We start from the raw sequence: 112929 nt of genomic DNA, 5'->3' as shown, positions 1-112929 counted from the left end.
GCCATGATCCCGTCGCCGAAGAACGCGTGGACGGGGTGGGTGCGCTGGTCGGAGGTGCTGACGACGAAGTGCCCGGAGATGTCCTCCGGCCAGGCGCCGGCCACGACCGCCAGGTCGAGACCCGTGACGTCGTCCTTGCTGAGGATCGAACGAGGAACCGGCATGGGGCCAATCAATCCCCTCGCCGCATGCGTCGTCAAGTGTCTAACGACTATTCATCGGCCGAGCGCTTGTTAACGTGCGTTCATGAACCCTCGGCACGGTGGCGACGCGGTCATGTCAGTGGTGCGGCGCTACGGCGTCGAGACCATGTTCACCCTCTCCGGCGGCCACGTCTTCCCGCTGTACGACGGCGCGGTGAAGACCGATCCCCCGGTCCGGATCCTGGACACGCGGCACGAGCAGACCGCGGTCTTCGCCGCCGAGGGCACCGCGCGGCTGACCCGGCGGCCCGCGCTCGCGGTGCTGACGGCCGGGCCCGGCATCACGAACGGGATCAGCGGCATCACCACCGCCCACTTCAACGGTTCACCGGTCGTCGTACTAGGCGGACGGGCCCCGCAGGCCCGCTGGGGGTCTGGAGCGTTGCAGGAGCTCGACCACCCTCCCCTGGTCGCCCCGGTCACCAAGCTGGCCACGACCGCGCAGGGCCCCGACACGCTCGCGGCCGACGTGACGAAGGCGTTCGACACCGCCGCGACGCCGCACCGGGGCCCGGTCTTCCTCGACTTCTACATGGACCACCTCTTCGGCCCCGCGCCCGAGGTCCCCGACGAGAGCACCACCGCCGCCCCCGAACGCGCCGAGCCCGACCCCGAGGCGCTCGCCGCCATCGTCGCCCTGCTCCGCGAGGCCCGCCGTCCCGTGCTGGTCCTCGGCTCGGACGTGTGGATGGACGGCGCCGACGAGGCCGCCCGCGCGTTCGCCGAGGAGCTGCGCCTGCCGGTCGTCGCGAACGGCCAGGGCCGCGGCATCTTCCCGCCCGGCCACGAACTCCTCGTCACCCGCGCCCGTTCCAAGGCCTTCCGGGAGGCCGACCTGGTCATCGTGGCCGGTACGCCGCTGGACTTCCGGCTCGGGTACGGATCGTTCGGCGGGGGTTCCGGGGGCCGCCCCCCGGGTGAGCACAGCGGTGGCGCGGCCAAGGTCGTTCACCTGGCCGACTCGCCCTCCCAGCTCGCCACCCACACCCTCACGGCGGGCGCGGCGGCCGGCGATCTCTCGCTGATCTTCACCGGCCTGGCCACAGCCGCAGGCAAAGCAGGAGTCACGCCGGCCTCGTACGCGCTCTGGGCGGGCGACCTGCGCGACGCCGCCCGCGCGGCGGTGGCCGGGGACGCCGAGCTGCTGGCCTCCCCCGCCGACCCGATCCACCCGATGCGGCTGTACGGGGAGCTCGCCAAGGTCCTGGAGGACGACGCCGTGGTGATCGGCGACGGCGGCGACTTCGTCTCGTACGCGGGCAAGTACGTCGAGCCGAAGCGGCCGGGCGGCTGGCTGGATCCCGGCCCGTACGGCTGCCTGGGCACCGGCCTCGGCTACGCCGCCGCCGCGCGCATCGCCCGCCCGTCGTCGCAGGTCGTGCTGCTGCTCGGCGACGGCGCCGCGGGCTTCTCGCTGATGGACGCCGACACCCTCGTCCGCCACAACCTGCCGGTCGTCATGATCGTGGGCAACAACGGCGCGTGGGGGCTGGAGAAGCACCCGATGCAGATGCTCTACGGCTACGACGTGGCCGCCGAACTGCAGCCCGAATGCCGCTATGACGAGGTCGTGCGGGCGCTCGGCGGCGTCGGCGAGCTGGTCACCCGCCCCGAGCAGCTCGGGCCCGCCCTGCGCCGCGCGTTCGACTCCGGCGCCCCGTACCTGGTCAACGTCGCCACCGACCCCGAGATCGCCTACCCCCGCAGCACCACGGGGGTCTGAGCCGCACCACCGCTCTCACCTTCGGTAGTCTGACGATCACTGCATGGACTCATCGGGGGATGAAGTGAAGCGGACGACGACCTGGGGCGCGAGCGCGCTCGCCCTGCTCGGCATCGCGATGGGGCTCACGGCCTGCGGCGGCAGCGGCGACGCCACCCCTGTGTCCAACGCGACCAGCGGGCCGACCGGACCCCAGATGAGGCCCGGTTCCGGCACCGTCACGCCGACCCCGCCGACCTCTCTGCCGACGGGCACCTACGACCCGAAGAAGGTGGCCGAGGGTACCGCCTGCACGTGGCTCGCCAACCAGATCACCGCAGCCGTCCAGGACCCGGTCGACCGGGGCGCCTCCAGGGAGTACCCGATCCTGCTGACCGAGGAGTCGGCGACGTCGTGCTCGCTGGTCGGGCTCGCGACGGTCACGCTCCTGGACACGGCGGGGCACACCGTCGCGACCGCCAAGCCGGGCGCGGCCACTCAGCCGACCCTGCTCACCCCCGACAAGCCGATCCGGTTCACGCTGACCACCCCGCGAGCCGGGGCGTCCACCGAGGCGGCCGCCGTCCAGATCACGCTGCCGCACGGCGGCGGCACGCGAAAGGTCGACGCGCACGGCATGACCGTCGCGCCGAACGCCGTGGTCGTCGGCGGCTTCGCCCCGCAGACCTGACGGGCCGGCCCCGGCCGCACGGCAGAGCCCGGCGGCGGGCCGCGGGCGGCGGGCGGTCAGGTGGAGGCGAGTTCGCCGTGTTGTGAGCAGCGGGCGGTCCAGCCGGTGGGCGTCACCTGAACGACCATGCGGCGGCGGCACCGGGCGCAGTAGCGCGGCGGTTCCATCCGGCGCGCGGCCTGGCACGCCGCGTGGTCGCCCGCCGCCGCAGGCTCGCCGCAGCGGTCGCAGTAGGTCTCCTCGGGCCCCGTATGTGGCACAGTCACGAGCGGAACAGTACCGTCAGCCGCTCGACATCCGGTCGACGATCCCTGTGTCGTAGGTCCCGTCGAGGAACTCGGGCCTGCGGAGCAGGTCGTGCAGGAACGGCAGGTTGGTCGCGAGGCCCTCGATGATGAACGCGTCGGCGGCGTCGGCGGCCAGCTTCAGCGCGCCCGCCCGGTCGGCGGCGTGCACGCACAGCTTGGCCAGCAGCGGGTCGGAGAACGGCCCGACCGAGGTGTCCTCGGCGTAGCCCGCGTCGATCCTGACGCCGTCGCCGACGGGCTCCTCCCACAGCTCGATCCTGCCCTGGCTCGGCTGGAAGCCGCGCGGGTCCTCGGCGTACACGCGCAGCTCGATCGCGTGCCCGCGCGGCTCCACCGAGGTGAACGAGACGGGCTCGCCGGCCGCGACGCGCAGCTGCTGCTCGACCAGGTCGATGCCGGTGACCAGCTCGGTGATGGGGTGTTCGGCCTGGAGCCTGGTGTCCATCTCCAGGAAGACGAAGTCCTGCGCGGCCGCGTCGACGAGGAACTCGACGGTCCCGGCGCCGAGGTAGCCGACGGCCTCCCCGGCGCGTACGGCGGCGTCGAGCATCCGTGCGCGCAGGCCGGGCGTGACGGCGGGCGAGGTCGTCTCCTCGGCGACCTTCTGGCGGCGGCGCTGAACGGAGCAGTCCCGTTCGCCCAGCGCGACGACCGTTCCGTCGGCCATCCCGAGGATCTGCACCTCGACGTGGCGCGCCCGTTCCACGTACCGCTCGATGAGGACGTCCGGGCTGCCCAGCAGGCGGTCGGCCTCCGACCAGGCGATCTCGAACGCGCGGCGCAGCGTGGCCTCGTCGTAGGCGGCGTTCATCCCGAGGCCGCCGTGGCCGCCCGCGGCTTTGACCATGACCGGGTAGCCGATGCGTTCGGCCTCCTCGACGGCGGTGCCGACGTCCGGTACGGGCTCCCAGACGCCCGGCGAGACCGGGACCCCGGCGTCCTTCATGAGGTTCCGCGCGTTGATCTTGTCGCCCATCCGGGCGATCGTCATCGGCGGCGGACCGATCCAGCCGAGCCCGGCGTCCACCACCCGGCGCGCGAACTCCGCGCTCTCGGCCAGGAACCCATAGCCGGGATGAACGGCCTGCGCGTTCGTGCGCTTGGCCGCCTCCAGGAGAGCCGGCATGTCCAGGTAACTGGCCGCCGGCTGAGGCGGTCCGATGAGCAGGGCCTCATCGGCCTCGGCGACGAACGGCAGGTCCGCGTCCGCCTCCGAGTAGACCGCGATGGCCTTCAGACCCATCGAACGCACGGTGTGGATGATCCGGCTGGCGATCTCGCCTCGGTTCGCCACAAGGACCGACTCGTACACCTGCGGGCACTCCCTTACCGACTCGCCGACAACGCCACGACATTAGTGGGGACCGTAGTGCCCAGTACGGCCGCTCTCACAACTGATACCGCACCCTGGATCTGTCCCGACGCTCCGTTGGGACACGGCGCACGGAAGGTGAGCAGCGTCGTTCGGAAGTGATCAGTGGCGTACGGGAGGCGATCAGCGCGTACGGAAGTGATCAGAGGCGCGGGACGCGGTCCACGACGCGGCTGAGGGCCTCGACGACCGTCGGGTCGTACTCCGAGGCCGAGTCCAGCCGGAGCCGTTCCAGCACGGCGGCGCCGCGGTCGCGGTCGGCGGAGTCGCCGACCAGGTCGTCGTAGGCGTTGGCGACCTTGATGATGCGGCTGGCGAGCGGCGGCGGCGCGGGGCGCGACTGCGCCTCGGCGTGGCCGGTGCGGTACGGGCGCGAGGACAGCTGAACGGTGTGCGCCACCCGGTCCAGCACCCCGGTCTGCTTGATCACCTCGGCGCCGAGCTCGGCGATGCGGCGCTGCTCGGTGGGCGAGGCGAGCACGGTGGCGCCGCCGGGGATCGGGTCGCGGAGCGAGAGCTGGCCGATGTCGTGCATCAGCGCCGCGTACTCCAGCTCCAGCAGTTCCTCCTCCTTCATGCCGAGCTCGCGGCCCATCGCGACGGCGAGCCAGGACACCCGCCGCGAGTGCCCGGTCTCGACGTACCCGCCGACCTCGGTGACCCGCGACAGCGCCCGTACGGTCTGCAGGTAGGTGGCGCGCACCCCCGCGTACCGCCGGAACGCGAACTGGGTGACCAGGATCGGCGCGGTGAAGATCAGCAGCGCGGCCGGGCCCATCACGGTGGTGGCGACGGCGATCAGCATCGCGGTCGCCGAGGTCGCGGCGCACAGCGCGAGCTTGGCGCGCATCTCGTCGCCGAGCGCGATGCCGAACCGGACCCGTACCGTCTCGGCCCGGATCATCGCGGCGATCACCACGTCGCACATGCAGGCCAGCACGGTCGCGACGCCCATCAGCGCGAGCAGCAGCTGCCAGTTGTCGAGGTTGTTGGCGATCGGCCGGAAGCAGAGCGCCACGATCGCCACCGTGAACAGCCGCCGCGCCATCGCGTCCAGGCCCGGTGAACGGCCGACCGCGATGTGCGGGAGCGAGCCGACCAGCATGCCGACCGCCGTCACCGCGACCACCTGCAGCGGCGAGTGCCCGGCGGGCACCACCTTCAGCGAGGAGTTCACCGGGTGCGGCGCCGGGCCGACCCCGACCAGCAGCGCGTAGCCGATCGCGCCCGCGCTGGCGATCGGCGCGACCTCCCGGTTGCCCGGCATGACCATGCGGAACAGCTCGCCGAGCGCGATCAGCACGCCGAAGATGATCGCGACGTTGGGCTGCTCCAGCCGTACGGCCGCCACCTGCGTGATCGCCACGATCACGAACAGCCCGGCGAACGCGATCAGCAGCAGCTGGCCGGAGTCGATGGTCTGCCAGGAGGAACGCGGCGCCGCCGGCCCGCGACGCGTCTCACTCACCGGCGGACCCCGTCGCCGGCGACCTTGATGGGGGTGGAGGGGTCGTCGTGGTCCTGCTGGGTGGTCTCGACGACGTCGTCCTCGGGCAGCACGACCGGCTTCGGCGGCTCCCACCCGTCACGTTCCAGAGCGCGCAGGAACGCCTCCACGATGCCCGGGTCGAAGTGGTCGCCGGCGCCGCGCCGCAGTTCCTCGACGGCCTCCTCGATCGTGCGGGCCGCGCGGTAGGAGCGGGTCGAGGTCATCGAGTCGAACGCGTCGGCCACCGAGATGACCCGGGCGAACTCGGGGATCTCGTCGCCGGCCAGGCCCATGGGATAGCCGCGGCCGTTCATCTTCTCGTGGTGGTGCATGATCCCGGCGAGCGCCTCGTCCAGGAAGCCGATCTCCCGCACGATCTCCAGCCCGCGCATCGGGTGCAGCTGGATCGCGGCGAACTCCTCCTCGGTGAGCGAGCCGGACTTCTGCAGCACCTTGGTGGGCACGCCCAGCTTGCCGACGTCGTGGAGCATCCCCGCGTACCGGATGGCCTCCACCCGGTCCGAGCGCATCCCGATCTCCTCGGCGATCATCACCGAGCCGCGCGACACCCGTTCGGAGTGGCCGCGGGTGTAGTAGTCCTTGGTCTCGACCGCCTGGCAGAGCGCGGCGAGGGTGGCGGCGTGCGCCTGCTGCTGGGCGCGCGTCTGTTCCAGCGCCCAGCGCGCGATGAACAGCGGCAGCAGCACCAGCACGGCGGCGAACGGGCCGACCTTGGACCACAGGCCCGCGATCAGCAGGCCGAACATGCCGTACCCGAGGCAGGAGAAGACCAGCTGGCCGCTCTCGTGCAGCAGTTCGCTGAACGTGGCCTGCTTGCTGAGCAGCAGGATGCCCGCGACCAGCAGCAGGTTGACCACGACGAAGGTGACCAGGGCGCCGACGAACGGGCCCAGAACGTGCTGCACCCACTCGACCTCGCCGGGCCTGACCTTGCGTCCGCCGAGCGCGTCGAACACCGTTCCGGCCGCGAAGCCGCACAGTGCGAACTGCGCACCGTTGAAGAGGCGTTTGACCGGAGCGAACAGCCGCTGCCCGGTGACCACCGCGCAGAGCCCGAGCAGCGCCGCGCCGGCCGGGCCGAGCAGCACCACCGAGGCCAGGCCCGCGGCGAAGCTCAGCGAGACACGGGCACGCTCCACATTGAGCAGAGCGGGCGCGGAGTCGCAGATGAGGAAGAGGACGGCCAGCACGGCCAGCCACTTCCAGTTGAGGTCGAAGGACGACGTCGCGATCAGCCCCGCCGCCAGGGCGACGATGCCGACGACGTACGCCCAGGCCGCTAGAGGTAGTCCACGCATTGCCGCCCCCTCGGGAGTCGACGCGGCCGTAGCCGGGAGCTTAGACCCAGGACACGCCCTTGGGCGGCGAGGCGACGGGGCCGTCGCCCCGGCCCTGGACGGCCGCCTGCACATGCTCGGGCATGACTCCTTGCCTCCCCCCGTTCACCGGGCGTCCGAGTCCGGCGACACCGCTGAGGTCCGCGCCGCCCGGACGAGCATGACTCCCCGGTGACCCGGGCAGTTGCCGCTCCCGTCGCTGATTTCGGCACAAGCCTAACGCGAGCGGCCCAGGCCCCACAGGCATGCGGCGAATCGTGAGCAAAGCGTGAAGTAATCGTCACCTTGAGTGATCAAACACCCCGTGGACGTCACCGTCCCCGCGCCCACGCCACGGTTTCGGACAGTCCCTCACGCAGCCGTACGCGAGGGGTCCAGCCGAGCTCCGCGACGATCCGCGAAGGGTCGATGGCCATGGCGGGAAGGTCGCCGAGCCGCGCCGGGGCGAACGCCGGCTCGTCGGGCGCGCCCGCGGCCTCGGCGACCAGCGTGTGCAATTCACGGTCGGTGGTCTGCACACCCGTGCCGACGTTGAAGCGCATACCGTCGCCCGAGTGGCCGGTGGAACGGGCGAACGCGTCCACGACGTCGCCCACGTACACGTAGTCGCGGGTCTGCTTGCCGTCCCCGAACACCTTGGTGGGCTTCCCGGTCAGCAGCGCGTCGGTGAAGATCGAGATCACCCCGGCCTCGCCCTCGGGCGTCTGGCGCGGCCCGTACACGTTGGCCAGGGTCAGGATCGTGTGCGACAGGCCGTGCAGCGCCGTGTACATGCGCGCGTAGACCTCGCCGGAGACCTTGGAGGCCGCGTACGGCGAGGCGGGCCGCAGCTCGGCGTCCGCCGGAACGGGCAGCGCGTCGGGCACCCCGTAGACCGCGCAGCTGGAGGTGAACACGGCCTTGCGGCTGCCCGCCGCCCGCGCCGCCTCCAGCACGTTCGCGGTCCCCATCACGTTCGTGCGCGCGTCGGCCAGCGGGTCGCCGACGCTCACCCGCACGCTCACCTGGGCGGCGAGGTGGCAGACGACCTCCGGCCTGGCCGCCGCCACCCGCTCCACGAGGGCGGGATCGGCGACGTCCATGCGCCAGATCTCGATGTCGTCGCGCGCGTTGGAGCCGGTCGAGAAGTCGTCGACCCCGACCACCTCGTGCCCTTCGGCGAGCAGCGTGTCGACGAGATGGGACCCGATGAATCCGGCCGCGCCGGTGACGAGTACGCGCATCCCAGCACGATACCGAGCCGGACCGCGCCCGGACCGCCGGGCGGCCCCGGGTGGACGCTTCCGTTACACGGCCACGCGGCCACGCGGTCACCCGATACGCCGGTTACGCGAGGGCTATGCGGTGCTGGTGCCAGTGCCGGTGGTCTCGCCGGCCTTGATCTCGCCGCAGATCTCCTCGATGCGGCCGAGGATCTTGGCCTTCAGCTCGCCGGGCGCGGGCTCGCAGCCGCACGACTTGTTGACGAGCTTCTTCACGGCCTCTTCCAGGCCGTACTCCTGCAGGCAGGGGCCGCACTCGTCGAGGTGCTCGCGCACCTCGCTGCAGCCGCCCTGGTCGAGCTCGCCGTCGAGGTAGGTGTAGACCCGCGCCAGCACCTCGGTGCAGGGCGTCTCGTGGTGGTTGCCGCAGCTCATGCGGACCCCTCCCTCGCACGGGTGAGACCACGGTCCTGAGCGTAGTCCTCCAGCATGCCGCGCAGCTGCCTGCGACCGCGGTGCAGCCGCGACATCACCGTACCGATGGGGGTGCCCATGATCTCGGCGATCTCCTTGTAGGCGAAACCCTCGACATCGGCAAGATACACAGCGATGCGGAACTCCTCCGGCAAGTCCTGCAAAGCGCGCTTCACATCCGAGTCGGGCAGGTGTTCCAGGGCCTCGGCCTCGGCCGACTTCAGCCCGCTGGAGGTGTGCGATTCGGCCCGCGCGAGCTGCCAGTCCTCGATCTCCTCGGTGGCGGCCTGCTGGGGCTGGCGCTGCTTCTTGCGGTAGGAGTTGATGAACGTGTTGGTCAGGATGCGGTACAGCCAGGCCTTGAGGTTCGTGCCTTCCTTGAACTGGTGGAAGGACGCGAAGGCCTTCGCGAAGGTCTCCTGAACGAGATCCTCCGCGTCCGCCGGGTTGCGCGTCATGCGCAGCGCGGCCGAATACAGCTGGTCCAAGAACGGGAGCACGTCGCGCTGGAATCGCTCTTGGCGCTGCTCCACGGTCTCCGTGGTGCTCGGTACCTGACCCACCCCCTTCATCGTGGCGACGACGGCGTCGTCGTACCCCACTGACGATATCGGTCGGCGGGGGGCGACCACGCCAGCGGGTGTGCCCGGCGGCGCCTTCACCCTGGCACCGTCGGCAACAGCTGTAGACATCCCCTGCACCTCCGCTGAGCACACGTGGTATCGGTGCGCGATCAAGGCCGCGCAGACCGTTGTGCGTCGGTCCAACACCACCGGCCGTCCCGAGATTCCCGGCGCGTCCAGGGTCACCTCACACCTACCTGCACGTAGGGTGATGACCGCTCCGGACGGGGAAGGAAGTCACATACACGGCTAGAACAGGAGCAAACCGTTGCTACCGCTGCCGGCGGGTCCCCCGGAGCCCACCATCGCCAGCCTGCGCCACGACGGCGAGTCACTGGCGCTTTATTGGACCTTCTACTGGGCGGTGGCCGCCGCCCAGCTGGCCCGATGGCTCCCCAGGAAACCGTCCCACGTGCTGGATCTGTCCGGCCCCGACGCGCACACCGCGGCCCAGGCCGCGGCCGCGGGCCACCACGTCATCCAGCTCCGAGATCCGAGCGCCGAAGCCGAGCTCCGAGATCCCGGTGGCAACGCCGAGCCCCCAGAACCCGTTGGAAACGTTTCCAACGGTGCAGGCTCGACTCCGCCGCACGGGCCTCCCCCACCGCCTGGAAACGTTTCCAACGGCAACGGCAACGGCAACGGATCGGCCGACGGCGCTGGGCGGCCCCACGGCGCCGGACCGGCCGACGACGCTGGATCGGCCCGCGGCGCTGGATCGGCGGGTGGCGCGGGGCTGGCCAACGGGAACGGGGCGGCTCGGGGGCACGGGTCGCTGCATCCGGTGATCGCGGACTCCGAGTCGCTGGCGTGCCTGGCGGATACGTCGCTGGACGCGGTGGTCGCGGATGATCGGGCACTGTCGCGGCATCTGGCCACCGAGGCCACCGTCGCGGAGATCGCCCGGGTGCTGCGGCCGGGCGGGCGCCTGTTCTTCTCGGTCGACAGCCTCACCCTCGGCATGGCGATCCTGGCCGAGCAGAACTACTGGGCTCACCTGTCGGACGTTCCGGCCGCCGAGGTGCTGCTCATCCCCTGGCCGGACGGAACGATCACCCGCTGCTTCCAGGCCGATCAGCTCCGCGAGCTCCTGACGGGCGCGGGGCTGGAGGTCGAGTGGATCCGGCCCCGTACGACGCTGTCCCCGTCCACCGTCGAGCACCTCCTGACCGGGTCCCCCAAGGCCCTGAGCCGCCTCGTCCGCACAGAACTGACCGCTCCCCTGGGCGACGAGTCCCTGGGAATCCACCTGCTGGCCAGCGCTCGCCGCCCCGGCCCCCACTTCAACCGTCGCTGACCCGCCCCCAGGCGCCGGCCGCCTCGCCCCACCAGACCCCCTCCCGCACGCGGGCGCGCTACCTGAGCGGGTGACGAGCCGGAGGCGGAGTCGCCCGCGAAGACGGCGAAGCCGTCTGGCGCCCGCCGCTTTCGCGGCTCGGGCCCGAGCCGCCAGGCGAGGGCCCGAGGCGGTGGAGGCTAATGCCGCACAGCCCGGTCGTGCTTGGTCTGGCAGCCGAGGCAGCGGGCGGCGTCGGGGCGGACCTCCAGGCGGCCTTCTGGGACGTCGTGGCCGCAGCCCAGGCACTGGCCGTAGGTACCGGCGTCGATGCGGGCGAGGGCGGCTCTGACGATGCTGCGGTGGCCTTCCAGGGACTCCAGCGCCGCCTCCACGCGGTCGCTGTCGCAGAGGCCCGAGCCGGCGTCGGCGGCCGAGAGCTCACGCTCGGGGTGCTCGCCCCGCAGGATCGCGATCGAACGGTCGAGGTCGGTCAGCATGACCTCCAGGCGGCCTTGGGCGATGACGACGTCCACGTGCGCGAACTCCCTTCGGGGGCAAGGGGTTCTCGGCCGCCCTCGGGCGGCGCGCGTCCGTGGGAGCAGTCAGAACAGGCTGTCGGAAGAGTTGCTAGGACTATCCCCGTTTGTGGCGGGTTCCATGAGTTCTGGCCCGTTGTTTTTCACGTTGTTGACCGCTTTGGACACCGGGTAGGCCTCCATGGTCCCGGCCATGGCGGGGGTCAGCAGGCCCCGTACGGTCTCGGTTTCGGTCAGGGTGGGGTCGAGCCAGGCGTCCCAGCTGTCCCGTTTGACGATCATGGGCATCCGGTCGTGGATGCGGCCCAGGTCGTCGGGCGCGTCGGTGGTGATCACCGTGCAGGTCCAGATCCACTCGTCCTCGGGCGACTTCCACAGCTCGTAGAGCCCGGCCATGGCCATGATGGCGTCGTCCTTGGGGTGAATGAAGAAGGGCTGCTTCTGCGGCTTCTTCTTCTTGGCCTTCTTCTCCCCCGCGGCCGGGTCGTCCTCCTCGGGCTCCCTGGAGGACTCCAGGACGTACCACTCGTAGTAGCCGTCGGCGGGCAGCAGGCAGCGGCGCTTGGCGAACGCGCGGCGGTAGGCCGGCTTCTCGTGAACGGTCTCGAACCGGGCGTTGATCATCCGGCTGCCGATGGAGAGGTCCTTGGCCCAGACCGGCACCAGCCCCCAGCGGACCGTGCGCAGCGTCCGCTCGGCCTGGGCGTCCTCGGGCGCGTCCTTGGGCGCGCGGTCCAGAACGACCGGGACCTGCTTGGTGGGCGCGACGTTGTAGTCGGGCTGAAGATTCTTCTCGACCGCGTCGACCTGCACCTGGAACTCGTCAAGGAGCTCCTGGCGGGCCCGGGTCGTTGCATAGCGACCGCACATCCCCCCATCCTGCCCCTTGGGTCGGACGGAACGTCGGGCGGAACGGCCGGGACCGGCCGCATAGGGCCGGAAACGCCGGGCATGTAGGGCCCATGCGACCCATCACGACACTGGCCCGCCCGTTCGTGGCGGCCCCGTACATCATCACCGGCCTCGAAACCCTCCGCGACCCCCGCCCCCGAGCCGAGCAGGTCGCACCCACGGTCAAGCCCATCGCCGACCGGCTGGACTGGCTGCCGACCAAGGACCCCGTCACGCTCGTACGGATCGAGGGCGCGATCGGCCTGGGGACCGGCGTCCTGCTGCTGACCGGCAAGTTCCGGCGCATGACGACGTTCCTGCTGGCCGCGCAGCTCGTCCCGAGCCTGGCGACCGAGCACCGCTACTGGACCGAGGACGACCCGGAACGGCGCGAGAGCGAGCGCTCGCATCTCCTCAAGAACGCCAGTCTCTTCGGCGCCCTGCTCATGGTCGCCACCGAGCCGCGGCGCAACAGCGGCGCGCTGCGCCGGAAGGCGCACGAGGCGGCGCTCGAGACGCGGGTGCTCCGGCGGGAGACCGCGGCCGAGCTCAAGAACGCCCGCCGCGAGGCCAAGCACCAGATCAAGGAGGCGCGGCGCGAGGGCGGGCGTAAGGCGGCGCGCTCGGCCAGGACGGCGGCGAAGGCGGCGGCCAAGAGCCGGAGCAGGTCGGCGGCCCAGAGTGCCAAGGCGGCGTCCAAGAGCGCGAAGGCCGCGTCCAAGGACGCGGTCAAGGGCGCGTCCAAGGGTGCCGCCAAAGGTGCTGCCAAGGGCGCGGCCGTGAGCAAGGCGCAGGCCGCCAAGGTCGCCCACGCGGCGAAGGGAATCAAGCGGTCTTCCTGAAGCCAACCATAAAAGAACTTCAAATCGGTTGAACCCGTGGCCGGATCCGTCCCGTACTGCCTCCTGACCGCCCGTTTTCCAGGGACCCCCTACCCGACGGAGACGCCCGGCCATGGCAACGCCCGGAACAGTCGGCCGTCCCACCGGGGGGCTGCGGAACCTCTTCCGCCGCCCTAGACCGGTAACGGACGCCGAGGACGAACTGCTGGTCGCCGAGTTGTACCGCCAGTATCATCGGCCCCTGTTGACGTTCACGCTGCGCCTGACCGGCGGAGACCGGCAGTGGGCCGAGGACGTCGTTCAGGAGACCATGATCCGGGCATGGCGCAGCGCCGACCGGCTGGACGTCGACGGGGCGTCATTGATGCCATGGTTGGCCACGGTCGCGAGACGCATCGTGATCGACAACCGGCGGTCTCGGGACGTACGGCCGCCCGAGGTGGGCGACGGTCCCCTGGAGAACCTGCCCATGGCCGACGAGATGGAAGGGCTCCTACGCAAAGTGGTCGTGACCGAGGCGCTCACCGCCCTGTCACCGGCCCATCGGGAGATCCTCACCGAGACGGTGCTGCGCGACCGTACGGTCAACCAGGCCGCCGAGGTGCTCGGCATTCCGGTGGGCACGGTCAAATCCAGGGTTTATTACGCACTGCGAGCTTTGCGCGTCGCACTTGAAGAAAGGGGTGTGACGGCATGAGCTCCCAGATCGAGCACACCGACGTCGGCGCTTACGCGCTCGGACTTCTGGAAGAGGACGACAAGCGCGCATTCGAGGCGCACCTCCAGAATTGCCCGGCGTGCCGCGCGGAACTCGGCGGAATGGCCGGACTGGCCAACGCGCTGTCGGGTGTCGGTTCCATCGCCGATGAAATCATGGGGCTGGACGGCAATGGCCCACCGGCGCCGGGCGCCCATCCCGCGTCCGGCGCCGTTCCACCGCCGGCCACGGTCCAGTTCTCCGGAACGGCCCCGACGACCGGAGCCGTCCCGGCGCCCGACGCGGGTCCGCCGGGCGCCGTTCCGCCGCCTCGCACGGACGCGGGCTCCGCGAGCGCGCCGCCGCCCGGGGTGATCGACCTCCTTGAGCGGCGCAGGCGGGCCGAGCGGCGGCACCGCAGGGGCACCTACCTGATCGGTTCCGTCGCCGCGGCCGCACTGCTGGCCACCGGGCTCACCGTGGGCTCGGCGATCGGCGGCGGCGACGGCGGAACCGGCGGCGACCACAACCACACGCCGGCACAGGCCCTGGTCATCTGGGGCGAACGACACAACGGCAGCGACGCCAAGACCGGCGCGTCCGGTCTGGTGGGCCTGGAGAGCAAGGGCTGGGGCACGCACGTCGGACTGGAGTTGCGCGGCGTTCACGGCCCGTTGAAGTGCAAGCTCGAAGCGGTGTCCAAGACGGGCGTCCGCGACACCGTGACGACGTGGGCGGTCCCGAACAAGGGCTACGGCGTTCCCGGCCAGCCCAACCCACTGATCGTGCACGGCGGTACGGCGATCCCACGCCAGGACCTCGCTCGCTTCGAGGTGCGGATCGACAACGGCGGAACCGACGGCGGCCAACTGCTGTCCATTCCCCTCTGACACAACTGATCGGGCACGACCGACAAGACTCGAGACCGATGAAAAGGGCCGCCCGTCCCGGGGCGGCCCTTTTCGCGTGCATGGACTCATGCGCGCATACTTTCAATCGGTTGATAAGCATCTCCCATCAATCAGATAAGAAGAAAATTCTGAAACCTATTGAACCCGCGGCCGGAAGCTCCTCGTGCGAAAGGGTGAAGACAGCAAACCGCCCTAAGAGACCAGGGGTAAGAATGTCCATTCGCAAGGTTCTCCTTCCCACCATCGCCGCCGCCGCGATCGTCGCCTCGGGGGCGGGGGTGGCCGCCGCCACTGGCGTCACCGGCAATCTGACGAACGGTTCCAGCAAGGCCACAGGCACGCACACTCATACCGGCGCCGTACCGGTCAACGGGGCCGAGCTTCCGGTCGACAGCCTGGCCGAGGCCTCCAACAGCGACATCACCTACTTGGCGGCCAGCCTTCAGGGCCGCAACGAGGTCCCCTCGAACGACGGCAAGGCCGTGGGCGACCGTGACGGCAGCGCGACCGCGCTGATCCGGATCCAGGGCGACAAGCTCTGGTACGCGCTGCGCTGGAACGACATCGCGGCCCCGACGGCGGGCCACGTCCACCTTGGCGTCAAGGGCTCCAACGGCGCCGTGAAGGTTCCGTTCTTCGCGGGCACCCTTCCCGACACCGCGCGGGGCGTGGCGGGCGTGGTGCGGGTGACCGACAAGGCCACCCTCGACGAGCTGAAGAACAACCCGACCGGCTTCTACGCCAACATCCACACCGGCGAGTTCCCCGGCGGCGCGGTCCGCGGGCAGTTCCACAAGCTGTCCAAGCCCGCCGACCTCAACGGGGTACTGATCGGGAGCTCGCCGGCGCGCCTTCAGGCCGCGATCGACGGCGCGCAGGAGATCCCCAACCCCGAGGGCAAGAAGACCGGCGACCCGGACGGCCGCGGCACCGCGTTCGCCCGCAGCCACGACGGCATGATCTCGTGGGGCTTCACCTGGGCGTCCATCGGGCAGCCGACGGTCGGCCACATCCACCAGGGCGCCAAGGGCATGAACGGGCCGGTCGCCGCCGACCTGTTCGAGGCGCCGAGCGGCCTGCCCGCAGGGGTGACCGGGCTCGCCGGGATGACGCCGGTACGCGGGGACATCGCCCGGAAGGTCATGCGTTCGCCCGACGGCTTCTACGCCAACCTGCACACCGCCGAGTTCCCGGGCGGCGCGGTCCGCGGCCAGTTCGCGCCGTTCAGCGGAACGCAGTCCCGTACGTTCACCAAGCCGGTCATCCAGGGCGAGCAGATCTACCGCTGCACCAAGCAGGCCGACGGCTCGTTCGCGTTCACCCAGGAGGGCGTGAAGGCAACGCTGGTGGACGGCATCAAGCACTCGTTCGTCAACCCCGGCCCGCAGGGCCCGCCGCAGTGGGTCGCCCGTGACGGCAGCGCGGTCACCGGCAAGGCCGTCACCAAGACGCCGAACGGCGACGGCAACATCCCCGAGCTGGTCCTGGACGCGACGCAGGTCGGCGCCAAGAGCGGCCTGCTCGCCGGCGCCACCCAGGTCCTGCGCCTCAACACCATCGGCGGCGTGGCCCCGACCGGCGCCTGCGACCCGAACACCAAGCCGATCGCCAAGGTCCCCTACCAGGCCGACTACGTCTTCCTCGGCTAGCCGAGGAAGAACAGCCGCCTAGGCGCCCACGACCAAGCCCGCCGCACGCGGTCCGTCCCTACCCGTGCGGCGGGCTTTCCCATGCAGCGTCATCTCATGCAGCGTCACCTCATGCAGCGTCATCTCATGCAGCGTCACCTCATGCAACGTCACCTCATGCAACGTCACCTCATGCAGCGTCACCTCATGCAAACGTCACGACCTCGTCCACGTGCCGCAGTACCGGGTCCGCGCCCGGGATGGCCGCGCGGTGGCTGATGAGGACGACCGTCCGGCCGTGCGCCGCCGCGAACAGGTCGGTCAGCACGGCCGTCGCGGTCGCGTCGTCCAGGTGGGCGTCCGGCTCGTCCAGGATCAGGATCGGGGCGTCCGCCAGCAGCGCCCGCGCCAGCGCGATCCGCTGCCGTTCTCCCCCGGAGACCCGGGCGCCGTGCTCACCGACCCGCGTCTCCAACCCGTCCGGCAGTTCGGCGAGCCACCTCCCAAGGCCCGCCCGCCGCAGCGCCGCAGCCACGTCGCCGTCCGGCGCGCCGGGACGAGCCAGCCGTACGTTCTCCAGCACGCTCGTGTCGAAGAGGTAGGCGTCCTGCCCGCACAGCGCGATCACCGAACGCACCTCGTCGGCCGCCAGGTCCCGCAGTTCCACGCCGCCCAGCGTGACCGACCCCCGGTAGTCCAGGAAGCGAACGAGCACGGCCGCCAGCGTGGACTTGCCCGCCCCGCTCCGGCCCATGACCGCCACTCGCCATCCCGACGGCAGCTCCAGGTCCGGCGCGACCAGCGCGTCCCCGTCCGCTTCCTCGGCCCCCGGCCAGCGCGCCCGCAGCCCGCGAACGCTCAGCCGCCGCCCCTCCGGCAGTCCTGCCGCCTCGGCAGGCTCGTGCGCGGGCGCCTCAGCCTCCAGAACGCCCCGCACCCGCGCCGAGTCCTCGCGCGCCCGCAGCAACCCCTGCGCCGCCTCCGACATGGCCCCCAGCGCCTCGAACGCGGCCAGCGGGGTCAGCACGATCACCGCCAGCAGCACCCAGTCCAGCCGCCCGTCCCGTACGGCCGGAACTCCGAAGGCCAGCGCCCCGACGACAGCACACCCACCGGCCAGAACGGTCAGCCCGTTCCCGAGCCCCGCCGTCCACGCCGAACGCGACCCGGCCGCCACGACCCGCGCGTCCACCCGCCGCAGTTCCTCCAGCCGTCCCGGCAGCGCGCCGTACGCGACCAGTTCGGGCAGTCCGTCGACCAGTTCGCCGGTCCGTGCCGACAGTTCCGCACGCGCCGCCGCGCCCCGCCGTTCCGAACGCAGCGCACCCCACCAGGCCACCAGCGGCGCCGCGACGCCCCCGACGACGAGCGCAGCCGCCAGGACGCCCCCCGCCGCAGGCAGCAGCCACCACTCCAGAATCACCGCGACGATCCCGGCCGTGCCCGCCGCGACCATCGGCAGCACGCCCCGCAACCACCGGTCGGCGACGCCCTCCACGTTGTCGACGACCGCGCCGAGCGCCCCGGGCCGCACCGCAGGCGAGACCACCGTCAGCCGTTCGAAGATCCGTACCCGGCTCCGCTCCAGCAGCCGCAACGCCGCGTCGTGCCCAACGATCCGTTCCGCATAGCGCAGCACCCCGCGCCCGAGCCCGAACGCCCGCACCGACACGATCGCGACCATCAGATACAGGACGGGCGGATGCTGCGACGCCCGCGAGATCAGCCAGGCGGACGTCGCCATCAGCCCGACCCCGCACGCCAGCGCCGCCGCCCCAGCAACCGCCGCGCCCCCCAGCCGCAAGCCCCACCGCAGGCTCATGCCAACACCGCCGGACGTTCCAGAACGGGCTCCAGCGTCACCACGCGGTCGGCGCGCTCCAGCAGCGTCCGCCGATGCGTGGCCACAAGAGCAGTCCGCCCGTCCACCAGCTCCGCGAGCACCTCGACCACCTCGACCTCGGTCATCACGTCCAGGTGCGCGGTCGGCTCGTCGAGGATGACGAACGGCGTGCCGAGCAGGTCGCAGCGCAGCGCGGCCCGCGCGAGCGCCACCCGCTGCCGCTGACCTGCCGACAGCTTGCCGACATCCCCGTACGACGCGACGTCGAAGAGCTCCGCCGCCCGCCGAACGGCAGCGGCGGGCGCCCCCGGAACGGCGATCGCGATGTTGTCCGCCGCGCTCCCGGCGAAAAAGCACGGCCGCTGCGGGACCCACGCGACCTGCCGCAGCCAGTCCTCACCGGCCACGAGCTCCTCGCCCCCGACCAGGACGCGCCCCGCCTCGATCTCCCGGAAGCCCATCAAGGCCCCGATCAGGCTCGTCTTCCCGATCCCGGACGGCCCGGTCAGCGCCGTGAAGCCGGACACCTCCAGCGAGAACGGCCCGACGCCCGCAGGCCCCACGACGACGTTCTCCACCTGGAGAACCCCAGCACCACGCGTTCCCCCACCGACCCGCGCAGGCACCGGCGCGTCCACGATCGACAGGATCCGGTCGGCCGCCGCCATCCCCTCCTGCCCGGCGTGGAATCGCGCGGCCGCCTGGCGCATCGGCAGGTAGGCCTCCGGCGCGAGGATCAGCACGAACAGCGCCGTCTCGAACGTCAGCGACCCCGACACCAGCCGCAGCCCCACCGAGACCGCGACGAGCGCGACCGACAGCGTCGCCGCCAACTCCAGCACCAGCGCGGAGCAGAAAGCGATCCGCAGCGTCGCCAGCGTCGCGCCTCGATGCTCGCCGCTCACCGCGGCGATCTGCCGCGCCTGCGCCCGTGCTCGCCCGAACGCCTTGAGCGTCGGCAGCCCGGCGACCACGTCCGCGAAGTGCCCGGCGAGCACCTCCAGCACGCGCCACTGCCGCCGCGTGCGGGCCGCCGCGTACATGCCGATGAGCGCGCCGAACAGCGGGATCAGCGGCAGCGTCAGCAGCACGATCACCGCCACGGTCAGGTCGGTCGCGGCCAGCGCCGCCAGCACGGCGACCGGGACGATCACCGACAGCACCAGCTGCGGCAGGTAGCGCGCGAAGTAGGGGTCGAGCGCCTCCACCCCGCGCGTCACCAGCACGTTCAGCTCCCCGGACCGCGCGTCGGGCAGCGCGTTGAGTCGCCGTGCCGCGATCCGGGCGAGCATGGCGCCGCGCAGCTGCGACTTCACTCCGGCCGCCGAACGCTGGGCCGCGACCTCCTGGGCCCACACCAGCAGCGCGCGCACCGCCACGACCGCGATCAGCGAGAACGGGACGGCGAGGGAGGCGATGGCCGACGCCAGCAGCGCGGCCTGGGCGAGCACGCATCCGGCGGACAGGACGCCGAGCAGCACGCACACGATGAGGTAGGGCGCGGTGGACCGGGCGTGCCGGACCAGGCGCCGGTCGATGGGGGTCGGCATGGCAGCGTCGTCGCCCGGCTCAGGCGGGGATGCTCTGGACGCCGATGCGCTTGCGGAACACCCAGTACGTCCAGCCCTGGTAGAGCAGCACGAGCGGCAGGAAGACGACCGCGACCCACGTCATGATGCCCAGCGTCTTGTGGGAGGCCGAGGCTTTGTCGACGGTCAGGCTGTTGGCGTCGCTGATCGTGGACGGCATGACGTCCGGGTAGAGCGACACGAACAGCGTGATCGCCGCGAACGCGATCGCCGCCCCCGACAGCCCGAACGTCCAGCCGTCCCGCCCGCCCGTCCGGTTGAGCAGCCACGAGGCGACCAGCGCGACGGCCGCGACGAGGCCGGTGAGGGCGGTCGCGACCGACCCGTGCTTGGCCTGCGTCCAGATCAGGAAGACCGCCGCCGCCACGACCGCGCCGACCCCGACCTGCGCCGCCATGCGGATGGCCCGCTCGCGGATGTCACCGGTCGTCTTCAGCGCCGTGAACACCGCGCCGTGGTAGATGAACAGCAGCAGCGTGGTCGCGCCGCCGATCAGCGAGTAGATGTTGAGCAGGTCCCAGAACGACCCGACGTACTCGTGCCGCTCGTCCAGCTTGACGCCGCGCACGATGTTGGCGAACGCCACGCCCCACAGGAACGCCGGGATCAGCGACCCGAAGAAGATGCACAGGTCCCAGCCGCCGCGCCACTTCCCGGTGTCGCCCTTGCCGCGTTCCTTGCCCCGGTACTCGAACGCGACGCCGCGCAGGATGAGCGCCACGAGGATGATCAGCAGGGGCAGGTAGAAGCCGCTGAACAGCGTGGCGTACCACTCGGGGAACGCGGCGAACGTCGCGCCGCCCGCCGTGAGCAGCCACACCTCGTTGCCGTCCCACACCGGCCCGATCGTGTTGATGAGCACGCGCCGTTCGGTGTCGTCGCGGGCGAGCGCCCGGGTGAGGATCCCGACGCCGAAGTCGAACCCCTCCAGGAAGAAGTAGCCCACCCAGAGCGTCGCGATGGCGACGAACCACAGGTCTTGCAGGTCCACAGGATCCCCCGATCCCCGATCCAGAATCAGTAGCGCCGGATGTCAGTAGGCGAAGGCCAGTGTCAGTAGGCGAAGGCGAGTGTCAGTAGGCGAAGGCCAGCGGCTTGTCCTCGGCGGCCTCGGCGGGCGGGTCCTCCGGCGGGTCCTTGCGCGCGTACGCGAGCATCAGGCCGAGCTCGACCACCGCGAGCGCCCCGTACAGCACGGTGAAGACGATCAGCGAGGTCAGCACGGTCCCGCCGGGCACGCTCGGGGAGACGCCGTCCTTGGTCTCCAGCAGCCCGAAGACCACCCACGGCTGCCGCGCCATCTCGGTGAAGATCCAGCCGGCCGAGTGGGCGACGAACGGCAGCACCACGCTCCAGATCGCCAGGATCCACAGCCAGCGCTTCTCCGGCAGCCGCCCCTTGCGGGTCAGCCAGAGCCCGGCGAGCGCGACCAGGGCGGCGAGCCCGCCCGCGCCGATCATGACCCGGAAGCCCCAGTACGCGATCGGGATGATCGGCCGGTAGTCGCCGGGACCGAACTCCTTCTGGTATTGCGCGTTGAGGTCGTTGATCCCCTCGACCTTGCCGTCGAGCGTGCCGGTCGCCAGGAACGACAGCAGGCGGGGCACCTCGAGCGAGAAGACCGGCTTGGAGCCGTCCAGCGTGCCGATCGTCAGAATGGAGAACGAGGCGGGCTGCTCGGTCTCGTACAGCGCCTCGGCGGCCGCCATCTTCATCGGCTGGGTCTCGGTCATCACCTTGCCGAGCTGGTCGCCCGACAGCGCGACGCCGGCGAACCCGACCAGCGTCGCGACCAGCCCGAGCCGCAGTGAGGTCCGGAACACGTCCTGGTTCTTCTTGCGGGCGAGATGCCAGGCCGAGACGGCCGTCAGCAGCACGCCGGCCGTGACCCAGCAGCCGAAGATCGTGTGCGGGAACGTGGCGAGCACGACCTTGTTGGACAGCACCGCACCGAAGTCGGTCAGCTCGGCCCGCCTGGTCGCCGGGTTGAACGTGTAGCCGACCGGGTTCTGCATGAACGAGTTGGCCGCGAGGATGAAGAACGCCGACAGGGCCGTGCCGATCGCCACCAGCCAGATCGCCAGCAGGTGCAGCTTCTTCGGCAGCCGGTCCCAGCCGAAGATCCACAGTCCGAGGAACGTGGACTCCAGGAAGAAGGCCAGCAGCGCCTCGATCGCCAGCGGCGCCCCGAAGATGTCGCCGACGAACCGCGAGTAGCTGCTCCAGTTCATGCCGAACTGGAACTCCTGCACGATCCCGGTGACCAGCCCCATCGCGAAATTGATCAGGAAGAGCTTGCCCCAGAACTTGGTGGCCCGCTTGTACTTGTCGTTGCCGGTCCGTACCCAGGCCGTCTGCAGGATCGCCACCGCCAGCGACATGCCGATCGTGACCGGCACGAACAGGAAGTGGTAGACGGTGGTGATGCCGAACTGCAGGCGCGCGAACAACAACTCGTCCAAGGCCGTGCTCCCCCCAAGGCGCCGCGCGTGCTCCCCCCGAAGCAGCGATAGGCGCGTCCGAACCTAGACCTCGGCCCGGCCGCGCCCCGCGGAATCTCCAGGCGGTTGCCCAGCGATTTCCCCTTTCTTGCAGGGATCTTGCCTGCTGGAACGCCCGTCCGGGCCGCCGGGCGGCCCGATAACCTAGCCCTATGCCTTCTCCGCACTGGTCCGCCCCGGTCACCGACGCCCCGATCGACGCCACCGTGGCCGTCCCCGGGTCCAAGTCGATGACCAACCGTGCGCTGATCCTGGCCGCCCTCGCCGCGACCCCTGCGACCGTCACCCGCCCCCTGCGCAGCCGCGACACCCTGCTGATGGCGGACGCGCTGCGTTCACTCGGAGCCGGCATAGGCGACGACGGCGACGACTGGCAGGTGCTGCCGGGCGAGCTGCGCGGCCCGGCGCGGGTCGACTGCGGTCTCGCCGGGACGGTCATGCGGTTCGTTCCCCCGGTCGCGGCGCTGGCGGACGGCGAGGTGGTCGTGGACGGCGACCCGTACGCACGCAAGCGCCCGATGGGGCCGATCATCACCGCGCTGCAGGCGCTCGGCGCCGACATCGACGACGAGGGCCGCGGCGCCCTCCCGTTCACCATCCGCGGGCGCGGCTCGGTCCAGGGCGGCCCGGTCACGATCAACGCCTCCAGCTCGTCCCAGCTGGTCTCGGGCCTGCTCCTGGCCGCGCCGCGCTTCGAGAAGGGCGTGGAGGTACGGCACGAGGGCCCGCCGGTCCCGTCCGCCCCGCACCTGGCGATGACGGTCGAGATGCTGCGCGCGGTGGGCGCCACCGTCGAGACCGGGGAGAACGTCTGGCGCGTCGCCCCCGGCCCGATCCGCGGCGGCGAGACCGTCATCGAGCCGGACCTGTCGAACGCGGCCCAGTTCCTCGGCGCGGCCCTGGTGACCGGTGGCCGGGTGACCGTCCCGGGCTGGCCCGAGCAGACCACCCAGCCGGGCGACGCGCTGCGCAGGCTGCTGGCCGCGATGGGCGCCGACGTCACCCTCACCCCCGACGGCCTGACCGTGCGCGGCCCGGCCGGCGGCACGTTCGACGGGCTGACCGCCGACCTGCACGAGGTCGGCGAGCTGACCCCGGTCCTGGCGGCGCTCGCCGCGCTCGCCGACGGCCCGTCCCGGCTGACCGGGATCGCGCACCTGCGCGGCCACGAGACCGACCGCCTCGCCGCGCTGGTGAACGAGATCAACGCACTCGGCGGCGACGCGAACGAGCTCCCCGACGGCCTGGAGATCCGCCCGCGCCCCCTGCACGGCGGCGTCTTCCACACCTACGACGACCACCGGATGGTCATGGCCGCCGCGGTGCTCGGCCTGGCCGTCCCCGGGGTCGAGGTGGAGAACGTGGCCACCGTGGGCAAGACACTCCCCGACTTCACCGGCCTCTGGACCTCCATGCTGACTGATTGAACTTCCATGCTGACTGATTGAACTTCCATGCTGACCGCCTGAAAGGGGCGACCACTGGCACGCAGACCGCAGGACTACGACGAGGACGACGTCCGGGTGCGCCCCGGGCGCCGCGGATCGCGCCCGCGCACCCGCCGCCGTCCCGCGCACGACGACGCGGTGAACGGCTTCGTCACCGCCGTGGACCGCGGCCGCTACCAGGTCCTGGTCGAAGAGGACCGGATGGTCACCGCGATGCGCGCCCGCGAGCTGGGCCGCAAGGGCGTCGTGGTCGGCGACCGGGTCGCCCTGGTCGGCGACGTGTCCGGCGAGCCCGACTCACTGGCGCGGATCGTACGGGTCGAGCCCCGCACCTCCTCGCTGCGCCGCACCGCCGACGACACCGACCCGTTCGAGCGGATCATCGTCGCGAACGCCGACCAGCTGGTGATCGTGACCGCGCTGGCCAACCCCGAGCCCCGGCCCCGCATGATCGACCGGCAGCTGGTGGCCGCCTACGACGCCGGGATGGACCCGCTGCTCGTGCTGACCAAGGCCGACCTGGCGCCGCCGGACGACCTGCTGGCCGAGTACGCGCCGCTCGGCATCCCCTACGTGGTCACCGTTCAGGGCAAGGACCAGACCGGCGAGCTCCTGCCGCACCTGACCGGCCGCATCAGCGTCCTGGTCGGCCATTCGGGCGTCGGCAAGTCCACCCTGGTCAACGCCCTGGTCCCGGAGGCCGAACGGGCCGTCAGCCACGTCAACGCCGTGACCGGCCGGGGCCGCCACACCTCCTCGTCCGCGATCGCCCTGCCGCTGCCGGGCGACGAGGGCTGGATCATCGACACCCCCGGCGTGCGCAGCTTCGGCCTGGCTCACATCAAGCCCGAGAACGTCATCAACGCGTTCGAGGACCTGGCCGAGGGCGCCGCCGAACGCTGCCCGCCGCACTGCGACCACCTCCAGGAGGACTGCGGCCTGGACGAGTGGGTGGCCGAGGGGCACGCCTCCAAGGCCCGCCTGGACTCGCTCCGCCGCCTCCTGGCCAGCCGGGAGGGCGACGCCGAATAGCCCGCGCGTCGCACCGCCGCACGTCTGTATCGTCCATGTATGCCCCAAGTGATCGCCGAGCGTTACGAGCTCCTGGACATGCTCGGGCGCGGCGGCATGGGCGCGGTCTGGCGCGCCCGCGACCGCACGCTGGACCGGGAAGTGGCGATCAAGGAGGTCGAGCTCCCGCCGGGCCTGGACGCCGCCCAGAGGGAGCGCGTGTACGCCCGCACGTTCCGTGAGGCCCGTTCCGCCGCCCGCCTCGACCACCCCGGGATCGTGACCGTCTACGACGTCGTCGAGCACGACGGCCGCCCGTGGATCGTGATGCAGCTGGTCCGCGCGCCCGCCCTCGACTCGGTCATCGCCACCGACGGCCCGCTCCCGCCGGGACGGGTCGCCGCGATCGGCGTCGACCTGCTGGAGGCGCTGCGCGCCGCCCACGCCGCCGGGGTGATCCACCGGGACGTCAAGCCGGGCAACGTGCTGCTCCCCCACAACCGGGCCGTGCTGACCGACTTCGGCATCGCCACCGTCGCGGGCGACGAGACCCTCACCCAGGCGGGCGCGATCGTCGGGTCGCCCGCGTACCTGGCCCCCGAGATGGCGCGCCGCCAGAAGGCCTCACCCGCCTCGGACCTGTGGTCGCTCGGCGCCACGCTGTACGCCGCCGTCGAGGGCCGCCCGCCCTACCAGCGCGGGGACGTCTGGGGCGTGATGGCGGCCGTGCTGTCGGACGAGCCCGACCCGACCCGCCTCGCGGGACCCCTCCAGCCCGTCCTGCAGGGCCTCCTCCAGAAGGACCCCGAACTGCGCATGCGCGGCGAGGACGCGAGCCACCTGCTCCGCGAGATCGCCCAGGGCGCCCCCGTACGCGCGATGCCCGGGCCGAACGAGCCGCCCGCGCGCGACATGACCCTGCCGCCGATCCCGGCGTCGCAGACCGTTCGGCCCCATCCGGGCAAGGGCCCGCGCTGGCCCATCCTGGTCCCGGCCGGGATCCTGGCCATGGTCGTGATCGTGGCCGCCGTGGTCCTGGTCATCTTCGTCGACAACGGCGGCGGCAACAACGACCGACCGCCCGGCTCCCGCCTGACCCCGACCACCACCGGCGGCCCGTCCAGCCCGTCGGCCTCGGCGCCCAGCACCACGGTCCCCCAGGGCTTCGAGCCCTACCGCAACTCGCTCTTCGCCGCCTCGATCCCCAAGGGCTGGACCAAGGAAGGCTCGGACGACAACGTCACGTTCAAGGACCCGAACTCCTCGCGCGGCATCGCGGTCCAGAAGATCCGGGACACCCCGGGAAACGAGAGGGTCTACCTCACCCAGACCGCCGAGTCGCTGAAGGGGTCGTACCAGAACTACAACGAGACCTCCTTCAACGGGAAGGTCCCCTACCAGGACGGCGCCGCGGAACTGGAGTTCACGTTCACCAAGGACGGCAAGAACGGCCGCTGCCGGGTGCGCCTGTTCTCGTTCAACGGCGCCCTCTACCTGGCGACCATGCCCGCGCTCGCCTCCGGCTGGAGCGACAGCAACGCCAAGTTCGACGCTTTTCTCAACTCGTTCCGGAGCCCCTGACCCCGGCCCCATCATCAACCCCCGCACTGTCCTCAACTCCCGCGCCGTCCTCAACCCCCGCGCTGTCCTCAACCCCCGCACTGTCCTCAACCCCCGCGCCGTGCACGCTCTCGCCAGACTCGACGTCCGCCGAAGCCGCCTGGGATGTGGGGTCGAGGGGTGGGCGGCGGGGGACGATGAGCGGGGCCCGGGCGGGCGGCTCGGGTGTGGGGCGGGGCAGGTGAACGGGGGGTGTGGCCAGGCGTTCGGCCAGGGTGCGGGCCTCGTCTTCCAGCTCGTCCTCGGTGGGGGCCATGCCGACGACGACCAGCAGGACCGTGGCGATCAGGCTGACGACGACGATCACGGGGAGCAGGACGCCGGTGCCGGTGACGCCGGGGACGTGGTCGGCGTGGCCGGGCTGGTCGGCGTGGTCCATGGTGACGGTCATGGAGGCCATGCCGGTGTAGTGCATGCCGGTCACCGCGACGCCCATGATCAACGAGGCTCCGACGGTGGCGAGGGTGCCCCGGACACGGAGGGTGAACCACAGGGCGGCGGTGGCGGCGACGACGGCGATCACGACCGAGAGCAGGACCAGGCCCGCTCCGTAGTGGATCTCGCCGGACATCCGCATGGCCGCCATGCCCGTGTAGTGCATGGTCGCGACGCCGAGGCCGGTGATCACGCCGCCGACCAGCAGCGGTACGGGCCGGTCGCCGCCGTAGCCGACGGTGAAGAGCCCGAGCCCGACCACGGCGACCGCCATGAACGCGCTGAACACCGTGAGCCCCACGTCGAAGCGGACCGGGGAGCCGTCCACGGTGAAGCCCAGGATGGCGATGAAGTGCATGACCCAGATGCCGGTGCCGCCGATCGACAGGGCCGCGAGCCCCAGCCAGGCGGCCCGCTGCACCTCGTTGGAGGCCCGGGCTCTGGAGGCGAACAGCAGGCCCAGCAGGGATCCGACGACCGACATGGAGTACGCCGGCACCGGCGTCCACAGGCCGTAGGAGAAGTGATGTACGTCGGCCATTGGGTGCATAGCCAAGGTCCCCCGAATTCACCCTTTTCGGTTGTTTTGCCGCATGCTAACGACCCTCTGACCAGCGAAACCGCCATGACCGAATCCGGTCATGCCCTGACCGGGGAACGACGGGGGGTCTGACAGGGCCAGGCAGGAAACGGACGCGGTCCCCGATACTGGGCGCATGGACAACCGAGGCGAACTGACCGAATTCCTGCGGACCCGGCGGGCGCGGCTGCAGCCCGAGGACGTGGGGCTGCGGCCGTTCGGCGGGCGCCGGCGGGTGCCCGGGCTGCGCCGCGAGGAGGTCGCCCAGCTCGCCGGGGTGAGCGTCGACTACTACGTGCGGCTGGAGCAGGGCCGTACGCAGAACGTCTCGGAGGAGGTCCTGGAGGCCGTCGCGCGGGCCCTCCAGCTGACCGAGGACGAGCGCGACCACCTGCGCAACCTGGCCAAGCCGACCCGTACGCGCCGCCGCCCGCCCGCCCGCGTCGAGCGCGTCCGGCCGGGCATGCAGCGGCTGCTGGACATGGCCGAGGGCATCCCCGCCTACATCGTCGGGCGGCGCTGCGACGTGATCGCCTGGAACCGGATGGCCGCAGCGGTGTTCACCGACTTCGGCGCGCTGGCCCCGCTCGACCGCGGCTGGGGCCGGTTGCTCTTCCTGAACGAGGACATGCGGGCACTCTTCGACGACTGGACGATCAAGGGGAAGGAGACCGTGGCGTTCCTGCGGTTCCGCGCGGGCCAGTTCCCCGACGACCCGGAGCTGGCGGCGCTCGTCGGCGAACTGTCGGTCAAGAGCGAGGACTTCCGGCGGTGGTGGGCCGACCACAACGTCCAGGACAAGACGTTCGGCTCCAAGAAATTTCACCACCCGCTCGTGGGCGAGATGACCCTCGAATACGAGACCCTGCGCGCGACCGACAACAGTGATCAAGTCCTGGTCACCTATACCGCGGCGGCCGGTTCGCCCTCCGAGACGGCCCTGCGGCTCCTCGGCAGCTGGGGCGCGAGCACGCAGGACGCCGACGCCTCATCGGACACCACGACGGGCTGACATCGGTTTGGATGGCCGTATGAATCGGATGCCCGTATGACTTGGATGCCCGTATGAAGCGGCGCGCGCTCCTCAAAGCCACAGCCCTCACGGCAACGGCCATCGGCCCCCTCGCGGCGGCATGCTCCTCGGGCGACGACGACGGCGGTGGCGGCGGGAACGGGAACAGCGGGCCGAAGCCGGGCGGGACGTCCGCCTCCCCACCCAAGGCGATCACCGCCGCCGACTGGAACGCCCTCGGCCGCGGCCTCGAGGGCAAGCTGATCCGGCCCGGCGACGCGTCGTACGAGCGGGCCCATCGCCTCTACATCCCGCGCTTCGACCGCATCAAGCCCGCGGCCATCGCCTACTGCGCCCACCCCGAGGACGTCGCCGAGTGCGTGCGGTTCGCCGCCGCGCGGCACGCGCCGGTCGCGGTGCGCTGCGGCGGTCACGGCTACGCGGGCTGGTCCACCGGAACGGGCCTGGTGATCGACGTGTCGGCGATGAGCACGGTCACCGCGACCGGCGGCCGCGCGGTCGTCGGCTCGGGGACCCGGCTGATCGACCTGTACTCCAAGCTGGCCGACCGGGGCCTGGCCGTCCCGGCGGGCACCTGCCCGACCGTCGGCGTCTCCGGCCTCACGCTGGGCGGCGGCATCGGCGTGACGTCCCGCGCGTACGGGCTGACCTGCGACGTCCTGGAGTCGGCCAAGGTGGTGACGGCCGACGGCAAGATCCTCACCTGCGACGCGAACCAGAACAGCGACCTGTTCTGGGCGTGCCGGGGCGGCGGGGGCGGCAACTTCGGCGTCGCGGCCGAGTTCACCTACCGTACGCACCCGGCGGAGAGCCTCACGACGCTCTTCCTGCGCTGGCCGTGGGCGCAGGCGGCGACCGTGATCCGCGGCTGGCAGCGCTGGCTCGCCTCCGCGCCCGACTCGATCTGGACGAGCGTGCACCTGGACACCGAGCCCGCCGACGGCGTTCCCCAGGTCCAGGTCGTCGGCGCGGCCGTGCAGGACCCGTCCGGCGACCTGAACCGGCTGTACGCGGCCATCGGCACGAACCCGGTCGGCGAGCAGGTCCGCCTGCACTCCTACATGGACGCGATGCAGCTGATGGCGGGCTGCTCGGGCCAGACGATCGGGCAGTGCCACGGCCAGGGCGGGCTGCCCGGCCAGGCGCCCGACGGGCGCTTCCCGCGCACCGAGTACGCGGGCAAGTCGCACATCGCCCTGCGCCCGCTGCCGGACGCGGCGATCGCCGCGATGACGACCCGGATGGTCCGCGGCAACTCCGTCAAGAACCGTTCGGTCGCGATGGACGCGCTCGGCGGCGCGATCGGCCGCGTCGGCCCCGGCGCCACCGCGTTCCCGCACCGCAGCGGGCTGTTCTGCATGCAGTACCTGGAGAACGGCCTCGACCACACCTGGCTCCGCGACCTCCACGGCACCATGGACCAGTACGTCGGCGGCGCCGCGTACGTGAACTACATCGACCCGGAGCTGAAGGACTGGAGCCGCGCCTACTACGGCGACAACCGCGAGCGCCTGGCCAAGGTCAAGGGCACCTACGACCCCGGCCGCCTGTTCACGTTCCCCCAGGCAGTCAGCTAGAAAGTCGCGTCAGAGGGTCGCGTAGAGGTAGGCGGCGGCGAGCGTACGCCACGGCGCCCAGCGTTCGGCGTGATCGTCCACAGCGCGCACCGAAGGAAGCTCATCCCAGCGGCCCAGCTCTGCCAGTGCCTTGCGGATCTGCAGGTCCGCCGAGGGCATGACGTCCGTACGGCCGAGCGCGAGGATCAGCGCGCCGTCGGCGGTGAAGCGGCCGACGCCCTTGATCTCGGTGAGCTCCGCGCGGACGGCGTCGTCGCCGAGCCCGGCCAGCCTCCCTGCGTCCAGGCGCCCATGAACGACGCGGCGCGCCACCTCGGTCAAAGTCGCGATCTTCGCCCGCGAGTAGCCCACCTCGGTGAGCGTGGCGCCCGCAAGCGCCAGGAACTCATCCGCGTCCGGCAGGCGGCCGCCGCACCGCTCGCGGAGGCGGCCGATGATCGCCATCGCGGACGCGTTGGAGATGTGCTGGTCGGTGACCTGGCGGAGCAGCGACGTCCACAGCCCGTCTCCCCAGCCGTCGAACGCCTCGGCCGGATCCAGCTCCGGATCCGCCTCGACCAGCCGCCGCATGCCGCCGCCGACCGCCCGCAGGCGTTCTCGCCCCTCGCTCCAGTCCGGCTCACCCGCCGCTCGCACCAGGGACCCAGTCACTCGGGAGACGCCATCACTCGGGAGACGCCATCACTCGGGGCACTGTCACTCGGGGCTGTGTCATTAGAGGCCGTGTCATCAGGGACCCAGTCACTCGGGAGACGCCGTCACTCGGGAGACGCCGTCACTCGGGGGCACTGTCACTCGGAGGCTTTGCGTCGACGGTGTTCGCGGACGCGGTGACGGACGCCGCAGATCTCGGTCGCGCACCACACCCGGCGGCCGCTCGGGTCGAGGAAGAGCAGGCCGCACACCGGGTCGGCGCAGGTCCGCAGCATCGAGGCGCTGCGGCCCGCGAGCTGGTCGGCGGCCTGGCGGGCGATGCGGCCGAGCGCCGCCTGCCCGTCGGGCGGGCGCCGCACCTGCAGGCCGCCGGACTCGGTCGCCAGGACCAGGGTGCGGTCCTCGGTGAGGAACTCGTTGACGCGGTCCACGGCGTCCTGCGGGAACGGTTCCAGGCGTACGGTCGCCAGGGCCAGGCTCCGCAGCGCCTCGCGGAGGATGCGCGCGCGGGCCAGGTCGCCCTCGGTGGGATCGGACTCCGGCAGGAGGTCTTCGGCGTTGAGCCATTCGCGGAACCGCGTGACGCTGCTGAGGCGCTCGACCGGGGCGGTGCCGTAGGCGTTGCCGACCGTGGCAATGAGATCGAGCCATGCGGCACCGGTGTCGAAGCGCAGCCTCTTGATGCGGGCCTCGGCCTCTGGGGACACCATTGTCCGATGATACCCCTCAACCCGTTACATAGACCGCTCACAGCCAGCCTCGTCTCTCCGCGAGGACACCTCCCTGAAACCTGCTGGTCGCGTTCATCGTCCGCAGGATCTCCGACACGCGGCGCCGAACGGTGCGCACGGAGACGCCGAGACGCCGCGCCACCACCTCGTCCTTGGTGCCGTCGCCGAGCAGCCTGAGCATGATGCGGTCGCTCGGCGCGAGCGGTACGGAGGGCTCGGCGCCGCTCCCGTCCTCCTCGACCTCCAGGTAGTGGTCGACGGTGCTGGCCTGCGACCAGCAGTTCTCGAAGAGCGCGTAGAGCGCCTCGACCAGGCCGCGACCCCGGACGATCAGCGTCGCGTGGCCGCCGCCGTCCTCGTCGTGGGCGCTGCGGTTCTCGGTGAGGACGATGACCTGCCGGTCCAGCGCCAGCAGCTCGACGGGCGGGTCGGGCACGGCGCGCAGCTCGCCGCCCTCGTTCAGCCGGGGACGGATCATGCCGCGCAGCCCGTCGTCGGCGAAGAACGCGGTCGGGTAGATGAGGCGGAGCCCGACGCCGCGGCGCAGGGCGGCGATCTCGGCGGGTTCGTTGTCGGTGCTCGGGCGGCCCGCGGCGCCGGACACGGGTGAACGCGTGATCCGGGCGATCTCCTCGCGGACCGCGCCGAGCAGCCCGGCGACCTGGAGCCTGGCCGCCTCCGGGTCGCCGATGCGGTCGATCGTGGGTTTCAGCCCGGCGGGGCCGAGCACGGGATGGCGCTCCAGCAACCCGGCGAGCTCGGCGTACAGCACCGTGATGTCGCTGCGCCTGCGCGCGTAGTCGGCGTCGACCTGGGCACGCAGCCGGTCGGTCGCGACCAGCGGGCCGTTCGAGGTGGGGCGGAGCCTGCCCACCTGTTCGGTGCAGACCAGGCCCGCGCCGATCAGCCGCGAGACGCTTTCACGTACCTGCTGGTCGGGCAGGCCCTCGTTCCGCGCGACCTGTTCCGCCGTGCAGTCGAAACGGTGCGCGATATGGCCGTAGACGACATCATCAACCTCCTCAAGACCGAGCATCTCAAGCATCGAAGAAGTCCACCCTTGGTCGGACGTTCAAGCCCGCGTCATCCGGATGGGCGGGCACCCGGGTCTTTCTCGCACCCAGGGAAGGTTCCAAACATGAAAGACCCGGGCGCCGAAGTATTCGCACGTGACCGGATGGTTTTCAGACCGCGAAATGATGGACCTTTCGCGCGCTTCGCAATCCAGTCATGCCGAAATCAACCCATTCGGATGGCCGTGTTAGGCGACCCTTCATCAACGCGTAGTAACAGAGGAAACTCGTCAGGTGATTTCGTCGTCGTCCGGTGCCCGGCCGGCCAACTGATCATCCAGGTAAGCCCGGTAGGCGTCGCCGTCGTAATGGCCGTGGTCCGAAAGGCAGAACACCACCGGCCGTTCGGCCTGCTCGGGCCTGCACGCCAGTTCGCAGGCCGCGTGGACGGCATAGGCCGCCTCCGCCGAAGGCAGATGCCCTTCGGTGCGCAGAAGCAGCCGCGCGCTGTCGAACACCGGCTTCTCGTCGTAGGCCTCCGGCTGAAGCATCCCCTGCGCGTGCAGGGCGCTGAACAGCTTGGGCGCGGCGTGGTAGCGCATGCCCTCGGCCTGGATGGGGGCGCCCGCGAAGGCGCTGCCGAGCGTGTACATCTTCGCCTGCGAGCCATGGCCCGCACGGTCGCGCGCGTCGTAGCGGTAGTGGCCGCGGGTCAGCACCGGGTACGAGCTGGACTCCACCGGCACGATCGTCGCGTCGTGGCCTTCCGCGAGGAACGGCAGGCCGAGCCCGCCGACGTTCTTGCCGCCGCCGAGGTAGCCGATCAGGACCGGCGCCTGGTCCTCCCCCGCCGCGGCCAGCTGATCGCGCGCCTCAGCGCCGATGACCGTCGAGTGCAGGATGGCGAACGGCTCGCTGCCGCCCAGGATCCAGCGCCCGCCCTCGGTCCGTCCCGCCCGTTCCATGGCCTCGCTCATCACGTCGCTGAGCGAGGTCGAACGATCGTCGCGTGTGTGGGACGCCGGCTGTTCGTGGGGCCGTGTGTGGGACGCCGGCTGTTCGTGGGGCGCCGACTGCTTGTGAGGCGCCGACTGCGCGCCGCGCAGGACCTCGGCACCGAGCAGCTCCATGGCCGCGCGCCGTCCGGGCTTGCGGTCGTAGCTGCCCGGCACCATGTGCACCACGCACTGGAGGTCGAACCGCGCTGCCGCCGCCGCGACGGCGGTCCCCCACTGGCCGGCCGCCGAGCTCGTGACGAGCGTCCGCACGCCCGCCTCGGCGTAGTAGTAGGCCTGGGCCAGCGCGGTGAGGAACTTGTGCGAGCCCGCCACGTTCCCCGCCTCGTACTTCATGTAGATCCGCGCGGACGTGCCCAGCGCGGCCTCGAGACGGCGAAGCCGGATCAGCGGCGTCGGCCGCCACTCCCGGTACGCCTCCTGAACGGGCCCGGGGATGTCCACCCACGGCTTCAGCGGCATGTTCTGGCGTACCAGCGCCTTGGGAACGGCCGCCGACAGCCCGCCCTTGGTGTTCGGGGTACGGTCGGCGGCGCGCTCCTCGGGGAGCTCGATGCCGCGTTCGGCCAGCACGTTGTACCAGCGCGTGGGCACGGGGATCGCGCTCGTCATCGGTAGGCCCCCTTGAAGAAGGCCAGCGGCTCCTCGTCACACAGCCGCCCGGCCGAACGGACCCGGCCGACGAGAATGCGATGGTCGCCAGCGGTCACCGCGTCGTCCAGCTCGCAGTCCACATAGGCCAGTGCCTCGCGCAGAATGGGCGCCCCGGTCGCGGCCGAGGCTACCTCGACCCCACTGAAACGATCACAGTCGGAATCGCAGAAGCGCCGCGAGACCTCTTCCTGGCCGCGGCTCAGAATGTTCACCGCGAAGGATTTCGACTGCTCGATTTCGGCCGCCGTCTCCGAGTCGTTCCCGGCGCAGAACAGCACGAGCGGCGGGTTCATGGACACGCTGGTGAACGAGTTGACGGTGAACCCGGCGAAGCCGTCCTCGGTCGCGGTCGTGATGACGGTCACTCCGGTGACGAACGACCCGAGGACGTCTCGCAGGTATCGGTCACCCACCGCTCTGTTCTCCGGTCTGATCTCGGTTCGCACGGAATCTGCTCCCTCCCGAATTGATATGCGCATGCGATTCGTATGCGCCGCGTCGACCCCAGTGTCGCCGCGCGTTCCGCGCTCAACAGCGGTTGTCACGTTGATGTCAGGCGGGCGATGGCAGGAAGGTGACGCGGCCATTCCGAGCGGCGCGCATCGGGTTTCTCTGGGAAGCGATCGACGTGAACGACCCGACCAGACGTGAACGACCCGACCAGGCGACCAGCCGACGACCCGACCAGCTGACCAGCCGACTACCCGATGACCGACGAACCCGACGCAGGAGCAATCGTGATCGAAGACCCGGTACGGACCGCGTCCCGGGACGCCGGTGGCGTCCACGCGTCCGTGATGGACTGCATCCAGGTCAACCTGGGGGTGCTCGCCGACCGCTTCCACGGGGCCGACACCCACCTGAGGCTCGGCGCACCGCTCCGGTTCGACCTCCGCCCGCTGGACGAGGCGCCGGACGCGCTGCCCACGGTCGAGCCGACGCTCGCCCGCCGCCTTGAGGAGGGCGGCGCGCTGCTGGGCCTCGCCGTTCAGGAACGCGCGGACGGCCGGCTCGCCGACGGACCGCTGTACGTCGTGGCGGACGCCCACGCGCTGCCGTGGTGCCCCTACTTCGAGCAGCAGCACATGGAGCACAGTTTCCTCGTCCTGGACGAGGACGATCCGGCGCGCGCCACGGTCATCGACGCCTACCACAACGACACCGAGTGGGGCCCGGCCCGTCCCGGCTGGCACTCCTACCCGCGCGACGAACTCGCGGCGACGATCGCAGCCGCCGGGCCGCGCGTCTTCCAGGTCGAGCCCTGCACGCCCGCCGCCCCGCCGAGCCTCGAAGCCAACCACGGGCACCTGTCCAGCGACGAGACCGCCGCCGCGCGCGAACGGTACGTCCAGGCCTACCGGGACCATCCCGACCCCAAGGTCTCCGTCGAACGCCTGACGCTCGAAACGTGGCTGCTCGCCCGTTCACGGGCCCTGCACGCCCGCTGGCTGAACGCCGCGCCGGGCACCGTCGCAGCCGCAAACACCGCCGCAAGCACTGCCGCAAGCACCGCCGCAAGCACTGCCGCAAGCACTGCCGCGCCCGGTGAGGCGCTCGAACACGCCCAGGACTGGGCCGGGCTCGCCGAACAGGTCTATGTGGGGCTCCGCCGCGTCCGCCGCGACCGGCCCGTGCCCGATCTCTACGGCCCCCTGGCCGACCTGCTCGACAAGGACGCCCGGCTCGCCGCCCACGCGGCCGCCTGAGCCGCCTGACCCGACCGGCCTGTCCGGCCTATCCGGTCTGACCGGCCTATCCGGTCTGCCCGGTCTGCCCACCCACGACCATCCACTGGAGGAACATCCGATGCCCGCTGTCCAGGACACAGTGATCGACACCGCCGCGGAGGTGCTCGCGGTCGACCGCGAGCAGCTTCAGGCCGCGGGGACGTTGAAGGAGCTGCCCACGTTCAGCTCGTTCCGCGTCGTCGACATCGTCGAGCGGCTGGAGGAGAGCCTCGGCGTGGAGATCGCCCCCGCCGACCTGACCCCGGAGAACCTGCATCACCTCGATGCGCTCTGCGAGCTGTTCACCCGCGGCGCGACCCGTTCCGCGACCGGCGTGAAGGCGGTGTGACGGCGATGACCGAGCTGCTGCACCACCTCGTCGACCAGGCCGCCGCCCGCGACGGCGACGCCCCGGCCGTGACGCAGGCCGACACGACCCTCACCTACGCCGAGCTGCGGGAGGCCGGTCTGCGGGCCGCCGCCGAGCTGGCCGGGAGGGGGCTGAGACGCGGTGACCGGCTGGTGGCCGCCGCCGTTCCCGACGTCCGCCTGCCCGCCCTGCTGTACGGGGCGTCCCGCATCGGCGTCGTCTTCTCGGTCGTGCACGAGCAGGTCCGCGGCTACGTGCTGCGCCACATCCTGACCGACTCCGAGCCCGGCCTGCTGGTCACCGAGGACGCCGAGGCCACCGAGCTCGCGGCGGACTGCGGCGTCCCGGCCTCCCGGCTCACGGGAACGGTCCCGACGTCCACCACGGCGGCGGCGTACGCGGCGGACGAGCCGCTCGCCTCCGACCCCGCCTGCCTCATCTACACCTCCGGCACGACGGCGCTCCCCAAGGCCGTGGTCTCCACGCACGCGCAGATGGTCTTCGCCGCCCGCGCGATCCAGGAACGGCTGGCCTACCGGGCCGACGACACCGTCTACTGCCCGCTTCCGCTGTCCTTCGACTACGGGCTCTACCAGCTCTTCCTCGGCGCGATCGCGGGCGCGCACGTCGTGCTCGGCAGCGCCGCCGAGGCGGGCCCGAGCCTGCTGGCCAACCTGCTGCGGAGCCGCGCGACCGTGCTGCCGGCGGTGCCGCCGGTGGCCGACGGGCTGCTCCGGCTGCTGCGCCGGGACGCCTCCCGCGTTCCGCCGCTGCGCCTGATGACCAACACCGGCGCCGCGATGCCGCAGCGCACGCTGGAGGGCCTGCGCGAGCTGCTGCCGGACCTGCGGATCCAGCTGATGTTCGGGCTGACCGAATGCAAGCGAGTCTCGATCATGGAGCCGGACGAGGACCTGCGCCGCCCCGGCGCGCTCGGCCGCCCGCTGCCCGGCACCGAGGCGTTCGCCGCCGACGAGGAGGGCCACCGCCTCCCGCCCGGCGAGACCGGCGAGCTCGTCATCCGCGGGCCGCACGTGATGGCGGGCTACTGGCGCCGTCCCGAGCTGAACGAGCAGCGCTTCCCGCGCCGCGAGGGCCTGTTCCCCGAACTGCGGACAGGCGACTACGGGCTCGTCGACCAGGACGGCTACCTGCACTTCGCGGGCCGCCGCGACGACGTCTACAAGCAGCAGGGCTTCCGGGTCAGCGCCGTCGAGGTCGAGTCGGCCGCCCGCAGGCTGCCCGGCGTGCTCGGCGCCGCCGTCCTCCCGCCGGACGTCTCCGGCGAGACCGAACGTCCTGAGGCCGTCCTGTTCGTCACCGGCGACGCCGCGCCCGACGAGGTCCTGCGCGGTCTGCGCGACGACCTGGAGGCGTTCAAGGTCCCGCGCCGCTGCCACACGGTGCCCGAACTGCCCGTGAACGCCAACGGCAAGACCGACAAGAAGGCCCTGTCCGCCGCCCTGGAGGAGGGAGTCCATGTCTGAGCAGGCTGTGTCTGAACAAGCTGTGTCTGAACAGGCTGTGTCTGAACAAGCTGTGTCTGAACAGGCTGTGTCCGAACAGACCGTGTCCGAACAGACCGTGTCCGAACAGACCGTGTCCGAACAGACCGTGTCCGAACAGACCGTGTCTGAACAAGCCGTGTCGGAACAGACCCTCACAGAGCCGTCCGCCATGGAGGAGATCACCGCCGACGAGATCGCGGCGGCGGGAACGCCCGCCTACGCCTACGACCTGGCCGAGCTCGACGCCTCGCACGCGCTGCTGACGTCGTTCCTGCCGCAGCCGAGCGAGCTCTACTACTCGCTGAAGGCCAACCCGCATCCGGCGATCGTCCGCCGCCTGCACGCGCTCGGCTGCGAGGCCGAGGTGACCTCCGGCGGCGAGCTCGCCTCGGCCTTCGAGGCGGGCGTGACTCCCGAGGAGATCCTCTACACCGGCCCCGGCAAGCGGGACGAGGACATCGACCACGCGCTCGCCGAGGGCGTACGGAGGTTCTCGGTCGACTCGGCCGAAGGCATGCGGCAGCTCGACGACATCGCCGGGAGCCGCGGCGTGCGGGTGCGTGCGCTGCTGCGCGTCAATCCCGAACGGCCCATCCCCGGCGTCGGGCTGGCGATGACCGGCGCGCCATCGCAGTTCGGCGCGGACCTGCGCTGGATCGAGGCCGAGCCGGAGCACTTCCGCGGCCACGCCAACGTCGAGGTCGAGGGCCTGCACCTCTACCTGGCCACCAACCTGCACGACGAGGACACGCTGACCGATCAGTTCGCGGTGGCGATCGACGCGGCCGTCCGCGTTCAGCGCAGGCTCGGCATACCGCTGCGCACGCTGGACCTCGGCGGCGGCTTCGGCGCCCCGTACGCGCGCGAAGGCGAGCTGCCCTCCTTCCCGACTCTGGCCGAACGGCTGAAGCAGCTGATCGGCGAGGCCTTCCCCGACTGGCAGTCGGGACGGCCGCGGATCGCGTTCGAGTCCGGCCGGTTCCTGACCGCCACGTGCGGGCGCCTGATCACCCGTGTGCTGGACGTCAAGGAGTCGCAGGGCCGGCAGATCGTCGTCTGCGAGTCCGGCATCAACCACCTGGGCGGCATGGCCGGGCTGCGCCGGGTTCCGCCGATCCGTCCCGACGTCACCACGCCGCAGGACGACGGCGAGGCCACCGACGCGATGGTCAGCGGCCCGCTGTGCACGCCCCTGGACACCTGGGCGCGCCAGGCCGAGGTGCCCGCCGGGCTGCGGCGCGGCGACCTGGCCGTGGTCCGCAACGTCGGGGCGTACGGCCTGTCCGCCAGCCTCGCGCTCTTCCTGGGCCACCCGCTGCCCGACGAGGTCGTCACCGACGGCCCGCACGTGCTCGAACGCGGCCGCCTGGAAATCCACCGCACCCACACACCCAGAACCCCGACTCCCGATCCCGCCCCCACCACCAGGAGGTAAGTCATGGAAGCCCAGTTCGCCACGCTCATCCGCCCGTACCTGCGGTTCCTGCCTGAAGGAGAGGAGGTCAAGCCCGACTCGCGCCTGCGAGACCTGGGCCTGGACTCGATGCAGGCCATCGAGCTGCTCTTCGACATCGAGGACAGCTACCAGGTGACGCTGCCGGACGAGCGGCTGAACGACCAGACCTTCGAGACCGCCGACAGCCTCTGGCGCGCGGTCGACGACGAGCGCGGCCCGGGAGGCCCGTCATGAGCCTGCTGAACGCACCGGACGTCGAGCAGGTCCTGCCGGACGTCCTGGAGGTCGTACGTGAGCACGCCGTACCGGCCGACGAGGCCGCGGAGTTCCCGGTCGCGGCGCTGGACGCGCTGCGCCGCAGCGGGCTGCTCGGCCTGCTGGTCCCGGCCGAGCACGGCGGCCTCGGCGGCACCGTCCGCGACATGCTGCACGTGAGCGACCGGCTGTCCCGCGAGTGCATGTCCGTCGGGATGATCTACGCGATGCACTGCCAGCAGGTCGCCACGCTCGTCGAGTACGCGGGCGAGGAACTGCGCGCGACGCTGCTGCCGCGCATCGCCAAGGGCGAGATCTACGTCGCCTCCGTCACCACCGAGCCGGGCAAGGGCGGCCATCTGCTGACGTCGGAGTCGCCGCTGGCGGGCGACGGCGAATGGCTGCACCTGGACCGGATGGCCCCGATCGTGACCGGCGGCGCGCACGCCGACGGGTTCCTGATCACCATGCTGGCGCCCGGCGCGGACTCGCCCGGGCAGGTGTCGCTGGTCTACGCCGACCGCGACCAGCTCGACCTCACCGCCCTCGGCGGCTGGGACCCGCTCGGCATGCGCGCCACGCACAGCCTGCCGATGAAGATCGTCGGTGACGTTCCGGCGAACCAGGTGGTCGGCCCGCACGGCGAGTTCCGCGACATCAGCACGCGCGTCTTCGCGCCGCTCGCGCATCTCGGCTGGGCGACCTGCTGGCTCGGCACCGCCGCCGGCGCGCTGAGCCGCACGCTGCGGCTGCTGCGTTCGCCCGAGGAACGCAAGAAGCGCGACCTCCAGTCGGAGCTGCTGCGCGTACGCCTGTCGCGGATCCGGCAGCGGCTCGACACCGTTCACGCGCTCATCGAGCACGGCCTGACCCAGTACCTCGGCCAGGCCGACGGCACCGCGGCCGTGGACCTGTCGGCGCCGCCGGTCCAGCTCCTGCTGAACGCCGTGAAACTCACCGCGTCGCAAGAATGCCACGCGGCGGTGGACGACCTGGTCGAACTGATCGGCATGCGCCACGGCTACCTGCGCAACTCGGAGCTGGCGCTGGAACGGGCCCTGCGCGACCTGCGCTCGGCACCGCTCAACTACGCCAACGAACGCCTGGAACTGGCCGACGGCGCGCTGACCCTGATGGACTCGGAGGTGCGCCTTGCCTGACGTTCCTTCGCCTGATGCCACCGCCCTGTGGAAACAGCTAGGCGACGACGGCGAACTCCGCGCTCTGTACGAGGGCCCCGGGGTCTCCAAGGCCCTAGGCCTGGACCCGTTCGCCCTGCGCGAGCTGCTGGCCGCGCTCGACGCCGAACACGGCCTGGGCACAACGCTCAGCGTCTGCGTCCAGATCGCCAGCGCACTCCCCGTGCTAGTCGGCCAGCGCAGCCGCACTGGCCCCGCTAGTCACGCCGGCCCCGCTAGTCACGCCGGTCGCGCCGGCCCCGCCGGCCCCGCTGGGCCCGCCAGGTCTGGTGAGCCCGCCGGGTCCGCCGAGCCCTCCAGCCCCGCGGCCCGCGTCGCCGAACAGGCCTTGGACGGCCGCGCGGTCGTGGCGTTCGCGGCCACCGACGTGGGCGCGGCGGGTTCGGATCTGACCGCGCTCACCACCAAGGTCGATCTGGAGGGCGACGCTGTACGGCTGAACGGCGGGAAGCGGTGGATCGTCAACGCCACCACCGCCGACCACGCCGTGGTGCTGGCCCGGCACAAGCCGGGCGATCACTTCACCAGCTTCACCCTGCTGCTCGTCCCGGCCGACGCGGACGGCGTCAAGGCCGCGCCCTCGCCGACCCGGTTCTTCGCCGGGTCGGGCGTCGGCGACCTGTCGTTCGACGACGTGCGCCTGGACCGCTCGCACGTGATCGGGCGCCCGGGCCAGGGGCTGGCAGAGTTCGCGCGGCGGATGTCGGGTGAACGGCTGGCCAGCGGCCTGTGGGCGTCCGCGCTGTGCCGCCGTGCCCTGGCCGACCTCCACGCACGCCTCACCGCCCGCGGCCTGCGCGAACACCCGCTGTGGGAGAACGGCTCGGTCCGGCAGCGCTTCGCCCGCGCCCTCCTGGAACAGCGGCGGCTGGACGCCCTGTGCGTCGCGCTCTGCGACGCGGGCGATCCCAGTCCCGCGCAGGCCATGCTCGTCAAGGCTGCGGGGGCGGAGACGGTCGGGCTGGTGCTGGACGCGTGCGCCCAGCTCTCCGGCGCCGACGGCTTCGCGGCCGGTGGCCCCCAGGAACTGCGCGCCGAGGCCGCCATGTTCGGCATCGCCGGCGGCACGACCGAGACGATGCTCGACGGCATCGCCGACCACGCCCCCGAGCTTCTGGGGAGTGCGTCATGAACGGCGCGATCACCGTGGACATCGCCGATGGCGTGCGGATCGCGTTCGCGCGTACGGCCGACGTGCTTCCCGGCGCGCCTGCCGACGAGCACCGAGCGGGGCGGGCGCTCCTCGACGATCTCCTGACCCGTACGGCAGGACCTCGGCTGGCGGGCGCGCGGGTCGCCACGGAACGCAACGGACGCCCGTACCTGCCCGCTCACCCCGGGATCGGCGTGACCATCTCGCACAGCGGCCCGTACGTCGCGGCCGGGGTCGGGCTCGGTCTGCGGGTCGGCGTGGACGCCGAGGTTCCGGCGCCCGTCTCCCCCGGCCTGCGCGAACGCTGCTGCTCCACCGCGTCGCTGAACGAGCTGGAACGCCTGCCGGACGAGCGGGCGCAACGCGAGTTCGTCCGCATCTGGACCGTGCAGGAGGCCTGTGTGAAGGGCGCCGGGCTCGGGCTCGCGGGCGCGCCCTGGCGGATTCCGGTCGAGGTCGGGCAGCACCGCGGGCACTGGAACGGCTTCGCCTGGCGCAGCCTGCCAGACCGCTTCCCGATCCCGGTCTCCTGCGCCTTCGAGTCCCCGCACGCGTCCACCCCGCACGCATCCACCCCGCACGCATCAATCCCGCACGCATCAATCCCGCACGGGTCCTCGCACGAGTCCTCATATCTCAAGGAGGGAGCGCCATGAGCGGCGGACTGAGCTGCTACACCGGCAACCTCGTCGCCTACCTCGAACGACACGAACCCGATCCCGCGGAGCGGGTGGCGCGCTCGATCCGCGTCGCCGTCCGTACCGACGCGCCCGGCGGCGGCCTGGCCATCTCGCACCATGCCCAGCCGTTGCAGCGCCTGCCCGATGGCGGCGGCGAGCTGCGCTACCAGGGCGCAGCCGACCGGGCCACCGCGCTGCGCGAGATCGAGGCCGAGCTCGACGCGCACCAGCAGGCCCTCGTGGTCGCCGACAGCGCACTGCTGCCCTGGTCGGCCGCCCCCGACCCCGACTCCGCCCCCGACGCCGCCCCCGACGCCGACTCCGACGCCGGCGCGCCGCACTACCTGCTGGTGAACGATCGCAAGAGCGGCTACTGGCACGTCATCGACCGATTCGCCGCGCTGCTGCCGGGCGGCGGCGAGCAGCAGCCGTTCGGCGGCTGGCTGACCGATGAGGAGTTCGCCTGGCTGCTGCGCCCGCTGGACCCGCTGCCGCTCCAGCAGCGACGCCGGAACGAGCACGCGTTCGGATTCCCGGTGCCGATCCCGCCGGACGGCCGCTACCAGTGGCTCGCTCGCGTCCCGGATCAGGAGGGTCCCGCCGTTCTGCCCGGGCAGTGGTTGACCGACCCGTCTGAGGCGCTGGACCACCTTGGCCAGAACGTCGCCGAAGAGCTGCTGGAGGACATCTGGGCCGTCGCCCAGCACCACATCTTCCGCTACGGCCACTTGGCCGATGATCTCGACGGCGCGGACGAGGCGCTCGCCGCCTGGGGCGAACTGCCCCGCGCGGTCCGCTTCGCCCACGAGTCGGCCAAGCGCGGCCGGTCTCGTGACTCGCTGCTGAAGGCCGCGTTCGACCGGCTGGCCCGGATCGAGGACGACCTGCGCGAGCCGCTGGCCGCCCGCGGCTACGGCGTCGAGCACTCCGACCAGATGATCACTTCGAAGGGAGAGGAGACATGACCGAGCGAACCCTCTACCAGTGGTTCGCGGACGCCGCCGCCCGGCATCCGGAGCAGACCGCGCTGGAGGCCGGTGGCGAGCGGCTCACCTATCGCGAGCTTGAGGAGGCGGCCGGTCGCCTGGCCGCGACGATGATCGAACGGCGCGGGAGCCGCCCGAGCTGGGTGGGCCTCGCCGCCGAACGCAGCGCGCTCACCTACACCGGCTACCTCGCCGCGCTCCGGCTGGGCGCGACCGTCGTTCCGCTGAATCCCGCGTTCCCCGAGGAACGCAACCTGACCATCGCCCGTTCGGCGGCCCTGGACGTCCTGATCAGCGGTGACGAGCCGCCCGAGCCCCTGCGCGACGGCCCCTGGACGATCGTGCGCGGCGCGTCCGACACCGGCACGCAGCCGCCCGCCCCCGCTCCCGCCCCCGCTCCCGCACCCGCCGCCGACCCGAACCCGGTCGCATACGTGCTGTTCACGTCCGGGTCGACAGGGGTTCCAAAGGGCGTCCCAATCGAGCACCGCAACGTGTCGTCCTATCTCGCCTACAACATCGAGCGATACGACGCCGGCCCCGGATGCCGCTTCTCGCAGACGTTCGACCTGACCTTCGACCCGTCGGTCTTCGACATGTTCGTGGCGTGGGGCTCGGGCTCGGCCCTGATCGTTCCGGCGCGGGACGACCTGGCCGACCCGGCGGGCTTCGTCCGCGACGGGCGGATCACGCACTGGTTCGCGGTGCCGTCGGTGGTGTCGCTGGCCAAGCGGATGCGGCGGCTGCCGCCCGAGAGCATGCCGGACCTGCGCTGGAGCCTGTTCGCGGGCGAGCAGCTCACCAGCCAGCAGGCCGCCGCCTGGCAGGCCGCCGCGCCGTCGAGCACGCTGGAGAACCTGTACGGACCGACCGAGCTGGCCATCACCTGCACCGGTCACCGCCCTCCCGCCGATCCCGGTTCCTGGCCGTCCACCCGCAACGGCACCGTCCCGATCGGCCGGGTGTATCCGCACCTCGAGCACGTGATCCTCGACGAGGACGGCATGCCGTCCGTCGAAGGCGAGCTGTGCGTACGCGGCGTCCAACGCTTCCCCGGCTACCTAGACCCCGCCGACAACAAGGGCCGCTTCCTCTCATACGAGCCCGCCTCGTACGAGCCCGCCTCGCACGGGCCCGCCTCGAACGAGCCCGCCTCGAACGAGCCCGGCGCGCCCGCGCGGGTGTACGACGGCGGCGAGCCGCTGAGCGACGCGCACTGGTATCGGACGGGCGACCGTGTCGAGGCCGCGCCGGACGGCGAACTTCTCCACCTCGGACGGCTCGACGGCCAGGTCAAGATCCATGGCTACCGGGTCGAGCTGGGCGAGATCGAGGCCGTACTGCGCGAGCACCCGGCCGTCGAGGACGCCGTCGCCCTCACCACCGGCGAGGGGGACGACACCGATTTGCGCGTCGCCTACACCGGCGACGAGGTGCCCGCGCCCGAGCTGATGCGGCTGAGCGGGCGGCGGCTGCCCTGGTACATGGTGCCGCGCGGTTTCACCCGCCTGCCTGAGTTCCCGCTCAATCCGAACGGCAAGGTCGACCGCCGCCGCCTGGCGGCCCTCTCCCCCTTCTCACCAGGCCTCTCACCAGGAAAAACATCCCCACGTGAATAGGCCCGGCTCACCGGGTACGACCTATGTAACGGTACGAACTGTTACAAGGAGGAGCAGTGACCACCGCCAAGATCCGATCCCTCGCCGCCCTCGCGCTTCCGGTCGTCTTCGTGCTGATCTGGAGCAGCGGCTATCTGGTCGGCTCCGTCGGCGCCAAGGCAGGGCCACCCCTGGGCCTGCTGGCGTGGCGGTTCCTGATCGCCGTCACCGTCCTCGGCCTGATCTCGCTGGCCACGCGGGCGCCGTGGCCCACCGAACCCCGCGTCTATCTGCATCTGCTGGCCATCGGCATCCTGCTGCAGACGGTCCAGTTCGCCATGCTCTACCTGGCGCTCGGCATGGGCGTCCCCGCAGGCCTCTCATCGTTGATCCTCAGCGCCTGCCCGCTGATCGTCGCCGCGGCCGCGGTGCCGCTGTTCTCCGAACGGCTCACCCGGATCCAGTGGATCGGACTGGCCCTGGGGCTGGTGGGCGTCGGCATCTCGCTGAGCGAGAAGCTCAGCGGCGGCGGCCACCTGGCCGGGTACGCGCTGGTCGGGCTGGCCCTGGTCGGCTTCGCCGCCGGGACGCTCTACCAGAAGAAGGTCGGCCTGAAGGTCGACCTGCGTACCGGGACCACGGTCCAGCTCGCCGGCGCGATGGTCACGACGATCCCGCTCGCGCTGGTGCACGGCGGGATGCACCTGCCGCTGACCTTCCCGGCGCTCGGCTCGCTCGCCTGGCTGGCGACGGTGAACTCGATCGGCAGCTTCACGCTGCTGTTCATCCTGCTGCGGATGCGGTCGGGTGGCGCGGCGACCAGCCTGCTGTACCTGGTGCCGCCGGTCACCGCGATCCTCGGTGTCCCGCTGCTCGGCCAGGCCGTGTCCTGGAGCGTCTTCGCCGGCATGGCCGTCTCGGGCATCGGCGTCGTCATGGTCCTGCGTTCCGGCCGCACCGAGCCCGACCAGGAAGCCAAGCCCGACCAGGAAGCCAAGCCCGAGCAGGGAGCCGGGCCCGACACCGAGTCCGCTCCGGCGACCACCGCCCACAGCCCGCATGTGGAACGCACGGAACCCGTACGCGACTACGCGAGGAGTGCGCACCGATGACCGACGAGATCCTCCGCCGCGCACGCGAGGCGCAGCGGTCCGCGCCGCCGGTGGGCGACAAGGCCTATCGAGCGTTCGTCCAGGCGGCGCGGGAACGCATGGACGCCCACTGGACCGAGCTCACCGAGGCGGGCGACCGCGACATCGCCCAAGCCCGCGAACGCGGCCTTTCCGAGGCGCTGATCGAACGGCTCCGGCTCACCGACCGCCACCGTTCGGCGCTGGAGAACGCCTTCGAGAGCGTCGGCGCCGCCCTCCCCCATCACCACGTCGCGGGCGAGAGCGTCCACGGCATGGGCGACGTTCGCGCGCACCGCGTGCTGCGTCCGCTCGGCGTGATCCTGATGATCTTCGAGGCGCGGGCCGAGATCACGCTGCGCAGCGCCGTGATGTGCGCCGCGACCGGCAACGCCGTGCTGCTGCGCGGCGGCTCGGAGATCGCCGAGACGAACAAGGCCGTCGGCGGCGTACTGCAGGCCGCGCTCGCCGACGCGGAACTGCCCGCCGGCCTGGTCACCATCCTCGACAGCGGCGACCGCCGGGAGCTGCGCGCGCTGCTGAAGCGCGACGACGAGATCGACGTCGTCATCCCGCGCGGCAGCCCGAGCCTGATCGAGACCTGCCGTACGACGTCCCGCATCCCGATGATCACGGGCGGCGGCGGCGCGAACCACCTCTACGTGCATCGCACCGCCGATCCGCGCGTCGCCGCCGAACTGACGCTGGACGGCAAGCTCCCAGACCCCGCAGCGTGCACCGCGCTGGAGACGGTCCTGGTGGACGAGGCAATCACTGACGCCTACCTCACCGCCCTGGGCGAGGCGGCGTCGGCCCCGGACGCCGAGCGCCTCACCCTGCGCGTCCCCGAAGACCTAGCCTCCCGCGCCCCATCGACCCTGCAAAAACGCCTCGATCCCGTCGGCCTGGGCCCGCACGACGACGGCCGGGAGTTCCTGGACCAGACCCTGGCGATCCGTACCGTCCCCGACCTCACCGCCGCGACCGACCACATCCGCCGCTTCGGATCGGGCCACACCGAGGGCGTGCTGACCAACGACGACGCGACGGCCGAGGCGTTCTGCGCCCGCGTGGACGCCGCCGCCATCGTCGTGAACGGTTCGCTGCGCCTGAACGACGCCCCGGCGATGGGCCTCGGCGCGGCCCTGGCCATCAGCACGGGACGCCTGCACGCCCGTGGCCCGGTCACGCTCGACACCCTCTTCACCCACAGCTGGATCGTCGAAGGCGCCAACACCAGCCGCTTCCGAAAGGAGACCTCACAATGACCGCGACCAACGACCAGACGGTGACCACCGCCGTCAAACGCCTGCTGATCGCCGAGTCGCGTCTCACCATGGACCCGGCGGAGCTGCGCGACGACGAACCGCTGAAGGGCGACGTGCTGAACGTCAGCTCGCTGGGCTTCGTCGGCATGTTCGTCCGTTTGGAGGACGAGCTGGACGTCGAGCTGCCCGACGACCTGTTCAACGGCCGCACGTTCACCACCGTGGACGACATGGTGGCCGTCGTCGCCGAGGCCACGGGGAGGTGACCGCCATGGTGACGTGCCGCATCGACTACGTCATCGACCCGCACAAGATCGACGACTTCCGGCGCTACGTGGCCGCCTGGCCACCGATCATCGAGCGCTGCGGTGGCGACCTCATCGGGTACTTCCTGCCGGGCGACGGCCCGAACAACCAGGCCATGGCCCTGCTCGACTTCACGTCGCTCGCCGAGTACGAGGCCTTCCGCGGCCGGCTAGCGGCCGACGAGGAGGCCAAGGCGACCAAGGCCGAGGCCGACCGGAACGGCTGCGTGCTCGTCGAGTCGCGCACGTTCCTCCGGCGGGCCTGAGGGGACCTCCCATGGACGGCCTGCACGTCTGGGCATGGCACCCGATCTCCCCCGAGGAGATCGAGCTCGCCGGGCCGCTCGCCGGATTCCTCCTGGCGGTCAAGGACGTCATCGACGTGGCAGGCATGCCCACCCGGGCCGGGTCGCCGCTCACCGCCGCCGACCCGGCCTGGGAGGACGCCCCGGCCATAGCCCGCCTGCGCGCGGCCGGAGCGGAGATCCTGGGCAAGTCCCAGTGCACCGAGTGGGCGCTGAACGATCCCGCTCCCACCCTCAACCCATGGGATCCCCGCCGCACCCCGGGCGGATCGAGCGCCGGATCGGCCGTCGCCGTCGCGACCGGCCTCTGCACGGCCTCCGTGGACACCCAGACCGCAGGCGACATCGTCCGCCCAGCCGCCTACAACGGCGTCACAGGCCTCAAGCCCACCTACGGCTGGGCGCCCACCCAAGGCAGCCGCGCAGTGGCGCCGAGCATCGACACCCTCGGCGTCATAGCCCGCGACGTCACCGACGCCGCCGCAGTAGCCAGAGCCATGGCCGACCACCCCGCCAGATTCATCCTCCCCCCGCACACAGCACCCCCACACACTCGGCCCCCGGGCGCCGCGGCTCCGCAATCCGCGACTCCGGGCGCCACAGCTCCGGGCGCCACAGCTCCGGACGCAGCAGCACAGCACGCTGCGGCTCCGCACTCTTTGGCTCTGCTCGCCGCGCCGCGTATTGGGGTGCTGAGGGATCCGTTCTGTGACGACGTCGGGCCGGCGGTGCGGGCGGGGCTCGCCGACGCGGTGCGCCGGTTCGCCGAGGCGGGCGCCGAGGTCGTCGAGGTCATGGCCTCGGTGGATCTGGCGGCGGTGCACGCTGCGCATCGCGTCATCACGTTCGCCGAATGCGCGCTTCAGCACGCGCGCCGCTTTCGCGCACACGCGGGCGACTACGGGCCTCGCGCACGTGAGCTGATCGAGCGTGGCCTGGCGACGTCCGCGCTCGCCTACCTGGACGCCGACCGGGTCCGCCGCGACGCTGCCGCGAGCCTGGCCGCGCTGCTGGACGGCGTGGACGTGCTGCTGGTCCCGGCGACGCCCGAGCCCGCGCCGCCGCGCGCGACGACCGGTGACTCGCGGCTTCAGATCCCGTGGACCCTGTGCGGATTCCCGACGCTGGTCCTGCCGTCGGGCATGAGCGACGGCCTGCCGCTCGCCGTTCAGCTCGTCGGCGCCATGAACGCCGAGGCGACCCTGCTGGCGGCCGGGTTGTGGTGCGAGAGCGCGCTCGACGTCATCGCGCCGTCGCTCAGCCCTTGCTGAGCTGCTCGAACAGCACCTCGGCCCGCGCCTCCGCCTCGTTCAGCACCTTGACGTGCTCGGGAGCCAGATCCTCGACGCAGCGCGTCATCGCGGTCGTGACCTGGCTGAACGCGGTCTCCTCGGCACCGCGCAGCGCGGCCCGTACGCTCGCCGAACGCGCCCCGAGCGCGGACCACTCCAGCTCCAGCCGCGCCACCGCCTCGTCGAAAATCCGCGACGTCTCGGCGCCGGCCTCTTGGAGCTCCTGCGGAATCTCCCCGCGGCCAGCCTTGCGCGCCCGCGACGACAGGGCCGAAATCCTGCTGGCCAGGTTGAGCCCCTCGCGGGCAAGCGGCAGTACCTCGTGAATGAGGTCGGTCACCGCCTTCGCCAGCTCCTCGACCCGCGTGAGGAGGGTCTGTGTGGCCTCTTCCAAGGCCGACGACGTCCGTGAGGCCACGCGCTTGGCGACGTCCTCCTGCTGCCGGGTGAGCGCGGGCAGCACGTCGTTCTCCAGCCGTTCGCGCAACTGCCGTACGAGAACGGGGTCGTCCTCGCCCGCGCGCTGGATCCAGGCGGACCAGATCCGGTTGATCCGTTCCTCCCCGGACGCGGCGATCTCACTGGCGATCTCGTCGAGCGCCTCGCCCGCGCGCGCCTTCAGTCGCTCTACGCGGCCGTAGAGCGCCTCGCGGCGGAACGGGTCGTTCAGCTCGTTCAGCAGCGCCTGCAACCGGCGTGACACGTCGATCGCGTGTTCGGCGAGCGGAACGAGCCGGTCGGCCAGCTCCTCGAGCGTTTGCGCCCGGCGTGGGTCGGTCAGCTCGGCAACCCACCCGGGAAGGTCCTGGGCCATGGTCCCAATGCTGCCACTCACCGGGCCCCAGAGTTGGTCACAACGGCTCGGTGTCGCCCAGACGGCCGGTGACGGGGCGTATTCGGGACGGTAAGTGTGTCGGCGCACGCCGTGATCACGGTAGCGTTGCACGCCGTGGCAGGCTATTCCGATGACCTGCGTCTCGCCCACGTGCTGGCGGACGCGGCCGACGACATCACGACCAAAAGGTTCAAGGCGCTCGATCTCGCCATCGAGACCAAGCCTGACCTGACCCCGGTCAGTGATGCCGACCGCAGCGTGGAGGAGCAGATCCGCGGCACGCTGAAGCGCGCCCGGCCGCGCGACGCGGTCCTCGGGGAGGAGTACGGCCGGACCGGCTATGGCGCCCGCTGCTGGGTCATCGACCCGATCGACGCCACCAAGAACTTCGTCCGCGGCGTACCCGTCTGGGCCACGCTGATCGCGCTGATGGAGGCCGACGAGGTCGTGGTCGGCCTGGTCTCGGCTCCCGCGCTCAACCGCCGCTGGTGGGCCGCGCGCGGCGGCGGCGCCTGGACCGGCCGGAGCCTGTCACGGGCCAGCCGCCTCCAGGTCTCCTCGGTCGCGGAGCTGTCGGACGCGTCCCTGTCGTTCTCCAGCCTGAGCGGCTGGGAGAAGCAGGGGCGGCTGGAACGCTTCCTGGACCTCAGCCGCGGCGTCTGGCGGACCAGGGGGTTCGGGGACTTCTGGTCGCACATGATGGTCGCCGAGGGCGCCGTGGACATCTCCACCGAGCCCGAGGTGTCGCTATGGGACCTGGCCGCCCTCCAGGTGATCGTCGAGGAGGCCGGCGGCATGTTCACCGACCTGTCCGGCGTGCCCGGCCCGGACGGCGGCAGCGTCGTCTGCACCAACGGCCTCCTGCACGCCGAGGTCCTGCGCACCCTAGGCGGCGGCCAGCTGTCCCTCCGCATCTGATCCCCGGACGGCGTCCGATCTTGGACACTCCCCGACTCGCGATATATCGTGGAACCGGCAGCGGTGCGCAGCCGTTTAATCAGTGAGTGGGCGGCCGTACGGAGGTAGAAGATGTCGACCCAGACCAAGCTCGTCATCGGCGGAGTCGTCGTTGGCTTCCTCACGCTGTTCATCTTTCCCTGGTGGCTGAGCGCGCTGATCATCCTGGGCGTCCTCGGCGCCCCGGCGGTCGCGTACCTCATGCTCGACCCGTCCCAGCGCAAGCGCGTGCGCGCCCAGGGCCGCAAGCGCCTCGGCAGCTGATCGCCTAACGGCCGCGCTCCTCGCAACTCCCCCGGTCGCCCCGCCAGTATGGGCGGGTGACGATCGGGGGACGTCTTGGAGTGGCCGCCGCACAGTACGGACCGCACATCGGTGCGGTCCGTTCCTTTGCCGAGGCCGCCGAGGAGATCGGGTTCGACAGCCTGTGGGTGGGCGACCGCCTGCTCATGCCCGACGACCCGACCGACCTCTACGGCGGCGTGGCCCCTTGGCCCGAGGCGTACGGCACATTCCTCGACCCGCTGATCACCCTGGCGACCGCCGCCGCCCACACCGACCGCATCCGCCTGGGCACCAACGTCCTCATAGCGCCCCTGCACACCCCCGTCCGCCTGGCCCGTTCACTGGCCTCCCTGGACGTCCTGAGCGGCGGCCGCCTAACCGTCGGCCTAGGCGTCGGCTGGTCCCGCCAGGAATACGCCGCCGCCGGAGTCCCCTGGTCCGAACGAGGCGCCCGCCTGGACGAGACCCTCGACGTCCTCGAATCCGTCTGGAGCGACGGCCCCGCCGAACACACCGGTCGCTTCTGGCAAATCGACCGCTCACGCATGGACCCCAAACCCCTCCAGCGCCCCGGCCCGCCCATCTACCTGGCCGGTTTCGCAGGCGCGGCCCTAGAACGCGTAGGACGCCGCGCCGCCGGCTGGCTCCCCGCAGGCCTCCCGATCCCCCACATGGGCCAGATCTGGCAAGGCATCCGTCGCCACGCATCCCAAGAGATGATCGTGCGCGCCAACGTCCACCTCACCGAAACCGCCCTCCCCACCGCGAACCGCTTCCCCTTCACCGGCAGCCGAGCCCAGGTAGTGGCCGACATCCACGCCGCCTACGAGGCAGGCGCTGCCGAGGTCTTCATAGACCTCCAGCAGACCTGCTCCGATCCCAAACACCTCCTGGACGAGGCAGCCCTGATCCACCAAGCGGTCCGCCAACCGACTGTGTGAGCAGAGCGGCATCGGTCATCGGTCTCCCCTTCCGTCGCGGTTGTTGCCCGGCTGCGGGGTTGGTGCTGGCTGAAGGCCGAAAAGCTCGCCGACGAGGAAGGCGGGGCGCGGTCCTGGTCGTCGGTCGGGTGCGGGTGTGTGTGCGGGCGGATGCAGGTGCGGGCGGGTGCAGGTGCGGGCGGGTGCAGGTGCGGGCGGGTGCAGGTGCGGGCGGGTGCAAGTGCGGGCGGGTGTGCGGGGCTGGGGTTCGTGCCTGATAGCGCGCTTCGCGCGGATTGAGCGGCAACGGTCACCCCTTCCGCTGCGGTCGGCGCCCGGCTGCCGGATGGGTGTTGGTTGAAGGCCGAAAAGCTCAGCGACGAAGAGAGTGGGTGGGCGGCTTGGGTTGCTGCTCGGCTGCAGGCCGCCACAAGGTTGGGGTTCAAGCCTGGAAGCGCGCTTCGCGCGGAATGAGCGGCAGCGGTCGACCCTTCTGCTGCGGTCGCTGCCCGGCTGCCGGGTGGGTGATGGCTGAGGGCCACAAGGCTTGGCGACGAGGAAGGTAGGGGTGGGGCCGGGGGTTGTTGTTCGGCTGGGAGCCGCCACGGGCTGAGGTTCAGACCGGTAGCGCGCTGCGCGCGGGTTAGCGGCAGCGGTCACCCCTTCCGTCGCGGTCAGCGCCCGACCGTCGGGTGAGTGATGGCTGAAGGCCGAAGAGCTCAGCGGCGAAGAAGGAGGGAGCGTGGCTGGGGGTGCGCTGGTCGGCTGCGGGTCACCACGAGGTTGGGGTTCAAGCCCGCAAGCGCGCTTCGCGCGGATTGAGCGGCAACGGTCACCGCTTCCGTCACGGTCGCCGCCCGCCTGCGGGTGGGTGATGGTTAAAGGCCGAAAAGCTCGCCGACGAGGAAGGAGGGGGCGGGGGCTCTGGTTGTCGGTCGAGTGCGGGTAGGCGCAGGGCTGGGGTTCGTGCCTGGTAGCGCGCTCCGCGCGGAATGAGCGGCAACGGTCACCCCTTCCGTCACGGTCGCCGCCCGCCTGCGGGTGGGTGATGGTTAAAGGCCGAAAAGCTCGCCGACGAGGAAGGTGGGGCGGGGGCTCTGGTTGTCGGTCGAGTGCGGGTAGGCGCGGGGCTGGGGTTCGTGCCTGGTAGCGCGCTTCGCGCGGAATGAGCGGCAACGGTCACCCCTTCCGTCGCGGTCACTGCCCGGCTGCCGGATGAACGATGGCTAGAGGCCGAAGAGCTCAGCGACGAGGAAGGAGAGGGGCAGGCTGGGGGTGGGCTGTTCGGGTGCGGGTCTCACGGGGCTGGGGTTCGGACTTTGGGCCGCGCTTCGCGCGGGAAGGCGTCCAGGTCAGGGGCGAGGGTGGGCGTGCCTGTAGCCCGGAGCGGGTGAGGCTCCGGGCCTTGGTCAGGCAGCTAGAGGTTGATCGTCGCGCCAGGGGTTGGCGTCGTGTTCGGGGATCGATCTTCGCGCCCGTGCGATCCCATCCGGCGCCAACGTCCGATAAACGAACCGGCCGTCGCTCTTACTGATCTGCATCTGCTGCGGGTTGGTGTGTTTCCACCGGTTGTGCCACCCGCAGCACAGCGTCAGCTTGTCGATGTCGGTCGGGCTTCCCAGCGCCCACCCGTCGACGTGGTCGACCTCGCACAGGAAACCCGGCACCTCACACCCGTGCACCGCGCACGTGTCATACAGGGTCTCCAGGACGCGGCGTTGGCCAGCGCTGGCGATCCGGACCGTGTGGCCCAGATACAGGGGCACGTGTCCGCGTCCGAAGATCAGGGGTGAGACACCGGCGGTCAACGCCAACCGGCGGACCTGCTCGGCCGGAATCAACGTGCCGTCCCGCAGTCGCCCGGGCACATCGGCACCGGTCAGCGTCTCCAGGTCAGCGATCACCGTCACCCGCGTCGCACCATGGCCACCAGCCAGCACCGAAGTGAGAGCAGCGGCGGTCCGCTCACCCAAATCACGACGGTCATCGACCCCGGCAGGCTTGGCCAACGGCGCCAACGTCCCATCCAGGATCGCGGTGTCCTCAGGGTTGAGCCACCCCTTCAGATAGCAACCCCCATCCAGCGACCGGCTCACCGTCACCCAGGACCGCTCATAACCCCGCTGCACATCCTCGGGCGGCTTCTCCTCACCGTTGTACTCACGCACCAGGTCATGAATCTTCCCGCCGAGCTTGGCGACCTTCCCCGCCGACAAACCCTCGCATGCGGCGGTGAGAAGAATGTCCTCGGCCGCTGCGGTGTCATCGTCATTGAGACGCTGCACAGCGTCAGCAATGGTGGCCGCGTAACCGAACGACAGCTCACCAGCGGCCAGGCCTGTGCGGACACGGCCGAGCCGGTGAAGTTGCCGAGCCAGCGTGATGCGCTCTTTGGCGCGGCCTTCGCGCATGCCCATCCGGCAGCGCAGCCAGGCCTGGGTGGAGGGCAGGCCCCAGTGCTTCATCTCGCCCGTCCGGTCGACGACCGCGATCAGCCCGGCCAGCACGTGCTCGGCCTGATCGGTGACGGTGGCCAGCGCTTCGGCCAATTCCATGCAGGCCGTGCCGGACTCGGGCGCGGGTCGATTGATGAGCTCAGAGAGAATGACGGATGCCGCTTCCACCAACTGCCGGATGGAAGCGGATTCGGTGCCCGCCACGATCGAACTCATACCGTTATTTTACCATCACTCTCCGCCATTTTCATGATCGAATAGAAATATTCGAAGATTCTTTCGATGGCGCCTTTCCGCGCGAAGCGCGGCTATCAAAGCTTGTAGTCCAGCCCCGTGAGACCTGCACCCGAACAACCCAGCCCCCGGCCCCGCCCCTTCCTTCCTCGTCGCCGAGTTTTTCGGCCTTCAACCAGCACCCACCCCGGCAGCCGGACAGCGGCCGAAACGGAAGGGGTGACCGATGCCGCCCATTCCGCGCGAAGCGCGCTAAGGGTTCGAACATAAGCAGCCACTCCACCTCGCAGCCGAACAGCAACCCCAGCTGCCCACTCACCCTTCTCGTCGCCGAGCTTTTTGGCCTTTAGCCACCACCAACCCGCAGCCGGGCGCCCAGCCCCAGCGGAAGGGGTGACCGATGCCGCAAGGGCCGCAGACCGCAGGGCGCAGGGCGCAGGGCGCAGGGCGCAGACCGCAGACCGCTAGCCGCAGACCGCACAGTCGACCGACCGACAACACCCCGAACCTCGACCCCGCCCCGCTCTCTGCTCGGCCAGGGTCCAGGTCCGCGGTTAGCATCGGCGGGTGACTCGTATCGGTGTGGTGGGCGCGGGGATCCTGGGGCTTGCGGTGGCGCGGCGGCTGGCGGAGGTGCGGCCGGACGACTCGGTCACCGTTCTGGAGAAGGAAGACCGGGTCGCGGCGCATCAGACCGGGCACAACAGCGGGGTCGCGCATGCGGGGCTCTATTACGCGCCCGGCTCGCTGAAGGCGACGCTGTGCCGGCGCGGGATCGGGCTGTTGAAGGACTACTGCGGCGAGCGCGGGCTGCCGTTCGACGAGTGCGGGAAGGTGGTCGTCGCGCGCGACGAGTCGGAGCTCGGTGCGTTGGCGGAGATCGAACGGCGCGCGACGGAGAACGGAGTGCCGGGTCTGCGGCGGTTGTCGGCGGCCGGGTTGCGTGAGGTCGAGCCGCACGCGGCGGGGGTCGCCGCGTTGCATTCGCCGCATACGGCGATCGTGGACTTTCCGGCGGTGGCGCGGGCGTACGCCGATGACGTGCGCAAGGCGGGCGGCACGATCAAGCTGGGGTTCGAGGTCACGCGGTTGCTGCGGGCGGGCGACAAGGTCGTGGTGAACGGGGAGGTCTTCGATCGGCTGATCGTGTGCGCCGGGTTGCAGTCGGACCGGGTCGCTCGGCTGGCCGGGGATTCTCCGGCGCCTGCGATCGTGCCGTTTCGCGGTGAGTATTACCGGCTCGTTCCGGCGCGGACGGAGCTGGTTCGCGGGCTGATCTATCCGGTGCCGGATCCGCGCTATCCGTTCCTCGGAGTGCACTTCACGCGGCGGGTCGACGGTGGTGTGGACATCGGGCCGAACGCGGTGCTGGCGCTTGCCAGGGAGGGGTATCGGCGGCGCGACTTCCGGGCCGGTGACCTCTGGGAGACGTTGGCTTGGCCGGGCTTCCGGCACCTTGCGCGGCAGCATTGGCGTACGGGCCTGAAGGAGATGTACGGGTCGGCCGTGAAGCGCGCGTTTCTGGCGGAGGCGCAGGCGTTCGTGCCCGAGTTGGCGGCGGCCGACATGGTGCCCGCGCCTGCGGGAGTGCGTGCGCAGGCGGTGGATCCGGACGGCTCGCTGGTGGACGACTTCCGGATCGGGACGCTCGGGCCGATCACCACGGTGCGGAACGCGCCTTCGCCTGCGGCCACCTCGTCGCTGGCCATCGCCGAGTACGTGGTCGAACGGGTCTTTCAGTCGCCCGCCAGTTCCTGAGTCGCGGTCTGGCCGGCCTCGGCGACCTTCTCCAGGAAGCCCGCGATGACCTTGAGTTGCTCGTCGTCGTAGGTCACGCAGATCTGCTCGACTGAGGCGTTCATCCCGGCGAAGTGGCCGTAGAGCTCGCGGTTGCGGTCGTTCAGCGCCTTGATCTGAACGGCCCGGCGGTCCTGCGGGTCGCGTTCGCGGGCGATCCAGCCGCCCTTCTCCAGGCGGTCGAGGATGCCGGTCATCGTCGCCGGGTGCAGGCCCGCGCGCTTGGCCAGGGCGCTCGGGCCCAGCGGACCGTGCGTGGCGACGATGTCGAGGCAGTCCAGATCGACGTCCTTGAGGGCCACGCGGGTGCTGACCTTCCTGTTGAGCAGGGCCAGCTGGAGACCGAGTTCGCGCAGGCCGGTCCTGATGCGCCGCCGAGATGTTACGGAAGTCATATTTTCTTTCTCTCAAATCAATATATTATGACTTCCATATCGTACAGAACGGAGAGCATCATGTACGTGGTCACCGGTGCGACCGGCAACGTCGGTCGCGAGATCGTGAACCTCCTGGCCGAGGCGTGCGAGAAGACGACGGCGGTCAGCCGCGATCCGGAGGCGTCGTTCCCTCCCGGAGTGGACGTCGCGACGCCTGCGGACCTGCCGCTGGGCGACGCGGAGGCGATCGTGATCTCGCTGCGCGCGGTCGGCGGCTCGCTGGAGGCGCTTCTCAGCCAGGCCGCCGGCGAAGGCGTGCGCCGCGCCGTACTGCTGTCGGCGATCACGGTGGAGTACGGCGGCGGGTACGCGCGGTTCGCGGAGGAGTTCAAGGCGGCCGAGTCGGCGGTACGCGCGTCAGGCCTGGACTGGACGTTCCTGCGCTGCTCCGACTTCGCGGCCAACTCGCTGGCGTGGGCGCCGCAGATCTCCGCGATGGGTGCCGTACGAGGGGCCTATGGGGAGGCGGCGACCTCACCCATTCACGAGAAGGACATCGCCGAAGTCGCCGTGCACGCTCTCCTGGATCCGCCGCCGTCGAACCGCGCCTTCGCGTTGACCGGGCCCGAGTCGCTGAGCCAACTGGACCGGGCACGCATCCTGGGAGTCCCGTTCATCGAGGTGAGCCCGAACCAAGTCCGCGATGCGATGCTCGCGCAGGGGCTTCCGGAGGACGTTCCCGATCGCATGTTGGGCTACCTGGCCGCCTGCCTGAAGGAGCCGGGCCCGAGCACGACCACCGTTCAAGAACTGCTCGGCCGGTCCCGCACGTTCGCCGAGTGGGCGGAGGACCACGCCGGGTCTTTCACGCCGAACGCGGCGTAGGCCGGTAGCCCACGCCGTGATCGGTGATGCTCGCTAGGAGGGGAAGACGACGCCCTGGCTGCTCGGCTGGAACGTGCCGGCGGTGACGCTGTGGCTGCAGAGCTTGAGGCTCGGAACCTCCTGCGAGTGGCCGATGCCCTCGAGGTTGACCGGGGTGTTGGAGCGCTCGCCAGGAGGCGTCAGCACCAGGCCGCCGATCAGGTCGCCGTCGGAGCAGACGTTCCACTTCACGCCGGCGAATGCGGTGCGGCCGGGGCGCAGCGTGATGCTCGTCGCGGCGCCGGGGTGCTGGACGTAGACGGTCTTGGAGTCGCCGAGGAGCTCGTCGGCGGCGTTCTTCAGGCCGAAGCTCGGGTAGCCGTACAACGTGCAGGTGCGGCTGCCGTTGTTGGTCACGGTGAGCATCCAGCTCGCGACGCTGCCACCGGCGTTCTGCATGGTCAGTTCGGGGTGCAGAGCGGTCGTGGTGCAACGGTTCGACGCTTTAACGGGGACATTATGGTTCCCCGAAGAATTTCCGTTACCGGCGCCATTACCCGACCCATTGCCGGACCCGTTGCCGGCGCCGTTTCCGCCGTTATTGGAGGTCGAGCCACCCTGCGCGGGCTGCGACGACCCGTTGCCCTGGCCTTCGCCGACGGAGGCGTTGCAGCCGGTCGCAGCGGTGGCGAGAACGGCAGCGCCGACGGCCAGGATGCTGAGCTTCACTCGGTTCACGGTCATGGGAGTGGGTCACCTCTTCTGGTGCAGCGGGAGCGGGTTCATTGGTTATGACGGCACCCGGATGACCATTTGTTCGCCCCTATTTTCCCGCCGTGACCCAGATCACCTCAGAACCCTCACTCCAGATTCCGCCCCGGAGCTCCAACGAGCCACCCCGCGCACACCGGCCTCAACTGCTCAAACGCCGTTCACAGAGCGCGACCGAGCCAGGCCATCAGACTCACCCGGGACAGTTCCACAATCCCGCCATCAGGAGCCGGGTGTCTGCGTCCTCGACCGGCTCGCCCGCACCTGGGACGTACGCCCGACCGGTCGGGGCGGCATGTCGTTCGTGTCGGGATCTGATCCCGACGGTGTGAATATGGGATCTTTCGCGAGCACTCAGAGGAGACAGGGACGTGAGCGAGGAGAGAGGCTCGGAGCTCGGCCCCCACGACCAGGCTCGTCGCCACATGAGCGACGGGATGTGGCTCGAGGAAGCGCAGGGCGACGACGAGCTGGCGCGAAAGGCCTATCAGCGTGCGATCGACCTCGGCTTTCCGGACACCACGGCGGCGTCCGCGGTCAACCTCGGGTCTCTGCTCAGTCGGCACGGGGATCTGGACGGCGCGCGGGACGCCTACCAGTTGGCGCTCGACACCGGCTTTCCGGACATCGCACCGTTCGCCGCGATCAACCTCGCCATGGTTCTCGAAGAGCAAGGAGATCTGAACGGGGCGCGAGCGGCCTACCAAAGGGCCATCGACTCGGGTGAGGAGGACGTGGCGCCCGAGGCGGCCGGAAGGCTGGCGACTCTGCTCGAAAACCAAGGCGACCTGCAGAAGGCCCACGCGGCGTACCTGCAGGCGATGGACTCCGGCCACCCGGAGCACGGTTCCATGGCCGCCTTCAACCTGGGGATCATGCTCAAGAAGCAGGGAAACACCGACGAGGCGCAGACCGCGTACCAACGCGCCATCGAGTCCGGCCACCCAGAGTTCGCTTGCATATCTGCGGCCAACCTCGGCTACCTGCTCAAGCGACTGGGAGAGATCGATCGGGCACGGGCGTCCTTTCAACAGGCCATCGACATGGGCCACCCCCGCTACTCCCCCGCGGCAGCGATCAGCCTGGGCACCATGCTGGCGGAGAACGATGACAAGGCCGGCGCACGCGCGGCCTACGAACTCGCCATCAGCATGGACGATCCGGCCGCAGCCCAACACGCCCGAGAACTCACCGCAGACCTCGGCTGACAGGATCAGTTGGTCTGGGCGGCATCCGTCTGGGCGGCATCCGTCAGGGCGGCATCCGTCAGGGCGGCATCCGTCAGGGCGGCATCCGTCAGGGCGGCGGCGGTCAGGGTTAGGTGTTGAGCCAGGACCTGGGCGGCGGTGTCGGCGTCGCGGGTCAAGGCGGCCTCTTCGAGGCGGCGGTGTTCGGCGATGCCGTCGCGGTCGGGGTCGCGGTGGGCGGACCACCGGCGGGCGAGTTCGCTGGCGATCCACATGCGGTCGAACGTCTCCAGCAGGACGGGGTTGCCGCAGCCCTCTAGGAGGGTGCGGTGGAAGACGCGGTGGGCCTCTGACCAGGCTTCGGTGTAGTACTCGCCATTGTCCGGCTCGTACGGCGGTGTGCGGTCGAGACGGTGGTGGGCGGCTCGTACGCGGGACTCCCAGTCGAGGTCGCCGCGTTCGATGGACATGCGCAGCACGACCGGCTCGATGGTGCGGCGGGCCTCCGCGATCTCCTGCCAGCGGCGGTCGGAGAACGCCGGCACCGCGAAGCCGCGGTTGGGCAGCCGGTCGGCCAAGCCCTCGCCGACCAGGCGGACCAGCGCCTCGCGTACGACTGCCAGGCTCACGCCCTGCTCCTTGGCGAGGTCCTGCGGCTTCAGCGCGGCGCCGGGGGCGTAGATGCCGCGCATGATCGCGTCCCGCAGGTGCGCGTAGACCTGTTCGGAGAGCATCTGCTTCCCCGCAGGGGCTTGAGTCCGAGTCACGGAGGTCAGCATAGACGATCCAGAAGATAATCGATTATTTGTGTTATGGTCGATTGCATGACTGCTAACAACCCCTTCGCCCGCCTTCCCGAGGCGGCCTCGTTCACCGTCACCAGCACCTCCGTTGACCACGGCGCCGCCTGGTCGGACGAGCAACTCTCGTCCGGACTGCCCGGCGGCAAGGACCTGTCGCCGCATCTGTCCTGGAGCGGCGCCCCTGAGGGCACCAAGAGCTACGCCGTCACGGTCTATGACCCTGACGCTCCTACCGGGTCGGGGTTCTGGCACTGGGCCGTCGCCGACATCCCGGCCGCTGTGAGCGAACTGCCCGAGGGAGCCGGCGACGAGACCGGCTCGGGCCTGCCGGACAGTGCCTTCCAGCTGCCGAACGACGCGCGCATGGCCCGCTACATCGGCGCCGCCCCACCCGCCGGCCACGGCCCGCACCGCTACTTCATCGTGGTGCACGCCCTGGACGTCGAGTCCATCGGCGTTCCGGCCGACGCCACCCCGGCCGTCCTCGGCTTCACCATGGCCGGCCACATCCTCGGCCGCGCTGTCCTGACCGCCACAGCCGAGACGACCGCGGCGGCATAGTCACCGAACCGGCCAACGGTGATGACGCCGGAACGGACGGGTCACCCGAACGGCCGCGTCACCGGGACCGCCAAGACGCAGGGTCGGCCGTCCCGGTGACGACCGTGACGCCGGGATGACCGAGCCGCCAGAACGGCGATGACTCCGGGACGAGCGAGTCACCCAAACGGCCGAACCACAGGGCGGCCGAGTCACAGGGCGGCCGAGTCACAGGGTCGGCCGGGTCGCGGCGACGTCCGAGCCGCGCAGGGATAACCGAGACGCCGGAGCGGCGATGACGCCGAGCGACCGAGGCGCCCCGAACGGCCGCGTCACCGAGACGGCCAGGGCGCGGGGACGGCCAAGACGCAGGGACGACCGAGCCGCGCGGACGACCGGGTCACTGGGACGATCGGGTCACTGGGACGACCGACCCGCCGAGCTGACCGTGACGCCAGGGCGGCCGAGCCGCCAGAACGGCGATGACGCCGGGACGAGCGAGTCACCCGAACGGCCGAGTCACAGGGCGGCCGAGTCGCGGGGTCGGCCGAGCCGCAGGGATGACCGTGACGCGGGATTACCGAGCCGCCGGAGCGGCGATGACGCCGGGGCGACCGAGTCACCCGAACGGCCGAGTCACAGGGCGGCCGAGTCGCGGGGTCGGCCGAGCCGCAGGGATGACCGTGACGCGGGATTACCGAGCCGCCGGAGCGGCGATGACGCCGGGGCGACCGAGACGCCCGAACGGCCGAGTCACAGGGCGGCCGAGTCGCGGGGTCGGCCGAGCCGCAGGGATGACCGTGACGCGGGATTACCGAGCCGCCGGAGCGGCGATGACGCCGGGCCGTCCGAGACGCCCGAACGGCCGAGTCACAGGGCGGCCGAGTCGCGGGGTCGGCCGAGCCGCAGGGATGACCGTGACGCGGGATTACCGAGCCGCCGGAGCGGCGATGACGCCGGGGCGACCGAGTCGCCGGAACGGACGAGTCACTGGGACGACCGAATCGCGGGAGCGCCGAGTCGCAGGGACGGCGAGTCGCAGGGACGGCCGAGCCACCGGGACGACCTAGCCGCCAGAACGGCCGTGACGCCGGGACGACCGAGTCACTGGGACAGTCGAGACGCCGGAACGGCCGAGTACTGGGCGTGTGAGGGCTTCCCGGTCGCCATTGGCGCAGGCCTGGTCACCCGGCGGGCCATCGGCCCGTTCACCGCCTCCATCTGCGGCATCTCCTGCGCCTGCTGATGACCTCTTCGGTGTGAACGATGAGGTCGCCGCCAGGACGGCTGCGGCGGCGGGACGGCCGAGTTGCTGGGACGGCTGGCTGAGCGTGGGGGGGTCTGCTTGCGTTCGGCTGAATGGGAGGCCCTCGACCATGGCGGTCAGGGCCTCTTGGTTGACATGCAAGTCGTGGCTTGCGTAACTTTCTGTTACGTGGGAGACGTCTTCAGGGCCTTGGCCGACCCCACGCGGCGCATCATCTTGGACGAGCTGACCGACCGGAACGGGCAGACGCTCTTCGAGATCTGCGCCCGTCTGACGACCAAGCACCAGCTCGGCTCGTCGCGCCAGGCGATCTCGCAGCACCTCGATGTTCTGGAGGACGCGGGCCTGGTCGTGACCCGGCGCGAGGGCCGCTACAAGTTCCACTACATCGACACGGGGCCGCTCGAACCGATCGTCGAGCGCTGGCTCCGGCGGCCCGCGGGAGGGGACCCGACATGAGAATCAGCCTGGCGAGCGTGATGGTCGACGACCAGGACAAGGCGCTGAGCTTCTACACCGACGTGCTGGGCTTCGTGAAGAAGCACGACATTCCGATGGGCGGCGCCCGGTGGATCTCGGTGGTGTCCCCTGACGTGCCGGACGGGACGGAGTTGGTGCTGGAGCCGAGCGGTCACCCGGCGGTCAAGCCGTTCAAGGAGGCGCTGGTCGCCGACGGCATCCCGTTCACCTCGTTCTCCGTGGACGACGTCAAGGCCGAGCACGAGCGGCTGCGTGGGCTCGGCGTGCGGTTCACGCAGGAGCCGACTGAGATGGGCGCGGTGACCACGGCGGTGTTCGACGACACGTGCGGCAACCTGATTCAGATGCATCAGGAGGGCTGATCGCGGCTACGGAGGGCTGATGGCCTTGAGCATGCCGGCGAGCTTCCATGGTCTGCGGCCCCAGGCGGACATCTTCCCGGCTAGGACGGGTTTCCAGATCTCCTGGCGTCCGATGAACACCTGCATCATGGCCCAGGGGTCGGCGGAGAGATGGGCGTCGATGTTGTTGGCGGGGCCTGTTTCGAGGGTCAGCGAACCGCGGTCGAAGACCATCAGCGTGCGTCCGCCGCCGCGCAGGCGGAGGTCGAAGCGGGCGCGGAACGAGCCGGCCTTCTCCTCGTTCAGGAAGGCTGCGGGCGGCAGCGCCGTGATGAGCGGCAGCGCGCCGCCCTCGACCGCGAGCAGGGCGTGGTCACGCCGGATCGGCCACGAGAGTCCGGTGGCGCGGGCGATGTCATCGCCGTGGATCAGGCATTCCTCCAGCACGTGACCCGCCACCACCGAAGGCGGCAGGCGGACGCCCTGCAGCCAATCGACGGTCGCCTCTTGTGAGCGTGCGGCCATCTCGTCGAATTCGGTTGCCAGGGAGGCGAGCCGGTCTGCTAGGAGGGACGGGGTTCGTTCGGTGTCTTCGGCCAGCAGTTGCGCGTTGAGGTCGGCCATCCCGGGCGCCGTCACGGTGACTTCCGGGAGCTGCTTGCCGGCGAGGGCGTCGGTGTCGAGCTGGAGAACGTGCGTCAGGTGCGCCGCGACGTCGGTGGCCGTCCATGCTCCGATCGCGATGGGGTCGGCGGCCGGGACGTTCCGTAGGAGGTCGGCTAGGCGTGGGACGACGTCGCGCAGTGCCGCACGGACCTGGGCCAGGGTGGCGGGCGGCATGGGAGCACCTTCCTGAGCGGCGGAGCTTGATATTTTCAAGTGTGCTTGAAAATATCAAGCGGAAGGTCAGGCGGGGCGTTTGTGCAGGAGGGGCGCCAGGTCGGCCACCAGGGCGGCGGACTGGCGGAGGCCGGCCTGGTAGGTGCCGGGCCAGCGGTTGCGGTCGCCCAGGTCCGGGCCGAACGCCTCGCGCGCGGCCTCGTCCGGCATGACGCTGAGGCGGCGGGCCGCCTGGACGGGCGCGGCGGGGAACATCTGGCCCATCGGCTCGATGAGGATCAGGGTGCCCGCGCCGTTCGCCAGGTGCGCGTTGGAGCCGCCGCCGAACGCGCCGTCCATGTAGCGGCGGCCGTCGATCGTGATCGGCTCGGTGTAGCCGGGGGCGGCGCTGCTGGAGGCGACGGCGGCGTGCAGCGGGACGCCGCTCTGACCGTGCCAGACGACCGGTTCGCCGCTGTCGATGTCCACGGCGGTGATGAGCAGCGGCGCGTCCGGCCAGGTACGGCCGCCGACCGAGTACTCCATGGCGGCCAGGTGGTCCTCCTGCGGCATCGCGTCGGCCTCGCGTGCGAGCGTGCCGACCTGGCGCAGGGACTCGCGCGGGTCGGCGCCCGGCGCGTTGAGGATCTCGAAGACGCGCGGCATGACGGTCGGGTCTCCGGCGCGGGAACGCGCGGACGGCAGCTCGGCCAGCTCGTCCAGGTTCCGTCCGTTGGTGAGGGCGGCCGCGGCGATCGCACCCGCCGACGTACCGACGAGGAGGTCCGCGCGTGCCAGGTCAACGCCCGAACGGCGCAGGCCCGCGGCCAGGCCGAGGAGCCAGGCCGTGCCGACGGGGCCGCCGGGCCCGAGGACGACGGCCACATCGGAATCGCCAGGAGAAGAGATCACGTCACTGAGCCTACGGCGTTTATTTGGTCAAATCTGAGCCTCGACAGGGCGCCTTTGGGATTGTTATCAAGATCCCAAAGTCGCTGTGGAGGATGCCGATGCTCGTACGACGCCGGACCCTCGCCTTGGGCGTGGCGGCATTGACCGTGCTGGGGCCCGTTCAGGCCCAAGCCCAGGCCGAGACCCACGCCCAGCCCCAGCCACGGAAGGACACTTCTCGCCAGCAGGCATTCGCTCAGGCGGCCAAGGCCTATCGCGTTCCCGAATCGCTGCTCCTGGCCGTTTCCTATCTGGAGTCCAGATGGGACGCCAATCGCGGGCTGCCCAGCACCAGCGGCGGCTTCGGCCCGATGCACCTGGTCGACGGAACGCTCGTTCCGCGTTCGGGGCAGGTCGCGGGTGCCGGGGAGGACGCGCGGGGGGACGACACCCGGCCGGCGTTGCGGGTGAAGACCCCGCCGCCACAGGCTCCCGCTAAGGCACCGGCGAAGGCTCCGGCTAAGGCGTCCGCATCTACGCTGCAGGACGCCGCCCGCACGACGGGCGCGGCGCAGAGCCGGCTGCGGAACGACCCGACGGCCAACATCCGCGGCGGCGCGGCGCTCATCGCCCGCTATCAGGGAGAGCTCGGTCAGCCGCTCAGCGCGGACCCGGCGGCGTGGGCCAAGGCCGTAGCCCGCTACGGGGGCAGCGACTGGTTCGCGGGGCAGGTCTTCGACGTGCTGCGCAGCGGCGCCTCGCGTACGACCGACGACGGGCAGCGCGTCAGCCTGGCGGCCGCGCCGGGGATCCGGACGCCTGCGAGCGGGCGCAGCGACAGCCGCACCGAGTGCCCGGCCGACCTCGGCTGCGAATGGCTCCCCGCGCCGTACAAGCAGCTCGACCCGAACGACCCGGCCAAGTACGGCAACCACGACCTGGCCGACCGCCCCAAGAGCCAGAAGGTCTCCTACATCGTCATCCACGACACCGAAGAGGCCTACGACAACGCCGTCGGCGCCGTTCAGGACCCCGCCTACCTGGGCTGGCACTTCACGGTGCGGTCCGCCGACGGGCACGTGGCCCAGCACGTTCTGGGGAAGGACGTCGGCTGGCAAGCGGGCAACTGGTACATCAACACCAAGTCGATCGGCATCGAGCACGAGGGATTCCTCGCGCAGGGCGGCGCCTGGTACACCGAGGCGCTCTACCGCAGCTCGGCCGAGCTGGTGCGCTACCTCGCCAAGAAGTACGGCATCCCGATGGACCGCGGTCACATCATCGGGCATGACAACGTGCCCGGCCTGAAGTCGACCACCATCAAGGACATGCACGTCGATCCCGGGCCGTACTGGGACTGGGCGCGCTACTTCAAGCTGCTCAAGCACCCGCTGCGCGGCTCCGGAAGCGGCCACGGCATGGTCATGATCCGCCCCGACTACGACCGCAACGTCGTGCCGTACACCGGCTGCGACGACAAGAACCCGTCGGCGCCGTGCCCGTCGCACGGAGGCGGATCGGTCATGCTGCGGACCGAGCCGCGCGACGACGCGCCGCTGGTGAAGGACATCGGCAAGAACCCGCCCAGCGGGAACGCGACGATGGACGTCTACGACCACGGCGCCCGCGCCGCCACCGGCCAGAAGTACGCGGTCGCAGGCAAGGCGCGTGACTGGACGGCGATCTGGTACCTCGGCCAGAAGGCCTGGTTCCACGACCCCAAGAGCCGGCCCGCCTCCGTCGGCGTACGCGGCTACGTGGCCGTTCCGAAGGGCGCGTCCGCAGGCGTTTACGGTGGCGCTTATCCAGAGAAGGAAGCGTTCCCGGCGAACGTTCCTGTGCCGGACCTGTCTCCCCTGCAGTACCCCTTCGCGGCCGGTCAGAAGTACGCGGTCCTCGGGGAGACGAACTCGGAGTACTACTACGCCAAGTACTTCGACCCCGCCACGCACGCCCTGGTGCGCGGCAAGCAGAAGTACTACGAGATCCAGTTCGGCCACCGCGTCTACTTCGTCAAGGCGGACGAGGTCGTTCTGAAGCCCGTGAAGTAACACCCGGAGACCAGGGAAACCAGGAGGGCGGCCTCACGTCGCGACGACGTGAGGCCGCCCTCTCTGTCGGTCCTGGGCCGATTCTCGGCCGGTCCTCGGCCGGTCCTCGGCCGGTCCTGGGCCGGTCCTCGGCCGGTTTGTGGGTCAGGCGCCGATGACCTTGCCGAGGTTGTCGAGCTCGTTCGTACGGCCCGCCGTCAGGCGCTCGGTCCAGACCGCGTCGTGCATCGCCTCCATGGTCATCGTGACGCGGGTCCCGCCATGGACGGCCCTGATGTCGATCTCGGTGAGGAACTCGTAGGGCTCGACGTCGGGGATGAAGTCGGCGAGCGAGTTGTACCCGAGCGCGCCCGGCTCGTTCACCTCGACGAACGTCTTGCGCGACACCGTGGCGAGCGGCATGCCCGCGCCCTTCATGAACTCGATCTGCTCGGGCGCGGTCGCGGTCATCGTGTAGACCAGCTCGCCGCCGGGCCGCAGGTCGAGCTTGTCGACCGTGACCGTGAAGCCGTCGGGAGCCCACCAGGACTCGATGCCCGCGCTGGTCGTCCACAGTTCCCAGACCCGCTCCGGGGTCGCGTTGTACGTACGTTCGATCCGCACAGCCGACCTTGCATCCGACACTGACCCTGTACCCGACACCGACCTTGCATCCGACACCGTCATGGCGCTCCCTTTCGGACGTGGGGATGGAGGATTTGCCTGGTCAAACCATCCATCCACGGGCCACGGTCTCGGCAGATGCAAATGTCATCAGGTCCGCCGTGAATTAGGCGCGACTTCTTACCAACCTCTTACGACCATAAGAACAGTGCTGTCTGTATGAGGTCTGGCGATGCACCCTCGGAGGACCACAGTCTTCAGAGAGGGACACCATGTCCGTTCGTTCACCACGTTCACCACGTCCTACCGCCGCCCGTGTGAAGCGCGGCGGGCTCATGCTGCTGGCCGCCGCGACCGTGGTGGCATCCGCGTCGACGGGCGCCGCCTACGCCGTTGCGGGCACCGGCAAGCCGACCAAGGCCAAACCGACCGTCGTCCTCGTGCATGGCGCGTTCGCCGACTCCAGCGGGTGGAACGACGAGATCTCACGGCTGCAGCGACGCGGCTATCCTGTGGTCGCGGTGCCCAATCCGCTGCGCGGTCTCACGAGCGACGCCGCCTACGTCCGCTCCGTTCTGCAGTCCATCCCCGGGCCGGTCGTGCTGGTCGGGCACTCCTATGGCGGCGCGGTCATCACCAACGCCGCCACCGGCATGAAGAACGTGAAGGCGCTGGTCTACGTCGGCGCGTTCATCCCCGCGAAGAACGAGAACGTCGCCACCATCCTCGACCCGGCCAAGTACCCCGGATCGCTGCTCGGCCCGGCGACGACGGCTCACCGCAAGGTCGCCAACCCGGCGGCGCCCGGCGGGACCGACACCGAAACCTCCATCAAGCCCGCCGACTTCCGGAGGGTCTTCGCCGCCGATCTGCCGGCCCGCAAGGCCGCGCTCCTCGCCGCTACCCAGCGGCCGATGGCCGACACCGCCGCCATCCAGCCGTCAGGGAACCCGGCATGGGCGACCATCCCCTCCTGGGACCTGATCACGCTGGACGACAAGGCCATTCCGCCCGCCGGACAGCAGTTCATGGCGCAGCGCGCGCACGCCCGGGTCCAGACCGTTCACTCCTCGCACGCCGTGATGCTGGCCCACCCGGACGCCGTCGTCCGCATCGTGATGGACGCCGCGCATCACACGAGCTGACGGCCACACGAGCTGACGGCCACACCTGCTGACGGCCACACGAGATGGGAGAGCCCGCCGCCGGTCACCGGCGGGCGTAGCACGGGCCGGTCGCCATGAGGTGCTTGTGGACGAGCTTGTGCCAGCGGCGCTGCCGGTAGCGGTAGATGAACGTGGCGATGACGACCGTCACCGCCGTGAACGGGCCGCCGTCGATCTCGACCGTGTCGCTGTAGCGGCATCGGTCGGGACCGATCGGCTCGGCGTGCAGGGTGTGGTTCCAGGCCCTGACCGTTCCGCCGTGCTCCCGCGAGCGCATGGTGCGGGTGGCGTCGTCCAGCTCGATCAGGCGCATGGTGTGGCGCCACAGCGGGATCACATGGAAGAGGGTCAGCCGCGCGGCGCCGTGGTCGCCCTCCTGGAAGGGGCTGGTCTGGCCTGCCAGGGCCGGAAAGCCGAACAGGCCCCGCGTGACGTACAGGAGCGCGGCGGGATGCTTCATCGCCTGCCAGACCCGGTCGGCGTCCGTGGGCAGTTCGGTCTCAACGTGGATCGTCTTCATCCTAGAATTGTGAGCAATTGCTCGGTTTTCTGGCTACTCGCTTTTGCTGAGGCCAGGGTGGGTCAGGAGCGGTTCAGGGTGGGGACGACCAAACGGCTGAAGCCCAGGAAGCAGCCGCGGCAGGAGCGTGCGGTGGAGACCCACGACCGCATCCTCGCCGCGGCTGCTCGCGTTTTCGCCGAGCACGGGTACGCGGCGGGCACCACCAACCGCATCGCGGCGGCGGCCGGGCACTCGATCGGCTCGCTCTACCAGTACTTCCCGAACAAGGACGCGATCCTGGCCGAGCTGGTCACCGCGCACGCCGAGTCGGGCATCGCCGCCGTGACCCGGCGGCTGGAGGGCGGTCTGCCCGAGTCGCTGGACGGCAAGATCCGGGTCTTCGTACGGGCCGCCATGGACAACCACCGCGACGACCCGGCGCTGCACCGCGTTCTGTTCGAGGAGGCGCCCCGGCCGCCCGACTTGCTGGCCATGCTGCACACCGCCGAGGAGCAGGCGATCGAGGCCGCGCAGGCCCTGCTCGCGGAAGCTCCCGAGGTACGCGTCGCCGACCTGGCCATGGCGGCCCGGCTGGTGGTGAACTCGATCGAGTCGCTGGTGCACCGGTTCTACGCGCACGGCGAGACCGAGCAGGCAGAACGCTTCGAGAACGAGCTGGTCGCCATGCTCCACCGCTACCTGACGTGCTGAAAGCTCAAGCCGGCTGACCGGCGCCCCGAGCCGCCGCGTCGTCGGCGGACGCGGTCGCACCGTCCGCATCGCGGGCCGTGTTCGCCGCGTTCGCGCCGTCCGCATCGCCCGCGCCGCCCGCGCCGCCCGCATCGCCCGCATCGCCCGCATCGCCCGCGCCGCCCGCATCGCCCGCGGGGTTCGCTGCGTGGCGGGAACGGGCGATGCCCCAGCCGACGAGCGCGGCGGCCATGGCGGTCAGGGCGAGGCTCGCGATCGTGACGGCGTCGCGGAACTGGCCGGTCTGGTGCGCGCTCCAGTCCGGGGCGGCGATCGGGCCGGTGAACATCGCGGCGAGGAGGGTGCCGGCGACGGCGATGCCCGTGCCTGCGGTGACCTCGCCGGCGGTGTCGATGAGGGCCGCGCCGATCGTGGTCCGGTTCTCCGGCAGGCCGCGCAGCACGTTGGTCCCGGCGACGACGCCGACCACGCGCATCCCGGCCGCGACGAGCACGAGGGCGAGCGCGACCCACACGTACCCGAGCCTGCCCAGCAGCCCGAAGACCGCGAGCCCGAGCACGACCGTCGCGGCGCTGAGCCAGGCGGCCCGTTCCAGGCCGACCCGCCGCATCAGCGGGGTGATCAGCGCGCCGCCCGCGACGAGGACGATGACCTGCGGCAGCATCCCGAGGGAGGCGAGTCCGGGCGTCCATCCCCAGTCGAGCTGCAGTTGCAGCGTGACCAGGTAGCCGAGGCCCGCGGTCGCCAGCCCGGACGCCGCCTTGAACGCCAGGCCGCTGGAGACCAGGGGGTGCGCGACGAGCTTGAGGTCCAGGAGCGGGTGGCGCGCCGTACGTTCCCGTACGACGAACAGGACCGCCGCCACGACGGCCGCGGCCGTGATCGCCCACGGGATCCACGATCCGGCGCCCTCGTTCACGAACAGCGTCGGCGCGACAAGCGCGAACACGATCGTCGCCGTGCCGAGTGCCGCGCCCGGGATGTCGGCCGGGTCGCGGTGCAGGTCGGCCGGGTCGTCCGGGGCGATGCCGGTACGCAGGCCGACGATGGCGAGGACGGCGACCGGCGCGTTCACCAGCAGCAGGACCTGCCAGGGCGCGATCGACAGGATGAAGCCGCCCGCCGTGGGGCCGACCGCGAGCCCGACCAGGCCCACGGTCGAGATGAGCGTGGTCGCGCGGACGCGCAGGTCGTCGTCGTCGAACATCCGGAACGCCAGCGCCATCGATCCCGGCGTGGTCATCGCGGCGGCGACGCCCATCGCCGCGCGGACGGCGATCAGCTGTTCGGAGGTGGTGACGAACGCCGTCGCCAGGCTCGCCACGCCGAGCAGCGCCAGCCCGGCGAGCATGATCCGGCGGCGGCCGAACCGGTCGGCGATCGCGCCGAACGCCAGCATCAGCCCGCCGAACACGACCGCGTACGCCCCGGTCACCCATTGCAGGGCGGTCGTGGAGGCGTGCAGGTCGCGGCCGATCGTGGGCAGCGCGACGTTCAGGATCGAGTTGTCGAGCATCTCGAAGAGGAACACCGCGGACAGGCCCGCGAGGGCGACCCACGCCTCCCGCAGTGATCGCGGAGACCTGGAGACAATGGCGGTGGAGCGGTTAGAGGACATGCCACTAGGTTAAGTGACTAAGTTTAGTTACACAAGTAAGTGAGGTCGGATGCCCAGAACCAGCGAGCGAGGCGGCCCGAAGACGCGCGCGAAGATCTCCCAGGTCGCGACCCGGCTCTTCTTCGAGCGCGGGTTCGACGCGGTCACGGTGGCCGAGGTGGCGCGGGAGGCCGGGGTGTCGAGCGTCACGGTCTTCAAGCACTTCCCGCGCAAGGAGGACCTCCTCCTCGACCGCCAGGTCGACGCCGCCGAACTCCTGCGCTCGGCCGTACGCGACCGCGCTCCGGGCGTCGACGTCCTGGCCTCGCTGCGCGACGCGTCCCTCCGCATCCTCGATGAGCGGCAGGGCCTCTCCGGCGTCGCCGACGGCTCCATCCCGTTCTTCAAGGTCGTCGCCGCCTCCCCCGCGCTGATCGCCCGCGCACGAGAGATCGCCTCCGACCTGCAGCGCCTCCTCACCGAGGAGCTGGAGAAGGACCCGGCGTTCAAGGGCGATCCGGCGCTGTTCGCCGCGTTCTTCATCGGCGGTTACAGCACCGTGCTGGTGGAGACCGCCCGCCGCCTCACCGCCGGGGACCCGCCGGACGCCGTGGCGGACGACCACCGCGAGCGCCTGGAGCGGCTCTTCATCGCCCTCCGCAACGGCGTTGTTCCCAGCAGATGAAAACGCTCCCCGGCCGCACAGGCCGGGAAGCGTCAGGGGGCACGACTGAGATCAGGAACCGGCCTTGTCCAGGGCGGCCAGGATGTCGGCGGTGGTGCCGGTCTCGCCGAGGCGCGGGAAGATCTTCTCGATGCTGTTGGTGTGCGCGCCGCCGTCCCGGTCGGTCATGGCGTCGGTGGCCAGGGTGACGTGGTAGCCGTGCTCGTGCGCGGCGCGGGCGGTCGACTCGACGCCGATGCTGGTCGCCACGCCGGTGAGGACGATCTGGGTGACGCCGCGGCGGCGCAGGTGCAGGTCGAGGTCGGTGCCATAGAACGCCGACCAGTTGCGCTTGGTGACGACGATGTCCTCGGGGTGGCCCGCGAGCTGGTCGGAGAGCCGGTCCCAGCCCTCGGGGAAGGCGCGGGGCGAGCCCGTTCCTGACTGGTCGGTGCGGCCGGGGACGGCGTCGGCGCCGTCGGCGGCGAACGTCACGCGGACCAGGACCACGTGGAGGCCGCGGGCGCGGAAGGCGTTCGCCAGCTCGACGTTGCGGGCCAGGACGTCGGCCGTGGGGAACGGGTCGCCGGGCATGGTCAGCACGCCGTTCTGCAGGTCGATGACGACGAGCGCGGTCGCGGGGTCGATCGTGGTGACGGGCATCAGGTGGCCTTTCGCGGATTGGACGGGGTGGGCGGGGTGGACGGGTCGGACGGGGCAGTCCGGTCGGTCGGGGTGGACGGGGTCGACGGGGCCGGGGCGGACGGGGCCGGGGCGGACGGGGCCGGGGTGGACGGGGCCTGGGCGGACGGTTGAGGACGGCCGACCAGGCGGAGTGAACGGTCGACCAGGACGAGCAGGAGGAGCACGAGTCCGACGACCAGCAGGAGCCAGGTCATGTCGTGCATGCCGGCGGTGGTGGCGCCGTGCTGGAAGAACGCGGCGTTCGCGGCGGACGCCACGAGCGCCCCCAGATAGGTGGCCGTGCGCAGGAGGCCGGCGGACGAGCCCATCCGGGCGGGTTCGGCCTGGGAGTAGAGGGCGTTCTGGTTGGCCAGGCCGTTCAGGCCCTGCGGGATGCCGATCAGGACGCCGATCACCGCCAGCCACCACAGAGTGCTGCCGGGGCCGACGGTCAGCAGCGCCACGATGCCGACGAGCTGGACCGCCGCGCCGACGAAGAGCTTGCCGCGCACCTGGGGATGACGGCCGGTGAACGTGGTGACGACGATCGCGGCGGCCGACATGGGCAGAAGCAGAAGACCCGCGACGGTCGCGCCCAGGCCCCTGCCGTCCTGGAGCCACTGGCTGTAGCCGTAGAGGAAGGCGTAGGAGGTGATGTATGCGCAGAGCTGCCTGGCATAGGTGGCCAGCAAGGGAATGTTCCCGCTCAGCACGCGCAGGTCGATGAACGGCTGCTCGTGGCGCGTCTCCTGGAAGGAGAAGCCGGTCGCCGCGGCCGCTCCGATCACCGGCATGTACCAGTGCCCGAACGACGGCTCGATCAGGAACAGCATGAACGAGGTGAGCATGGCGGCGAAGAGGACCATCCCGGTGACGTCCAGGCGGTCGCCCGACCACTCCGAGAAGGGACGCTTGGGGAGCCGGACCGTTCCAAGCACCAGGCACGCCAGCGACAGCGGAACGTTGATGGCGAAGATGAGGTGCCAGCCACCGGCGCCGATGAGCAGGCCGCCCAGGGTCGGGCCTATGACGGCGATGACCTGGTTGGCGACCGACAGGGCCGTCAGTACGCCGGTCGGGTTCTGCCTTCCGGTGCGGTCGGATTCGGCGCGGAGCAGGTACATCGCCGCGGGATAGGCGGCGGACGTGCCGACTCCTAAGAGGACACGGGACAGGACGAGGACGCCCAGGTTCGGGGCGACCACGCCCAGCAGCCCGGCGAGCCCGACGAGCGACGTTCCGGTGAGGTAGAGCAGGCGCGGGCCGCAGATGTCGACCAGCCTGCCGATGACCGGCTGGCTCACGGCGGTCGCCAGGTAGAGACCGGACACCAGCCAGACGGTCTGGGCGGGCGAGGCGTGGAACGCGCGGCCGATGGGGATCAGCGCGACCGCGAGCATCGAGGAGTTGATCGGGTTCAGGATCGAACCCAGGATCATCGGGGCGATGAGCCTCCGGTCGAAGCCGTCCTGCGGCCGGTGCGTCCGGCGCGTTCGGCGGGCCTTGACCAGAAGGCTCGTCATGACTGCGCCACCGCGTCCACGATCTCCATCACCTCGATGACCTTCCGCAGTTCCTCGTCGGTGCAGCGTTCCTGCAGTTCCCGGGCCAGCCAGGCCTCCTTGGCGCGCCGGACGTCCATCCGCCGCTCGCGCCCGCGCCCGGTCAGCGTGACCAGCTGGCGCCGGCCGTCCTCGGGGTCGCGGTGGCGCTCCACGAGCCCGGCCTCCTCCAGCGCGAGAACGATCGTGGCCATGGACTGCGGGCGCACCCGTTCGGCCGCCGCGAGCTCGCTCGCCGACGCCGGGCCCTCCTTGTCCAGCCGTACGAGGACCGAGGCCTGCCCGGTGGACAGGTCGCCCTCCACGGCCAGGCTCCGGAACCGCCGGACGAGCCGGCCGACCGCCACACGGGTGTCGAACGCCGCCCGCGCGGCCTCATCCGAGATCACTTCGTCCATCACACCCCCAAACGTTCAGTCCCAACTGTACACCTAAACTGTACATCTGAAACTGTACACCTGAAACTGAACAGTCCAAGCTGATGATCCTAGGGCCACGTGAGCCAATAAATGTGACCCACATCACTCACGCCTCAGGTCAACCGATGGCCACACACGCCCGTCTTTACTCAGCACTCCCCCATCACACAGCGTTCCCCCATCGTCACGTTCCAGAGGCGAAAGGCCGGCTGATGCGCAGGTACGTGCGACCGGCGGTTGTGGTGACCGGCTTGTTCGGCCTTTCCGTGGTGATCCCGTCGGCCGGGGCTCACGCGGCCGCCGCCCTGCACGCCAGGACCTACGCGTACGGGAAGCGCGCGCGGCAGTCCCTGGACGCTTACTGGAACACCTCCGCGAGGGGCACGCAGCCTGGGCTGGTGCTGCTGCACGGCGGTCTCTGGAACGGCGGCAGCAAGAAGGACTGGAAGTCCACGGCGCAGTGGTACGCCAAGCAGGGCTTCGCGGTGTTCGCCGTGGACCACCGTTTCAACACCGACGCCGCCTGGCCCGCGCCTCGTGACGACGCGTTCGCGGCGGTGCGCTGGATCAGGTCGCATGCCGGGTCGTTCAGGCTCGACCGCAACCGGATCGCGGTGCTGGGAGCCCAGTCGGGCGGAGAACTCGCCGCGCAGCTGGGAACGCGGGGCGGTGGCGTACGGGCGGTCGTCGGGTTGTCGCCGATCGCGTCGCCGGAGCTGGCCTACACGTCTGCGCAGACGACCGCCGCGTCGGCGACGCGCCGCAAGCTGCGCGACCAGACGGTGGTCCTGGGCGACTGCTCGATGGCCACCAACGAGGCCCGCTGCCATGCCCGCTACCGCGACATGAACCCGGCCACCTACGCCAGCGGCGATGACGCCCCCATGTACCTGGTCCACTCGGCGGGCGACCCGATCCCCGTACGGCACAGCGAGCAGCTCAGGGACGCGCTCGTTCAGCACGGGGACCGCGACGTCACCGTGAGGACGGTGTCGGGCAAGGCGAGTGGCGGGGCGCTCCTGGATTCCTCCCTGCGCAGCAAGACCTTGTCATGGCTGCGCGCCCACACCGGCGTCCACCTTGACTCCACGGCCGCACCGCAGGGCCAGCGCCTCGCGCTCGCGGGTGAACGCGAGCCAGCCATCACCAGCTCGGACAACGGCTCCGCTGAAAGCGCGCGAGTAGCGGCGACCGCTGCACGAGTGGAGCACACGTACGCCTACGGGCCCTACGCCCGCAACCGGCTGGACGCCATCTACCGCAAGAGCAGGAAGGCCCGGCCCGCGCTCGTGCTCATCCACGGCGGCTACTGGTACGAGGGCGACAAGAGCGCTTGGACCAATGAGGGGCGATGGTTCAGCGACAGGGGCTACGCGGTCTTCACCATCAACTACCGGCTCAACACGCAAGCGCGCTGGCCCGCCCAGCGCAACGACCTCTACAGGGCCATCGGCTGGGTCACATCGCATGCGCACACCTTCGCCGTGAACCCGAAGCGGGTCGTGCTGGTCGGCTCGTCGGCGGGCGGGCAGATGGCCACGGCCGTCGGCACGCGCGGCAAGGGGGCCAAGACCGTCAAGGCCGTCGCCGCCCTCTCCCCCGTCGTCGATCCTTACCGGGGCTACCGGGACGGCCAGACGTCCAGGGCCGGGGAGAACAAACGCAAGCTTCGGGACGCCGGGGTGCTGCTGACCCGCTGCACGCCCGAACGCAGCAACAAGACGTGCTGGAAGCGCTGGGTCGACCTGGTCGTCTACAACGGGGCCGGTAAGGGCGACGTGCCGATGTACATCATGCATTCGGCGGGCGACTTCGTTCCCGCAGGGCCCTCGCACACGCTCTGCGCGAAGTTGAACGCGGCCAAGGTGTCCTGCGCGGTGCGCACGCTTCCCGGCGACAGGCACGGAATCGCCCTGCTCGGCATGCCCGGAGCCCGCGCCGCGCTACTGAAGTGGATCCGCGCCCACGACTAGGCCTGTCCCTTAGGGTCCCGCCCCGAGAACCCCGTCCCTGAATCCTGCCCCTAGAACCCTGAATCCTGCCCCTAGAACCCTGCCCCTAGAACAGAGACAGGTTGGGCAGCAGCTTCTCGGCAGAATCGATGAGCTTGGCCGCGTTGGCCAGCGCTCCGTCCGCTTCTTGCTCCTGAGCGCTGTCGCCGGGGTACGCCGGGTACTCCAACTCGTTCCGCCGGATGCGAAGCGCGCGATACGGCCGGAAGACGTCACCGAACTGGGCGCGCAGCACCTCGTCCACGACGCGGTGACCGCCGGTGGTCGTCGGGCGCAACCCCTGCTGGGCGAGGAGTGCCGTACACGCTAGGCGCGCGGCGTCGTAGGCCAGCACGAACGAGCTGTCGGGGTCCACGGAGGCCACGGCGGCAGCGGCTGAGTGCGTACGCCGGGCCTTGGCCAGCCAGGGCTCGCCATCGGCGGCAGGCCCCTGGACCTGCTGGAGCTGCCCCTCGGACAGGAGGCGTTCGACCAGTGCCTCGCCTCGGCCCCATCGCGCCATGGTGTCCTCACTCTGGAAGGTCCCCGTATGCAATCACATACGGAGACTCCATGATCTGGTTCACCAGCGGATCCGCGGCGGCGGAGTCCCAGCGGTCGGCGGGCCGGACGACCGGGTTGACCTGCAGATCGAGGCGGGCCTGCGCGCGCTCGGCCGCCTCGTAGACGGCCGCGCGATCGACGTCGCCGAGGACGAGCACGTCCACGTCGTTGGGCGGCGGGCCGGGCTCGCCCTCGTAGCGCCGCGCCCACGAGCCGAAGATCAGCACGGCCTGGGCGTTCAGCCCGGCGAACTCCTTCCCCACGGCCTCCTGGGGGCCGAAGGTGAGGGTGAGCAGGTGCGTCAGCGGCGCGGTCAGGCGGTTGGCCTGGTTGGCCCGGAGCAGCCGAGCCCGCCCCACCGGCCGTGAGGTGATCAGCTCGGCGTCCTCCAGCCGGGTGACCTCGCCGTGGACGGTCGACAGGGACATCTGCAGCCGCCTGGCCAGGTCGGAGAGCGTGTACTCCTGATCGGGGTGCAGGAAGAGGAGCGTGAGCAGCCTCGCCTGGCCCCTCGACCGGAAGATCGGGAGCAGCGCGGGCGCTTCACTTCGCATAGACCGAATATATCTCCGGTCTAACCGAAACTACACACCCGCGAGGCGGGCGAGTTCCACGCGGGAGCGGATGCCCAGGCGGTTGAAGATGTTCCTGAGATGCCCGTCCACCGTGCGCGGGCTGATCAGCAGCCGGGCGGCGATCTCCCGGTTGGTGGCGCCGCCCGCGACGAGCCGCGAGATCTGCAGCTGCTGGGCGGTCAATTCGGACAGCGTGTCCGGCCCGCCCGCAGCCGCCCCGCCCGCGGCCGGAGCACTGCCCGGGAGGGCGTCGCCGGCCGCCCGCAACTCCACGCGGGCGTGGTCGGCCCAGCGGCTCGCGCCCGCGCCCGCCCGTTCGAAGGTGTGAACGGCCTCGCGCAGCGGTTCGCGGGCGTCGCGAGGGCGGCGGCCCCGGCGCAGGTGATGGCCGAGGAGCAGCTGCGTCCGGGCCAGCTCGAACGCCGAGTCGCCCGCCATGTGCAGCCGTACCGCCGCGGCGAAATGGTGGTCCGCCTCGTTCTGCAGCAGCAGCGCCCGGCACCGCGCGGCGAGCGCCTGCCGTGCCGGGCTGGGCGCACGGCGTGCCCAGCGTTCGTAGCCGTCGGCCGCACGCCGCGCCGCGTCCAGCCGTCCCGCGCGTACGGCCGCCTCGACGAAGTACGGCGCGGCCAGCAGCCTGACCGCCGGATGGACCGGGGCCGCCGCGCCGGTCGGCGTGCGCAGCCGGGCGACGGCGTCGGCGGGCCGGTCGGCCGCAAGATCCAGGCAGGCCATAGCCCACGACGCGAGCGCTGCGGGCCGGGTGAGGCCGCGCCGGTCGACCTCGGCGGACAGGCTCTCCAGGTGCGGCAGCGCCGTCTCCTCGTCGCCCTGCAGCGCGGCGGCGAGGGCGGCGAGCGCGTGGAGCTCGACGACGCGGTTGAGCTGACCGGCCGCCCCGGCGAGCCGCAGCCCGTCCAGGGAGGTGGCCAGCGCGGCGGGATAACGCCCGAGCGCGATCTCACAGTGCGCAAGGATCGCCAGCGCGCGCGGCTCCTGGATGACCTCGTCGCGGCGCCGCGCGATGGCGACCGCCTGGGCCGCCAGGTCGCACGCGAGCCGGTCGTCGCCGAGCATCAGCGCCGCGATGCTCGCCGACGCCCGGACCGTGCAGTCGTCGACGCGGCGGGCCAGGCGCACGACCCTGCGCAACGGGCCCGCCGCGAGTTCGTGCCGCCCCTGCATCGCGGCCGCCATCCCGATCGCGTGCGCGTGCCAGAACTGGGCGGCCGGGTCCCGCTGCCGCCCGAACGCCAGCGCGCGGCACGCGATCTCCTCGCGGAACGCCACGTCGCCGAGCGCGTCGGCCGCCTCGCCCGCCTGCGCCAGCGCGTAGAGGGCGACGCCGGGCGCGACGGACGCGCTGTGGTCGGCGACGTCCACGAGCATGCGGCACGCGACGGCCAGTGACCCGTCGCACAGCTCGTTCTCCGCGCGCAGCAGGCCGGTGATACGCGGGGCGGGGCGCGGCACCGGCGCTCCCCCGCCCCGCAGCACATCGTTTGTGAAAGGCGGGTTCATGAGGGTCAGTTCGCGAGCGTGACGGTGCAGGCTCATGGGTCAGCCTCCGCTTGGCGCGCTGTACCCCTTGGCCAGATCGGACTCGGTGGCCTGCTCGACCATGACCGTTCCCCCGAGGGCGGTCTTGTCGGGCCGGGTGATGTAGCTGGCGCGGCCGGCCGGGGCGGTCCACTGGCTGAAGTCCTCCGGCGCGCCGCCGAGCCCGAGGTCGAACGAGCGCGTCGAACGGTGCGCGGCGACGATGCCGTCCCGGGTGAGGTCCTTGTTCGCGCAGGCCTTCTTCAGTGCCTCGCCGACGACCGCCGCGGTCGTGTAACCGGACAGGACGGCGCTGTCGAGCGGCTGCCCCTTGTAGGCCATCTGGTACTCGCCCGCGAGCTTCTTCAGCCCCTTGATGTCGGCGCTGAACGGCGCCGCGGCCGTCACCACGTAGTAGTTCTTCTGCATGATCGGGCCGACCGGCGTCGCCAGCAGCTGCTGCGCGAACGCCGAGTTGCTCGCGGCGAACGGCACGTTCAGCCCCATCGCGGCGCTCACCCCGACGAGCGAGGCGGCCTGCTTGGGCGAGACGCTGACCAGGATCGCCTTCACCCCGGCCTTCTTGAACGCGCCCGCCTGCGCCGTCATGTCGGCGTCGGTCGCCTTCACCTGCTGCTCGACCACGGTCAGCCCGGCCTTGCCCGCCGCGTACCGGACGCCGGCGAGCGCGCTCTGGCCGTAGTCGCCCTCCAGCCGCAGGTGCCCGATCTTGTCGCCGGACTTGATCCCCTTGGCCTTGGTGAGGAACGCGACGGCGTTCACCATGTCCACGTCGTAGGTGGTGCCGGTGACCTGCACGTACTTGCTGCCAAGCAGGGTGTGCGCCCAGGCCTGCGGCAGCGTCAGCAGGTGGTCGTTCTCCAGCCGTGGACGCAGCGCCATCGTGATCGGCGACCCGATGACCTGCGGGATCGCCGCCGACCTCGGTGCCAGCTCGCTGTAGGCGGCCAGCGCCTTCTGCACGTCGTAGCCGTGGTCGCGGACGACCAGGTCGATCTTGCGGCCGCAGACGCCGCCCGCGTTGTTGAGCTGGTCGTAGTAGAGCTTCTGCGCCTGGGTGACGCTCTTGCCCAACACGGCGTACGGGCCGGTGAGGTCGGTCAGCGCGGCGAGCGTGATCTTGTCCTTGGTCACGCCGGGACCGGTCTTGATGCCGCCCGAGGACGAGCCGCCGGACGCCTTGCCGCTGCATCCGGCGGCCGAGGCTGCGAGGACCACCATGACCGCGGCGGCTGCCGCTCGCTTGAGTGGACCGCGTCTGATCGGGACCTGTGTGGGGCTCATGCGGGCTGCTCCTCGGATTCGGGTCGGTTCGGGTTCGTCCGGTCGTGGCTCGGGTCAGGGGTGGCGGGCCGGTCGTGCGGGCGTCCGCGGGACGCGCGGTGGCGGCGGGTGGCGAGGCCGTGCAGGCCCCCGGGAGCGAAGAGCAGGACGGCGACGAACGCGACGCCGTAGATCAGGCGGGCGGCCTCGGCGGGGGCGAGTCCACCGCCGTCGCCGCCCGGCTCGGCGACCATCGGGAGCGCGTCGCCGAACCGGGTGAGCAGAGCGGGCAGCAGCGACACGAACGCGGCACCGGCGACGGCGCCGCCGACCGTGCCGAGCCCGCCGATGACGATCATCGCGAGGTAGTCCAGGGACAGGGCGAGGCCGAAGTAGTCCGGCACGGTCCGCTGGAAGACCAGCGCGAGCAGCACGCCCGCGAGCCCCGCGTACATCGAGGACAGCGCGAAAGCCGCGGCCCGGTAGCGGGCGACCGGCACGCCGAGGGCGCCGGCCGCGATCTCGTTGTCGCGGACGGTGTTGAGCGCGCGGCCCGGCCTGCCGTTCAGCACGCCCCGCGCGAACCACGCCGCGACCGCGACCAGCGCCAGGCTCAGGTACCAGAGGCGTTCCAGGCCGCCGAACGGGACGCCGAACACCAGCAGCGGGTCGGGGGTGTCGGTGAAGCGGAAACCGAGCAGGTCGAGCGGCGGCACGGCCCGGCCGTTCACCCCGCCCGTGACCGGCTCGGCGCGGTAGAGCAGGTGCTGGCCGACGAAGACGAGCGCGAGCGTGGCGATGCCGAGCGAGGTGCCCTTCAGCCGCCCGGCGATCGGGGCGCACGCGCCGCCCATGAGCCCGGCGAGTGCGACCGCGCCGATGGCGGCGAACGCGGTCGGCAGGCCGAGCCCCGACAGGTGCAGGCCCGCCGACTCCGAGGGCTCGGCGGACAGCCACGTGTAGCCGTACGCGCCGAGGGCCAGGAAGAACGCGTGCGCAAGCGAAAGCTGGCCTGCCGAGCCGGTCAGCACGTTCAGGCCGATCGCGCCGATCGCGGCGGTCATCGCGAACAGGCCCGCCTGCAGCCAGAACGCGCCGGCGTAGAACGGCAGGATCAGCAGTACGGCGATGCCCAGGCCCCAGCCGGCACGCCTCGGCAGCTCAGACACGGGCGGCCTCCCTCGTTCCGAAGAGGCCTGCCGGGCGGACCAGCAGCACGATCGTCATCAGCAGGTACGGCGCGACCTGCGCGAAGCCGCCGCCGAGCAACGCGAAGTCGGTCTGGTAGCCGATGACCGCGGACTCGGTGATCCCGATGACCAGGCCGCCGACCAGCGCGCCGGTGGTGGAGTCGACGCCGCCGATGACCGCCGCGGGCAGCGCCTTGAGCGCGGCGTAGGAGGTCGTACGGTCCAGGCCCGGCGTCGGGAACACGCACAGGAAGAGCGCGGCCAGCGCGGCGAACGCCCCGGCCACCGCCCACGCGCCCGCCGAGACCCGGCCGAGGCGCACGCCCATCAGCGCGGCGGTCTCGCGGCGTTCGGCGGCGGCGCGCATCGCCACGCCCCACGAGGTGAACTTGAACGCCAACAGGAACGCGGCGATCGCCAGCACCGCCACGGCCAGCGCCGCGATCCGGGTCTGCGCGATCGTCACGCCGCCCAGCCGCACGACCTTGTCGCCCCACGGGTCGCCGAGCGGCAGCACGCGCGTCCCGATGCGGCGGGTCAGCTCGACCGTGAGGACGATGTCGACGCCGATCGTGACGATGCTGAGCGTGGCGTTCCCGCCGAGCGCGCCGGGCCGCAGCCTGCGCAGCACGAGGAACTCGATCGCCGCGCCGAGCGCCGCGGTGGCCGCGATCCCGGCGAGGACGGCCGGCCAGAAGCCGATGTCGTCGTGCAGCTCGGCGATCAGCAGCCCGCCCGCCAGCAGCAGCGACGGCTGCGCGAAGTTGATGACCTCGGTCGCCTTGTGAACGACGACGAACCCGAGCGCGACCAGCGCGTACACCGCGCCGCTGGACAGCCCGTTGACGAGCACCTCCAGAAGACCGGTCATCCCGCCCTCCGTTCCGAAACGCCGAGGTAGGCGCGCACGACCGCGGGGTCGCGGCGGATCTGCGCGGGCGTGCCGGTCGCGATGCGGCGGCCGAAGTCGAGCACGGTCACCTCGTCGGCGATCCGCCCGACCAGGCCCATGTCGTGCTCGACCAGCAGGATCGACAGGCCGAGCGAGGTCCGCGCGGCGCGCAGCGTCCCGGTGAGCGCGTGCCGTTCGGTGCCGTTCATGCCGGCGGCGGGCTCGTCCAGCAGCAGCACGCGCGGCTCCAGGCACAGCGCGCGGGCCAGCTCGACCCGCTTGCGCACGCCGTACGGGAGCAGGCCGCAGGGTGTGGCGAGGTGATCGGCGATGCCGACGAACTCGGCGATCTCCCGGACGCGGGCGCGGTGCCGCGCCTCCTCCTGGCGGGCGCTCGGCAGCCTGAGCCCCGCCGCGGCGATGCCGGTACGGGTCAGGCGGTGGCGGCCGAGCATCAGGTTGTCGGCGACGTCCAGGCGCGGCGAGAGCGCGAGGTTCTGGAACGTGCGGGCCACGCCGAGCGCGGCGATCCGGTGCGGTGGCAGCCCGGTCAGCTCGCGCCGTCCGAGCCGCACCGAGCCGTCCGAGGCGCGGACCACGCCCGACAGCACGTTGAAGCAGGTGGACTTGCCCGCGCCGTTCGGGCCGACGAGGGCGTGCACGGTGCCGGGCCGGACCGTGAAGCCCACCCCGTCCAGCGCCGTCACCCCGGCGAAGCGCACGGTGAGATCGCGGATGGTCAGTTCAGGCGCCTCGGTCGGCTTGTGTGCGTCGGTCGGCTTGTGTGCGTCGGTCGGCTTGTGTGCGTCGGTCGGCTTGTGTGAGTCGGTCATCCGGCCCACCTCGCGAGGGGGCGGGTGGCGGCCCGCACGTCGTCGATCTCGCCGTTGTCGCCGAGGTAGCGGCGCCGCACCTCGTCGGTCGCGGCGAGCTCGGCCGCCGGGCCGGACAGCGCGACCCGGCCGACCTCCAGGACGTAGGCGTGCGAGGCCAGGTCGAGGGCGAGCGCGGCGTTCTGCTCGATCAGCAGGATCGCGATGTCCTGGCGCCGGATGTCGCGGATCGTGTCAGCGATGCGGTCGATGACGATCGGGGCCAGGCCCAGCGACGGTTCGTCCAGCAGGAGCAGGCGCGGGCGGGCCATCAGCGCGCGGCCGATCGCGAGCATCTGCTGCTCGCCGCCCGACAGGAGGCCGGCGCGCTGCCGCTGCCGTTCGGCCAGTACGGGGAACAGCCGCATGACCAGGTCGTAGGTCTCCGCGACGCCGCGGCGGGACGCGGTGAGGGCGCCCGCGCGGAGGTTCTCGGCGACGGTCATGCGGGCGAAGATCTGCCGTCCCTCGGGCACCTGGACGATCCCGTCAGCCACGATCGCGTCGGCGCGGCGGCCGCGCAGGTCGCGCCCGTCCGCCTCGATCCGGCCGCCGCGGATCTCGCCGCCGTGGAACGGGAGCACGCCCGAGATGGCCCGCAGCAGCGTCGACTTGCCCGCGCCGTTCGCGCCGAGGACGGCGACCGCCCCGCCCGCCGGCACCCGCAGCGACACCGCGCGCAGCGCGCGCACCGGGCCGTAGGCGACCGTCAGCTCGGTGACCGTCAGCGCGTCGGGCGGCGCGCCGTCCGGTGTGCCGGGTGGGCCTGGATTCACCGTGTCTCCTCGGGGGGTGGGCGGGACGGTCGGCATACATCAGCACGCGGCCCCGACCGGGTCTAGAGCGCCGTTCTAATTCGGGGACCGGCCGCAATCCGCGACGCCCGGCGTTGTGAGCCGTCACAGTCCGGGGCGGTACGGGCCCTCGCGGTCTGGTCAGCGTCCGGGCGCGATGGCACCATGGGCGGCCACTCCTGGCGTGGAGGTACGAGTGGCGTTCGGTACCGCGCACGCCGACCGCGACGGCCGTGCGATCATGCGCCGGGCCGTCGGGCGGCTGGCCCCCCGGCTGACCGATCTCGCCGACCGGTTGCTGGCCGAGATCGTCGTCGGCGAGTGCTGGGACCGCCCGGCCGAGCTCCGCGACGACCTGTGGCAGGTCTGCCACGTCGGGTTGGGGCACGGCGTCGCGACGATCCTCGATCCCGACCGTGGCCGCGCCGACCTGGAGTGGGCCGAACGGCTGGGCCGCCGCCGCGCCGAGCAGGGCCAGCCGCTGGACCAGCTGCTGCGCTCCTACCGCCTGGCCGGCCGCGTCTTCTGGGAGGCCGTGGTCGACATCGTCAGCGAGGACGACCCGGCGCACGTGCCCGTTCTCGTACGGCAGGCGACGCGCACCTGGCACACCATCGACGAGCTGTCGAGCGCCGCTGCCGCCGCGTACCACCGCACCGAGTACGACCTGTTGCGCAGCAGCGAGGAGCGAACGGCGGCGGTCGTGGACGCGCTGCTGGAGGGGCGCGGCACGGAAGGCGCGCTGCTCACGACGGCGGCGGAGGCGCTCGGCCTGCCCGTGCGCGGCCGCTATGCCGTCGTGGTGATCGGCGTTCCGCTGCCGCCCGAACCACCGGAGCCGCCGGACGGCGAGGGCGGCGGGCTGCGGTTCTTCTGGCGGCTGCGCGCCGACACCCGCGTCGCGGTCGTGGCGCTCGGCCCGGCCACGCTCGACGACCTCACCGAGACGCTACGGCCGTACGTCGCCGGGCACGCCGGAGTGAGCGCGGTCGTGGACGGGCTCGCGGAGCTCGGTACGGCACGCCACCAGGCCGAACTCGCGATCCGTACATGCTGCTCGTCCGAACCCGAGATCGCCCTGCTCGACCGGCGACTGCCCGACGCGCTGATCGTCTCCGAGCCGCGGCTTGCCGGGCGGCTGGGCAGGATCCGGCTCGGGCCGCTGCTGGAGCTGGACGCGGCCTACCGGGACGTCCTGCTCGACACGTTCGCCACCTGGCTGGAGTGCGACGGCTCGGCGGCCGCCGCGGCGCCGCTGTTGTATTGCCACCACAACACGGTCCTCAATCGGCTGCGCCGCCTCGAACGCCTCACCGGCTGCGCGCTCACCCGCCCGCGCGATCTCGTCGAGCTGGTCCTCGCGCTGAGCGCCGTACGGCTGCTGCCGCTGGCCTGAGGCAGACCGATGGCGGCCGTGCCGGACGGCCGCCATCGGGGTTCTCGTGCCTTTATGAATTGGGGCAGGTGTTCCTGTACTGCGAGATGGTCAGGTCACCGCTCGGCGGCGGGCACAGGAACTGGTCGTAGCGTGTGTCGTTGTCGATGTAGCGCTTCAGCCAGGAGATCGCGTATTTGGCGATCGTGGTGTTGGCGGTGTTGGGCGCGAAGTGCGATGCCCCCGCCAGTTCCAGGTAGGCCTTCTCCGACGACGCGGGGATCGAGTTGTAGAACGGGATCGAGTGCACCGCGACCGGCGCGATCGTGTCCAGCTGGCCGCCGACGATCATCGTCGGCACCTGGTCACGGGAGAAGTTGGTGTTGAGGTCCCACGGCGTCAGCGGGATCGCCGCCTGCAGCGCGGGCCGGCTCACCGACTCCTCGAGCGTTCCGCCGCCGCCCATCGAGTGGCCCATCACGCCGAGCCGGGACGAGTCGAGCCGGGAGCGGACCGAGCTCTGGCCGGTCAGGTAGTTCAGCGCGGAGTCGAGCTGGCGGGCCCGGCTGTCGGGCTGGTCCAGGCGGGTGAGCGTGTCGATGATGAACACGACGAAGCCCTGGGAGGCCAGGCGCGGTCCGAGCCAGGCCAGGCTGGTCTGGTCGGCGGTGTAGCCGGGCGCCATCGCGATCGCGCCGAACGTTCCCTGGCTGGTGTCGGTCGGGTAGTAGATCGTGCCGCCGCCGAAGCCGCTCACGCTGAGGGCCGACACGGTCGTCTGGCTCGTGGCGAACGGGCCGCGCACGGCCTCGATGCTCGCCTTGGTCGGTGCCGGCCCGCGCTCGTACGGGTTGTCGGCGGCGGCCGCGGCGGCATGTGCGGGGGCGGGGGCTGCGGCGGGCGCGGCGTTGGCGGCGGGAGCCATGCCCGTGGCCGCGCCCGCCAGGGCGAGGCCGAGGGCAACGGCCGCGATGGCGCGGCGTCCGGATCCGGGCGTGCCGGATGGGGTGTTCCGGGACAGCATGTCGATGCGCTCTCCTTCGGGGGAGGAAGCGCTCCGATGGAGTTTTAGGGGGATCGGAGCACTTCCGGGGGATATCGACGTCTGCGATTGTCAGGACGCCGCATCCCGCGCGCATCGGCGAGATCGCCTGTCTTCTGCGTTACCGCCGCTCAGGCGTTTTCAGGAGCCAGGGCGGGAGCCGGGGCGGGCTTGCCGACCGGGCGGGGGAAGGCGAGCTTGACCGACAGGTAGGCGAAGACCGGGCCGAGCGCGTTCATCGCGATGACCGAGATCCAGGCGGCCCAGGCGTTGCCCTTGTCGAAGCCGAAGCCGCCGAAGAAGGTCGCGAAGTACGACGCGAACCCGAAGAACATGCCGGGGATGAGGGCGAAGAGCTTGGTCCGGCCCGTGTACATCAGGGCCGTGTTGACGACCAGGATGATGGCGGCCAGCACGGTGTTGCGGGCGAACTGGCCGTCGCCGAGCGCGGTGCCGATGTGCTCGTCCAGCAGCACGATGATGAGCGCGAACGTCGAGCCCATGGGCATCGCGAGCCAGAGGCGGCGGGCCGTGGCGAGGCTCGGGCCACCGGCGAGGAACGTTCCGGCCCAGCCGATGAAGATCGCCCACGGCGGCAGGTGCAGGCTCGTACCGCCGATGAACGCGGTGGTCGCGGCGAGGATCGAGGCGACGATCTCGTGCGGTACGCGGTCCTTCATGGTGGTTGCCTGATCGGTCATGCGGAGGCTCCTTCGAGGACGGTCGTGCGCGTCGTGCGGGCGACCACCCGGCCGCGCTTGAGGACGAAACAGCGGTCGGGACGGTCGAGCAGGGCGCCGGCGAGGTCGGTGCTGCTGAGGACGACCAGGTCGGCGTCGGCGCCGGGGCGCAGGCCGTAGGAGGTGAGGCCGAGCACCCGGGCGGCCTCGGTGGTGGCCATGGCGAGCACGCGGGCGAGGTCGGCGGGGCCGGACAGGTGGGAGGTCTGCGCCAGCAACAGGCCGATGTCGAGGAGATCGGCGTTGCCGTACGGGGTGAAGGCGTTGCGGACGTTGTTGGAGCTGTAGGCGGTCACGACGCCCGCGTCCCAGAGCTCGCGCACCGGCGCGATGCCCCGGCGCGTGTTGGCGGTGTCGGCACGGCCGCTCAGGTGCAGGTCGGTGGCGGGCAGCGGCACGACGGCGACGCCCGCGGCGGCGAGGCGCGCCAGCGCGTCCTTGCGCTCGGCGGCCGAACGGCCCGCCAGGGAGTTCATGTGGCCGAGGGCGACGCGGCCGGACATGCCGCGTTCTTCGGTTACCCCGGCGATGTGTTCGGCCAATGCGAAACGTGGGTCGCTCGCGTCGTCGGCCAGGTCGGCGTGCATGTCGACCGGGACGCCGAACTCTGCGGCGAGGTCGAAGACCAGGTCGACGTGACGGTGACAGGTCGCGAGGTCGGGCTCGTTGTAGGTGCAGCCGCCGACCACGTCCGCGCCGCGCTGGAGGGCTTCGCGGAGGAGGTCCAGCGTGCCGGGCGCCTGCACGATGCCCTCTTGGGGGAACGCGACGACCTGCAGATCGACGCGGTCCCGGTACTCCTCGCGGAGGTCGAGCATCGCGTCCAGGCACGTCAGGCCGACGATCGGATCGACGTCGGGGTGCGCGCGCACGTGCGTCGTGCCGTTCAGGATCGCCTGGTCGAGGACGCGGCGGGCACGTGCGCGGACGGTGTCGGGCGTGAACGAGCGCTTGAGGTCGGCGGTGATCTGGATGGCGGCGGCGAGCGTGCCCTCGGGGTTCGGGCGCTCGCCGTCCAGGAGGGCCTTGTCGAGGTGCAGGTGCGACTCGATCAGGCCGGGGATGACGACCCGGCCGTCACAGTCGATGTCGCCGGGCGCGCACGGGGCGCCGGTGGCGGGGACGATCGCGGCGATGCGGCCGCCGGTGATCTCGATGTCGGCCGGTGCGTCGGCACCGGCGATGCGGGCGTTGTGGAGAACGAAGCTGGACACGAGAAGTTGTATACGATCCGCGTGTTTCGATCTCCCGCGCCGCGCGTGTCGCCGCCGTTACCGGGACCTCACATCGGGCTAGAGCCGCATGCGGACGCCGATGACCACGCCGAACACCGTCACGACGACCCGCAGCGCGGTGGGCTTCAGCAGCTTCGACAACCGCCCGCCCAGGTTGCCGCCGAGCAGGCAGGCCGGGGCCAGGACCAGCACCGACAACCAGTGGACCGGCCCGAAGACGCCGAACGCCAGCGTGGCGACCGAGCTCACGCCCAGTTGGAGCACGCTCTTCATGCCCTGGAGCAAGAGAATGTCGGCGGTCATCGTCAGCATCAGCACGGCGAGGATGATGATGCCGAGTCCGCCCGCGAAGTACGCGCCGTACAGGCCCGCAAGGAAAATCCCGATGAGCTGGGCGATGAAGTGCCGTTCGAGCGCCGGCTCCCCCGCGCCCTCGTCCGCAGGCACCTCGCTCCGCCCGTCCCCCGTCCCGTCGCCCGGCGCGTCCCCCGGCCCGTCCCCCGGCCCGTTGACTGGCCCGCCGACCGGCACCGGAACGGGAACAGCCGCCTTCGGCGCGGTGAGCCGGTTGAGCGTCCGGGTGATCAGGGGCTGCGCGGCGAAGACGCCGGTCGCGCCCAGGATCAGGTACGGCACGATGGCCTTGAAGATCGACGATGGCAGGAGCAGCAGCAGGACGGCCCCGCAGATCGCGCCGATCAGCGCCGCGATCATCGGCGCCAGCAGCGTCCGCCCGTGCCCCGTGAGCCGCTCACGGAACGCGAAGACCCCGCCGACGTAGCCGGGCCAGACCCCTACCGCGTTGGTGACGTTGGCGGTGACCGGCGGCAGGCCGGTGGCCAGCAGCGTCGGGAAGGTGATCAGGCTGCCGCCGCCCGCGACGGCGTTGCAGACTCCGGCGAGAAAGCCGGCTCCGGCGAGCAGGGCGGCATCATGGGGGGTCATGCCCACCGATCGTATACGACCGCCTCAGCGGTACAGGTAGGCGGCCTCGGCGTTGGCGATGTGCCGGGCCACCGCGGCGCGGGCGGCCTCGGGATCGCCCGCCTCCAGGGCCGCGCAGATCTCCACGTGCTCCTGCCAGGAGTCGTGCGCCCGGCGCGGCAGCTCGACCGCGTACACCCAGGCGATCTTCTGGCTGAGCTGGTGGATGAGCCCGCTCAGCATCGTGCTGCCGGACGCCTCGGCCAGCACCTCGTGGAAGCGGCTGTTCAGCCGGGTGAGCTCCTCCAGCCGCTCGTCCGCCACCGCGTCCAGGCCCAGCGCGACCAGTTCCTTCAGCCGCCCGAGCTGCTCGGGCGTCCGTCTCGCCGCGGCACGCGCCGCGCAGGCGGGCTCCAGCAGGCTCCGGATCTCCAGCAGGTCGGCGGCGTCGGTCTCGGTGAGCTCGGCGACGAACGTGCCCACGTACGGCCGCGAGTGCACGAACCCCTCGGCCTCCAGGGTCCGCAGCGCCTCGCGCACCGGCACCCGCGACACCCCGTACCGCTCGGCGAGCCCCTCCTCGGTGAGGCGGCTCCCGGGCGCGAAGACGCGCCGGATGATGTCGTCGCGAACGGCCTTGCAGACCTGTTGCGGCGACATGCGCCGTGTGGTGCTCAACAATGCCCCCGGTTGATCGACCGCCCACGAAGGTGGTTGTATACGAATGTACTCCCACCCCGAGTCACGCAGAGAACCGAGCGCAGAACCGGGTGTGCGATGAAGCTACTACAGCCCCGCGCGGGCGAGGTCCGCGGTGAGGTCTACCTCCCGTCCGGCCTGGACACGATCTCCTGGGGCCTGCTCCCCAACGCGACCGCGGAGCCGGTGCTCAAGGTCGCCTCCGGCGTCGCGGTGACGATCGACACCGTGAGCCACGAGGGCCTCCTGGAAGACCAGGGCCGCGACCCCGCCGCCTTCTTCGGAGAAGCCGGCTTCGGGCGCGCCGACCTCCTCGCCGACGCCGTCGAGATCGCCGGTGACGGCGACCACGAGCCGACGACGCAGGGCCCGCACGTGGTCACCGGCCCGATCGCCGTCGCCGGCGCGCAGCCCGGCGACGTCCTCGAAGTGGAGATCCTCGACCTGGCCTACCGCGCCCCCTACGGCGCGATCAGCAACCGGCACGGCAAGGGCGCACTCCCCGGCGAATACCCCCAGGGCGGCGCGGGCGTCGTCTCCCAGATCGCCACCGTCGGCGACGACGGCCTCGGCCGGCTCCCCATCGGCGACGGCCGCGACCTGCGCTTCCCGCTCGACCCGTTCCTCGGCATCATGGGCGTCGCCCCCGCGACCGAGGAGCCCGTCCACTCGGTCCCGCCGGGCCCGCACGGCGGCAACATCGACGTCCGCCTGCTCACCCCGACCCGTTCGGCCCGCCTCTACCTGCCCGTCCAGGTGCCGGGCGCGCTGTTCTACGTCGGCGACCCGCACTTCTCGATGGGCGACGGCGAGGTCGCTCTCACCGCCTTCGAGGCGCCGCTGCGCGCGACGCTGCGGCTGACCGTGCACGCCGACCCGGCGATCCGGCGCCTGGCCGCCGCGCTGGCGACGCCGTTCGCCGAGACCGCCACCGACCACCTGGTGCTCGGGCTGGACCGCGACCTGGACGAGGCGGTCAAGCAGGCCACCCGCAACGCGCTGGCCTTCCTCCGCGAACGCCACGGCATCCCCGGCCCCGTCGCCCTGGCCTATCTGTCCGCCGCGGCCGACTTCCGCATCTCCCAGGTCGTGGACATCGTCAAGGGCGTCCACTGCTGTATCCGCAAGGCGGACCTCCCCTGACTCGAAACCCACCCGGGGTTGACGCCCGGATCTCCGGAACGTGCCCTGTTCAAGGGCTTCGTCAAGGGCACCAAGCTGGCCGACCCCTACCTGGCCATCCGTTTCTACGGCCCGACGACCGCGATCGTCACCACCCGCGGCGACACCTACAAGGGCAAGGTCAAGAAGCCCGCCGACCTGTCGAAGACCCAGACCTACACGCTGGTCCGCGACACCGACGGCCAGTGGCGCATCGCGGCCTTCCACAACACCAAGCGCCAGCGCGTCATGGAGCGCGTCTCGTTCCTCTTCGACGGCGACACCAAGCCCGCCGCCGAGAAGTGAGCTACCGGGGTATCCGCCCTGTCAGTGCTTCTCCCAGAGCTTGCGGTCGTCGCCGCGCGGGTCGGCGACCACGGCGTTGGACTCGCCGTCGTACACCTTGACCATCCGCGACCCGGGCTCGAAGCGCGCCCAGCCGGGGTCGCCGTGCACGGCGAAGTCCAGCCAGGCCTTGTGCATGGCGTCGGCCAGGCTCTGCGGCGGGTTCGGTCCCGCGAGGCCGGCCGCGTCGGGCTTGCCCAGGTTGTCGAAGACGAAGCCGAGCTCCAGCGCGTGGCAGGCGCCCAGCTCGCTCACGGGCGAACGCCAGGCGAACTCGTACATCCAGGTCGGCGAGTCGGCGTGGTACTCGGCGACGCGGTTGGCGGGCGCGCGGAAGAAGCTGTCGGTGATGATCTGCGCGAGCACCTCACCCGGCGCGGAGTCCTGGTAGCGGTCGCGGTACGTCGCCGAGATGCCGTGCTCGATGCCGAAGCCGGTCACCGCGAAGTCGACCAGCTCGGGCGTCAGCGCCGCCGCCAGCCCGGTCGGCATCAGGAAAAGCCGGAACTCCTCGCTGGTGTAGCCGATCAGCAGGTCCACGTCGCGCCCGGCGCCGTCGGCGATCGCGTCCTCGGCGCGGCGCGGGTAGACGTCGCCGTCCAGCACCGGCATCAGCGACATCGCGGCGGCCGCCGTCGTACGGCCCCAGCGGTTCGGGTCGGGCAGCGCGGAGACCTCGGCCGCCACCGCCGCCTGCACCGGGATGATGTCGGCCGGGTCCAGCGCGGCGAAGCCCTCGGCGGTCGGCTCGATGCCGAGCCGCGTCGCCATCTCCTTGGTGATCAGCATCGCGTCCTCGGGCGACTGGGCGATGCTGCCCGCGCCGCTCTGCGCGATCGCGCGGTGGAACAGCCCGAGGTCCAGGGACAGCAGCGTCGTGACCGACATCGCGCCCGCCGACTCCCCGAAGACCGTGATCTGGCCGGGGTCGCCGCCGAACGCCGCGATGTTGTCGCGTACCCACTCCAGGGCGAAGATCTGGTCGCGCAGGCCGCGGTTCAGCGGCGCGCCCGGCAGGTTGGCGAACCCCTCGACGCCCAGCCGGTAGTTGATCGAGACGCACACGACGCCGTCGCGCGCGAAGTTGGTGCCGTCGTAGATCGTCACGGCGCCCGAGCCGTTGCGGAACGCGCCGCCGTGGATCCAGACCATGACCGGCAGCCCGGCCGCGCCGGGGTCGGGCGTCCACACGTTCAGGTTGAGGCAGTCCTCGCCCGGCACGACCGGGTCGGGCAGCAGCGCGTCGTAGGGCTTCGGGTAGCCGGGCTTGGGCGCGGTGGGCCCGAACGCGACCGTCTCCCGCACCCCGTCCCACGGCTGCGGCGGCCTGGGCGCCTGGAAGCGGTTGACCCCGACCGGCGGCGCCGCGTACGGAATGCCCAGGAAGGCCGACACTCCACCGGCCCTGCTCCCCCGGACCCTGCCGTACGTCGTCTGGACCGTATCCATGCGCGTGCCTCCGGGCGTTCTAGAACGAGGTTCAATCAGCCCGAGAGTACGTGAGGAAGACGAACCGCCGGTAGCCCCACCAGCGGAACAGCATGGCCAGCAGCGTGCCGATGATCATCCCGCTCACGAAGTCGGAGACCTCCTGGACACCCCGGCCGACCTCGGGATACTCCAGGTTGAAGAAGTAGCGCGCGAAATAGAGCGGGACCGCGTTCACGCCCATCGACAGGACGTTGACCAGCACGAACACGGCGAACTCGCCCGCCCACCGTTCCCCCGCCGCCCGGAACGCCCAGCCCCGCTGCAGGATGTACGACAGCACCGTCGCGAACGCCGTCGCGATCAGCAGCGCCGTCACCGGCTTGTTCTCCAGAACGGTGAGCTTCAGCGCGAAGTTGATCGCCGCGGTGACGACGAAGCAGATCCCGCCCGACAGCCCGAACTTCACCAGCACCCGGTTGCGGATCAGCATCGGCCGGACCCGTTCGGGGACCCGCTCGAGAGCGGCGCTGGTGATCGTCATGCGGGGCAGCCTATCCGCCCCATGCGCCCCGTCTGACACTGGAACGCCCCTCCGGCCCTGAGGCCGGAGGGGCGTTTCCGTAGTAGCGGGGACGGGATTTGAACCCGCATATCTCGGCTTATGAGACCGATGGGCTTCCGAGTTGCCCTTCACCCCGCGTCGATGTCTCAACGGTACGAAAGGCGGCGCCGGGCGGGCAATTGATTATTGGGGGCGGAGCATCCGGGTGAGGTAGTCGCGGGCGAAGGCGCGAATGGCGTCCTCGTCGTCCAGTACGAGACCGCCGCCGGGGACCAGAAGCAGGGAGACCGCGACCCGGAGCAGAACTTCGGCCACGGTCTGGAAGTCCTGCGGGTCGTCGGGACGGGCCCGGCGCAGGCGGTCGGCGAGGATGTCGCGGGCGGCGACCATCACGGCACCCCCGTTCATGCTCAACTGCGGCAGGAACGCCTCGGGCTCGCTCTGCAGGACGCGGGTCATCAGGGGATGCGTGCGCGCGCCTTGGAGTCCGACGACGAAGCCCTCGACGACGGCGTCCTCGGGGGTCGGCAGGTCCTCGGTCGCCGCGGCGATGGCGGTCAGGAAGCGGCGGACCTCGCGCAGGATCACGGCCTGGAGAAGCTGCTCCTTGTTGGTGAACCGGCGGTAGATCGTGGTGCGGGCCACCCCGGCGCGCTTGGCGACGTCCTCCACGCTGACCCGCCGCAGGCCGTAGGTCTCGAACTCGGCCAGGGCGGCGTCCAGGATGCGGGTGTCCAGGTCGTCGGTGTCGGGGGCGGCCAGCAGCCCTGTCAACGCGTCCATGGTCGCACCCTATTTCGTGGTCGTCGGTACACAGCTACAATATCCGTAATTCTGTTCCTGCCACGACCCCCGGCGGTGACCATGACGGACCAGCCTCTCGGCCCAGGCTCGCTGACCTGGCGGTACTTCGGCGACACCCGGATGCTCTTGGTGGGCCCGCGCGCCGCCGTCCTGCAGAACATGCTCCCCGCACTCGGTCAGGGCGTCCTGGACCACTCGGTCTTCTTCTCCGAGACGTTCGCCCGGTTGAAGCGGTCCGCGGGGCCGATCCTCAACACGGTGTACGGCGCCGAGCGTTCGCACGAGACCGGCATGAACGTGCGGGACTACCACCGCGACATCAAGGGCACGATGCCCGACGGATCGCGCTACCACGCGCTCGACCCGGAGACCTATTACTGGGCGCACGCGACGTTCCTCGACAACATGCTCTACGGCATCGAGACGTTCGTCCGCCCGCTGAGCGAGGCCGAGAAGCGCCGCATCTATGAGGAGTCGAAGGTCTGGTTCCGGATGTACGGGGTGAGCGACCGTGCCGTGCCGGAGGACTGGGAGGCCTTCCAGTCGTATTGGAAGCGCATGCTCGAAGAGGAGATCGTCGCCCACAAGACGGCCCGCTACGGCGTCGGCTACGTGACCAAGGGCCTGCCCGCACCGCCCAAGGTCCCGGCCGGGCTGTGGCGCCGTGTCAGCCCGCCGCTGAACGAGGTGGCCCGCTTCATCACCGTCGGCGGCCTTCACCCCCGCATGCGAGAACTGCTCGAACTCCCCTGGAGCCAGGCCGACGAACGCCGCTACCAGCGCTTCGCCGCAACCGTCCGCCGCCTCAACGGCCTGTGGCCCGCGTTGCCTGAGGCAGTCAGGTATCTGCCCCAGGCACGCAAGGCCTTCAAGCAAGCTCGTCAGTCGCGGATGCGGGCGTCGTAGGCCTTGCGGGCGTCCGCGTCGTAGTCCAGGAAGATCTTGTCGAGGCCGTAGCGACGCGAGATCGCCTGCTTGAAGCGGTCGGGCATCAGCGCGCTCATGCGGATCTGGGCGGCGAACTTGGCGGGCACGGTGACCTGCGCGCGCGGCTTGCCGACGAGCGCGACGACGGCGGCCGCGATGTCCTCGGGCTCGGCGTTCTTCTGGCCCTTGGGGCTGCGGGTGCCGGAGATCAGCTCGGTGTTGGTGAACGTCGGCAGGACGCCCGAGACGTGCACCCCGCGGCCTTGCACCTCCAGGCGGGTGGCCTCGGTGAACGCGACCACGGCGGCCTTGCTGGCGTTGTAGAGCGCCAGGCCCGGCGTGGGCAGCACCCCGGCGAGCGAGGCGATGTTGATGATGTGGCCTTCGCCGCGCGGCAGCATCCGGTCGAGGGCGAGCTTGGTCCCGGTCATGACGCCGTGCACGTTGATGTCCATGCAGCGGCGCGCGTCGGCCTCGCTCTCCTTCTCCACGGCGCCGATCGGCATGATCCCGGCGTTGTTGACCAGGACGTCGAGCTGCCCGTGCTCCTCCTCGACCTTGGTCAGGAACGCCTCGAACGACTCGCGCGAGGTGACGTCGACCTTGTAGGCGGGGGCGCCGAGGTTCTCGCCGGCCTCCTTGGCCGCGCCCTCGTCGATGTCGCCGATGACGACGGTCGCGCCCTTGGCGAGCAGGGCCTTGGCGGTGGCGAAGCCGATGCCGCGGGCGGCGCCGGTGATGGCGATGACCTTGCTCATGCTGTGTTCTCCAGGCGTTCGAGTCTCACGGGGAGCCCGTCCTTGGGCGACGGGAGGGAGGTGGTGTCCAGCGGCCACTCGTAGCGCGCGGGCACGCTCCACCGGTAGCGCAGCAGCAGCTGGTGCAGGATGCTCTTCACCTGCATGCCGGCGAAGTGCAGGCCGATGCACTTGTGGGCGCCGCCGCCGAACGGGGACCAGGCGTACTTGTGCACCTTGTCCTCACGCCGTTCACCGGAGAAGCGCCCGGGGTCGAACTTCTCGGGGTCGGGCCACCACTCGGACATGTAGTGGTTGGTGAGCTGCGGAACGACCACGGTGGTCCCGGCCGGGATGTGGTAGCCGAGGATCGAGGTGTCCTTCACCGCGCGGCGCGGCAGCGCGGGCACCGGGGAGACCAGGCGCAGCGACTCCTTCATCACCATGTCGATGGAGACCATGGAGTCGAGGTCCTCGAAGGACAGAACCGGCTTGCCGAGCGCCTGCGACTCCTCGCGCAGCCGTTCCTGCCACTCGGGGTGCTTGGCCAGGTAGTACGCCATCGTGGTCAGCGTGATGGTGGTCGTGTCGTGCGCCGCCATCAGCGCGAAGATCATGTGGTTGACGACGTCCTCGTCGGTGAAGCGGTCGCCGTCGTCGGTCTGGGCCTCGCAGAGCGCGGCGAACAGGTCGTCGCCGCCGTCGCGCCTCTTGGCGGGCAGGTTGCTCTTGAAGAACTCCTCCAGCACCTTGCGGGCCTTCATGCCCTTGTGCCAGCGCAGGCCCGGCACGGGGAAGCGCACGTAGGCGGTGCCCGCGCGGACGGCGTCGATGAACGCGCCGTTCACCCGATCGGCCTCGGCACGGTCCAGCTCGATGCCCATGAAGACGTCGGTCGCCAGGTCGAGGGTGAGCTGCTTCAGGTGGTCGTACACCTTGAAGCCGCGCGCGGGCTCCCACGCGTCCAGGCCCTTGCCGATGCTCGGCGCCATCGCGTCCAGGTAGGCGCGCAGCCGCTTCTGGGTGAACGCCTGCTGCATGATGCGCCGGTGGTGCAGGTGCTCCTCGAAGTCGAGCAGCATGATGCCGCGGTAGAAGAACGGCCCGATGAAGTAGCTCCAGGCCGGTCCGTTGGCGAACGCCTTGTCCCGGTTGATCAGGACGGTCTCGGCCGCCTCCGGGCCCTGCACGGTGACCGTGCGCTGCCCGAGCAGCCAGCCCCAGCTGACCTCGCCGAACTGGTCATAGCGTTCGCGGGCCACCCCGAACGGATTCCGCATCACCTGCAGGGTGTTGCCGATATAGGGGAGGCCGGGCGCTCCGCGGACCGGCTTCAGTTCGCTGCCTTCGGGCGGCGCCGCGAGGAGTCTCGTGCCCATCTACCCTCCGCCGAGGTTGCGCTACAAATGCTCGATTTGTGTAGCTTTGTTGTAACGTACCTGAGCCGGGCACTCCCTGTCAGCACCTGGTCGCACCGGCGGCCGGTAAAGCTTCCCCCGCGCCTCTCCCGCGACGCCGCGAGCCCCCGCCGCCGCGCCCGGTCCGGCGGCCTAGCCTCCACCGCATGATCGTCGGCACCGCGCTCGTCGCCACAGCCCTCGCCGCCCTGCCCGCGGCTCATGCAGTCCCGCTGGATCACCACAGAACGGGCCTTGCCCGCCGCACGCACTCGATCCGTCCGGGCGACACCGGCCCGCAGGTCCGCGAGCTGCAGAAGCGCCTGCGCGACCTGCACTACGACCCGGGCGCGATCACCGGCCGGTTCGGCGGCGACACCCGGACCGCGGTCTGGGCGTTCCAGAAGGTCAACAGGATGAAGCCGAACGGCGTCGTCACCGACAAGACATGGGCGGCCCTCGCGCGTCCCCGCCAGCCGCACTCGATCGTGGCCAAGACGCCGCCGAACCGGGTGGAGATCAACCTGCGCAAGCAGCTGCTGGTCGCCTACCGGCACGGCGAGCCCGCGCTCATCAGCCACATCTCGACCGGCTCCGGCGCGTCCTACTGCGGCGCGAGCGGCTGCGGCGTGGCGCACACGCCGACCGGCGACTTCCGCGTCACGCGCCGCATCAAGGGCTGGCACCGTTCGGCGCTCGGCTACATGTACCGGCCGCTGTACTTCTACCAGGGCTACGCGATGCACGGCTCGACCCACGTTCCGCGTCACCCGGCCTCGCACGGCTGCGTCCGGGTCCCGCTCCACACCGCCGACGTCCTCCCCCACGTGGTCGAGAACAACGAACGCGTCTACGTCCGTGGATAGAGCGACCGTCCGCGGATAGAGCGACCGTCCGCGGATAAAGCGACCGTCCGCGGCTGAGCGACCGTCCTCGGCTGAACAGCCACCCCGCGGCTAGCGGGCCTGCGCCTTGGGGGTGCGCAGGAGACGGCGGCGGGCGGTCTCGGTGAGGAGCCGGTACGCGCCGGCGCGGTCGCGGTAGTAGGTCCTGCCGTCCGCCGCGGGCGGCACGCCCTCCTCGCGCAGCCGCGCGGTGAGCAGGCGCCGTCCCTTGGTGACGGTGATGTCGTCGACGACGCGGACGATCGCGGGGCGCAGCTCGGGCTCGACCCGCAGCAGCGCCTCCGACAGGTCCACCGGCTTCACCTCGCCGCCCTCGCGAAGCGTGACGGCCGCCGCGGCGACGTCGGTGTCGCCCACCGGGATGCCGTAGACGGCGACGGCGTCGATGTAGGGCAGGTCGCCGAGCGCGTCGCGGATCGGGCCGGGCGGGACGATGCCGTCGGTGGTACGGATGAGCTCGGAGTCGCGGCCGACCATCCAGAAGTCGCCGTCGGCGTCGCGCCGGAACAGGTCGCCGGTGACCGACCACGCGTCCTCGGCCTGGAAGACGCCGCGCAGCGGGCGGGCCACCGCGCCGACGCGGCCCGGCTTCACGCGCGTGACCAGCATTCCGATCTCGTCCGGCGCGGTCTCGACCGCGAAGCCGTGCGGGCCCTCGGCGAGCCGGCCGTTCTCCAGGTCGTAGCGGGCGAGGCGGACCTCGGCCGAGCCGGGCAGCGGACGTCCGAGCGAGCCGGGCTTCTTGCCGCTCAGGTTGACCAGGATGCCCTCGCCCTCGGTGGCGGCGTAGAACTCCACCACGCGGGCGGGCGCGAACCGCTTCTCCACGCGCCGCCACAGGCCGCGCGGCATGCCCGACCCGATGAACAGCCGTACGGGATGGTGCCGCTCGTTCGGGTGCGGCGGCGCGTTCACCAGGTCGCGCAGCAGCGTCCAGGTGTAGGAGGCGACGGTCACGCCGTAGCGGCGCGCCTCGTCCCAGAACGTCTCCGGGTCGTACGCGCTGGCCAGCGCCAGCCGGGCGCCGCTCGCGACCGCTCCGCCCAGGCTCATCAGCAGCGCGGAAGGGTGCTGGAGCGGGGTGATGCTGTAGACGGTGTCGGCGGGCGACAGCGACGCCGAGGAGGCCGTGCCGAACGCCGACAGCGCCCAGCGCCGGTTGGTGATCCGCGCGGCCCGGATGTGCTCGCCGTCGCCGGTGAACAGCACGAACGCCAGGTCGCCCGCGCGGCCCGGGTTCGGCCGGTACCAGCCGGGCAGCGGCACCTCGTCGGGGTCGATCCGTTCCATGTCGATCAGCGGCAGGCCGAGATCGCGCTCGCCGCCACCACCGCCCAGGATGTAGCCGTCAACGCCCTCCAGCCCGGCGGCGCGGGCGGCGTTCTCGGGGTCGGCGATGATCCGGCCGATGCGGCCGAGCTCGGCCTCCTTGGCCAGGTCGCCGTCCGGGCGCAGCAGCACGGCGACCGCGCCGAGCCTGCTCAGCGCGGCTACCAGCGCGAGCGCGGTGGGCCGGGTGTCCATGAGCACGCCGACGCAGTCGCCCTGGCGCACCCCGATGTGGATGAGCCCGCGCACCACCGCGTCGATGCGTCCCTTGGCCGCCTCCTGGCTGTACGCGCGGCCCTCGTAGAGGAAGAAGACGTCGTCGGGCGCCTTCTCGGCGGCCTCGTCCAGCAGCAGGCCGAGCGACATGCGGGTGTTGGACTGGATGCGTTCCAGTCGGGCCAGGCGCGGGAGGTTCTGGGTGGCCTCGCCCGCGAGCTGGCGGCCGCCGCGGAACGCCCGGGTCGCGGTCAGGGCCGCCGACCGTACGGCGCTGGTGCCGATCCCGGAGGCGAGCTGGAGTCCGTACGCGAGGGAGCCGCCGGGCGGTGACGGCGCCGAGGTCTCCTCGTCGCCCTCGACCGGCGTGATCAGCTCGGGCAGGTCGTCCTCGCCGGCGCGCCACTTGGCCCAGGACGCGACGGCGGGCCAGGTCTGCGAGATCGCCATCGAGCCGACGACCATGCCGAAGTGCCCCGCGCGCAGCGACGCCTCGTACACCTGCGCACGCGGCGCGGCCCGGCGGATGCCGCGCACCATCGGCGGCGGCGCGATCTCGTCGACCTCGCCGACGAACGTCAGCACCGGGCAGGTGATGTCGGCCAGCGTCACCAGCCGGTCGCCGATCACGAACCCGCCGGTCAGCATGCGGTTGTGCTGGATGAACTGGCGGATGAACTCGGCCAGCGCCGGGCCGGGCCACGACACCCAGCCCTCGCGTTCGAGGAACCGCCGCTGCCGCTCGCGCGGCGCCAGGCGCTCGCGGTCGTGCAGCTGCAGGATGAAGTCGACGCGGCTGCGCACCGACTTGACCGGGCTGAGCAGCTGGAAGCCGGTCCGCGTCACCCAGCCGGGCACCGCGATGTTGCCGAGCAGCGCGTCCGGGATGCGCCCGGCGCCCTCGGAGGCGACCCAGCTCGGCAGCCCGAACGGCAGGCCGACGCTGATGTCGGCGGGGCTGCCGAACGTCACCAGCGACTCGATGCCCTTGCTGCGCCGGTACGCGGCGGCCTGGTAGACGAACATGCCGCCCTGCGAGTAGCCCGCCAGGTGCACGTCCCGCCCGGTCGCCTCGCGCACCCGGTCGATCGCGTCGCTGACCGCCACGACGTGGTCGGTGACCGTCCGCTCCAGCCCGCCCGGCTCGCGCTCGGGCGCCCCGAAGTCGACCACCCACGGATCGAGGCCCAGGTCGTGCAGCACGCCGACCGCGCTCACCCGCGAGGAGATGTCGTACACCTCGGCGGTGATCATCAGCGGCGGCACCAGCACGATCACCGGCCGCTTGTCGTCCGCAGCGGGCTTCGGGCTGTCCTCACCGGGGGGACGACCCCCCGAACCCCCCGGGAAATAATGCCGGAGCCGGTAGACGCGCTGCTCGGTCACGACGTCGAACGGCGAGGCGTCCTCATCGGTGTCGAGGCCGCCGAAGCGAGCGACCTCCAGCGCGTTCTGGGCGGTCGATCCCAGGCGCGAACCCAGGCGGAACAGCGCTTTGGCAACAGGGGGCATCGTTGGCCTCTCGGAGGGTCAACGACATGTTGTCCGCTATGGACAGATTTATCAATCGACGATCACTCTTTGTGAGAGAACCGTCAATCGACTGCCAGAAGACCGTCAGCCGACGATGCGTGCGCCCTCCATTTTCCCAGCCTGGAGCCGCTCCCACATGTAGCGGCGGCGCGGCTTGCCGCTGGAGGTGCGCTGGATGAGGCCCGAGCCGACGGCGATCGTCACCTCGACGCGGTCGTCGCCGAGGCGGCGGCGCAGCATCTCGCGGACGTCGGCCGCCCACGAGTCGTCGGTGGTCTCGGCGAACAGCGCCAGCCGCTTCTCGCCCGCGCCCGGCACGGCGGCGACCACGATCCGGCCCTTGCCGAGCCCGGTCGTCTCGGCGATCTTGGCCTCGAGGTCCTCGACGTACACCGAACGGCCGCGCACCTTGATGCTGTCGCCCATCCGGCCGAGCACGAACAGCTGGCCCTCGTGGAAGAACCCGGCGTCGCCGGTGTAGACCTTGTCGTCGATGAAGCGGGTCGACTTGCCCTCGGCGCCCGCGTAGTAGCCCGGGCAGGCCGACGCGCCGCCGACGACGATCTCGCCGAGGTGGCCCGCGGGCAGTTCGGTGCCGTCGTCGTTCACGATGGCGACCGGCACGTCCTCCTGCGGCGTTCCGCAGCCGACCGTCCAGCCGGTCTTGGCGCCCTTGGACCGCGGGCCGAGCGTGTGCTGCTCCAGCACGCGCACCGGCTCGCCGAACGCGAACGACGCGGTGTCGGGCCTGATGCACAGCGGGTCGCGGACAACCTCGTCCATCGTCACCAGCAGCGTCGTCTCGGCCATGCCGAACGCGGGCTTGAACGCGGTGCGCGAGAAGCCGAACGGCTCCAGCAGCTCGGCGAAGATCTCCAGCGAGTGCGGGTCGATCGGCTCGGCGCCGATGATCGCGGTCTTCCAGCCGGACAGGTCCACGCCCTCCAGCTGCTCGGGCTTCACCCGGCGCGCGACGTAGGCGTAGGCGAACGGCGGCGCGGCGGTGTGGCGGGCCTCGGCGAAGCAGCGGATCCAGCGTGCGGGGTCGCGGATGAAGTGGTCGGGCCGCATGAGCTGCAGGTGCGCCTGCCGGGCGATCGGCGTGAGGAAGCAGCCGATCAGCCCCATGTCGTGGTAGAGCGGCAGCCAGGAGGCGACGGTGTCATCCTCGGCGAACCCGGCCTCGCGCGCGATCAGCTCGGCGTTGGACTCCAGGTTGTCCCAGGTGACCATGACGCCGCGCGGCGCGCCGCTGGAGCCGGAGGTGAACTGCAGCAGGGCCAGCTCGCCGGCCTCCTGCACGGCCGCCTCGTTCTCGGCCTGCCGCGGCTGCCAGGGGTCGTCCTCCATGCCCGCCGCCTTCATGGCGCGGTCGGCGAGCGGCGCCAGGTCGGCCGAGGCGATCGTCAGCACGGGCTTGGCCTGCTCCAGGATCGCCGCGACGTGCGCGACGTAGTCGTCGCCGTCCTGGAACAGCGGCGGCGTGATCAGGCAGACGGTCGCGCCCGCCGCCCACACGCCGAAGTAGGTCTCGATGCAGGTGAAGTCGGTCGGAAGGATCATGCAGACCACGTCGCCGGGGCGGACGCCCTGCTCGATGATCGCCGCCGCGGTGCGGCGCACGGCCGAGGCCAGCGTGCCGTAGTCGCGGTAGTCCCAGTCTCCGCCGTCGGTGGCCAGCCGGATGCCGCGTTCGGCGTTCGGCTTGTCCAGCCAGTCCCGCAGCGCAGTCGTCATCGTGGTGTCCCTCTCTCAGCCCGTCACCGACTTTTCGCCCGTCACTGACGTGACTCGTGGGTAACTTCACCAGCGCGACAGTGCCTCCGTCAACTGGGACGATCAGCAAACTGAACGCACTTCAGTTCGTGGCCGCGAACATGGGCTCCTACCTGCCTTTGTGAGCGCGGTGACAACTTGGACGCGAAAATTCCTCACTGCAGGCGATTTCCGCCCCGTTCACCTCGTTGTTACCGTCTCGCCCACCCGCATCGCGTAAGCCCCTCCCTAACGAGGTCATATGCACACCAGGCGTGCCGTCGTCGTCTCGCTCGGAACGGTCCTGGCCGGAGGACTGCTGACCGCGCCCGCACCCGCCTCAACGCAGGTGAGCGCCTCAACGCAGGTGAGCGCCTCAACGCGGGTCGGCACCTCTACGCAAGCGGGCGCCTCTACGCAGGTGGGCGCGAAGGTGGTGGGCGAGAAGAAGGTCGGCCCGCGCATGTACGACCTGTCCATCGCCTCCAAGGCGATGAACCGGACGCTCAAGGTGCGCCTCATCGTTCCGAAGGGCTGGACGGCCCGCGCCAAGCGGACCTGGCCGACCGTATGGGCCCTGCACGGCGGGAACGCCCACTACAACGCGTGGACCGCCAACACCGACATCGCCAAGCTCGCCGCCAAGTCCCAGGTCATGGTCGTGATGCCGGAGGGCGGCTTCGCGGGCGGCTACACCGACTGGTGGAACTACGGCCGGGGTGGCTCCCCCGCATGGGAGACGTTCCACCTCACCGAGCTGCGCGGCATCCTGGAGAAGCGCTACCACGCCGGCCCGCGCCGCGCCGTCCTCGGCCAGTCGTCCGGCGGCTACGGCGCGATGATCTACGCGGCCCGCCACCCGGGGATGTTCCGCTTCGCCGGCTCCTACAGCGGCTTCCTGTCGACGCTCTCGGGCGGCGCCCCGGACGTGCTGATGACCGGCCTCAGCGGTCTGGGCCCGTTCACCGACAAGTACGCGATGTGGGGCCACCCGATCTTCCAGCACGGCGTCTGGGCCGCCCACGACCCGGTGGCGCGCGCCTCCGGCCTGCGCCGCACCAAGCTGTACGTCTCGGTCGCCAAGAAGGGCGCCAAGGGCCCGCTCGACAAGAAGACCGCCCAGGCCGCCGACCCCGCCGAGGCGTTCTGCTGGTACACCGCCCAGCCGTTCCTCAAGCGCCTGAAGCAGCTCAGCATCCCGGTGCAGACCCACCTCTACCCGGTCGGCACCCACAGCTGGGTCTACTGGCAGCGCGAGCTGCACCTGTCCTGGCCGGTCATGATGAAGGCGCTGCGTTCATAAAGAACTTCGCGACGGTACGCCAGCCGAGCAGCACCAGGCCCAGGAACAGCAGCGCAACGATGATGAACGCGCCAGCCGTGCCCTGACCGGAGATCACCCGCAGCACCATCCCGGCCGCGACCGTCACGATCCAGATCCCGACCCCCGTGGGCCACAGCGGGAGCGGTCCGTTCCATGCTCTGGTCACCGCCCAGCCGAGCGCGAGCCCGGCCAGAAACGGCCACGCGGTGGTGAGGAACCCGGTGACGCTGCCCGCCTCGTCATGCGAGGCCCGCCCGATCGCCACGAACACCAGAACGGCGATCACGTCCAAAACCCCAGGCCACACCCAGCTGCGCATGCCCTAAGGCTAGCGGCGCCCGGAAAAGCAAAAGCCCTTCCGGATCCGGAAGGGCCTCTGATCTGACTGCGTAGCTGGTCTGACTGTGTATCTGATCTGGCTGAGTAGCTGGTCTGACTGTGTAGCTGATCTGACTGAGTAGTAGCGGGGGCAGGATTTGAACCTGCGACCTCTGGGTTATGAGCCCAGCGAGCTACCGAACTGCTCCACCCCGCGGCGATGCGTTAACTCTAGCCCGTCGGGGTGGTTAACGCGAACGGAATTGCAGGACCACCAGGGCTCCGATGCCCAGCATGCCCAGGACCGGCAGGAACGCCACCCGGAAAGCGTTCTCACCGGCCGCGTCGAGGATCAGGCCGACGAAGAGCTGAGCGAGGACGGCGCACGAGAATCCGCCCACGTTCACCACCCCGGCGGCGGTGCCGGAGCGGTGCGGCGGGTTGGTGGAACGTGCCAGATCGAAGACCAGCGGTCCCGCGCCGCCGCCACCCCCGATCACCACCAGGAGCGCGACGACGGCCGGGAGCGGGGCGGGCTGCGGCAGGACCACGAGCGCGACCCAGGCGGCGAGCGACAGGACGAGCCAGATGTGCACCAGCCGGTCACGCCGTACGGGAGAACCGGCGATGAAGCGGCCGCCGAAGAAGCTGGACGCGGCCATGGCCAGCGGGCAGAGCATGAGCAGCGCGCCCGCGCGGCCCGCCGAGAAGCCCTCGGCCTTGGTCAGCCAGGGCCCTCCCCACAGCGCGCTGAACGCGACGAACTGGCCCATGAGCACGAAGTGCCCCCAGAAGGCCTGACGCGTTCCATCGACGGCCCAGGCGCGCCGGACCGCGACCAGCGTCGACTCGTGCTCGTGATCCACCGGGATCGTGGTGTGCCCGTTGCGGACCCCGACGGCCAGCACGCCCGCGATGACGACGGTCCCGGCCGCTGCGCCCGCGAACGTCGGTCCCCACCCGTACGAGTGGAGCAGGGCTGACAACGGCAGCGTCGAGACGACCTGGCCGAGCGCGCCCATCAATCCGGTGAGCCCCGCGACCAGCGGGTAGCGGTGGCCGGGGAACCAGCGGGCCGCCAGCTGCAGGGTCGACACGAAGACGAAGGCATCGCCGAAGCCGGTCAAGGCTCGGGCGGCGAGGCCCGCCCACAAGGTGTCGCTCACCGAGAACACGGCGGACCCGGCGGCGAGCGCGAGCGCGGCCATGGTCAGGACCTTGCGCGGCCCCCAACGGTCGGCGACGAGCCCCGCCGGGATCTGAAGCACCAGATAGACACCGAGCTGGAGCGCGGTGAAGATCCCCAGCGCGCCGGCCGTGATGTGGAAACGGGTGAGGGCGTCGTCCGCCGCGACGCTGAGGCCGGTCCGGTGGAAGAGCGAGACGAGGTAGCACAGCGCGCCGAGCCCCCAGTAGGCCCAGGGTCGCCAGCCGCCCGAGGCCGTACGGTCGGTGCTCTCACGGACCGCCATGACCTGCGCCATCACCCCTCCACTTCAAATACATGCATGGATAGATGCAAGATAGATGCAAGGAAGCATACGTGAAGGCCATCGAACCGGGAGGATAGGGGTCATGACCGCCGTCGCCGATCGCGCGTACGAACACGTCAGGTCGCGCCTGCTCGGCGGCGACTATCTGGGCGGGGAACTGCTCACCGAGGGCGAGATCGCCACCGACCTCGGGATCTCCCGCACGCCCGTACGCGAGGCGTTCCTGCGCCTGCAGGCCGAGGGTTTCCTCCGCCTCTACCCCAAGCGCGGCGCCCTCGTCGTCCCGGTCCGCCCCGGTGAGGGCCGCCACGTGATGGAGGCGCGCCTACTCCTGGAACGCCACGCCCTGGACGTGGTCGCCGCACGCGGCCCGGACGCCCTGCGCGAGCTGGGCGCAACCCTCGCCGCCGAGCCCGCCGCGGGCACGTCTCCCCCGTCCGACCTCCACACCGCCGACCGCGCCTTCCACGTACGGCTGGTCGAGGCGGCCGGTAACCCCGTTCTCGCCGACATGTACGAGACCCTGCGCGACCGTCAGCTGCGCATCGCCGCCGTGGCCACCGGCACCCGCGAGCGCGCCGAGCACGTCACGTCCCAGCACCGCGCCATCGCCACCGCCCTCCGCGAAGCCGACGCCGACACCGCCCGCGCCCTCCTGCACGACCACATCAACCAGACCCTGCGCGCCCTCACCGACCGAACCGACCTCGCCGCCCTGTGAACTCAGGCCCCTGCGCGCTCCGCCAGCCCTGCCGACTCCGCTAGCCCTGCCGACTCGTCAGCTCGGCCGACTGCGCTAGCCCAGCCGACTCGTCAGCTCGGCCGACTGCGCTAGCCCAGCCGACTCGTCAGCTCGGCCGACTCCGCTAGCCCTGCCGACTCCGCCAGGTCAGCCGACTCCGCCAGGTCAGCTGACACAGGGGCGTTCAGGGCTGCGGTCAGCATGTCGACCAGGTCGGTCGCGAACGCTTCATGGCTGAGAAGAGTGCGGCCTCGGGTGGTCGCGCGGTCGGCCAGGGCGGCGGTGAGGAACGCGATGACGACTGAGATCCGTTCCAGGGCCAGCGGCTCGGGCAGGAAGGCGCGGCAGCACGACCCCAGGAGGTCGAGCTGGCGGGCGATCGCGGCGCCTTCGATCAGGGCCGGAACGGTGTGGCTGCGGATCCCGGCCTGACCGGCCACCTGGACGACGATGCGGACGAAGTCACGGCCCTCGTCGGTAAGGAGTTCGTCGGCGATGGGCTCGACGATCGCGGCGACGATGGCTCGCAGGTCGGTCGCGTCCAGGGTCGCCAGGGCGGCCTCGCGGGCGGGCTCCATGCGGTCGACGCCGGCGCGGAGGATCTCCTCCAGCAGGCCGCGGCGCGAGCCGAAGTGGTAGGTGATCGCCGAGTCGTTGGCCTGCCCGGCGGCCGCCACGATGTCGCGGGTACGGGCGGCGTCGATGCCCTGCTCGGCGAACAGACGGGCCCCGGCGCGCCGGAGGCTGTCCCTGGTCGCCCTTGCGTCTCTCGGCACGCGGTGATACTAACAGAGGGCGTTAATAACGGGACCCGTTAAGTCGAGGAGCCGCGATGACCGACGTCTACGACCCGTTCTCCCCCGCCTTCCAGGCCGATCCCTATCCGGCCTACCGGCGGTTGCGCGACGACGACCCCGTTCACCGGCATGCCGAGCCCGGCTATTGGGCGCTGTCGCGGTTCGAGGACGTGTGGGAGGCCGTGCGGGACGCCTCCACGTTCTCCTCTGGGGACGGGCTGACCTTCTACCAGGACGAGATCGGCAAGCTCGGCCTCGCGCCGACCATGGTGATGCTCGACCCGCCCCGGCACACGATGCTGCGCCGCCTGATCAGCCACGGCTTCACGCCCCGGCGGATCACCGCGCTGGAGGAGTTGCTGCGGGAGTTCGTTCGGGGACGCCTGGACCTCATGGCCGCCAAAGCGGCCGAGGGCGAGACGGTCGATCTGCATCGGGACTTCTCCTCGCCGCTGCCCACGTTCGCGCTCGCTCACCTGCTGGGCGTTCCCGAGGCCGAGCGGGCGCGGTTCGATCCGTGGGTGTCGGCGCTGACGACGTTGCAGGACGACGGCTTCGACGCCGGGTCGCTGAAGGAGGGCGCCGCCGCCAACGCGGTGGCGGAGATGTTCGGCTACTTCAGCGACGTGATCGCCGCACGGCGGAAGGCGCCGACGGACGACATGATCAGCGCCCTCACGGTCGCCGAGGTGGAGGGCGAGCGGCTCACCGACTGGGACATCCTCGGCTTCTGCTTCGTCATGGTCGCCGGGGGCAACGACACCACCGGCAACCTGATCTCGCACGCGGTGATGCTGCTCGACGCCCATCACGACCAGCGGGAACGGCTCGTCGCCGACCCGTCGCTGATCCCCGGGGCGCTGCCGGAGTTCCTGCGGATGGAGGGCTCGGTGCAGGCGCTCGGCCGTACGACCACCAGGCCCGTCATCCTGCACGGCGTCGAGATCCCGGCGGGCGAGAAGGTGATGATGCTGTACGGCGCGGCCAACCGGGACGAGCGCGAGTTCGGTCCCACCGCTGACCGGCTGGACATCACCCGCCCGATCCCGCGTCACCTGGGCTTCGCGACCGGCGTGCACTTCTGCATCGGCTCGCACCTGGCCAAGCTCCAGGCCCGGGTCGCCCTGGAGGAGCTGTACGCCAGGCACCCCCACGCGGGCGTCGGCCTGGACAAGGCCAAGCGAATCTCCTCCCCGTTCACCCGCGGCTGGATCACCCTCCCGCTAACCCTCTAGAACGCGACCCTTTTAGAAGGCGGCGACAGGGGTGGTGCGGCGGGTCTTCCACTTTGTGCCGCCGAAAAGGTCCAGGGCTTCCAGGTGACGGGCGGTGCCCAGCACCACGGCGCCGAACGGGTCGTCGGCGGCCTGGACCGGCAGGTCGGTCTCCTCGCGGAGTCGCTCGCTGAGGCCGGCGGTCATGGCTGCGCCGCCGGTCAGGACGAGGCCGCGGTCCATGAGGTCGCCCGACAGCTCCGGCGGGCAGACGTCCAGCGCGAGCCGCACGGCGTTCATGATCGAGCCCATCGGCTCGGCCAGCGCCGTCTGGACCTCCTCGTACGGCAGCGTGAGCGTGCCGGGCAGCCCGGTCGCCGCGTACCGGCCGCGGATCACGGCCTTGCCGTCGGTCCCGGTGAGGCCGGTCTTGGCCTCCTCGGCCGTCACGTCGCCGACGAGCATGCCGTGCTCGCCGCGCACGTACGCGGCGAGCGCGTGGTCGAGCGCGTCGCCGCCGGTACGGGCGGTGTGCGAGGCCACCATGCCGCCCATCGAGATGATCGCCACGTCGGTCGCGCCGGCGCCGACGTCGGCCACCAGGACGGCCGCGGGTTCCTCGATCGCCAGACCGCACCCGATGGCCGCGGCCATCGGCGCGTCGACCAGGTGCACCGACCGTGCCCCCGCCGCGAACGCCGCCTCCTCGACGGCCCTGCGTTCGACCACCGTGGCGCCGCACGGCACCGTGATCGCCACGCGCGGCCGCACCAGCCGTCCCCAGCGCTGCACGCGCAGCAGGAACACGCGCAGCATCCGCCGCGCGAGGCTGTAGTCCGCGACGACCCCGTCCCGCAGCGGCCGCTGGACCTGCACGCCCATCGGGGTGCGCCCGAGCATGCGGCGCGCCTCGGCGCCCGCCGCCACCACCTTGCCGTTCTGTACGGCCACCACGGAGGGTTCGTCGAGAACCAGACCCTGCCCCCGGACGTAGATCCGCGTGTTCGCGGTCCCGAGGTCGATCGCCGTGTCGTAGCCGAGAAGCCCTAGCCCCTTGCCCATGAAACAGACCCTCTGCCGAATACCGGTCCGACCGAAATATCGGCCGTCATCAGCGGCATACCCACGGGGTCAATCACTCAGGGATCGTTTCGATTCAAGATCGACCAAAGGCTCGATGCTGCGATCGCCTCCATGCGGAAGGCCCGGCCGGACTGGAGTCCGAACCGGGCCTTCACCTTGGTAGCGGGGACAGGATTTGAACCTGCGACCTCTGGGTTATGAGCCCAGCGAGCTACCGAACTGCTCCACCCCGCGGCGATGTCTCAACTGTATGGCATGGATCGGCGTTGGCCAAATCGGCGGCGCGGGGGGTGTTGCGGTCAGGCCCTTGCTCGGTCCCGGCCGCCCTCGCCGCCAGAGATCACTTGCTGCAGACCGGGAGGTTGTCGCCCTTGCCCGCGGACAGGGACTCCAGGGACTGGCGGGCCTCGTGCAGCGTGTCGGCGCGAACGAGGCGCAGGCCGTCGGGACGGGCGGCCATCGCGTCGGAGCAGTTGTCCTTGGGCGTCAGGAAGACCGTCGCGCCGGCGCGACGGGCGGCGATCATCTTCTGCTGGATGCCGCCGATCGGGCCGACCTTGCCCTCGGGCGTGATCGTTCCGGTGCCGGCGATGAACTTGCCGCCGGTCAGCGAGTCGGGCGTCAGCTTGTCGACGATCGCCAGCGAGAACATCAGGCCGGCGCTCGGGCCGCCGATGTCGCCCACGCTGATGTTGATGTCGAACGGGAACTTGTAGTCGTCGGCCAGCACCACGCCGACCACCGCGCGCTTGCCGTCCGGCGAGGCGACGGTGGTGAGCTTGATCTTCTGTTCCTTGCCGCTCCGCTTGATCGTCAGCTCCACCGCGTCGCCGATCTTGCGCTTGGCCATCAGCTCGGTGACCTTGGCGACGCTGGCGACCGGCGTGCCGTCCACGGCCACGATCTCGTCGTTCGGCTGCAGTTTGCCGTCGGCGGGCTTACCCTTCTGCACCTGGTCCACGACCACCTGGGTGCTGACCTGCTTGCCGAGCTCGTGCAGGGCCGCCGCCTCGGCGTTCTCCTGCGAGTCGCGCATCTGCCGGGTGTTCTCCTCGTCCACCTGCTGCTGCGACTCGTTCTTGGGGAAGATCGTCTCTTCCGGGACGATCGCCGTGTCGTCCTCGAGCCAGCCGCGCAGCGCCGTGAACAGGTCGATCCGGTTGCCCGGGCCGCCCCGGTAGGTGACCGTCGTGAAGTTCAGGTGCCCGCTGTCGGGATAGGTCTGCGGCGCACCGGCCCCGCTGATCTTGATGAGCGGCTCGCCCTTGTCGTTGGTGCCGAGCGTGTTGCTCGTCGGGCCCGGCATGAGCGCGACGTACGGCACGGGCATCAGCGAGCCAACGAGGAACAGCACGAGAACGAGCACGCTCGCGATGGTGAGCGTGGCGGCACGACGAGACATGGCGGAAAGCCTATGTGCAGTGGGCCACTCAGCAGGCCCCGACCCACTCGTCGCCGCCGTCGGAGAACGACTGGTGCTTCCAGATGGGCACCTGCGCCTTGAGGTCGTCGATCAGCCGGCGGCACGCCTCGAACGCCTCGGCGCGGTGCGGGCAGGACGCCGCCACGACCACGGCCAGGTCGCCGATCTCCAGGTCACCGACCCGGTGGACCGCCGCCAGCGCCCGTACGGGGAAGTCCGCGGCGACCTTCTCCATGACCGCGCGCAGCTCGCGTTCCACGCTCGGGTGGGCGCTGTAGGACAGCCTGCTCACCGCCCGCGCGTGATCGTGGTCGCGCACCGTTCCGACGAACACGGCCGTGCCGCCGGCGGCCGGGTCGCCGACGGCGTTGAAGACCTCGTCCACCGACAGCGGCGTCTCCCGGACGCCGATCAGCCGGATCACGTCCGCGTTCATGACCTCGCTCACAGGACGCAGGGTACCCGGCCCCGCCTCGTCCCGTTCCTCCCGAAGCTCCCGATCGCGCGCCCGCCCCCGGATCGACCGGGTTCGGCGTGCGCCCCTCCGGCGATCTCGGGCGCCCGCCCAGGATCACGCGGGCCAAGCGCCCGCCTGAGGTCACACGGGCCCGCCGCCCGGCTGAGATCACACGGGCCCGCCGCCCGGCTGAGATCACACGGGCCCGGCGCCCGGCTGAGGTCACACGGGCCCGGCGCCCGGCTGAGATCACACGGGCCCGGCGCCCGCCTGAGATCACACGGGCCCGGCGCCCGCCTGGGGTCACACGGGCCCGGCGCCCGGCTGAGATCAC

109 protein-coding genes and 3 tRNA genes (1 of these 112 only partly in view) are annotated in these 112929 nt (G+C 71.1%); 49 read left to right on the top strand and 63 right to left on the bottom strand.

Annotated elements, in window-relative coordinates:
* Nucleotides 1-164: the 5' portion of a carotenoid oxygenase family protein gene (locus J4573_RS24630; protein WP_208258197.1), read on the bottom strand. 1522 nt of this gene lie to the left of the window's left edge; the window shows 164 of its 1686 coding nt (coding positions 1-164); its start codon is at nt 162-164; its stop codon lies beyond the left edge, outside the window.
* 82 nt (nt 165-246) lie between these two features.
* Here J4573_RS24630 and J4573_RS24625 point away from each other — a divergent pair, with 82 nt between their 5' ends.
* Both J4573_RS24625 and J4573_RS24620 read left to right on the top strand, forming a co-directional pair.
* Nucleotides 247-1926, top strand: coding sequence for an acetolactate synthase (locus tag J4573_RS24625; protein ID WP_208258196.1), 1680 nt, complete (start codon nt 247-249; stop codon nt 1924-1926).
* 43 nt (nt 1927-1969) lie between these two features.
* Complete coding sequence (locus tag J4573_RS24620) at nt 1970-2596, top strand: DUF4232 domain-containing protein (protein WP_208258195.1); 627 nt, start codon at nt 1970-1972, stop codon at nt 2594-2596.
* Between the two features lie 56 nt (nt 2597-2652).
* Here J4573_RS24620 and bsaP read toward each other — a convergent pair whose 3' ends face one another.
* From bsaP to J4573_RS24585, 7 genes are all read right to left on the bottom strand, one after another.
* Nucleotides 2653-2862, bottom strand: a complete 210-nt coding sequence (gene bsaP, locus J4573_RS24615) for a biotin synthase auxiliary protein BsaP (RefSeq protein ID WP_243773519.1) — start codon at nt 2860-2862, stop codon at nt 2653-2655.
* A 16-nt stretch (nt 2863-2878) separates the two neighbouring features.
* Nucleotides 2879-4216 (bottom strand): acetyl-CoA carboxylase biotin carboxylase subunit, encoded by a 1338-nt coding sequence (locus tag J4573_RS24610; RefSeq protein ID WP_208258194.1) that lies wholly within the window; start codon nt 4214-4216, stop codon nt 2879-2881.
* 202 nt (nt 4217-4418) lie between these two features.
* Nucleotides 4419-5744: an HD-GYP domain-containing protein gene (locus tag J4573_RS24605; protein ID WP_208258193.1), complete on the bottom strand. Its 1326-nt coding sequence runs from the start codon at nt 5742-5744 to the stop codon at nt 4419-4421.
* The gene (locus J4573_RS24600) at nt 5741-7084 is read right to left on the bottom strand and encodes an HD domain-containing phosphohydrolase (RefSeq protein WP_208258192.1); all 1344 of its coding nucleotides are present in this window, start codon (nt 7082-7084) and stop codon (nt 5741-5743) included. The genes J4573_RS24605 and J4573_RS24600 overlap by 4 nt, the downstream gene beginning before the upstream one ends.
* 350 nt (nt 7085-7434) lie before the next feature.
* Complete coding sequence (locus J4573_RS24595) at nt 7435-8346, bottom strand: NAD-dependent epimerase/dehydratase family protein (RefSeq protein WP_208258191.1); 912 nt, start codon at nt 8344-8346, stop codon at nt 7435-7437.
* A gap of 114 nt (nt 8347-8460) precedes the next feature.
* Nucleotides 8461-8760: a mycothiol system anti-sigma-R factor gene (rsrA, locus tag J4573_RS24590; RefSeq protein ID WP_208258190.1), complete on the bottom strand. Its 300-nt coding sequence runs from the start codon at nt 8758-8760 to the stop codon at nt 8461-8463.
* A complete protein-coding gene (locus J4573_RS24585) occupies nt 8757-9371 on the bottom strand; it encodes a sigma-70 family RNA polymerase sigma factor (RefSeq protein WP_208258463.1) in 615 nt (204 codons plus the stop codon). Before J4573_RS24585 ends, rsrA begins: the two co-directional genes overlap by 4 nt.
* Nucleotides 9372-9690: 319 nt before the next feature.
* Here J4573_RS24585 and J4573_RS24580 point away from each other — a divergent pair, with 319 nt between their 5' ends.
* The gene (locus J4573_RS24580; protein ID WP_243773518.1) at nt 9691-10719 is read left to right on the top strand and encodes a methyltransferase domain-containing protein; all 1029 of its coding nucleotides are present in this window, start codon (nt 9691-9693) and stop codon (nt 10717-10719) included.
* 179 nt (nt 10720-10898) lie between these two features.
* Here the strand turns inward: J4573_RS24580 and J4573_RS24575 are convergent, their stop codons facing one another.
* Both J4573_RS24575 and J4573_RS24570 read right to left on the bottom strand, forming a co-directional pair.
* Nucleotides 10899-11234 carry a TraR/DksA family transcriptional regulator gene (locus J4573_RS24575; protein WP_208258189.1) on the bottom strand — a complete coding sequence of 112 codons (336 nt, stop codon included), beginning with the start codon at nt 11232-11234 and terminating at the stop codon, nt 10899-10901.
* Between the two features lie 69 nt (nt 11235-11303).
* Nucleotides 11304-12107: an SOS response-associated peptidase gene (locus J4573_RS24570; RefSeq protein ID WP_208258188.1), complete on the bottom strand. Its 804-nt coding sequence runs from the start codon at nt 12105-12107 to the stop codon at nt 11304-11306.
* A gap of 92 nt (nt 12108-12199) precedes the next feature.
* On the opposite strand from J4573_RS24570, the gene J4573_RS24565 reads away from it, so the two are divergent.
* The 4 genes from J4573_RS24565 to J4573_RS24550 all read left to right on the top strand — a co-directional run bounded on the left by J4573_RS24565 (nt 12200) and on the right by J4573_RS24550 (nt 16227).
* Nucleotides 12200-12970, top strand: a complete 771-nt coding sequence (locus J4573_RS24565; RefSeq protein WP_208258187.1) for a DoxX family membrane protein — start codon at nt 12200-12202, stop codon at nt 12968-12970.
* A gap of 112 nt (nt 12971-13082) precedes the next feature.
* Entirely contained in the window at nt 13083-13667 is a 585-nt protein-coding gene (locus J4573_RS24560) for a sigma-70 family RNA polymerase sigma factor (protein WP_208258186.1), read from the top strand.
* Nucleotides 13664-14557 carry an anti-sigma factor family protein gene (locus J4573_RS24555; protein ID WP_208258185.1) on the top strand — a complete coding sequence of 298 codons (894 nt, stop codon included), beginning with the start codon at nt 13664-13666 and terminating at the stop codon, nt 14555-14557. Before J4573_RS24560 ends, J4573_RS24555 begins: the two co-directional genes overlap by 4 nt.
* Nucleotides 14558-14790: 233 nt before the next feature.
* Nucleotides 14791-16227, top strand: a complete 1437-nt coding sequence (locus J4573_RS24550) for a CHRD domain-containing protein (protein ID WP_208258184.1) — start codon at nt 14791-14793, stop codon at nt 16225-16227.
* A gap of 18 nt (nt 16228-16245) precedes the next feature.
* On the opposite strand, the gene J4573_RS24545 is transcribed toward J4573_RS24550, so the two are convergent.
* From J4573_RS24545 to J4573_RS24525, 5 genes are all read right to left on the bottom strand, one after another.
* On the bottom strand, nt 16246-16410 hold the full coding sequence (locus J4573_RS24545; RefSeq protein WP_208258183.1) for a hypothetical protein: 165 nt from the start codon (nt 16408-16410) through the stop codon (nt 16246-16248).
* Nucleotide 16411: 1 nt separating this feature from the next.
* Complete coding sequence (cydC, locus tag J4573_RS24540) at nt 16412-18028, bottom strand: thiol reductant ABC exporter subunit CydC (RefSeq protein ID WP_208258182.1); 1617 nt, start codon at nt 18026-18028, stop codon at nt 16412-16414.
* The gene (gene cydD, locus J4573_RS24535) at nt 18025-19599 is read right to left on the bottom strand and encodes a thiol reductant ABC exporter subunit CydD (protein WP_208258181.1); all 1575 of its coding nucleotides are present in this window, start codon (nt 19597-19599) and stop codon (nt 18025-18027) included. The genes cydC and cydD overlap by 4 nt, the downstream gene beginning before the upstream one ends.
* A gap of 19 nt (nt 19600-19618) precedes the next feature.
* Complete coding sequence (cydB, locus tag J4573_RS24530; RefSeq protein ID WP_208258180.1) at nt 19619-20629, bottom strand: cytochrome d ubiquinol oxidase subunit II; 1011 nt, start codon at nt 20627-20629, stop codon at nt 19619-19621.
* A gap of 82 nt (nt 20630-20711) precedes the next feature.
* Nucleotides 20712-22100 (bottom strand): cytochrome ubiquinol oxidase subunit I, encoded by a 1389-nt coding sequence (locus J4573_RS24525; protein ID WP_208258179.1) that lies wholly within the window; start codon nt 22098-22100, stop codon nt 20712-20714.
* 191 nt (nt 22101-22291) lie between these two features.
* Here J4573_RS24525 and aroA point away from each other — a divergent pair, with 191 nt between their 5' ends.
* The 3 genes from aroA to J4573_RS24510 all read left to right on the top strand — a co-directional run bounded on the left by aroA (nt 22292) and on the right by J4573_RS24510 (nt 26179).
* On the top strand, nt 22292-23566 hold the full coding sequence (gene aroA / locus J4573_RS24520) for a 3-phosphoshikimate 1-carboxyvinyltransferase (protein ID WP_208258178.1): 1275 nt from the start codon (nt 22292-22294) through the stop codon (nt 23564-23566).
* A gap of 96 nt (nt 23567-23662) precedes the next feature.
* Complete coding sequence (rsgA, locus tag J4573_RS24515; RefSeq protein WP_307796847.1) at nt 23663-24619, top strand: ribosome small subunit-dependent GTPase A; 957 nt, start codon at nt 23663-23665, stop codon at nt 24617-24619.
* Between the two features lie 39 nt (nt 24620-24658).
* Complete coding sequence (locus J4573_RS24510) at nt 24659-26179, top strand: serine/threonine-protein kinase (RefSeq protein ID WP_208258177.1); 1521 nt, start codon at nt 24659-24661, stop codon at nt 26177-26179.
* Here the strand turns inward: J4573_RS24510 and J4573_RS24505 are convergent.
* Nucleotides 26157-27194, bottom strand: coding sequence for an MHYT domain-containing protein (locus J4573_RS24505; RefSeq protein ID WP_208258176.1), 1038 nt, complete (start codon nt 27192-27194; stop codon nt 26157-26159). The two genes, J4573_RS24510 and J4573_RS24505, sit on opposite strands and share 23 nt — an antisense overlap.
* Nucleotides 27195-27369: 175 nt before the next feature.
* Between J4573_RS24505 and J4573_RS24500 the strand changes: the two genes are divergently transcribed.
* Together J4573_RS24500 and J4573_RS24495 are read left to right on the top strand one after the other, a co-directional pair.
* Nucleotides 27370-28245, top strand: a complete 876-nt coding sequence (locus J4573_RS24500) for a helix-turn-helix transcriptional regulator (RefSeq protein ID WP_208258175.1) — start codon at nt 27370-27372, stop codon at nt 28243-28245.
* A 53-nt stretch (nt 28246-28298) separates the two neighbouring features.
* Nucleotides 28299-29843 carry an FAD-binding oxidoreductase gene (locus J4573_RS24495; RefSeq protein WP_208258174.1) on the top strand — a complete coding sequence of 515 codons (1545 nt, stop codon included), beginning with the start codon at nt 28299-28301 and terminating at the stop codon, nt 29841-29843.
* Between the two features lie 9 nt (nt 29844-29852).
* Here the strand turns inward: J4573_RS24495 and J4573_RS24490 are convergent, their stop codons facing one another.
* The 5 genes from J4573_RS24490 to J4573_RS24470 form a co-directional block, all read right to left on the bottom strand.
* Complete coding sequence (locus tag J4573_RS24490) at nt 29853-30494, bottom strand: DNA-3-methyladenine glycosylase family protein (RefSeq protein ID WP_208258173.1); 642 nt, start codon at nt 30492-30494, stop codon at nt 29853-29855.
* A 140-nt stretch (nt 30495-30634) separates the two neighbouring features.
* Entirely contained in the window at nt 30635-31207 is a 573-nt protein-coding gene (locus J4573_RS24485; protein WP_208258172.1) for a CGNR zinc finger domain-containing protein, read from the bottom strand.
* Between the two features lie 37 nt (nt 31208-31244).
* A complete protein-coding gene (locus J4573_RS24480) occupies nt 31245-32273 on the bottom strand; it encodes a LuxR C-terminal-related transcriptional regulator (protein ID WP_208258171.1) in 1029 nt (342 codons plus the stop codon).
* A 258-nt stretch (nt 32274-32531) separates the two neighbouring features.
* Nucleotides 32532-33869 (bottom strand): TrpB-like pyridoxal phosphate-dependent enzyme, encoded by a 1338-nt coding sequence (locus J4573_RS24475; protein WP_208258170.1) that lies wholly within the window; start codon nt 33867-33869, stop codon nt 32532-32534.
* The gene (locus J4573_RS24470) at nt 33866-34276 is read right to left on the bottom strand and encodes a flavin reductase family protein (RefSeq protein WP_208258169.1); all 411 of its coding nucleotides are present in this window, start codon (nt 34274-34276) and stop codon (nt 33866-33868) included. The genes J4573_RS24475 and J4573_RS24470 overlap by 4 nt, the downstream gene beginning before the upstream one ends.
* Before the next feature lie 372 nt (nt 34277-34648).
* On the opposite strand from J4573_RS24470, the gene J4573_RS24465 reads away from it, so the two are divergent.
* The 15 genes from J4573_RS24465 to J4573_RS24395 all read left to right on the top strand — a co-directional run bounded on the left by J4573_RS24465 (nt 34649) and on the right by J4573_RS24395 (nt 49122).
* On the top strand, nt 34649-35617 hold the full coding sequence (locus tag J4573_RS24465; RefSeq protein WP_208258168.1) for a hypothetical protein: 969 nt from the start codon (nt 34649-34651) through the stop codon (nt 35615-35617).
* A 100-nt stretch (nt 35618-35717) separates the two neighbouring features.
* The gene (locus tag J4573_RS24460) at nt 35718-35987 is read left to right on the top strand and encodes an acyl carrier protein (RefSeq protein WP_208258167.1); all 270 of its coding nucleotides are present in this window, start codon (nt 35718-35720) and stop codon (nt 35985-35987) included.
* 5 nt (nt 35988-35992) lie between these two features.
* Nucleotides 35993-37495: a class I adenylate-forming enzyme family protein gene (locus J4573_RS24455; RefSeq protein ID WP_208258166.1), complete on the top strand. Its 1503-nt coding sequence runs from the start codon at nt 35993-35995 to the stop codon at nt 37493-37495.
* A gap of 157 nt (nt 37496-37652) precedes the next feature.
* Entirely contained in the window at nt 37653-38951 is a 1299-nt protein-coding gene (locus tag J4573_RS24450; protein WP_208258165.1) for a type III PLP-dependent enzyme domain-containing protein, read from the top strand.
* Nucleotides 38952-38954: 3 nt separating this feature from the next.
* Nucleotides 38955-39206, top strand: a complete 252-nt coding sequence (locus tag J4573_RS24445) for an acyl carrier protein (RefSeq protein ID WP_208258164.1) — start codon at nt 38955-38957, stop codon at nt 39204-39206.
* Entirely contained in the window at nt 39203-40387 is a 1185-nt protein-coding gene (locus J4573_RS24440) for an acyl-CoA dehydrogenase family protein (protein WP_208258163.1), read from the top strand. Before J4573_RS24445 ends, J4573_RS24440 begins: the two co-directional genes overlap by 4 nt.
* The gene (locus J4573_RS24435; RefSeq protein ID WP_208258162.1) at nt 40380-41558 is read left to right on the top strand and encodes an acyl-CoA dehydrogenase family protein; all 1179 of its coding nucleotides are present in this window, start codon (nt 40380-40382) and stop codon (nt 41556-41558) included. The genes J4573_RS24440 and J4573_RS24435 overlap by 8 nt, the downstream gene beginning before the upstream one ends.
* The gene (locus J4573_RS24430; protein ID WP_208258161.1) at nt 41555-42235 is read left to right on the top strand and encodes a 4'-phosphopantetheinyl transferase family protein; all 681 of its coding nucleotides are present in this window, start codon (nt 41555-41557) and stop codon (nt 42233-42235) included. Before J4573_RS24435 ends, J4573_RS24430 begins: the two co-directional genes overlap by 4 nt.
* Nucleotides 42232-43224, top strand: a complete 993-nt coding sequence (locus J4573_RS24425; RefSeq protein WP_208258160.1) for a hypothetical protein — start codon at nt 42232-42234, stop codon at nt 43222-43224. Before J4573_RS24430 ends, J4573_RS24425 begins: the two co-directional genes overlap by 4 nt.
* Nucleotides 43221-44864: an amino acid adenylation domain-containing protein gene (locus J4573_RS24420; RefSeq protein WP_208258159.1), complete on the top strand. Its 1644-nt coding sequence runs from the start codon at nt 43221-43223 to the stop codon at nt 44862-44864. Before J4573_RS24425 ends, J4573_RS24420 begins: the two co-directional genes overlap by 4 nt.
* A 56-nt stretch (nt 44865-44920) precedes the next feature.
* Entirely contained in the window at nt 44921-45955 is a 1035-nt protein-coding gene (locus J4573_RS24415; protein ID WP_208258158.1) for a DMT family transporter, read from the top strand.
* Nucleotides 45952-47241 (top strand): glutamate-5-semialdehyde dehydrogenase, encoded by a 1290-nt coding sequence (locus J4573_RS24410; RefSeq protein ID WP_208258157.1) that lies wholly within the window; start codon nt 45952-45954, stop codon nt 47239-47241. The genes J4573_RS24415 and J4573_RS24410 overlap by 4 nt, the downstream gene beginning before the upstream one ends.
* Nucleotides 47238-47507: an acyl carrier protein gene (locus tag J4573_RS24405; RefSeq protein WP_208258156.1), complete on the top strand. Its 270-nt coding sequence runs from the start codon at nt 47238-47240 to the stop codon at nt 47505-47507. The genes J4573_RS24410 and J4573_RS24405 overlap by 4 nt, the downstream gene beginning before the upstream one ends.
* A 5-nt stretch (nt 47508-47512) precedes the next feature.
* A complete protein-coding gene (locus J4573_RS24400) occupies nt 47513-47812 on the top strand; it encodes an NIPSNAP family protein (protein WP_208258155.1) in 300 nt (99 codons plus the stop codon).
* Between the two features lie 11 nt (nt 47813-47823).
* The gene (locus J4573_RS24395) at nt 47824-49122 is read left to right on the top strand and encodes an amidase (RefSeq protein WP_208258154.1); all 1299 of its coding nucleotides are present in this window, start codon (nt 47824-47826) and stop codon (nt 49120-49122) included.
* Here the strand turns inward: J4573_RS24395 and J4573_RS24390 are convergent.
* A complete protein-coding gene (locus J4573_RS24390) occupies nt 49109-49957 on the bottom strand; it encodes a hypothetical protein (protein WP_208258153.1) in 849 nt (282 codons plus the stop codon). The genes J4573_RS24395 and J4573_RS24390 overlap by 14 nt on opposite strands.
* Nucleotides 49958-50092: 135 nt before the next feature.
* Here J4573_RS24390 and hisN point away from each other — a divergent pair, with 135 nt between their 5' ends.
* From hisN to J4573_RS24375, 3 genes are all read left to right on the top strand, one after another.
* Nucleotides 50093-50896: a histidinol-phosphatase gene (gene hisN / locus J4573_RS24385; protein WP_208258152.1), complete on the top strand. Its 804-nt coding sequence runs from the start codon at nt 50093-50095 to the stop codon at nt 50894-50896.
* A gap of 111 nt (nt 50897-51007) precedes the next feature.
* The gene (locus J4573_RS24380; RefSeq protein WP_208258151.1) at nt 51008-51199 is read left to right on the top strand and encodes a tail-anchor membrane protein; all 192 of its coding nucleotides are present in this window, start codon (nt 51008-51010) and stop codon (nt 51197-51199) included.
* 80 nt (nt 51200-51279) lie between these two features.
* On the top strand, nt 51280-52161 hold the full coding sequence (locus J4573_RS24375; RefSeq protein ID WP_208258150.1) for an LLM class F420-dependent oxidoreductase: 882 nt from the start codon (nt 51280-51282) through the stop codon (nt 52159-52161).
* Nucleotides 52162-53549: 1388 nt separating this feature from the next.
* Here the strand turns inward: J4573_RS24375 and J4573_RS24370 are convergent.
* Nucleotides 53550-54812: an HNH endonuclease signature motif containing protein gene (locus tag J4573_RS24370; RefSeq protein WP_208258149.1), complete on the bottom strand. Its 1263-nt coding sequence runs from the start codon at nt 54810-54812 to the stop codon at nt 53550-53552.
* A 585-nt stretch (nt 54813-55397) separates the two neighbouring features.
* Between J4573_RS24370 and lhgD the strand changes: the two genes are divergently transcribed.
* The gene (gene lhgD / locus J4573_RS24365) at nt 55398-56588 is read left to right on the top strand and encodes an L-2-hydroxyglutarate dehydrogenase (protein WP_307796845.1); all 1191 of its coding nucleotides are present in this window, start codon (nt 55398-55400) and stop codon (nt 56586-56588) included.
* Here the strand turns inward: lhgD and J4573_RS24360 are convergent.
* Entirely contained in the window at nt 56567-57022 is a 456-nt protein-coding gene (locus J4573_RS24360; RefSeq protein ID WP_208258148.1) for a MarR family winged helix-turn-helix transcriptional regulator, read from the bottom strand. The two genes, lhgD and J4573_RS24360, sit on opposite strands and share 22 nt — an antisense overlap.
* 60 nt (nt 57023-57082) lie before the next feature.
* Between J4573_RS24360 and J4573_RS24355 the strand changes: the two genes are divergently transcribed.
* Nucleotides 57083-57889: an SDR family oxidoreductase gene (locus J4573_RS24355; RefSeq protein WP_208258147.1), complete on the top strand. Its 807-nt coding sequence runs from the start codon at nt 57083-57085 to the stop codon at nt 57887-57889.
* Nucleotides 57890-57922: 33 nt separating this feature from the next.
* Here J4573_RS24355 and J4573_RS55465 read toward each other — a convergent pair whose 3' ends face one another.
* The gene (locus tag J4573_RS55465) at nt 57923-58612 is read right to left on the bottom strand and encodes a DUF4232 domain-containing protein (RefSeq protein ID WP_279575571.1); all 690 of its coding nucleotides are present in this window, start codon (nt 58610-58612) and stop codon (nt 57923-57925) included.
* Between the two features lie 398 nt (nt 58613-59010).
* Between J4573_RS55465 and J4573_RS24345 the strand changes: the two genes are divergently transcribed.
* A complete protein-coding gene (locus tag J4573_RS24345; RefSeq protein WP_208258145.1) occupies nt 59011-59847 on the top strand; it encodes a tetratricopeptide repeat protein in 837 nt (278 codons plus the stop codon).
* Nucleotides 59848-59852: 5 nt separating this feature from the next.
* Here the strand turns inward: J4573_RS24345 and J4573_RS24340 are convergent, their stop codons facing one another.
* Complete coding sequence (locus J4573_RS24340; protein WP_307796844.1) at nt 59853-60593, bottom strand: GntR family transcriptional regulator; 741 nt, start codon at nt 60591-60593, stop codon at nt 59853-59855.
* 57 nt (nt 60594-60650) lie between these two features.
* On the opposite strand from J4573_RS24340, the gene J4573_RS24335 reads away from it, so the two are divergent.
* The 3 genes from J4573_RS24335 to J4573_RS24325 all read left to right on the top strand — a co-directional run bounded on the left by J4573_RS24335 (nt 60651) and on the right by J4573_RS24325 (nt 63278).
* Entirely contained in the window at nt 60651-61190 is a 540-nt protein-coding gene (locus tag J4573_RS24335; RefSeq protein WP_208258143.1) for a YbhB/YbcL family Raf kinase inhibitor-like protein, read from the top strand.
* 1414 nt (nt 61191-62604) lie between these two features.
* Nucleotides 62605-62895, top strand: coding sequence for an ArsR/SmtB family transcription factor (locus tag J4573_RS24330; protein ID WP_307796843.1), 291 nt, complete (start codon nt 62605-62607; stop codon nt 62893-62895).
* Nucleotides 62892-63278 (top strand): VOC family protein, encoded by a 387-nt coding sequence (locus tag J4573_RS24325; protein ID WP_208258141.1) that lies wholly within the window; start codon nt 62892-62894, stop codon nt 63276-63278. Before J4573_RS24330 ends, J4573_RS24325 begins: the two co-directional genes overlap by 4 nt.
* A 6-nt stretch (nt 63279-63284) precedes the next feature.
* On the opposite strand, the gene J4573_RS24320 is transcribed toward J4573_RS24325, so the two are convergent.
* Both J4573_RS24320 and J4573_RS24315 read right to left on the bottom strand, forming a co-directional pair.
* A complete protein-coding gene (locus tag J4573_RS24320; RefSeq protein ID WP_208258140.1) occupies nt 63285-64097 on the bottom strand; it encodes a maleylpyruvate isomerase N-terminal domain-containing protein in 813 nt (270 codons plus the stop codon).
* Between the two features lie 66 nt (nt 64098-64163).
* The gene (locus J4573_RS24315) at nt 64164-64988 is read right to left on the bottom strand and encodes a patatin-like phospholipase family protein (protein WP_208258139.1); all 825 of its coding nucleotides are present in this window, start codon (nt 64986-64988) and stop codon (nt 64164-64166) included.
* Nucleotides 64989-65086: 98 nt separating this feature from the next.
* Here J4573_RS24315 and J4573_RS24310 point away from each other — a divergent pair, with 98 nt between their 5' ends.
* A complete protein-coding gene (locus J4573_RS24310; RefSeq protein ID WP_208258138.1) occupies nt 65087-67018 on the top strand; it encodes an N-acetylmuramoyl-L-alanine amidase in 1932 nt (643 codons plus the stop codon).
* 144 nt (nt 67019-67162) lie between these two features.
* Here J4573_RS24310 and J4573_RS24305 read toward each other — a convergent pair whose 3' ends face one another.
* Nucleotides 67163-67621: an SRPBCC family protein gene (locus tag J4573_RS24305; RefSeq protein ID WP_208258137.1), complete on the bottom strand. Its 459-nt coding sequence runs from the start codon at nt 67619-67621 to the stop codon at nt 67163-67165.
* Between the two features lie 317 nt (nt 67622-67938).
* Between J4573_RS24305 and J4573_RS24300 the strand changes: the two genes are divergently transcribed.
* Nucleotides 67939-68766: an alpha/beta fold hydrolase gene (locus J4573_RS24300; protein WP_307796842.1), complete on the top strand. Its 828-nt coding sequence runs from the start codon at nt 67939-67941 to the stop codon at nt 68764-68766.
* A gap of 64 nt (nt 68767-68830) precedes the next feature.
* On the opposite strand, the gene J4573_RS24295 is transcribed toward J4573_RS24300, so the two are convergent.
* Nucleotides 68831-69307, bottom strand: coding sequence for an SRPBCC family protein (locus tag J4573_RS24295; RefSeq protein ID WP_208258505.1), 477 nt, complete (start codon nt 69305-69307; stop codon nt 68831-68833).
* 132 nt (nt 69308-69439) lie between these two features.
* On the opposite strand from J4573_RS24295, the gene J4573_RS24290 reads away from it, so the two are divergent.
* Nucleotides 69440-70000 (top strand): TetR/AcrR family transcriptional regulator, encoded by a 561-nt coding sequence (locus J4573_RS24290; protein ID WP_307796841.1) that lies wholly within the window; start codon nt 69440-69442, stop codon nt 69998-70000.
* A 4-nt stretch (nt 70001-70004) separates the two neighbouring features.
* On the opposite strand, the gene J4573_RS24285 is transcribed toward J4573_RS24290, so the two are convergent.
* On the bottom strand, nt 70005-71618 hold the full coding sequence (locus tag J4573_RS24285) for an MFS transporter (protein ID WP_208258135.1): 1614 nt from the start codon (nt 71616-71618) through the stop codon (nt 70005-70007).
* Between the two features lie 49 nt (nt 71619-71667).
* Here J4573_RS24285 and J4573_RS24280 point away from each other — a divergent pair, with 49 nt between their 5' ends.
* The gene (locus J4573_RS24280; RefSeq protein ID WP_208258134.1) at nt 71668-72282 is read left to right on the top strand and encodes a TetR/AcrR family transcriptional regulator; all 615 of its coding nucleotides are present in this window, start codon (nt 71668-71670) and stop codon (nt 72280-72282) included.
* A gap of 51 nt (nt 72283-72333) precedes the next feature.
* Here J4573_RS24280 and J4573_RS24275 read toward each other — a convergent pair whose 3' ends face one another.
* Genes J4573_RS24275 through J4573_RS24265 form a run of 3 tightly spaced genes read right to left on the bottom strand, consistent with a single transcriptional unit; the run spans nt 72334 to nt 74905 of the window.
* Nucleotides 72334-72924 carry a hydrolase gene (locus J4573_RS24275; RefSeq protein WP_208258133.1) on the bottom strand — a complete coding sequence of 197 codons (591 nt, stop codon included), beginning with the start codon at nt 72922-72924 and terminating at the stop codon, nt 72334-72336.
* Nucleotides 72924-74468 carry an MFS transporter gene (locus J4573_RS24270; protein WP_208258132.1) on the bottom strand — a complete coding sequence of 515 codons (1545 nt, stop codon included), beginning with the start codon at nt 74466-74468 and terminating at the stop codon, nt 72924-72926. The genes J4573_RS24275 and J4573_RS24270 overlap by 1 nt, the downstream gene beginning before the upstream one ends.
* On the bottom strand, nt 74465-74905 hold the full coding sequence (locus J4573_RS24265) for a MarR family winged helix-turn-helix transcriptional regulator (protein WP_208258131.1): 441 nt from the start codon (nt 74903-74905) through the stop codon (nt 74465-74467). Before J4573_RS24265 ends, J4573_RS24270 begins: the two co-directional genes overlap by 4 nt.
* Nucleotides 74906-75177: 272 nt before the next feature.
* Here J4573_RS24265 and J4573_RS24260 point away from each other — a divergent pair, with 272 nt between their 5' ends.
* Nucleotides 75178-76899 (top strand): alpha/beta hydrolase, encoded by a 1722-nt coding sequence (locus J4573_RS24260; RefSeq protein WP_208258130.1) that lies wholly within the window; start codon nt 75178-75180, stop codon nt 76897-76899.
* Between the two features lie 85 nt (nt 76900-76984).
* Here the strand turns inward: J4573_RS24260 and J4573_RS24255 are convergent, their stop codons facing one another.
* The 8 genes from J4573_RS24255 to J4573_RS24220 all read right to left on the bottom strand — a co-directional run bounded on the left by J4573_RS24255 (nt 76985) and on the right by J4573_RS24220 (nt 84609).
* Nucleotides 76985-77440, bottom strand: a complete 456-nt coding sequence (locus J4573_RS24255) for a hypothetical protein (RefSeq protein WP_208258129.1) — start codon at nt 77438-77440, stop codon at nt 76985-76987.
* Nucleotides 77441-77447: 7 nt separating this feature from the next.
* Nucleotides 77448-78035: a winged helix-turn-helix domain-containing protein gene (locus J4573_RS24250; RefSeq protein WP_208258128.1), complete on the bottom strand. Its 588-nt coding sequence runs from the start codon at nt 78033-78035 to the stop codon at nt 77448-77450.
* 30 nt (nt 78036-78065) lie between these two features.
* The gene (locus tag J4573_RS56180; RefSeq protein ID WP_208258127.1) at nt 78066-79529 is read right to left on the bottom strand and encodes a helix-turn-helix transcriptional regulator; all 1464 of its coding nucleotides are present in this window, start codon (nt 79527-79529) and stop codon (nt 78066-78068) included.
* Between the two features lie 87 nt (nt 79530-79616).
* Nucleotides 79617-80900, bottom strand: a complete 1284-nt coding sequence (locus J4573_RS24240; protein WP_208258126.1) for an ABC transporter substrate-binding protein — start codon at nt 80898-80900, stop codon at nt 79617-79619.
* Nucleotides 80897-82048, bottom strand: a complete 1152-nt coding sequence (locus J4573_RS24235) for a branched-chain amino acid ABC transporter permease (RefSeq protein WP_307796840.1) — start codon at nt 82046-82048, stop codon at nt 80897-80899. The genes J4573_RS24240 and J4573_RS24235 overlap by 4 nt, the downstream gene beginning before the upstream one ends.
* The gene (locus J4573_RS24230; protein ID WP_208258125.1) at nt 82041-82940 is read right to left on the bottom strand and encodes a branched-chain amino acid ABC transporter permease; all 900 of its coding nucleotides are present in this window, start codon (nt 82938-82940) and stop codon (nt 82041-82043) included. Before J4573_RS24230 ends, J4573_RS24235 begins: the two co-directional genes overlap by 8 nt.
* The gene (locus tag J4573_RS24225) at nt 82937-83794 is read right to left on the bottom strand and encodes an ABC transporter ATP-binding protein (protein WP_208258124.1); all 858 of its coding nucleotides are present in this window, start codon (nt 83792-83794) and stop codon (nt 82937-82939) included. Before J4573_RS24225 ends, J4573_RS24230 begins: the two co-directional genes overlap by 4 nt.
* Entirely contained in the window at nt 83791-84609 is an 819-nt protein-coding gene (locus J4573_RS24220; protein WP_307796839.1) for an ABC transporter ATP-binding protein, read from the bottom strand. The genes J4573_RS24225 and J4573_RS24220 overlap by 4 nt, the downstream gene beginning before the upstream one ends.
* A gap of 214 nt (nt 84610-84823) precedes the next feature.
* Here J4573_RS24220 and J4573_RS24215 point away from each other — a divergent pair, with 214 nt between their 5' ends.
* Nucleotides 84824-86023: a PucR family transcriptional regulator gene (locus J4573_RS24215; protein ID WP_307796837.1), complete on the top strand. Its 1200-nt coding sequence runs from the start codon at nt 84824-84826 to the stop codon at nt 86021-86023.
* 52 nt (nt 86024-86075) lie between these two features.
* Here J4573_RS24215 and J4573_RS24210 read toward each other — a convergent pair whose 3' ends face one another.
* The 5 genes from J4573_RS24210 to J4573_RS24190 form a co-directional block, all read right to left on the bottom strand.
* Complete coding sequence (locus J4573_RS24210) at nt 86076-87026, bottom strand: alpha/beta hydrolase family protein (RefSeq protein WP_372442880.1); 951 nt, start codon at nt 87024-87026, stop codon at nt 86076-86078.
* Between the two features lie 149 nt (nt 87027-87175).
* The gene (locus J4573_RS24205; protein WP_208258121.1) at nt 87176-87745 is read right to left on the bottom strand and encodes a DUF1097 domain-containing protein; all 570 of its coding nucleotides are present in this window, start codon (nt 87743-87745) and stop codon (nt 87176-87178) included.
* The gene (locus tag J4573_RS24200; RefSeq protein WP_208258120.1) at nt 87742-88998 is read right to left on the bottom strand and encodes an amidohydrolase family protein; all 1257 of its coding nucleotides are present in this window, start codon (nt 88996-88998) and stop codon (nt 87742-87744) included. The genes J4573_RS24205 and J4573_RS24200 overlap by 4 nt, the downstream gene beginning before the upstream one ends.
* 78 nt (nt 88999-89076) lie before the next feature.
* Nucleotides 89077-89964: a sulfite exporter TauE/SafE family protein gene (locus J4573_RS24195; RefSeq protein ID WP_208258119.1), complete on the bottom strand. Its 888-nt coding sequence runs from the start codon at nt 89962-89964 to the stop codon at nt 89077-89079.
* Between the two features lie 24 nt (nt 89965-89988).
* Nucleotides 89989-90603: a GntR family transcriptional regulator gene (locus J4573_RS24190; RefSeq protein ID WP_208258118.1), complete on the bottom strand. Its 615-nt coding sequence runs from the start codon at nt 90601-90603 to the stop codon at nt 89989-89991.
* A gap of 117 nt (nt 90604-90720) precedes the next feature.
* On the opposite strand from J4573_RS24190, the gene J4573_RS24185 reads away from it, so the two are divergent.
* Nucleotides 90721-91785, top strand: coding sequence for an acetamidase/formamidase family protein (locus tag J4573_RS24185; RefSeq protein WP_208258117.1), 1065 nt, complete (start codon nt 90721-90723; stop codon nt 91783-91785).
* Between the two features lie 18 nt (nt 91786-91803).
* Complete coding sequence (locus J4573_RS24180) at nt 91804-92109, top strand: SgcJ/EcaC family oxidoreductase (RefSeq protein ID WP_208258116.1); 306 nt, start codon at nt 91804-91806, stop codon at nt 92107-92109.
* A 21-nt stretch (nt 92110-92130) separates the two neighbouring features.
* Here the strand turns inward: J4573_RS24180 and J4573_RS24175 are convergent, their stop codons facing one another.
* The 4 genes from J4573_RS24175 to J4573_RS24160 all read right to left on the bottom strand — a co-directional run bounded on the left by J4573_RS24175 (nt 92131) and on the right by J4573_RS24160 (nt 94924).
* Nucleotides 92131-93597: a carboxylesterase/lipase family protein gene (locus J4573_RS24175; protein WP_208258115.1), complete on the bottom strand. Its 1467-nt coding sequence runs from the start codon at nt 93595-93597 to the stop codon at nt 92131-92133.
* 31 nt (nt 93598-93628) lie between these two features.
* On the bottom strand, nt 93629-94120 hold the full coding sequence (locus tag J4573_RS24170; protein ID WP_208258114.1) for a GtrA family protein: 492 nt from the start codon (nt 94118-94120) through the stop codon (nt 93629-93631).
* An 83-nt stretch (nt 94121-94203) separates the two neighbouring features.
* A tRNA-Met gene (locus J4573_RS24165) sits at nt 94204-94279 on the bottom strand.
* Nucleotides 94280-94324: 45 nt separating this feature from the next.
* Nucleotides 94325-94924, bottom strand: a complete 600-nt coding sequence (locus J4573_RS24160) for a TetR/AcrR family transcriptional regulator (protein ID WP_208258113.1) — start codon at nt 94922-94924, stop codon at nt 94325-94327.
* Nucleotides 94925-95005: 81 nt separating this feature from the next.
* Between J4573_RS24160 and J4573_RS24155 the strand changes: the two genes are divergently transcribed.
* On the top strand, nt 95006-95851 hold the full coding sequence (locus J4573_RS24155; protein WP_208258112.1) for an oxygenase MpaB family protein: 846 nt from the start codon (nt 95006-95008) through the stop codon (nt 95849-95851).
* On the opposite strand, the gene J4573_RS24150 is transcribed toward J4573_RS24155, so the two are convergent.
* A complete protein-coding gene (locus J4573_RS24150; protein WP_208258111.1) occupies nt 95827-96630 on the bottom strand; it encodes an SDR family oxidoreductase in 804 nt (267 codons plus the stop codon). The two genes, J4573_RS24155 and J4573_RS24150, sit on opposite strands and share 25 nt — an antisense overlap.
* Nucleotides 96627-97988: a cytochrome P450 gene (locus tag J4573_RS24145; RefSeq protein WP_208258110.1), complete on the bottom strand. Its 1362-nt coding sequence runs from the start codon at nt 97986-97988 to the stop codon at nt 96627-96629. The genes J4573_RS24150 and J4573_RS24145 overlap by 4 nt, the downstream gene beginning before the upstream one ends.
* Nucleotides 97989-98173: 185 nt before the next feature.
* On the opposite strand from J4573_RS24145, the gene J4573_RS24140 reads away from it, so the two are divergent.
* Nucleotides 98174-98872, top strand: coding sequence for a L,D-transpeptidase family protein (locus J4573_RS24140; protein ID WP_208258109.1), 699 nt, complete (start codon nt 98174-98176; stop codon nt 98870-98872).
* A gap of 90 nt (nt 98873-98962) precedes the next feature.
* On the opposite strand, the gene J4573_RS24135 is transcribed toward J4573_RS24140, so the two are convergent.
* Nucleotides 98963-101968 (bottom strand): AMP-binding protein, encoded by a 3006-nt coding sequence (locus tag J4573_RS24135; RefSeq protein WP_243773515.1) that lies wholly within the window; start codon nt 101966-101968, stop codon nt 98963-98965.
* Between the two features lie 105 nt (nt 101969-102073).
* Nucleotides 102074-103726 carry an AMP-binding protein gene (locus tag J4573_RS24130; protein WP_208258108.1) on the bottom strand — a complete coding sequence of 551 codons (1653 nt, stop codon included), beginning with the start codon at nt 103724-103726 and terminating at the stop codon, nt 102074-102076.
* A gap of 280 nt (nt 103727-104006) precedes the next feature.
* On the opposite strand from J4573_RS24130, the gene J4573_RS24125 reads away from it, so the two are divergent.
* Nucleotides 104007-105047, top strand: a complete 1041-nt coding sequence (locus J4573_RS24125; protein WP_208258107.1) for an alpha/beta hydrolase — start codon at nt 104007-104009, stop codon at nt 105045-105047.
* On the opposite strand, the gene J4573_RS24120 is transcribed toward J4573_RS24125, so the two are convergent.
* From J4573_RS24120 to J4573_RS24110, 3 genes are all read right to left on the bottom strand, one after another.
* A complete protein-coding gene (locus tag J4573_RS24120; protein ID WP_307796891.1) occupies nt 105022-105354 on the bottom strand; it encodes a DUF3054 domain-containing protein in 333 nt (110 codons plus the stop codon). The genes J4573_RS24125 and J4573_RS24120 overlap by 26 nt on opposite strands.
* Nucleotides 105355-105529: 175 nt before the next feature.
* Nucleotides 105530-105603 (bottom strand) — tRNA-Met (locus tag J4573_RS24115).
* Nucleotides 105604-105634: 31 nt separating this feature from the next.
* On the bottom strand, nt 105635-106870 hold the full coding sequence (locus J4573_RS24110; RefSeq protein ID WP_208258105.1) for an MFS transporter: 1236 nt from the start codon (nt 106868-106870) through the stop codon (nt 105635-105637).
* A gap of 91 nt (nt 106871-106961) precedes the next feature.
* Between J4573_RS24110 and J4573_RS24105 the strand changes: the two genes are divergently transcribed.
* Nucleotides 106962-107600, top strand: coding sequence for a GntR family transcriptional regulator (locus J4573_RS24105; RefSeq protein ID WP_208258104.1), 639 nt, complete (start codon nt 106962-106964; stop codon nt 107598-107600).
* A 110-nt stretch (nt 107601-107710) separates the two neighbouring features.
* Here J4573_RS24105 and J4573_RS24100 read toward each other — a convergent pair whose 3' ends face one another.
* Complete coding sequence (locus J4573_RS24100) at nt 107711-108397, bottom strand: TetR/AcrR family transcriptional regulator (RefSeq protein ID WP_208258103.1); 687 nt, start codon at nt 108395-108397, stop codon at nt 107711-107713.
* Between the two features lie 56 nt (nt 108398-108453).
* On the opposite strand from J4573_RS24100, the gene J4573_RS24095 reads away from it, so the two are divergent.
* Nucleotides 108454-109653, top strand: a complete 1200-nt coding sequence (locus tag J4573_RS24095) for a cytochrome P450 (RefSeq protein ID WP_208258102.1) — start codon at nt 108454-108456, stop codon at nt 109651-109653.
* A 12-nt stretch (nt 109654-109665) separates the two neighbouring features.
* On the opposite strand, the gene J4573_RS24090 is transcribed toward J4573_RS24095, so the two are convergent.
* From J4573_RS24090 to J4573_RS24075, 4 genes are all read right to left on the bottom strand, one after another.
* Nucleotides 109666-110694 (bottom strand): rod shape-determining protein, encoded by a 1029-nt coding sequence (locus J4573_RS24090; protein ID WP_208258101.1) that lies wholly within the window; start codon nt 110692-110694, stop codon nt 109666-109668.
* 178 nt (nt 110695-110872) lie between these two features.
* Nucleotides 110873-110949: transfer RNA gene (locus tag J4573_RS24085), tRNA-Met, on the bottom strand.
* A gap of 106 nt (nt 110950-111055) precedes the next feature.
* Nucleotides 111056-112117 carry a YlbL family protein gene (locus J4573_RS24080; RefSeq protein ID WP_208258100.1) on the bottom strand — a complete coding sequence of 354 codons (1062 nt, stop codon included), beginning with the start codon at nt 112115-112117 and terminating at the stop codon, nt 111056-111058.
* A 28-nt stretch (nt 112118-112145) separates the two neighbouring features.
* Nucleotides 112146-112574 carry a molybdenum cofactor biosynthesis protein MoaE gene (locus J4573_RS24075; protein WP_208258455.1) on the bottom strand — a complete coding sequence of 143 codons (429 nt, stop codon included), beginning with the start codon at nt 112572-112574 and terminating at the stop codon, nt 112146-112148.
* Nucleotides 112575-112929 lie beyond the last annotated feature (355 nt).

The sequence above is a fragment of the Actinomadura barringtoniae genome, assembly GCF_017573505.1.
In the GTDB taxonomy this organism is placed as follows: domain Bacteria; phylum Actinomycetota; class Actinomycetes; order Streptosporangiales; family Streptosporangiaceae; genus Spirillospora; species Spirillospora barringtoniae.
Note: the sequence above shows the minus strand (reverse complement) of the source record. Positions and strands in the feature narration are given on the sequence as shown.

Excerpts from the sequence above, each read along its gene's own strand:
- J4573_RS24170 (WP_208258114.1), bottom strand. The coding sequence starts at position 94,120 with ATGACGATCACCAGCGCCGCTCTCGAGCGGGTCCCCGAACGGGTCCGG.
- J4573_RS24195 (WP_208258119.1), bottom strand. The coding sequence starts at position 89,964 with ATGACCCCCCATGATGCCGCCCTGCTCGCCGGAGCCGGCTTTCTCGCC.
- J4573_RS24480 (WP_208258171.1), bottom strand. The coding sequence starts at position 32,273 with ATGCTTGAGATGCTCGGTCTTGAGGAGGTTGATGATGTCGTCTACGGC.
- J4573_RS24110 (WP_208258105.1), bottom strand. The coding sequence starts at position 106,870 with ATGGCGCAGGTCATGGCGGTCCGTGAGAGCACCGACCGTACGGCCTCG.
- J4573_RS24255 (WP_208258129.1), bottom strand. The coding sequence starts at position 77,440 with ATGGCGCGATGGGGCCGAGGCGAGGCACTGGTCGAACGCCTCCTGTCC.
- J4573_RS24095 (WP_208258102.1), top strand. The coding sequence starts at position 108,454 with ATGACCGACGTCTACGACCCGTTCTCCCCCGCCTTCCAGGCCGATCCC.
- J4573_RS24230 (WP_208258125.1), bottom strand. The coding sequence starts at position 82,940 with ATGACCGGTCTTCTGGAGGTGCTCGTCAACGGGCTGTCCAGCGGCGCG.
- J4573_RS24510 (WP_208258177.1), top strand. The coding sequence starts at position 24,659 with ATGCCCCAAGTGATCGCCGAGCGTTACGAGCTCCTGGACATGCTCGGG.
- J4573_RS24445 (WP_208258164.1), top strand. The coding sequence starts at position 38,955 with ATGGAAGCCCAGTTCGCCACGCTCATCCGCCCGTACCTGCGGTTCCTG.
- J4573_RS24210 (WP_372442880.1), bottom strand. The coding sequence starts at position 87,026 with ATGCTGTCCCGGAACACCCCATCCGGCACGCCCGGATCCGGACGCCGC.
- J4573_RS24310 (WP_208258138.1), top strand. The coding sequence starts at position 65,087 with ATGCTCGTACGACGCCGGACCCTCGCCTTGGGCGTGGCGGCATTGACC.
- J4573_RS24380 (WP_208258151.1), top strand. The coding sequence starts at position 51,008 with ATGTCGACCCAGACCAAGCTCGTCATCGGCGGAGTCGTCGTTGGCTTC.
- J4573_RS24295 (WP_208258505.1), bottom strand. The coding sequence starts at position 69,307 with ATGAAGACGATCCACGTTGAGACCGAACTGCCCACGGACGCCGACCGG.
- J4573_RS24625 (WP_208258196.1), top strand. The coding sequence starts at position 247 with ATGAACCCTCGGCACGGTGGCGACGCGGTCATGTCAGTGGTGCGGCGC.
- J4573_RS24130 (WP_208258108.1), bottom strand. The coding sequence starts at position 103,726 with ATGACGACTGCGCTGCGGGACTGGCTGGACAAGCCGAACGCCGAACGC.
- J4573_RS24420 (WP_208258159.1), top strand. The coding sequence starts at position 43,221 with ATGACCGAGCGAACCCTCTACCAGTGGTTCGCGGACGCCGCCGCCCGG.
- J4573_RS24565 (WP_208258187.1), top strand. The coding sequence starts at position 12,200 with ATGCGACCCATCACGACACTGGCCCGCCCGTTCGTGGCGGCCCCGTAC.
- J4573_RS24090 (WP_208258101.1), bottom strand. The coding sequence starts at position 110,694 with ATGGGCAAGGGGCTAGGGCTTCTCGGCTACGACACGGCGATCGACCTC.
- J4573_RS24395 (WP_208258154.1), top strand. The coding sequence starts at position 47,824 with ATGGACGGCCTGCACGTCTGGGCATGGCACCCGATCTCCCCCGAGGAG.
- J4573_RS24160 (WP_208258113.1), bottom strand. The coding sequence starts at position 94,924 with ATGGACGCGTTGACAGGGCTGCTGGCCGCCCCCGACACCGACGACCTG.
- J4573_RS24500 (WP_208258175.1), top strand. The coding sequence starts at position 27,370 with ATGGACAACCGAGGCGAACTGACCGAATTCCTGCGGACCCGGCGGGCG.
- J4573_RS24275 (WP_208258133.1), bottom strand. The coding sequence starts at position 72,924 with ATGCCCGTCACCACGATCGACCCCGCGACCGCGCTCGTCGTCATCGAC.
- J4573_RS24475 (WP_208258170.1), bottom strand. The coding sequence starts at position 33,869 with ATGACGAGCGCGATCCCCGTGCCCACGCGCTGGTACAACGTGCTGGCC.
- J4573_RS24335 (WP_208258143.1), top strand. The coding sequence starts at position 60,651 with ATGACTGCTAACAACCCCTTCGCCCGCCTTCCCGAGGCGGCCTCGTTC.
- J4573_RS24175 (WP_208258115.1), bottom strand. The coding sequence starts at position 93,597 with ATGGATACGGTCCAGACGACGTACGGCAGGGTCCGGGGGAGCAGGGCC.
- J4573_RS24285 (WP_208258135.1), bottom strand. The coding sequence starts at position 71,618 with ATGTCCTCTAACCGCTCCACCGCCATTGTCTCCAGGTCTCCGCGATCA.
- cydD (WP_208258181.1), bottom strand. The coding sequence starts at position 19,599 with ATGCCGACCCCCATCGACCGGCGCCTGGTCCGGCACGCCCGGTCCACC.
- J4573_RS24600 (WP_208258192.1), bottom strand. The coding sequence starts at position 7,084 with ATGCGTGGACTACCTCTAGCGGCCTGGGCGTACGTCGTCGGCATCGTC.
- J4573_RS24190 (WP_208258118.1), bottom strand. The coding sequence starts at position 90,603 with ATGTCGCCGCAACAGGTCTGCAAGGCCGTTCGCGACGACATCATCCGG.
- J4573_RS24460 (WP_208258167.1), top strand. The coding sequence starts at position 35,718 with ATGCCCGCTGTCCAGGACACAGTGATCGACACCGCCGCGGAGGTGCTC.
- J4573_RS24155 (WP_208258112.1), top strand. The coding sequence starts at position 95,006 with ATGACGGACCAGCCTCTCGGCCCAGGCTCGCTGACCTGGCGGTACTTC.
- cydC (WP_208258182.1), bottom strand. The coding sequence starts at position 18,028 with ATGAGCCTGCGGTGGGGCTTGCGGCTGGGGGGCGCGGCGGTTGCTGGG.
- J4573_RS24325 (WP_208258141.1), top strand. The coding sequence starts at position 62,892 with ATGAGAATCAGCCTGGCGAGCGTGATGGTCGACGACCAGGACAAGGCG.
- J4573_RS24620 (WP_208258195.1), top strand. The coding sequence starts at position 1,970 with ATGGACTCATCGGGGGATGAAGTGAAGCGGACGACGACCTGGGGCGCG.
- rsrA (WP_208258190.1), bottom strand. The coding sequence starts at position 8,760 with ATGAGCTGCGGCAACCACCACGAGACGCCCTGCACCGAGGTGCTGGCG.
- J4573_RS24440 (WP_208258163.1), top strand. The coding sequence starts at position 39,203 with ATGAGCCTGCTGAACGCACCGGACGTCGAGCAGGTCCTGCCGGACGTC.
- J4573_RS24390 (WP_208258153.1), bottom strand. The coding sequence starts at position 49,957 with ATGGCCCAGGACCTTCCCGGGTGGGTTGCCGAGCTGACCGACCCACGC.
- J4573_RS24185 (WP_208258117.1), top strand. The coding sequence starts at position 90,721 with ATGAAGCTACTACAGCCCCGCGCGGGCGAGGTCCGCGGTGAGGTCTAC.
- J4573_RS24555 (WP_208258185.1), top strand. The coding sequence starts at position 13,664 with ATGAGCTCCCAGATCGAGCACACCGACGTCGGCGCTTACGCGCTCGGA.
- J4573_RS24145 (WP_208258110.1), bottom strand. The coding sequence starts at position 97,988 with ATGGGCACGAGACTCCTCGCGGCGCCGCCCGAAGGCAGCGAACTGAAG.
- J4573_RS24080 (WP_208258100.1), bottom strand. The coding sequence starts at position 112,117 with ATGTCTCGTCGTGCCGCCACGCTCACCATCGCGAGCGTGCTCGTTCTC.
- J4573_RS24370 (WP_208258149.1), bottom strand. The coding sequence starts at position 54,812 with ATGAGTTCGATCGTGGCGGGCACCGAATCCGCTTCCATCCGGCAGTTG.
- aroA (WP_208258178.1), top strand. The coding sequence starts at position 22,292 with ATGCCTTCTCCGCACTGGTCCGCCCCGGTCACCGACGCCCCGATCGAC.
- J4573_RS24485 (WP_208258172.1), bottom strand. The coding sequence starts at position 31,207 with ATGGTGTCCCCAGAGGCCGAGGCCCGCATCAAGAGGCTGCGCTTCGAC.
- J4573_RS24150 (WP_208258111.1), bottom strand. The coding sequence starts at position 96,630 with ATGAGCAAGGTCATCGCCATCACCGGCGCCGCCCGCGGCATCGGCTTC.
- J4573_RS24105 (WP_208258104.1), top strand. The coding sequence starts at position 106,962 with ATGACCGCCGTCGCCGATCGCGCGTACGAACACGTCAGGTCGCGCCTG.
- J4573_RS24585 (WP_208258463.1), bottom strand. The coding sequence starts at position 9,371 with ATGAAGGGGGTGGGTCAGGTACCGAGCACCACGGAGACCGTGGAGCAG.
- J4573_RS24265 (WP_208258131.1), bottom strand. The coding sequence starts at position 74,905 with ATGGACGAAGTGATCTCGGATGAGGCCGCGCGGGCGGCGTTCGACACC.
- J4573_RS24405 (WP_208258156.1), top strand. The coding sequence starts at position 47,238 with ATGACCGCGACCAACGACCAGACGGTGACCACCGCCGTCAAACGCCTG.
- J4573_RS24075 (WP_208258455.1), bottom strand. The coding sequence starts at position 112,574 with ATGAACGCGGACGTGATCCGGCTGATCGGCGTCCGGGAGACGCCGCTG.
- J4573_RS24320 (WP_208258140.1), bottom strand. The coding sequence starts at position 64,097 with ATGCCGCCCGCCACCCTGGCCCAGGTCCGTGCGGCACTGCGCGACGTC.
- J4573_RS24205 (WP_208258121.1), bottom strand. The coding sequence starts at position 87,745 with ATGACCGATCAGGCAACCACCATGAAGGACCGCGTACCGCACGAGATC.
- J4573_RS24505 (WP_208258176.1), bottom strand. The coding sequence starts at position 27,194 with ATGGCCGACGTACATCACTTCTCCTACGGCCTGTGGACGCCGGTGCCG.
- J4573_RS24495 (WP_208258174.1), top strand. The coding sequence starts at position 28,299 with ATGAAGCGGCGCGCGCTCCTCAAAGCCACAGCCCTCACGGCAACGGCC.
- J4573_RS24250 (WP_208258128.1), bottom strand. The coding sequence starts at position 78,035 with ATGCGAAGTGAAGCGCCCGCGCTGCTCCCGATCTTCCGGTCGAGGGGC.
- J4573_RS24135 (WP_243773515.1), bottom strand. The coding sequence starts at position 101,968 with ATGCCCCCTGTTGCCAAAGCGCTGTTCCGCCTGGGTTCGCGCCTGGGA.
- J4573_RS24560 (WP_208258186.1), top strand. The coding sequence starts at position 13,083 with ATGGCAACGCCCGGAACAGTCGGCCGTCCCACCGGGGGGCTGCGGAAC.
- J4573_RS24455 (WP_208258166.1), top strand. The coding sequence starts at position 35,993 with ATGACCGAGCTGCTGCACCACCTCGTCGACCAGGCCGCCGCCCGCGAC.
- J4573_RS24410 (WP_208258157.1), top strand. The coding sequence starts at position 45,952 with ATGACCGACGAGATCCTCCGCCGCGCACGCGAGGCGCAGCGGTCCGCG.
- J4573_RS24140 (WP_208258109.1), top strand. The coding sequence starts at position 98,174 with ATGATCGTCGGCACCGCGCTCGTCGCCACAGCCCTCGCCGCCCTGCCC.
- J4573_RS24240 (WP_208258126.1), bottom strand. The coding sequence starts at position 80,900 with ATGAGCCCCACACAGGTCCCGATCAGACGCGGTCCACTCAAGCGAGCG.
- J4573_RS24595 (WP_208258191.1), bottom strand. The coding sequence starts at position 8,346 with ATGCGCGTACTCGTCACCGGCGCGGCCGGATTCATCGGGTCCCATCTC.
- J4573_RS24270 (WP_208258132.1), bottom strand. The coding sequence starts at position 74,468 with ATGACGAGCCTTCTGGTCAAGGCCCGCCGAACGCGCCGGACGCACCGG.
- J4573_RS24570 (WP_208258188.1), bottom strand. The coding sequence starts at position 12,107 with ATGTGCGGTCGCTATGCAACGACCCGGGCCCGCCAGGAGCTCCTTGAC.
- J4573_RS24360 (WP_208258148.1), bottom strand. The coding sequence starts at position 57,022 with ATGACTTCCGTAACATCTCGGCGGCGCATCAGGACCGGCCTGCGCGAA.
- J4573_RS24550 (WP_208258184.1), top strand. The coding sequence starts at position 14,791 with ATGTCCATTCGCAAGGTTCTCCTTCCCACCATCGCCGCCGCCGCGATC.
- J4573_RS24225 (WP_208258124.1), bottom strand. The coding sequence starts at position 83,794 with ATGACCGACTCACACAAGCCGACCGACGCACACAAGCCGACCGACGCA.
- J4573_RS24425 (WP_208258160.1), top strand. The coding sequence starts at position 42,232 with ATGAGCGGCGGACTGAGCTGCTACACCGGCAACCTCGTCGCCTACCTC.
- J4573_RS55465 (WP_279575571.1), bottom strand. The coding sequence starts at position 58,612 with ATGACCGTGAACCGAGTGAAGCTCAGCATCCTGGCCGTCGGCGCTGCC.
- J4573_RS24125 (WP_208258107.1), top strand. The coding sequence starts at position 104,007 with ATGCACACCAGGCGTGCCGTCGTCGTCTCGCTCGGAACGGTCCTGGCC.
- J4573_RS24430 (WP_208258161.1), top strand. The coding sequence starts at position 41,555 with ATGAACGGCGCGATCACCGTGGACATCGCCGATGGCGTGCGGATCGCG.
- J4573_RS24355 (WP_208258147.1), top strand. The coding sequence starts at position 57,083 with ATGTACGTGGTCACCGGTGCGACCGGCAACGTCGGTCGCGAGATCGTG.
- J4573_RS24400 (WP_208258155.1), top strand. The coding sequence starts at position 47,513 with ATGGTGACGTGCCGCATCGACTACGTCATCGACCCGCACAAGATCGAC.
- J4573_RS24280 (WP_208258134.1), top strand. The coding sequence starts at position 71,668 with ATGCCCAGAACCAGCGAGCGAGGCGGCCCGAAGACGCGCGCGAAGATC.